Consider the following 112918-nt stretch of genomic DNA (forward strand, 5'->3'; position numbering starts at 1 on the left):
TCTCCGAACAGACGGTCGGGCGCGTGATCCGCCAACTGCTGGTTGGCGACTGCCCGGATGAGGTCGTCACCGTTACCCCCGAAGATCGTGTCGGCGGCAACGTCGCCGCCTCGCAGCGTGTCATTGCCCGCCTCTCCAAACACGACATCGCCCGTAGGGTCGTTCCAGATGATGGAGTCATCGCCGGCACCACCGAAGACTGTATCTCTTCCGGCCATGCCGACAACGGTGTCGTTGCCGCGACCGCCGAAGACCAGGTCATTGCCAGCGCCTGTATTGATAGCGTCGTCTCCCTGGCCGCCCCTGATAATGTCGTCGCCGTCGCCGCCTTCAAGCCTGTCGTTGCCGGCAAGGCCACGGATGATGTCATTGCCGCCGAGCCCGGGAAGAAAATCGTCGCCCGGCGTTCCGACGACAACATTGTCGTTATCGTCTGCGATTGCGATCAACTGACCCCGGATCTCGCCTCCTTGAAATTGGTTCGTATGAACGTTGAAATAGATCGGGATCTCCGTTCCCACCGGAGCTGAGCCGAGTTCGTCGGCGAAGTCGGTGATTGGAACGCTGGCGGGGTCCGTCGTCTCCCATCGACCGCTTACCGTCCAGGAGCCATCCGTATTCAGGGCGATGTTGAGATCATCTTCGTCCTGTGCCGGGTTGATCTGCCCGAAGACAACGGGCCCGTTTACTCCTCGCACTTCATTGTGAAAATGCGTGGAGATGACGTCGTCATCGGTCGACGGCGTCTGGGCGGGACCGCCCGTAATCGGGCCATAATCGACGCCCTCGATCTGAAACGTATAGCTCGCGGCAATTTCCGTGCTGTCAAAGATGACGGTGCCAAGACCGCTTGCGGTCGAGTTGTTCGGGGGGACTTCCTGAGTGCCTTCGAGAACCACGCGGAACGCTGTGGACATGAGAGCCTCCTGCTCTTTGCTCAGCAGGTCGGGCGGCCAGCGACGCCGGCCTGCACATATGGCAGATGTTGCACCCGGCACGCGCCGGCATGGATTAGGCGCCGCGTCGCTCCGCTATCGCGGAATCGGCGCGTTGTCCTTCTCGCGGTATTTCGGCCGAGAACAAGGGATCGCTGGATCGCGCCAACCAAGGTTCGCCGCTGTAGGCCATCGACCGGGCGCTATTGTGATCTTTTAGCGCGATCGAGGCATTGTGATGCAATGTCCGGTTGCCGACACTGAACTCGTGTTCGGTTCCACCCCTGCGTGCGCATCCCGATCGCGCCTAACAGCGGGCACTCCGTCATTTGACAAACGAAAACGGAGTGACCGCACGTTTCGCAATCAACCCTCCTAGTCCGCTAGCTGTCCGGGCCTGGTAACGGCCGGGGCTGGCGCTTGGAGCGCTGACCGCGAAATCCGGTGGTCAAAAACGAGGTAAGTTGTCGGAGGCCACGCCGGTCGTTCGTCCTCTAGATACTAAGCGCAAGAACCGGACACGTAACCATGAGAAAGATCGTCGCAATCACGCGCCTAACTCTCGACAGCGTCATGCAATCTCCCGGAGCATGGCAATGACCCCCACCATCACAGCCTTTGAACGGTCGCCCGACCGCGGCAAGGGTCTGGCGCGTGACATGCGCGTTCGCTGGGCGCTCGAAGAAGTGGGCCAGCCTTATGACGTTCGCCTTCTTTCGTTCAAAGCGATGAAGGAACCCGCGCATCGAGCGCTTCATCCTTTCGGGCAGATTCCGACCTATGAAGAAGGCGATCTCGTCCTGTTCGAGTCGGGGGCCATCGTGCTCCATATCGCCGAGCGCCATGCGGGACTGCTGCCAGACGATGCGAATGCCCGGGCGCGCGCGATCGCGTGGATGTTTGCCGCGCTCAACACGGTGGAGCCGCCGGTCTTCGACCTCTCCCTCGTCAAGATCCTTGAGCGCGACCAGCCCTGGTTCGAGCAGCGCCTGCGCGCCCTCGAGGACAGCATTCGGAAACGGTTGGGCGATCTTTCCGGTCGCCTTGGCGACGCTGACTGGCTTGACGGTGCGTTCAGCGCTGGTGACCTGCTGATGGTGACGGTGCTGCTCAGGCTGAAAGGATCGGGTATCCTGGACGAATATCCAAACCTCTCCGCCTATGTCGCCCGCGGCGAAGGGCGGCCCGCATACAAGCGTGCTTTCGACGCCCAATTAGCGGTTTTCACCGCGCTCGGCGGGCATTTTCAGGACGCGGGCTAAACGGAAGTTGATGGTGCCCAGGGGCGGGTTAGATTTATTGAACCAAGCTTTGGGCAATTCACTTAGGGCACACCCAAATTGAACCGGTGCGGGCCCGGTGGCCCGGTGCAAATCGTTGGTCGGGTAATCCGGACGGATTCGCGACAGGTGGCCGCGGTGCCTCACGAGGAACTGTCTTGGCAGTCGCCGATTGAATGACGATCCAACGCGCACAGAGGAGTGCGTGCCATGCGCCTTCAGACATATCGGGACAAAGCACACTCCAGACACTTCGACTTAATTGGCGGACGGGCCCATCCCTGGTCAGTTGACTTGGTCACCGTAACGGCTGCGGCCATCCTAGCGATAGGTTTCGCGTGTGCCCTGGTCGCCTTATGGGGCCGGTAGCGATCAGGACCATAGCGCGGGGGCGCCGCTGCAACCGAGAGTCGGTTAGCTTTGAGCGAGACCGCTCTGTCTCAAAGAATGATTTAACCGGGACATCCAGCGCTTCCGCTACCCGCCACATGCTGATGATGGTTGGATTTCGTCGTCCGAGCTCAAGCCCAGAGACTAACTCACAGCCGGTCGAAGTGAGGCTGCGGCGGGTTGGTGTCAGGGGCGGCTTCGCTCTGCGAGCACGCCGGGACGAGCCTTTGCTCGGCGAGCATTTTCAGGAAGCGGGCTAAACGGAACTTGATGGTGCCCAGGGGCGGGATCGAACCACCGACACTGCGATTTTCAGTCGCATGCTCTACCAACTGAGCTACCTGGGCATACTCGAAGGCCCAAGGGCCGCACCGAGCGGGCGGTTTATAGAGAGGTCGGAGGGATGTGTCCACCCAGCTTCGCCGTTGGCTTCGCTGGGCGCCGCCCTCCTTCGGACTCGTCCCCAAATATTTGGCGAATCAAGGCTATTCCGCGTCTTCGGGGTCGGTGGGGCGGCCGGGGATGACGTAGCGACCGGAAAGCCAGCGGTTCAGGTCGACGTCGCGGCAGCGTTTGGAACAGAACGGGAGCGTGGCCGGGTCGGCCGGCTTGCCGCAGACCGGGCAGGGTTTTGCTGGCGGCTTGGGCGCGCCGGTATCCTTTGGGCCGTTCTTCGGGCTATCCTTGGGGCCGTCAATTGGCATTGAGCCAGCCGAATCGGATCGGGAAGCCCTCCCCGCCGAGCAGCGTGACCGATTCGTAGAGCGGTAGCCCGACGACGTTGCTGTAGGAGCCGACCATCTTGACCACGAAGGAGCCGGCGATGCCCTGCACGGCATAGCCGCCGGCTTTGCCGCGCCATTCGCCGGAGCCGATATAGGCCTGGATGTCATCCTCGCTCAAACGCTTGAAGCGCACGCGGGTTTCGATCAGGCGTTGGCGGAACGCCTCCTTCGGCGTCACCAGGCAGATCGCAGTGTAGACGCGGTGATTGCGGCCCGAGAGCAGCCGCAGGCACTGCGCGGCCTCATCCACCAGATTGGCCTTCGGCAGAATGCGCCGGCCGACCGCGACCACGGTATCGGCGGCCAGGATGAAGGCGCCGCGCAGCTCGTCGTCGAGGTGGACCGATTTCAGCGCCGCATCGGCCTTGGCCCGCGCCAGGCGGTTGGCGCAGGCGCGCGGCAGCTCGCCCCGCTTCGGGGTCTCGTCGACGTCGGCCGGGCGCAGCGCATCGGGCTCGATGCCGGCCTGGTTGAGCAGGCTGAGCCGCCGCGGCGAACCGGAAGCAAGAACGAGTTTGGGACGGCCAAGCATGCTGGATGTGTCGGGGAGATTAAGGATTCGGGTGGATCGCGCGCGCGGAACCTATCGGAAGGCACTCCATTCCACAACCGGGGAACAAGTGATTGAGTGCGCTTTCGTTTCTGCCCGACCCAGATGAAGCTTTCGTGTCCCGGACGCGGTGCGTACCCTCCCCTGGAGGGGGAGGGTCGGCTCGCATGGAGCGCAGCGAAATGCGAGACGGGGTGGGGTGATCTCTCCACTCGGGCATTGTTGGACGTGGAGCGACCGTCACCCCACCCCGCCGCTACGCGGCGACCCACGAGCGAGCTTCGCTCGTCTCGGACCCCTCCAAGGGAGGGTTTAGACAGGCCGTCCGGGGAACGCCGTCCCGCGTTCACCAACGATAGCTATCCGCTCGCGGCGCCCGCCTTGGCGAAGCGACGGCGGATGCGCATCGATAGGCCGTCGCAGACGTCGCGATAGGCGGCGAGCTTTTGCTCGCGGTTGCCTTCCGCGTCGGTCGGGTCCGGCGTCGGCCAGTATTCGACATCGGCGGCATGCGTACGCGTCAGTTCCAGCGCCTTGTGGTGGGCTTCCGGCGACAGCGTGATGATGAGGTCGAAATTGAGCCCTTCCCAATCCTCGAGCTCCTCGAACGTGATCGGCTTGTGGCCGGAAATATCCTGGCCGAGTTCGGCCATCACGGCGACCGCGAACGGATCGAGTTCGCCCTTCTTGACGCCGGCGGATTTCACATAGAGTCCTTGCGGGAACATCTGCTGCAACAGGCTCGCCGCCATCGGCGAACGCACGCTGTTCAGCCCGCATGCGAACAGCACGGCCTGCGGATTGCGCGCGCGGGGCGACGCCTCCATGCGTCAGGAAATCCGGCCGTGCGGCATCATGCGTCCTGCCCCTTCCAGTGCAGCACGCAGATCAGCGTGAACAGGCGGCGGGCGGTTTCGAAATCGATGCGAACCTTGCCTTTCAGCCGCTCCTGCAGCGTGCGCGAGCCTTCGTCATGGATGCCGCGGCGGCCCATGTCGATCGCTTCGATCTTGTCAGGCGTGGCGGTGCGGATCGCCTGGTAGTAGCTGTCGCAGATCATGAAATAGTCCTTCACAATCCGCCGGAACGGCGTCAGCGACAGCAAATGCGCCACCACGGGCGTGCCGTCCTCTTGGCGGATGTCGAACATCAGCCGGTTGCCGGTGATGGCGATGTGCAGCGTGTACGGCCCCTGCACCGTCCCTTCCGGCGCGAACAGGTTCTGCTCGATCAGGTCGTAGATCGCAATCGCCCGCTCATGCTCGATATCGGGGCCGGAACGCCCGATCGATTCCTCGTCGAGCGTCACCGCGACGATGCGGTTGTGCTGGTCATCGTCTGGCGGCGGCTTGTTCATGGCAAATTGAGGCGCAATCCGACGGAGCGTGAATGGGCATCCAGACCCTCGGCCTTGCCCAAGGTCATCGCGGCAGGCCCCAGCGCGCGCAACTGGTCCGGCCCGCATTTGAGAATCGAAGTGCGCTTCATAAAGTCTAGCACGCCGAGCCCCGACGAGAACCGCGCCGAGCGCGCGGTGGGCAAGACGTGGTTGGAGCCGCCGACATAATCGCCGATCGCTTCCGGCGTATGAGGGCCGAGGAAGATCGCGCCGGCGTTGCGGACCTTTGCCGAGAGCGCTTCCGCATCCGCGGTCATGATTTCGAGATGCTCGGCGGCGATCGCGTTGGCGAGCTCGACCGCTTCGTCGAGCTCTTTCACTATGATGATGGCGCCGAAATCGTTCCACGAGGCCCGCGCGATCTCGGCGCGGGGCAGCGTCGCGAGTTGCGACTCCACCGCGCGCTCGACCTCGGTGGCCAGGTCTGCGCTGTCGGTGATCAGGATCGACTGGGCGCTGGCGTCATGTTCGGCCTGCGCCAGCAGATCGGCGGCGATCCAGCCGGCATTGGAGGTGTCGTCGGCAATCACGAGCACTTCCGAGGGACCGGCGATCATGTCGATGCCGACCTTGCCGAACACCAGCCGCTTGGCGGCGGCGACATAGGCGTTGCCGGGGCCGACGATTTTTGCGACCGGCGCGATCGTCGCCGTGCCGTAAGCCAGCGCCGCCACCGCCTGCGCGCCGCCGACGCGATAGATCTCGGAGACGCCGCCGAGATCGGCGGCCGCCAGCACCAGCGGATTGAGCTTGCCGTCCGGCGACGGCACCACCATGACGACGCGCGGCACGCCGGCGACCTTGGCCGGCACCGCGTTCATCAAGACCGAGGACGGATAGGCCGCCGTGCCGCCGGGCACGTAGAGGCCGACCGCATCGACCGCGCTCCAGCGCCAGCCGAGCTCGACGCCGAGGGGATCGGTGAAGCGCTCGTCTTTCGGTAACTGCCGCTGGTGGAAGGCCTCGATCCGGTCGCGGGCGAATTTCAGCGCATCGACGGTCGCGGCGTCGCAGGCCTTCACGGCCGCGTCGATCTCGACTGCGGTCACGCGCAGGCCTGAGGCCGCAAGCTCGAGCCGGTCGAATTTTTTGGTCGCCTCGATCAGGGCGGCGTCGCCGCGCGCGGCCACGTCGTCGACAATCGCCCGTGTGGCGCGCTCGACATCGGCCGACACCTCGCGCTTGGCGGCGAGGAATTGCTTGAATCGTGAACCGAAATCGGCGCTGCTGGTATCCAGGCGGACGGGCATGGCGGCTTTCTGAGAGACGTCGGAGGCCCCTGCTCAATGGCGCGGCGGCCAAGGGCCGTCAACCCTTTGGGGATGGATGCGCCGTCATTCCGGGATGGTCCGCAAGGACCAGACCCGGAATCTCGAGATTCCGGGTTCGATGCTTCGCATCGCCCCGGAATGACGTCCCCTATCCCTCCGGCCCCAGGGGCGCGATGGCGAGGTCGCTGGTGCCGAGATCGTCGGTGCCGAGGTCGGTCAGCTCGCATTCCAGGCACTCGAGGTCCAGCCGCAGCGCCTCGCCATGGCTGAACAGGAGAAGCGCGCTGCCGCCGGGGGCCTCGCCCGGGTGGAATTCGATCCCGACCAGTTCCAGCATCGCTTCACGCCGCTGCAGATCGATGTTGCGCGATTTGCAAGCCAGCACCCGGTCGAAGCGCAGCGCCGCGATCAAGCGGCGCGGTTCAGTTCCACCTGACAGCGTCTGCTCCCAGTCCAGCCGGCTCATGCCGACCACCAGCCGCTTTTCGCCTTGCCGCCAGACGATATCGGAGGCCGCCACGCGGGCGTCCTGCACATGGGCCGATATGACGGCGAGATCGTCGGCGTCGAGCGCAATCAGTTTGAGCGGGTCGGGCGCCGGCATAAGATCCTCGATGGTGCTCTAATCACTGATGCGCTGGATCAACGCACCGCAGGCCGAAAGTTTTTCCTCCAGCCGCTCGAATCCACGGTCGAGGTGATAGATGCGGTTGACCATGGTTTCGCCCTCGGCGGCAAGGCCTGCGATAACCAGCGAAACCGACGCCCGCAAATCGGTCGCCATCACAGGCGCGCCGCGCAGCTTTGCGATGCCGTCGATGGTCGCCGTCTCGCCATCCAGCGATATCCGCGCACCGAACCGCGCCAGTTCCTGCACATGCATGAAGCGGTTCTCGAAGATGGTCTCGGTGATCTGCGAGGAACCGCCGGCGCAGGCCATCAGCGCCATCAGTTGCGCCTGCAGGTCGGTCGGAAAACCGGGAAACGGTGCGGTCGACACCGTCACCGGCTTTATCGGGCCGCCGTTTCTGGCGACACGAATGCCGTCATTGTTGACGGTAATCTTGGCGCCGGCCTGCGCCAGCACGTCGAGCGCCGACTGCAGGAGTTCGGGGCGGGCGCCGGAAAGCTGGACGTCGCCGCCGGTCATGGCGACGGCCATCGCATAGGTGCCGGCCTCGATCCGGTCAGGCAGCACCGTGTGGCGGGCGCCGTGCAGCTTCTCGACGCCCTCGACCACGATCTGCGGCGTGCCGGCGCCGGTGATGCGCGCGCCCATCTTGTTCAGGCAGTCGGCAACGTCGGTGATTTCGGGCTCGCAGGCGGCGTTGGTGATAACAGTCGTGCCCTTGGCCAGCGTTGCCGCCATCACCGCGACATGGGTGCCGCTCACCGTCACCTTGGGAAAATCGATCGCAGCCCCGCGCAGGCCGCCGGGCGCTTTGGCCACCACATAGCCGCCATCGATGGCGAGTTCAGCGCCGAGCTTCTCCAGCGCCATGATCAAAAGATCGACTGGCCTCGTACCGATGGCGCAGCCGCCCGGCAGCGAGACTTTCGCTTCATGCATGCGCGCCAACAGCGGCGCGATCACCCAGAAGCTGGCGCGCATCCGCGACACCAGCTCGTAAGGCGCTGTCGTGTCGATGATGTTGGCGGCGGAGATGTGCAGGGTCTGGCCCTGATACTGGCCGTCGCCCTGCCGCTTGCCCGCCGACATGATGTCGACGCCATGGTTGCCGAGGATGCGCTGCAACTGCGCGACGTCGGCAAGCCGCGGCACGTTGTCGAGGATCAGCGTTTCCTCCGTGAGCAGCGCTGCGATCATCAGCGGGAGGGCAGCGTTCTTCGCGCCCGAAATCGCGATGGTGCCGTTGAGCTTGTTGCCGCCGACAATACGAATGCGGTCCATGCCACGCCTCCCTCGCTATGCACAAATTATGTGCGCGTGCGTCCGCAGCAGAAGCCGCGATATTTACGGCGATTTGATGGGGTGGGGCGTAACCGCCAGCCGTCATTCCGGGGCGATGCGAAGCATCGAACCCGGAATCTCGAGATTCCGGGTTCGCTCACTTCGTGAGCGCCCCGGAATGACCGTCAGGCTTTGATAAACGCCAGCAAATCGGCGTTGATGGTGGCCGCCTCCGTGGTCGGCATGCCGTGCGGAAAGCCCTTGTAGGTCTTCAGCGTGCCGTTCTTCAGAAGCTTTGCCGAGAGCGGCGCGGAGTCTTCGTAAGGAACGATCTGGTCGTCGTCGCCGTGCATCACCAAGACCGGCACATTGATCTTCTTGAGGTCCTCGGTGAAGTCGGTCTGCGAGAAAGCGACGATGCCGTCGTAATGCGCCTTGGCGCCGCCCATCATGCCCTGGCGCCACCAATTCTCGATGACGGCCTCCGACGGCTTGGCGCCCGGCCGGTTGTAGCCGTAGAACGGACCGGCCGCGATATCGCGATAGAAGTTCGTGCGGCTCGCCGCGAGCTGCGCTTGAAAGCCGTCAAACACTTCCTTGGGCAGTCCGCCCGGGTTGCTAGGGGTCTGCACCATCAGCGGCGGCACTGCGCTGAGGATCGCCGCCTTCGCCACCCGGCTCTCGCCGTGGCGGGCGATGTAATGCACCACCTCGCCACCGCCGGTGGAATGGCCGACATGAACGGCACCTTTGAGATCGAGATGCGCCGTCAGCGCCGCGAGATCGTCGGCGTAGTGATCCATGTCGTGGCCGTCGGCCACCTGGCTGGAGCGGCCGTGGCCGCGGCGGTCATGGGCGATGACCCGAAAGCCGTTGTTCAGGAAGAACAGCATCTGCGCATCCCAATCGTCCGCCGACAGCGGCCAGCCGTGGCTGAACACGATGGGCTGACCCTTGCCCCAATCCTTGTAGAAGATCTCGACACCGTCTTTGGTGGTGATGGTGGGCATTACGAATTCTCCTCTTGTTATGCCGTCATCCCCGAGCACGCGTCATTGCTTGGCCCGGAAGCTGACGTGTTTGATTGCGATGTGCGGACTAGCCTTGGCAGATGATACCAGAGCCCGGCCTATGTTGGCGTCGGCTGGTATCGCCGGAGCACGCCGATGATCACGACGACGAAGAAGACCAGCACGATGCCCTGGACGATGGCGAACGGCGGCTCGGCCGGCGGCACGCTCGGCGCCAGCGCATGCAGCGTCGGCACTTTGAGGAACGACTGGATCACCAGCACGAACACGTTGAGATAGAGCGATACCAGCGCGGTCAGCGCGTAGATCCAGCGCCAGGCACCGTTAAGCTTCATGCCGTAAAGCGCGAAACAGGCGATCGCCAGCAGCACCAGCGAGAGAATGCCGATCATGTGCGACGGCAACAGCTTTTCGGACAGTAGAGGCGGAATCGGAAATCCTGACGCGCTGGTCAGGATCGTGAACACCAGGAAGATCGCAGTGAGGCCCGGCATCCGCTTCGAGCCGAGCATTCCGAACATCACGATGATTCCCGCGACGATGGCGATCAGGCTGATGATGACGTGCACGAGAACGAATGTCGCCAAACTCATACCTAAAATCATGATGCGCCCCCTTCGTTGGAAATCTTCTAAACGTTACGACGCGGCGCGAATAATTTCCACACGCATCGCGTGCGGCTTCGGCAAGGCAGGCATGTGCGTCAATTCATCCGCATCGACAAAAGTTGTATGATGCACGAAATATTTGCACTGCCGTCACAAACGACGGCAGCCACGCCGTATCATAGCGACGGCTTCGCGGTGTCGGCGAGATAGCCATGCAGCGCGGCGACCACCTGCGCGCCCTCGCCGATCGCGCCGCCGACGCGCTTGACCGAGCCGGAGCGCACGTCGCCGACCGCGAACACGCCGGGCACCGAGGTTTCCAGGGGCGGCACCTGGCGGCCGAGATTCCGCTCGGACTGCGCCCCCGTCACGACAAAGCCCGCGCGGTCGAGCGCGACGCCGCAGCCGTCCAGCCAATGGGTCGCCGGGTCGGCGCCGACGAACAAAAACAGGTTACGCACATCAAAACTGTGCTGTTCGGGCGCCAGCCGGCTCTTCCAGCGCACGCGTTCAAGCGATCCATCGCCGCCGCCTTCGACCGCAATCACCTCGGCGTTGAAGACCAGTTCGATATTGGGCGCCGCCTCGATCCGCTCGATCAGATAGCGCGACATGCTGGCGCCCAGCCCGCCGCCGCGGATGATCATGTAGACCTTGCGCGCATGGCCGGACAGAAACACCGCGGCCTGGCCGGCGGAATTGCCGCCGCCGACCAACACGACATCCTGGCCCACGCACAGCTTGGCCTCGATCGGCGAGGCCCAGTACCAGACGCCGCGGCCTTCAAATGTGTCGAGATTTTCGATCTCCGGCCGCCGGTAACGCGCCCCGCTCGCCACCACGATGGATTTGGCGCGCAGCGACTGCCCGCATTCGGTGGCCAGCGCGAATACGCCGTCGCGCTGCGAGCAATCCAGCGACCGGATCGAAACTGGTATCAGCATTTCGGCGCCAAATTTCTGCGCCTGATTGTAGGCACGGCCCGCGAGCGCCTGCCCCGAAATGCCGGTCGGAAAACCCAGATAGTTTTCGATGCGCGCGCTGGCGCCGGCCTGGCCGCCGAACGCCCGCGCGTCGAATACCGCCACCGACAATCCTTCGGAGGCGGCATAAACCGCAGTGGCGAGACCGGCGGGACCGCCGCCGACAACCGCCACATCATAGAGCCTCTCATGCGCATGGTTGGTGATCATGCCAACCGCCAACGCCAGCGACGTCTCCGACGGATTACGCAGCACGGTGCCGTCAGGACACACCACCAGCGGCAGGTCGGCCCGCGAGGCCGAATAGCGCGCGACGAGATCGGCCGCGTCCTTGTCGCTTGCGGGATCGAGCACGTGGTGCGGCTGGCCGTTGCGTGCCAGGAAATTCTGCAGCCGCGCCGTGTCGCCGAGGGAGGACGGGCCGATCAGCACCGGCCCGCCGACGCCGCCCTGGATCAGGCTGACCCGGCGCAGGATCAGCGCGCGCATGATGCGCTCGCCGAGTTCGGCTTCCGCGACCAAAAGCGCGCGCAACTGGTCCGGCGGGATCAGCAGCGTTTCGACATCGCCCTCGGCATGGCCGTCGACCAGCGCGACGCGCCCGGAGAGTTGTCCGATCTCGGCCAGAAACTGTCCCGGACCCTGGTCGATGACGGGCGTGATATGGCCGAGGCCGTCGCGCTGGGTGATCGCGACCGTGCCCGACAGCACCACGAACATGCCGGGGCCGACCTTGCCGGTCTCGAACAGGGTTTCGCCGTCCCTGTAGGCCCGAAGCTCCCCGAATCGGCGCATGCGCGCGATCTCGTGATGGGTGAGCACCGGGAACGTCTGTTCGTAACGTGGAAACGCAGTGGAAGCCGCGCCGGCCGCCGGACCGGCCGTGATGTCTGCACTCATTGTCACCGCCCAGGGAAAGAACAGGAACTACGCGGAGAACTGTCAGGCCGCCGGCGAGCGATCGGGGATTCCCCCTACGCTACTGGCCCTGCTTTTCTCCGCTGGCGTCATCTAGGGAGACACTGGGGGTTTCGGAAGATGCGCTGGAATCACTGCGCCCACGCGCCTGCGACTTCCGCCGCTTGAGATTTTCGCGCAGCGCCAGCTTCAACCGGTCCCGTCGTGAATCCTTCACATCAGCGCCGGTCTTTCCTGCGCCCTTGCCTTGATCACCCGTCATCGTCAGTCCGCCGAACATGCCTTGTTCAAAACGGCGTCAGCGACGCCGCCATTTCGAAGATAGTCGCTTTCGATCAGCCATGCCGCACTCACGCCCGGCCCGCCACCGTACCGAACCCCGCGACAAGTAGCGGAAGCCAGGATTCGACCGCTCAAGGCAGGTCGGGAACCGGAGCAAGGCCCGAAGTTGCCCAATTGCCTCAGGTCCTGATCGCCGGCGCCGAATTTTACCCCATTTTGGTGCTTTCCAAGCCTGCCCGCGCGCTTGCACCAGCGGGGCCCTTGTGGCAAGAACCGGCCGCCTGTAGGGGCCCTTAGGGCCGATTCCCTGATTACCGGGCATGCTGCCGTAGCTCAGTGGTAGAGCACTCCATTGGTAATGGAGAGGTCGACAGTTCAATCCTGTCTGGCAGCACCATCCCTTCTCGGACTGGCGACATCGCTGTGACGCGCTCAGGCTCTAAGCGTTCCCCGGCAGGCGCGCGTTAATTGGAGCGATAGGCGTCAGGCGACAGGTCGCTACAAATCAAAGTTAGGTCTTCGTATATAACGAACCTATCAAGGTCAGGAATGTCCCACCGGTCGGGCACCTTCAGGCCACCTAAGTCAAGAATGGAAGTTGTAGTCTCCCCTTCCTGCAGCGGGGGGAGACCATTGGAAAAATTAGGAGGGTACTCGATAGGTATCCCACCCGAACCAAATTTCACGCCTTTGTATTCGAGCGTATTGTTGCCGGGCCCCAGTCGAACCGTTCGTCGAATCCAATCATAAAGCCCAGAACTCGCATTAATTTCTATTCGTCGACCAATCCAGCTGCCTTTAAGCTCAAACTTCACCTGACATCCGTTCGCGAACACACTGCCCCCGCGAACAGCCATCTGGATCGGAAATTTGAAACGATACTTTAGCCGGTGGACGCCTTTTACGACCTGATTGGCGCTAACGAATAACAGCGCGCGATTTGTGAGCCAATTTTCGACGGGAAGGCCCGCAAACAATATCTCCTTCGAATCCGTCCCTGCCGGGAATTTGACCGGATGGGAAAAATCAAACTTGTACTCCCCACTGTTTGCAACAAAATCAATTCGTCGAATATAGATCTCGTCGACTACCCGATAGCGAATCCTTGGATCACTTTTGCGCAAGACTCCGATTAGGCCGATTCGCGATCGCTTTGCCTTTCGGATTGCATCAATCGTAAAGCCCGCGTTGCTACACAGTAACGATACATCAAATTGCAAATCTCGATGCTTGGATTCCAACCCGTCAACAATGGCAATACCAATTGGACCCCGGGCGGGATTATAGTCTTTACATTCTATGTGAGTCCGGCGGAAAACGCCGTCAACGGTGCCTTCGACTAGGACGTCCAACTCTCTGCGACCATCCGGCCCTATGACCCACTCACCTCGCCGAACATTAGCGGTTGGATCGTATTCACGAACAACGTCGGATACCGCCAATTCGAATTGCGTTCCCAGTTTGCTCATGTAGCGAATGTAATCGATTCGGCTGGGACCTGCTTTCTACCCCGCCCGCAACTAGACTGCTTTGCCCCGGAAATCAGCGCCGCGGGTCATCCCGCAGCCTCATCCCGGCCCGAGTGCGACGTTGCGGAACGCCCGGATCAGCGATCCTTCGAGCTTGCCCTCCATGCCGCACAGGATCTGGTAGGCGGCGGGCCGCGGCATTGGCGGCCGGTATGACCTCGACTCGATAAGCGCGGCGAAGATGTCCGAGATCGTCAGCAACCGGACCAGATCGGAAATCTGCGAGGCTTTCAGTCCGTCCGGATAACCCGAGCCATCGAGATATTCGTGATGGTGCCTCACGCCGTCCAGAATCTCCGGGCTGATGCCGGATACGCCCTTCAGCAGTTCATATCCGATCACGGGGTGGCGCTTGATGATCTCCTCCTCGTCGGGGTCGAGGCGTCCCGGCTTGTCCAAAATCGACAGCGGGATCCGCGCCTTGCCGATGTCGTGAAGGGTCGCCGCCATTCCGAGCCGCGATACATCTGTGCCGGAGAACCCGATATCGAGCGCGAAGCCGACCGCAACGCCGGTGACGAGCAGGCAATGCTGAAACGTGCCCTCGTGATAGCGGCGCACCTCGTCGAGCCATGCCGAAAGGCCATCCTGCCCGACGCGCTGGATGATCTTCGACGTCGCACGCTTCGCATCGGCAACTTTCACCGGCCTGCCAAGGCGCACATTCGAAAACATCGAGGCGAAGGCGGCCACACCGTCGTCCATCTCCGATGCCGGAACCGCGGCATTGCCCTCCGAGGCCGCTTCCACCGCTTCGATCTGCGCAACCTTGGGAATTGCTTCCTTGGCGCGTGAAAGGACCGCGGTCGCGCCGAGCGCATAGGCCTGCGCTACCATCGAGCGCGAGAGGTTGTGGACTACGAACAGTTTTTCGGGAATGCGGGCGAGGTCCTGCAATATGAACCTGAGCTGATCGACGCGCGGCATCTGCCGCAGGTCGACGTCGACCATCAGCACGCCATGCGACCTGATCCGGGTGCCGTCGCCGCCCAGCAACCAGGGCACCACGGCGTGCTGCGGCTCGAACATCGCACGAACTGCAGGCAACTTCGTCGGTTCGTCTGTGACATAATAGACGAGCATTCGAGAAAGTCCGTACGCACCAATATTGAAGAAACCGTCTCTCAACCTTGGAGAACTGAAAACAAATTGAACGATCGATGGTTCGAAAGGCCGAGCCCGCACTCGGCGCCATCGACATCAGGCGCTCTAACGCACCCCATTCTGGGATATCAGGGCTACCTTGCCGTTAAGTATCCACCTCGTATAACTACGTACCTCAAACGAGGTACGCACGCCGTTCGTCCGCAGACCGTCAGATCGAGGGCATGGTCCGTGAATGATCTCCAGTCGTCCCCAGGCGAACGGCGGACCGAGAGATTGATGCTGTGCGCTTTGGCGCTGACCGGCAGTCTGTTCACCGGCCAGGCGTCAGCGCAAGCCAATCTCGCCGGCGCGACGGCCAAACTCACGCTGCAGGTCGCGACCGCCATGCTCGGCGAGCGCTGCCGCCGCGTCGAGACGCCGAACCCCGCATCGTTTGCATCGGTATCGCTGCACCGGACCTTTCACGATGATTTCGACGCGCATCCGCTGCTGGATGAAAGATGGGCGCCGTACTACGCCGGCGGCGCTGCCTGGCCGGTAGCGCGTTACTGGGGTGGCGAGGGCTCCGACTTCAGGCGCAAGACCAGCTACAATGGCGAACAGCAGATCTATGTCGATCCGCGTTATGGCGGGCGCGAAACAACGCCGCTCGGCCTCGATCCGTTCAAGGTCAAAGACGGCGTTCTCTCGATCGTCGCCAGCCGGACCCCGCCAGCGCTGAAGACCGTACTGTTCAACAACGAATATATCTCGGGCATCCTGACGACCCAGAGCCGGTTTGCCCAGAAGTACGGATATTTCGAAATCCGCGCCAAGGTGCCGGTCGGCACCGGCGTGTGGCCGGCGTTCTGGATGCTCGCCGATGACGGCGGCTGGCCGCCGGAAGTTGACATCATGGAGGGTCGCGGCCAGCGGCCCGGCGACATCGTGATGACGACGCATTGGCGGATACCGGAGACGCAGCGCGTGGAACGCTGCGGATTTGACTTCATTGTGCCGGACGCCCCGACGGCGTTCCACGACTACGGCGTGCTGTGGCAGCCGGATCGCATAACCTATTTCATCGACCGACAGCCGGTCTCCGAGATCAAGGTCCCGGTCGGCTTCCACGAACCCATGTACATGATCGTGAACCTTGCGATGGGCTCGAAGACTCTCGAGGGCGTGGGATTCGTCGATGGCGAATCTCCCAATATTGTCGCATTCGAGATCGACAGGATATCCGCCTACCAAATCGACGAACGCTGACCGGAGACAATGATGTTCGGAAAATTCTCGCGCCGGCATTTTGCAAAGCTTGCGGGCTTGTCCGCGCTGGGCATTGCTGCAGCGCCAGCCGATGCCGCCGCGCAACCGGCATCCGACCGGCCCGCGCCGGCGAGCTTTCCGAAAGACTTCGTCTGGGGCACCGCGACGTCGGCCTATCAGATCGAGGGCGCCGTTAACGAAGACGGCCGCGGCCGCTCGATCTGGGACACGTTCTCGCACACGCCCGGCAAGATCGAGGACGGCACCAGCGGCGACCGCGCCAACGAACACTATCACCGCTACAAGGAAGACATCGGCCTTATCAGGGAATTGGGCGCGAGGGCCTACCGGTTTTCGATCGCGTGGCCGCGGGTGTTTCCGGAAGGAACGGGCAAGCCGAACCCAAAGGGCCTCGACTTCTACGACCGGCTCGTCGACGAACTCCTCAAGAACGGCATCGAGCCATACGGGACGCTTTATCACTGGGATCTGCCGCAGGCGCTCGAGGACAAGGTCGGCGGCTGGCGATCCAGCGAAACGTCAAAAGCGTTCGGCGATTATGCCGGCCATGTGGCGGCGCGCCTGTCCGATCGCGTCCGGTCGATCTTCACGATCAACGAAGCCGGAAGGTTCGTGAATTTCGGCTATGGCTGGGGCATCGATGCCCCCGGGCTCAAACTGCCCGATGCGGAGGTTAACCAAGTCCGCCACCATGTGGCGCTGGCGCATGGCCTCGCCGTCCAGGCGATCCGCGCCCATGGACGCAAAGGCACCAAAGTGGGGCCGGCCGAAAACATCGCGGCCTGCGTGCCGGCATTCGACACGCCGGAAAACGTTCGCGCAGCCGAAACGGCGACGCGCGAATTGAACTCGGGCTTTCTCGGCGTCATCCTGGAAGGCAAATACACCGACGGATTTCTTCGGTTCGCCGGCAAGAACGCGCCGAAATTCACCGCTGATGAATTGAAGATCATTTCGCAGCCGAACGATTTCGTCGGCCTCAATATCTATGCGCCGCAGTTCTATATCGCCGCTTCCGACAAAGCGCCGGGCTGGAGCGTGCTGCCGTTTCCCGCTTCCTTCCCACACATGAATTCGGAATGGCTGCGCGTGGGGCCGGAGACGATCTACTGGGCGCCGCGGCTGGCGGCAAAGGTCTGGAACATCGAGACGATCTATATCAGCGAGAACGGCACCTCGTCGGAAGACAAGCTTCGCGCCGACGGCCAGGTCTACGACCTCGATCGCATCATGTATCTGCGCAATTACTTGCGGCAATTGCAGCGCGCGACGTCGGAAGGCGTGCCGGTCCGCGGCTACTTCCTCTGGAGCCTGATGGATAATTTCGAATGGATCTATGGCTACGAGAAGCGCTTCGGGCTCTACCATGTCGACTTCGAGACGCAGCGCCGGACGCCGAAACTGAGCATCGCCTTCTATCGCGACGTGGTAGCGCGGAACGCGATCGGCGTCTGAACGCGGCAGCCGGCCTCAATACCTCGCGGCTTGCCGGATTGACGCCGGGACCTCGGTGATGGGCCGTTGCTTGCTGTCGGTTGCCACGGTCGTGGCGGGTTCATGCGCCAGCTTGCGTGATGAATCGTGACTGACGAATACGCCTGCAGCCGTGAGCATCAGCACGACATAAAGGGCGAACATGCCGCCAACCAATTTCCAATAAATCTGGCGGGCCCGGGGGGTAAGGCTTTCAAGTAATCGGCGCATGGTTACCTCCTCATCAGGAAACCTAATAGGCTGCGTATAGCCCTCACGCCCGATGCGGTGTGTGACGCACTTCACAGATGTCGATTTGTAATGGGGAAGCCGTGACCGGAGCCGAACTGAAGAAACTTCGTCAGCATCTCGGTGAGGCCATCGGCCAGCCGCTGTCGGTGGCCGATATGGCCAAGCTCTGCGGGTTGCCGGCCGGGGATGGCGCCGACACCATCCGTAAATGGGAGGTCACCGGTCCGACCGGGCCGGTGGCGGAGCTGTTGCGCATTCTTGCGATGGCCAGCGACCACTACCCGATCCTCGAAATGTTCAACGTGTTCGACCGCCACGACGTGCCGGCGAAAGATCGCCCGGCGCGGCGGCAAGCCTTCCGCGAGCAGATGCGCAGCGACGTGCGTCGCCGCATTGGTTAAGCAAAGCTTGCCTGAGACTTGCGGAGCTAGCGAAAATTAAGCCTTTCGTTACCTTTGATTAGGCCTTCATTAAGTACAGAAAACGGCTGTCTGCCAATGGGTTGGGTTACCACCCGCTGTCACCCGGGAGTGACAGCATTTTAGATAAAAGCTGTCTATGTGCGTGGCGATGGATGACGCCCCGCACGAGGGTGTCGCCGAACGGTTTTCGGAGACCAACACAATGAAAAAGATCCTCGCCGCCCTCGTGGCCTTCGCTGCTCTCACCGCCGCCGCACCCGCCCTTGGCGCCGACCTCGGCGCAGGCCGTTATTACAACAAGGCGCCTGCCTATGCGGCGCCGATCTACAACTGGACCGGCTTCTATATCGGCGGCCATCTCGGCGCCGCCTTCAGCGGCAGCCACGACTTCAACGGCGCGGTGCTGAGCGACTCCAGCGCCCGACTGCTCGGCGGCGTTCAGGCCGGCCTCGATTGGCAGTTCGCGCCGAACTGGGTGCTCGGCACCGAGGGCCAGTATTCCTGGCTCGGCAAGAATAACCTCACCGCCACCTTCCCCGGCGGCTACGTCTACACCAATGATCAGCGCGGCCTCGGCTCGGTCACCGCCCGCATCGGCTACACCTGGGGTCCGGGCCTGCTCTACGTCAAAGGCGGCTACGCCTACTCCGACAACCGCGAGAGGCTGACGCTCGCCGGCGCGCCGATCCCCTTCCTGCTCGATGGCAACCACAGCCACGGCTACACCGTCGGCGCCGGCGTCGAGTACATGTTCGCCCCGAACTGGGCGGTCAAAGGCGAGTACATGTATTACGACTTCGGCAGCAGCCGCTTCGTTTCCCCTGCGGCGCTGGCGCCGTTCGGAAGCTTCCACAATGACGACCACACGCTGAAGCTCGGCGTCAATTATCGCTTCAACTTCGCGAGCCCCGTGGTGGCGCGCTACTGAGCGCTTTCAACTAAGAATTACAGAAGGCCGGCTTTCACGCCGGCCTTTTTTGTTTTGGTTCGGCGCCCCACATTTTCCGGTTCGCGGAAAAACCCAGTACGGCAAGCTGCCTGCCGCTAAAATTATGGCGAAAAAAGTGCCGTTTTTCCAAACTTGTTAACCGGGTATCGCGATACTGCCGCCCGAAACATCCCAAGGTAGCGTGGACGGGGCAGCGGGCAGATGGCGTTATTCAAATCAGGGACCAAGGGTATTCGCTTCGGCGTCAGGGGCAGTCTGTTTGCCGCCTTCGCCGTGATCGCCGGCATGGCGATCATCATCTCTGCCGGCGCCGGACTGATGCTCGGGCGGCTTGGCGGGACCATGGTGGACTTAAGCGGACGGGATATTCCCCGCCTCGCCGCCAGCCTTCAGCTCTCGGCGCAGAGCGCGAGCCTCGCCAGCCAGGGGCCGGCGCTGCTGGCTGCGCGCAGCGAGCAGGCGCTGAACGATCGCACCATGAAAATGAAGGAGACCCAGACGGTCGCGCTGCAGAAGCTCGGCGTGATCGTCGAACTCGGCGCCGACAAGGCGGTCGTTGCCGCGCTCAACGAGAACATGAAGAACATCGATGAGGTGATCAAGAGTCTCGGTGCGGCAGCGCGCGAGCGGCTCGAACTGGCCGCCCAGCACGAAAAACTATACGATTCGGTGCGCAAGGCTCAACGGCGCTTCATTGCCGCCGCCGGCCCTGCCGCGATCGACGCCCAGACCGAACTCTACAGCATCTACGCCGCCCCTAACTTCTCGCAGGCCGACGCCATCAAGGCCCACAGGACGGCCGACCAGCTCGCCGACATCGCCGCCAGCGGCAATCTGATGGCGTTCGACATGATCGCCGCGTTGTCGGCCACCAGCGGCGATACGTTGGAGGCCATCGGGAGGGAATTCCGCACCGCGCAGGCGCGCGTGAAGTCGAATGTCGAGAAGCTGCCCACGACCACGGCGATGAATGTCGTCCGCAAAGCGACCCTGGACTTGCTGGCGCTTGCCGACGGCAAGACCGGCGTCTTCAAGGTCCGCCAGCAGGAGCTTGACGCGGACGATTTCGGCCAGACCATTCTGGAGGAAACCCGCAAGCTCAACGTCGGCCTCGGCATCAGCGTCCAGCAATTGGTCGATGGCGTGCAGAAAGAAACCGACGCTGCGGCCTGGCAGGCGCGTCAGGAGATCTCGTTCGGGACCATGGTCATGCTCGCGCTCGGCGTGGCGACGCTGGTCGGTTCGATCCTGTTCGTCTGGCTCTATGTCGGCCGCAACATCCTGCGGCGGATCAGCAATCTGCAGCACTCGATGCAGTTGCTGTCCAGCGGCGACCTCGAAACTGAGGTCTATCAGACCCACCAGCAGGACGAGATCGGCGTCATGGCGGATTCGCTGCAGGTGTTCCGCGAGAGCATGATCCAGAGCCGCGCGCTCTCCGCCGAGCAGGACAAGGACCGCATCGTCAAGTCGGAGCGCGCCTCCCGCATGGAAGCCCGCATCGTCGAGTTTGAAAGCACCGTCCGCACCGCGCTCGACAGCCTGCAGACCGCGGCGGGCTCGATGCAATCGACCGCGCAAAGCATGTCGGCGACCGCCGATCAGTCCAGCGCGCTGGTGACCGCGGTTGCGACCGCCGCCGAGCAGACCTCGGCCAATGTGCAGACCGTATCGTCAGGCACCGAGGAATTGTCCTCCTCGATCGAGGAGATCGGCCGCCAGGTCATCACCTCGGCGGAGATCGCCCGCAAGGCGGTCGACGACGCCGGTGCGACCGACGCCACCATGCAGGGGCTTGCGGATAACGCGGCGCGGATCAGCGTGGTGGTCGACCTGATCCAGACCATCGCCTCGCAGACCAACCTTTTGGCGCTGAATGCGACCATCGAAGCGGCACGCGCCGGCGATGCCGGCCGCGGCTTTGCCGTGGTCGCCTCCGAGGTGAAGAGCCTCGCCAACCAGACCGCGAAGGCCACCGACGAGATCCGCCAGCAGATCGTCAGCATGCAGACGGTGACGGAGACCGCGGTTTCCGCGATCCGCAACATCAGCACCACGATCAGCGAGATCAACGAGGTGACCACCGCGATCGCGGCCGCGGTCGAGGAGCAGGGTGCGGCGACGCGCGAAATCGCGCGCAACATCCAGCATGCCGCGGGCGGCACCAGCGAAGTCTCCAGCAACATTGTCGGCGTCTCCAGCGCCTCGGCGCAAGCCGGAACCGCCGCCGGCCAGGTGCTGACCGCCTCCGACGCGCTGCGCCGCGAGGCCGACGTGCTGCGCGAGGAGATCGACGCGTTCCTGTCGAATATCAGGGCGGCGTAGTCGCCCCACGCTCGTCATTCCGGGGCTATGCGAAGCATAGAACCCGGAATCTCGAGATTCCCCGGTGCGCAATTGCGCACCTGAGGTCTGGTCCTTCGGACCATCCCGGAATGACAGCCAGCACTTTTTTCGGCTAGCGCGGCGCCGCCTCTACCGCTAAGCCGGTAGCATGCATTCGAAAACCGACACGGTGCAGTCCTCGGCCGAGGCACTGCGGTACCCCTTCGAAAGCCACCCGGGCCACGATCAGGTCGTCGAGGTGGTGCCCGGCGTGCTCTGGGTCCGGCTCAAGCTGCCGTTCCGGCTCAACCACGTGAACATCTATCTGCTCGCCGATGGCGATGGCTGGGCGATGGTCGATTCCGGCTTCGGTAATGAGGAATCCATTGCGGCCTGGACCACCCTGTTCGAGGGCCCGCTGCGGCACGTGAAGATCACGCGGCTGATCGTCACCCATTCGCATCCCGATCACGTCGGTCTTGCCGGGTGGATCGTCGAGCGCTTCGACTGTCCGCTGCAGATGTCGCAGGTCGAATACCTGCAATCGGTCTATCACCAGAATCGCGGCACCGAGGAGCGGCGCAACGCGCAGCGGCTGTTCTTCCGCCGCCACGGCATGGACGAGGGTCTGACCGACAAATTGCTCGGCCGCGGCCAGGACTATCTGAAGCGCGTCTCGGTGCTGCCGCCGTCCTATCGGCGCATCTCGCATGGCGACGAGGTCGTGATCGGCACCCGCCGCTTCAAGGTGATCACCGGCGGCGGCCACGCGCTCGACCAGGTGATGCTGTACTGCGCCGCCGACAAATTATTCCTCTCCGCCGACCAGGTGCTGAGCAAGATTTCGCCGAACGTCAGTGTCTGGGCCGTCGAGCCCGACCAGAACTCGCTCGGGGAATATCTGGCGTCGCTGGCGAGCCTCACCACCACGCTGCCTTACGATGTTATGGTGCTACCCGGCCACGGCGTGCCGTTTTACGGGCTGAAGACCCGCATCAAGCAACTCGCCGACCACCACGAGGACCGCTGCCGGCTGATCGCGGAAGCCTGCCGCGAAGTGCCGCAGACCTCGAAGGAGCTGGTGCCGGTCGTCTTCCACAAGCATGTGCTGGACGAGCACCAGATGGGCTTTGCCGCCGGCGAACTGGTCGCCCACGTCAACTACATGCTGGTCGAGGGCCGCCTGACATCAGAGGTGAGCGACGGCGTGTTGCGGTTCCGCACTACCTGAAACGCAGCGACCAAAGCCGCGCCGGATGGTCCAGCCACGCGGACCGCTACTCACCTAGCGCGTTGATCCGGATCAACATTTGGTCCGGCTAAGTAGCATTCCGGAGGGGTGCCGAAATGTGGGAATTCGCATAGACATCAAAGCTGGAAAGGCTCTAAAAAGGCCCCACGCCAATACGGCCGGTTCCGTTCCAGGTCTTGTGATGGATTACAGCAAATTCTTCCACGCCGCCCTCAACCGCCTGCATGACGAGCGGCGCTACCGCGTTTTCGCCGACCTCGAGCGGATCGCGGGCCGTTTCCCGCATGCGGTCTGGCACTCGCCGAAGGGCAGGCGCGATGTCGTGATCTGGTGCTCCAACGACTATCTCGGCATGGGCCAGCACCCGAAAGTGGTCGGCGCCATGGTCGAAACCGCGACCCGCGTCGGCACCGGCGCCGGCGGCACCCGCAACATCGCCGGCACCCATCATCCGCTGGTGCAGCTCGAGCAGGAGCTGGCCGACCTGCATGGCAAGCAGGCCTCGCTCTTGTTCACTTCGGGCTACGTCTCGAACCAGACCGGCATTTCGACGATCGCAAAGCTCATTCCGAACTGCCTCATTCTATCTGACGCGCTGAACCACAATTCGATGATCGAGGGCGTCCGCCAGGCCGGCTGCGAGCGCCAGATCTTCCGTCACAACGACCTCGCCCATCTCGAGGAACTGTTGATCGCTGCGGGCCCCGACCGGCCCAAGCTGATCGCCTGCGAGAGCCTCTATTCGATGGACGGCGATGTCGCGCCGCTTTCCAAAATCTGCGATCTCGCCGAGAAATACGGCGCCATGACCTATGTCGACGAGGTCCATGCGGTCGGCATGTACGGCCCGCGCGGCGGCGGCATCGCCGAGCGCGACGGCGTCATGCACCGCATCGACGTGCTCGAAGGCACGCTCGCCAAGGCGTTCGGCTGCCTCGGCGGCTATATCGCCGGCAAGGCCGAGATCATCGACGCGGTTCGCTCCTACGCGCCGGGCTTCATCTTCACCACCGCGCTGCCGCCGGCGATCTGCTCGGCCGCAACGGCTGCGATCCGGCATTTGAAGACCTCGAACTGGGAACGCGAGCGCCACCAGGACCGCGCCGCCCGGGTCAAGGCGATCCTCAATGCTGCCGGGCTGCCCGTGATGTCGAGCGACACCCACATCGTGCCGCTGTTCGTCGGCGATCCCGAGAAGTGCAAGCAGGCCTCCGACATCCTCCTGGAAGAGCACGGCATCTACATCCAGCCGATCAACTATCCGACGGTCGCCAAGGGCACCGAGCGGCTGCGGATCACGCCCTCGCCCTACCACGATGACGGGCTGATCGATCGGCTCGCCGAAGCGTTGCTGCAGGTCTGGGACCGCCTCGGGCTGCCCGTGAGGCAGAAATCGCTGGCGGCCGAGTAACCCTACCCTCCTGATCCCTTCGAATTGGGCCGGTGGCGTCGTGCGCTGCCGGCCCAAAGCGTCTATATTCACCTCTTCCGGCCATGGCGTTTACGTCCGGCTGGCGTGACGAACACACGTCCGCAATCCAAGCGCCGGGATAGGGAGACCCGAGAGCGATGCTGCACGACTGGGGCGTAATCGCCACCGCGTTCGCCTATATCGGACTGCTGTTCGTCGTCGCCAGCTACGGCGACCGCCTGTCGCCGAGCCAGCGCGGCCGCGCCAGCATGCTGATCTACCCATTGTCGCTGGCGATCTACTGCACCTCCTGGACCTTCTTCGGTTCGGTCGGCTTCGCCACCCGCACCAGCGTCGACTTCCTCGCGATCTATGTCGGGCCGATCCTGATGATCGGGCTTTGCACGCCGCTGCTGCGGCGCGTGATCCAGCTCGCCAAGTCGCAGAACATCACCTCGATCGCCGACTTCATCGCGGCGCGCTACGGCAAGAGCCAGGCGGTCGCCGCCACCGTGGCGGTCATCGCGATCGTGGGCTCGGTGCCCTACATCGCGCTGCAGCTCAAGGCGGTGGCCTCGTCGCTGGAAACGATCCTGACCGAGGACAAGCTGTTCTCGTCGATCCCGCTGATCGGCGACATCGCGCTTGTCGTCACCTTGGCGATGGCGGCATTCGCGGTGCTGTTCGGCACCCGCCAGACCGACGCCACCGAGCATCAGCACGGCCTGATGCTGGCGATCGCCACCGAGTCCATCGTCAAGCTGGTGGCCTTTATCGCCGCCGGCGCGTTCGTCACCTTCTGGATGTTCACGCCCGTCGAACTGATCGAGCGCGCGATGAAGACACCGGAGGCAGTGCGCGCCATCAGCTACGTGCCGTCGATCGGCAATTTCCTGACCATGACGCTGTTGTCGTTTTGCGCGATCATGCTGCTGCCGCGCCAGTTCCACGTCAGCGTGGTCGAGAATTCCAGTCTCGAGGAGGTCAATCGCGCCCGCTGGCTGTTTCCGCTCTATCTGATCGCCATCAACCTGTTCGTGATTCCGATCGCGATCGCCGGTCTCGTCACCTTCCCGTTCGGCGCCGTCGACAGCGACATGTATGTGCTGGCGCTGCCGATCGAGGCCAATTCCGCGCTGCTCAGCATCGCCGTGTTCGTCGGCGGCCTGTCGGCCGCGACCGCGATGGTGATCGTCGAATGCGTCGCGCTCTCCATCATGGTCTCCAACGACATCGTGCTGCCGATGGTGCTGAAGGGAAGTCCCGGGGCGCGCTACGGCAGCAAGGATTTCGGCGACTTCCTGCTCAAGATTAGGCGCTTGGCGATCTTCGCCATCATGGTGATGGCGTATTTCTACTACCGCGCGCTCGGCAACACCCAGTTGGCGGCGATCGGCCTGCTGTCGTTCGCGGCGCTGGCGCAGCTCGCGCCGGCGTTCTTCGGCGGCCTGCTGTGGCGCCAGGGAACCGCACGCGGGGCGATGGGCGGCATGCTGGTCGGCATCGCCGTGTGGCTCTACACGCTGTTCCTGCCGAGTTTCCTGGAGGGCAGTACGGCCGGCCTTCTGCTGCTGCAGCAGGGGCCGTTCGGCATCACAGCACTACGTCCGCAAGCGCTGCTCGGCACCGAGCTGCCGCCGCTGATGCATGGCGTGTTCTGGTCGCTCGCGCTCAACATCCTGACCTATGTCGTGATGTCGCTCGCGCGTCAGCCGTCCTCGATCGAACGGCTGCAGGCGGACCTGTTCGTGCCGAACACGCTGGCGCCGATCGCCCCGACGTTCCGGCGCTGGCGCACGACCGTGACCGTGCAGGACATCCAGAGCACGGTGGCGCAATATCTCGGCCCCGAGCGCGCGGCCCAGGCCTTCGAGACCTTTGCGGCCGGTCATCCCGGCAGCCTCGATCCGGCGGCACCTGCCGATTTCGAGCTGCTGCAATACGCCGAGCGCCTGATCGCCTCCTCGATCGGCGCGGCCTCCTCGCGCCTCGTGATGTCGCTTCTCTTGCGCAAGCGCACCGTCTCCGCCAAGGCCGCGCTGAAGCTGCTCGACGATTCGCACGCCGCGCTGCATTTCAACCGCGAGATCCTGCAGACCGCGCTCAACCATGTGCGCCAGGGCATCGCGGTGTTCGACGCCGATCTGCAACTGATCTGCTCGAACCGCCAGTTTGACGAAATTCTCGCGCTGCCGCCGCACCTCGTGCAGTTCGGCATTCCCTTGCAGGAAATCCTCGAATTCATGGGCGCGGTCAGCGCATCCGGCGCCGGCGATCCCGATACGCTATTGGCGCGGCGGCTGGAGGCCTACACCACCGAGGGCGAGCCCTATCTGGAGCGCCTGGCCGATCGCCATATGGTGATCGAGGTCCGCTCCAACCGGATGCCGGGCGGCGGCCTCGTCATCACCTTCTCCGACGTGACCCCGAGCTTCGAGGCCGCCGAGGCGCTGGAGCGCGCCAATGCGACGCTGGAAAAGCGCGTGCGCGACCGCACCGAGGAACTCACCCGCCTGAACTCCGAACTGGCGCTGGCCAAGAGCACCGCCGAGGACGCCAACATCTCGAAGACCCGGTTCCTCGCCGCAGCCAGCCACGACATCCTGCAGCCGCTCAACGCGGCGCGGCTCTACGTCACGAGCCTCGTCGAGCGGCAGAACGGCGGCGAGGATTCCCGCCTGGTCGAAAACATCGACGACTCGCTGGAGGCGATCGAGGAGATCCTCGGCGCGCTGCTGGACATCTCGCGGCTCGATGCGGGGGCAATGACGACCTCGATCTCGAGCTTCAAGATGGCCGACCTGATGCGCTCGCTGGAGATCGAGTTTGCGCCGATCGCCCGCGCCAAGGGGCTGGAGCTGACCTTCGTCCCCTGCTCGCTGCCGGTGCAATCCGACCGCTCGCTGCTGCGGCGGCTGTTGCAGAATTTCATCTCGAACGCCATCAAATACACCCCGCGCGGGCGCGTGCTGGTCGGCTGCCGCCGCCACGGACAATCCCTGCAGATCGCCGTCTACGATACCGGCGTCGGCATTCCCGTGATGAAGCGCGGCGAGATTTTCAAGGAATTCCACCGCCTCGAGCAGGGCGCACGGATCGCCCGCGGCCTCGGTCTCGGCCTATCGATCGTCGAGCGGCTGGCGCGCGTGCTCAACCACGGCATCGCGATCGACGCCAACGTCAGCGGCGGCTCGGTATTTTCGGTGACCGTGCCGGTCGCCAAGGCGGTCAACTACACCCACGCCGTCACCAGCGCGACGCCGCTTTCCAAGATGCCTATGAGTGGCGCCTTGATCGTCTGCATCGAGAACGATCCGGCGATTCTCGACGGTATGAAGACATTGCTGACGGCCTGGAACGCCGAGGTGATCGCGGTAGCTGACCCGGAAGCCGCGATCGCTGCGATCGAATCGTCCGGCCACAGCGTGACCGGCCTTCTGGTCGACTATCATCTCGACCGCGGCAACGGCGTTGCCGCGATCCGCGAGATCCGTCGCCGCTTCGGCGAGAACATTCCCGCGATCCTGATCACGGCCGATCGCAGCCCGAACGTCCGCGCCGCCGCGCGCGAGGAAGATGTCGCGATCCTCAACAAGCCGGTCAAGCCAGCCTCGCTCCGCGCCCTGCTCGGCCAGTGGCGCGCGCAGCAGTTGGTCGCGGCGGAGTAGCGATCTACTTCCTTTCGATGTTCGCTATTGGCCGGCTGGCGAGACACACCAGGGCTTGCGCAAGGAGCGCAAGCGCAGCCCTGTCAGGAAAGCGAGCATCGCGGACACGACAAAGCCGGCTGGCACCCAGAAAGCGGCGCGCGCCATTCCCTCGTCCGGAATTGCAGCCGATAGTCCGCTGGCATTCGCTATCAGCCCTGCTATTGCCGCACCGAATGCAAAGCCCATCTGCTGGACCGTCGGGACCGACGATGCCGCGACTACCTCGTTGCCCGCCTTTGCGCTGTCCATAATCCGGTGCGCGACGAAGGGCCAACATTGGCCGATGCCCGCACCCAGCATGGCGATTGCCGGGACCAGCAGGAATGCCGAGACCGTAGCGTCAGGCACGAGAAGCCCGATGGCCATCAGGCTCAGTCCCATGGTTGCCGGCCCGGTCAACATCAATCGATCCGGCCAGCGTACCGACGCCCCGGCGGTTGCAAGCGAGGCAATGGTCCACGCCAGCGAGGCGCTGGCGACGGCAAAGCCGGCCGAGAGCGGATCGAAGCCATGCAACTGCTGCAGGAACATGGGCACGTAGATCTGAAGCGGGCTGAAGGTGATGCAGAGCAGCAGCGCAAGCCATAGCCCGACACCCGTTTGTGTGCGCCATGAAAACGCGTCGCTCGGCAGCAGCCGGGTCATCGACAAACGGTCGAGCCGCAACATCGCCGCGAGCAAGACGATGGCCGCGACGATCAGCCCCGATTTTGCAAGCGGTGTCACAACGACAGATGCGGCGGACGTTGCAGCAATCGCAAGACAGATCAGAGCGACCCGTCCGGCGGGCACGCGCAGGGGTGACGTTCTACGGGCCGTCACAGACGGTAAGATGAAGAAGGCGCTTATTGCCAGGGCAACGGCGATAAGCGCGGCCGCGACAAAGGCACTGCGCCAGCTACCAAAATGGGCGAACACCCCGCCGACGAGGGGGCCGATCAGGACCGACATACTCCAACTGGTCGACATCAGTGCAATCGTCCGTGACCAGGCCGACTCCGGAAACGTTCCGCGGACCAGCACATAGGCGACGGCAGCCTCCAGGCCGCCGCCGAATCCCTGAATGAGCCTGCCGACAACGATCCAGCCCATCGCCGGGGCCAATGCGCAAAGCAACGCGCCGAAGCCGAATATCGTTACCCCCGCGCAATAGGCTGTCCGGGAGCCAACCGCGGTCGCAAGCACGCCAGCACAACTTGCCGCGACGATAGAGGAGGCAAGATAGGCGGTGGTCGGCCAACTCAACATTGCGACGCCACCGAGTTCACCAACGATGGATGGCAGCACAGTCGTCAGCATCAACACGTTCATGGATTGCAGCAGCACCCCGCCGAGCAGGATAGCGAGTATCGGAATCCGTTCCGGTTTGAAGAGCGATCGCCATCCCTCCCGGATTGAGTCCTGCTCCATGTCGGCGGCCTCCCTCCGGACGAACGCGCTGGGAGTTGCCAGCAATAGACAGCCGGGTTATTTTAGATAGCATTTTGTTTCTAAAATAGGCACGTGAGTCAAGACCAAGACCGCAGTCAGGATCGCATCCTGTTTCACCTGAAGACGCGCGGACCGCAGGTCGCCGCCGACGTCGGCTCGCGCCTTGACATGACCCCGGCCGGCGCGCGCCAGCATCTCCTCAAGCTTGAAGCAGCAGGCTTGGTAGAGAGCGAGGACCAACGCGAAGGGCGCGGGCGGCCAAGGAAATACTGGCGGTTGACGCAGCGCGGCCACGAGCGGTTCCCCGACCGTCACTCCGATTTGACCCTGGATTTATTGCAATCCATGCGCGACGTCTTTGGAGACGAGGGCCGGGAAAGGCTGATCGAGCACCGCGAGCGTGCGACCGTCGCCAGCTACCGCAAAGTCGTCGGGGCGCAAGGTTCGCTTCGTCAAAAGCTGGCGGCCCTCGCACGGATTCGAAGCCGTGAAGGCTACATGGCGAGCGTGGCCAAAGACACCCGAGACAGCTTTCTATTGATCGAAAACCACTGCCCGATTTGCGCGGCAGCGACCGCTTGCCAAGGTCTCTGTCGTTCGGAACTTGCGGTCTTCCGCGCGGTACTGGGGACCGACGTGACCGTTGAGCGCATCGATCATATTCTCGCTGGCGCTCGTCGCTGCGCGTACCGGATCACGCGGCGGCAAGCGTCTGGAGGATCGCCCAGACATGGGCCTTGATGGTCGCCTCTTAAACCCGAGCATGGATGGAGCGCATCACCTCGTCGCACATTCAACGCCGCTCACCAGTTCATGGCAGCGCCAACCCGTCTGATCAGTTCGAGGTCGTCAAAGCTTTCGGCCGTGCAGACCGCACCCGCAGCGATCAGATCGTCATGGCCGAGGCTCGTCCGTATTCCAATCGTCGCGATACCGGCCGCCGAAGCGGATTGAACGCCGGACCGGGAATCCTCGAATGCGAGCGACCGGCCGGGCGCGGCGCCGACTGCGCGCAAACCCTCCAGATACGGCATGGGGTGTGGCTTTCCGTGCGCAAGCTCGTCGCCGATTATGACAGCCTTGAACCGATGCATGATGCCAAGTCCCATGAGCATCATTTCGGCGTTGAGCCGGGGCGCGTTCGTCACCGCCACCATGGAAATACCGGTGCGATCCGCGCGGTCAAGTAACCGCATCAGGCCCGGCAATGGCTGAATTTGCCCCGAAGCAAGCTTGCGGAAGGTTTCTTCCTTCTCTGCGATAATGGCCACCTGACGCTCCGGCGAATGGTCCGGCAAAAATCGCTCGCTGATGGAAGCATTGGAAAAACCCATCAGCTCTTTCGAAGCGCGCTCGCGATCGAAAATGTGACCATGAGGACCAAATACCTGGTTGAACGCTTCCAGATGGAGCGCATCCGTATCAGCCAGCGTGCCGTCGATGTCGAACAGCAGCGCCCGTCCCGACCCAGCCATACACGATCACCCCGTCGGCGTGCCCTGGCGCCACTGGCCGCCGGAGATTTTCGCCGCCGCGATCACCGCCTGCGTCCGGCTTTCGACGCCGAGCTTCTGCAGAATCGCCGAGACGTGCGCCTTGATGGTCGCTTCGGAGACGCCGAGCTCATAGGCGATCTGCTTGTTGAGCAGCCCCTCCGACAGCATCATCAGCACCCGCACCTGCTGCGGGGTCAGCGTCACCAGGCGGTCGCGCAGCCGCGTCATGTCGGGGTCGGTGGCCGACGAGAGATCGGTGTCCGGCGGCACCCAGACGTCGCCCTCCATCACCTTCATGATGGCGTCGCGCAGTGTCTCGACGCCGAAGCGCTTGGGGATGAAACCGGAGGCGCCGAAATCGAGCGACCGCCGGATCGTGCCCGCATCGTCGCTCGCCGACACGATCACCACCGGGATCGCCGGATATTGCGCCCGCAGGTAGATCAGCCCTGAGAAGCCCGAAATCCCCGGCATCGTGAGATCGAGCAGGATCAGGTCGACGTCGGAATCCCGCTCGAGCAGCGCGGTGAGTTCATCGAACGTGCCGGCTTCGCTGATGGCGGCCGAAGCCACGACACTGGCAACCGCCTGCCGCAGAGCGTCGCGAAAGAGCGGATGGTCATCGGCGATGACGAGGTGGGTATTGGCAGCAGCGATCATCTGTTCCGGGCGCCGACAAGAGGTCGGGAAAGCATGCAAGTCGTTGCTGATTGACAGCAATTTTATTGTCCACTGTCGGGAAGCGACTTGCAAGGCAACCTTTCCCACGTCGCGCAAAAGCAGTTAATCGGCACCAATTTCCTTCGAATGGTGCAGCGCAAAAAAATGAACAAACTCGGGATTTGCGCCGCGCCGGCCGAGCCACAGGGAACTCGGAGAAAATGCTTCGCTTTCGAAAAGACGCGTTGCGTCAACCCCTGAACAGGAGGTCGCGGCCGAGCTCATCGATGGTGGAGACAGCAGCAAGTGCCGTACGCAGCCGATCTAGGTCGCGGCCCGACAATCGCTTCACGGCAACCGCGTTGGAAGGCCGGATGCCGTGGGCGATGTCCTCAACCTGCTGCGACAGGATGAGATCGAGAAAGGTGCCCTGGGCTTCGCCAAGCGCATCGAGATCGCTCTCGCTGGCCCGAACCCTCGCCTTCACGCCGGCCAGTCGCGCCGACGTCGACCGTTCCATGACGTGATAGCGGATTGCCATTGCGCGCACCCATGCAACGAGACCAAACAGTCCGGCCGCCTTGAGGTCGATACGGCCAGCGACCGTGCGGATCCCGCCGAAAAATTTCAGGCTCGCCGGAACGCTGACGTTCTCGACCAACAGTTTGATAAACGCGACCTGGCCTTCGGCCGCCGCGAAGGCCGCCTGACGCACCGCAACGGCAAGGCCGCCGTCGCCGTGAACCGCCCGCAGGTCGAAGAAGATATCGACGGACAACAAATCGGCGGGACTGGAACGTGTGATCCACTTGTCGACGCGATCCTGCCATGTTGCCACCGAGCCGCGCCAAAGCGCGTTCTTCGCCATGACGCCGCCCTTGCAATAGGGCACCCCGACCTCGTGCAGGATATCGGCGACATGCGTTGCGAGTTCGGCAAACCAGCGATCCTCCTCGCCGTCGGGCTCGCCCTGCGCGAAGATCACGGCGTTGTCCTGATCCATCGCCAACAAGCTCTCGCCGCGTCCGGCCGATCCGAGCACCAGCAGCGCATACTCGCACGGCGGCCCGCCTCGGCCGCTCTCCCGCATGATCCGCTCGGCGATCACCGCGGCCTGGCGAGAAAGAGCGCCCAGTTCGCGGGAAATGACTTCGGCGATATCGCGGCCGGACAATCCTTCCGCCAGAAGCAATTCCGCAACTCGCGGCAACTTCGCCCAGGCCGCCGCCAGCGCATGCGCGTCGGCGGCGGCGTCGATTTCGTCGCCGAGCGATATGGCCTCGCCCGCACGCAGGCGCAGCAGATCGCGAGCCGATAATGCGCCGATCACGCAGCCCTTCTCGTCGATGACGCCGAGATGTCGGGTCTTGAGACGATTCATCCGGCCGATAGCGCGGTAGACGAACGCTTCCGCCGGGACCGCCGCCAGCGGCTGGCTCATGATCTCGGCGACCGGCCGTTGCATCGCGGGGGCGCCATCCCGGGCCAAGGCGCGCAACACGTCGCGTTCCGTGACAATGCCTGCGTCAGCCGCCCTGATCTCCGGCGCAGACTGCGGCCCGTTGACGTAGACCGCCGAGATCTTCTCGTCTGTCATTCGCGCCAGCGCATCGCCGATCTTGGTATCCGGTGAGACGAAGATCGCGGGCGTCCGCATGATGCCGCGGATGCGATGGCGGAACGCATAGCTGTCGAAACGCTGCAGCGTCTCCTCGGCATCGACGCGGGCCGTGGCGTCGACAGCGTCGATCCAGCCGCTGCGCACCTGATCGTCGAGCACGGCGATAAGTGCGCGACAGGCGCGTTCGGCTTCGGCAACAGTCCGGATGCCGTGCTCACGCAGCTTCGGCACCAGCGCCAGGAATATCCGTGCGGCCATGACCGCATCGCCGAGCGCGGAGTGCCGACCGGCCGTCTCGACGCCGAGCCAGCCTGCGAGCTTCTCCAGCGTGTAACCGGCCAATTCGGGCGCGGCGATCTGCGCCAGCAGCCGGGTATCGAGCGTTCTCGGCCGCGACCACGGAATGCCGGCCAGGTCGCATTCGCGCTTGAGGACCGCCAGATCGAAGCCGACCGTGTGGCCGATCACGACGGATCCGCCGAGAAACGCCTTGAAGCCCGGCCAGACCTCCGCGAACGGCGGCGCCCCCGCGACGATAGCGTCGTCGATGCCATGAATGCGGGTGGCTGCAGCCGGAATCGATTCCCCTGCCGGCCGCAGCAATCGGCGAAACGTATCGCCGGCTGCGAGCTTTCCGGCCGAGAGGCGCACGCCAGCAAGCTCGATCACCCGCGCCTTGCGCGGATCGAGTCCGGTCGTCTCCGTATCGATGACAACGGCGTCGAGCGACAAAAGCAGGGCCCCGCCGGCCGTCCTGTCCATCGACTCCTCCCGCTCGCGCCGCCGCACCCTCCAACATCGCTCGACGGTCCCGGCGTCGGCAGGCTTCGGACGGTCCTATTTCAAAAGCGCACCGATCACCGCGGCCGCATCGATGCGGTCCGCCAATTCGTCATGGATGTTACACAGGCTGACACGCAGGTAGTTGCGCGTGGTCTGGAAATCGCGCCCGCGCAGCTTTTCGTGGATCGGCATCATGGCGAAGTAGCTCTCGGCCAGCGGTTCGGGAATGTCCATCACCCGCTTGGGCGCGTGCCCGCCGACCAGGTCGAGCCGATGCGCCAGTTCGCGCCGCGCCTCCTGCCAGGCGGCCTCGCCGATCGAGGGCGGCACCGGATAGCGGTCGAACACCGAAAGGACGACCGCGATGATCTGGTCGAGCACCGCCCGGCGCTCTTCCCCGGCGTGCGGACGCAATACGACGTCTACCGTCTCGCCGACCATCGACAGCCCGAGCGGAAAGGCCTGCCAGCGAGCGTGTTCGACCGATTTGGCGAAGCCTTCTTCGGCAAACAGCACCTTGGCGTAATGGCCTGCGCGGGCGCGCGAATATTCGTAGATGCCCTTCTGCACGATGAACGCCGACTGCGCATCGACGAAGTCCGCGAGCGCCTCGCGATCGCGAATCGGCGGACGGGGACGAAACAGTTTTTCGAACAGCTTCATTGCATTCCAGTCCCGCGGCCAGCTTGAGGTCAGCTTGTACGAAAAATCCGGTACCTGCAAAGTCCAATGATTCCAATGCAGCATTGTTATTAGCAGGCTCTACCCCCCGAAAGTATTATTAAGGCTGGCCATTCGGGATGTTAGAAGTTCCCATTCCCAAACCGCCAAAAGATCGGTTGGGACAGCGGCAAAGGGGGGACGCCGTACTACGGGATTGCAATCCCCTCGATCATTCAATCCCGGCTTTGCTGACCGGTGTCTTGAGGAGGATACGCAACCGATGGCTGATACTGCAAACCTGAAACAGAGAGAAGAGGCGCACTGGGCGAAGACCTCTCGCCTGATGTTCACGCATCTCGGCGTCTGGTTCTTCTTCGGCTTCGTCATCCACATGTTCGTGAAGCCGCTCAACGCTATCACCATTCCGGTCCTCGGCTTCCCGCTCGGCTTCTACATGGCGGCGCAGGGTTCGCTGATCGTGTTCGTGGTCATGCTGTACATGTTCGCGAGACAGCAAGACAAGATTGACCGCGAATTCGGCTTCGCCGAGGAAGATTGAGGGGATCGACCATGGCTACGAAATCTGCAGGCGGAACGGACTTCCTCAACAACCTGGGCCGGGTCTACGGCATTTACACCGGAGGCTTTCTCGCCTTCGTAATTTTGCTCGCGGTGCTCGAACAGGTCGGGGTCCCTAACAAGATCCTGGGCTACCTCTTCGTGTTCTTTACTCTCGCAGTCTATGCCATCATCGGCATTCTCTCGCGAACGGCGCAGGTCTCCGAATATTACGTCGCCGGCCGCAGCGTGCCCGCATTCTACAACGGCATGGCGACCGGCGCCGACTGGATGTCGGCGGCTTCTTTCGTCGGCATGGCCGGCACCTTGTTCCTGCTCGGCTATGACGGCCTGGCGTGGGTGCTCGGATGGACCGGCGGCTTCGTGCTGGTATCGATCCTGATCGGACCGTACCTGCGCAAGTTCGGCGCCTATACCGTGCCCGACTTCCTGGCATTCCGTTACGGCGGCAACTTTGCCCGCGGTCTCGGCGTGATCGTGCTGGTTGCCTGCTCCTTCACCTACGTGACCGCGCAGATCTACGGCACCGGCCTGATTGCCTCGCGCTTTCTCGGCATGCAGTTCGAAATCGCCGTCTTTGCCGGACTTGTCGGCATTCTGGTCTGCTCGATGCTGGGCGGTATGCGGGCGGTGACCTGGACCCAGGTGGCCCAGTACATCGTGCTGATCATCGCCTATCTGACGCCGATCGTGATCCTGTCCACCAAGAACTACGGCTTCCCGATTCCGGAGCTCACATACGGACAGGCGATCGTTGACATCACCGCGCGCGAGCAGCAAATGCTGGCGACCGGTCTGACGACCGCCGCAGCGCTGAAGCCGCACATTCAGCCCTTCATCAACTACACCCCGCTCAACTTCTTCGCGATCATCATGTGCATGATGGTCGGCACGGCTTCGCTGCCGCACATCCTGATGCGCTACTTCACCACCCCCTCGGTGCGTGAGGCACGTCAGTCGGTCGCGTGGTCGCTGCTGTTCATCTTCCTGCTGTACTTCTCGGCGCCGGCCTATGCGGCGTTCTCCAAGCTGGAGGTGTACACCAACATCATCGGACGGGATCTGTCGGCCATTCGCCCGTGGTTGTTCAACTGGGGTGAACTCGGGCTGATCCAGATCTGCGGCAAGAATGCAAGCAGCATCGATGCGATCGTTGCCGCGTGCAAGGCCATTGCCGATCATCCCGGTGTGGTCCGGCTGCAGGACTTCGTCATCAACACGGACGTGATCGTGCTTTCCACGCCGGAAATCGCGGGACTTCCCTATGTGATCTCGGGCCTCGTGGCCGCTGGCGGTCTCGCCGCAGCGTTGTCGACCGCTGACGGGCTGCTGCTCGCCATCGCAAACGCGCTGTCGCACGACGTCTACTACAAGATGGTCGACCCCAACGCGCCGACGGCGCGCCGGCTGATCGTCGCCCGCGTCCTGCTGCTGATCGTCGCCGTGGTCGCGGCTGCGACGGCTGCCACCAAGCCGGGGGACATCCTGGCCATGGTCGGCTGGGCATTCTCACTGGCGATGGCCGGCAATTTCCCGGCACTTGTGATGGGAGTGTGGTGGAAGCGCACGACGGCGAAAGGCGCAATCTGCGGCAGAATTGCCGGGTTCGGACTGTGCCTGTTCTATCTCGTGGTATCGCGATATTTCCCGGGCGCAGGCGTCAAGTATTTCGGCATGACGTCGCTGCTCAACCCTGCCACGGGAGCGCCGCTGGTCGATATCGCCAAGGCCATGGCGTTGCCAAACGCCATGGAAAGCTTCCCGACGCTCGCGCACCCGCTGGCCAACAAGGTCGGCTGGTTCAACCTGACCAACATCGCCTGCGGCTTGTTGGGCGCTCCGCTCGGCTTCGCTGTCATCTACATCGTCAGCAAGCTCGACAAGGAGCCGTCGGCGGAAATGCAGGCCTATGTCGACGACATCCGGAAGCCGCGAGGCAGGACGGTGCTCGAAGAGAAGACGACCTAGCAGCGCTGCTACACATTTCGGCAAACGGGGCCTCACAAGGCCCCGTTTTGTTTTGGCAAGACCGTGACTGACCCGGCTTGCGGGGAGAACCGCCGCTTGCCATTGTTGCCCGCCGTCGCATCACAATATCGCCGTTCGTCGATTGCTCGAGCAGACCAGGAGAGTCCGACTTTGGGTACTTCAAGTTCGCTGGCCGCTTACTGGTATTTCCACCTGCCGAATTTCGCTCTCGCGGCGCTGATGTACACCATGCTCGGCCGTGTCCTGCTCGGCCTGATGGTCGATGCGGATTCGCCGAACTACATCTGGCGATTTTTCTGCCGGGTCACCGATCCCGTGGTCGCCGTCGTCTCGCTGGTCAGTCCGAAGATTGCCGCTCCGGTCTTGCTGTGGCTTTTCGGCTTTGTCTGGTTGTTCTGGCTGCGTGTCGCGTTTCACTACACGCTGCTGCTGCTCAACCTCGCCCCCCGCATCGGCGGAGCGGCGTCATGAACCGCAATTTCTATTTCATTGGCATCGCGTTCTTCGGAATGATCAACGGCATATTCAACCAGCTCTGGTTGATTTTCGCGCTGCTGTACGTCAAGCCGCTGGCCGGTCCGCTGCTGTTCGGGAACCTGTCGCTGACCTTGATGTTCGCGTCGCTGATGGTTTCGACCGCAACCGTCATCCTGGGCGGAATTCCCGCGGCCATCTACGAGCGGGTTACCGGCGCCTCGGAATCCAACCACGTGTCCCTCTGGATCTGGCTTGCCGGGACGGCGCTCCTGACGCTGCCCGCCGTGGGCAATTTTCTCCAGATCGGCCTCTAGAGCGTTTCCCAGCGAAAGCCTGCCCCGGACTTGATCCGGGGTGAACACCGGTTCGCGCCAAGAAAACGCGTCAAAACAAAAACCTGGAGCCCGGTTCTGATTCAAGCAGAACCGAAAAGGCTCTAGCCGAGGTTGAGGGCGGGAGGCTCAGCCGCTACGCTGAACCGCTTGCTTGCGAACGACGGAGTAGCGCCGGCATGGAAGAGATGCGCCGTCTTGCCTATCAAACGGTGCTGCGCGCTTGCGGCTTTGCGTCGCTTGCGATCTTCTGCGTCATGATCGCCCTGTCGTTCATTCCGCGGGCCGCCTTTCAGGCCGGAGGATTTCTGACCATGGCGATGACGCTCGTCCTTGTCCTGAAGGCGCGCGAAGCCAGAACCAAGGACCATCGCCGGACCGAGATGTGGCTCTATCTGCGCAGGGAAAGCCGCCCGCCCCCAGCAGTCGCGCAGAAGATGATTTCGACGCTCCTGCGAGAGACGTATTTGCTGTGCGCGCGCTGGACCGCCCTCATCTCCATTGTGATGTGGACCGCTGCGCTGTTGTTCTCGGCGATGGGACTTTAGGTAAGACAAAAGCCGCGCCGCAGCCCGGGTCCACTCGGTTTCAATCCACGCTGCCGCCAAACTGCAGCACGATCTCGCGCCGGTGCGGCCGAGCGCGATGCTCGACCAGATAGATCGCCTGCCAGGTACCCAGCGCGAGTGCGCCCTGCAAAACCGGGATATGCAGCGAGGTCGCTGTCAACATGGTCTTGATGTGTGCCGGCATGTCATCCGGCCCCTCGATGTCATGACGCCAGCCGGCGTTTTCCGGCGCAAGCCGGTTCAGTGCGGTGGCCAGGTCGACCAGCACGGTCGGATCGGCATTTTCCTGGATGGTCAGCGACGCCGAGGTGTGACGGATGAACAGCGTCACCGCGCCCTCGCGCGCATGTGCGTCGCGGACGAATTTTGCGACTTCAGCCGTGAGGTCGGTGAAGCCCGCGCCTCGCGTTTGCACGGTCAATTGCGAGGACACGATGGTGGTGGCGCTGACCGTGGACAGGGCAGTGCGGGAAAGGGATTTGGGTGCGGTCATCAAGGGCGATCTTCGTAGGGAGCAAAGGCGCTCTTCGCGCCGTGCCCACCAGTTCTTGCATCGATAATGATGGTGGGCACGCTTCGCTTTGCCCACCCTACATTCGGCGTCTGCTATCAAATCTTGCCGCTGACGTCCCGCTGCAGCCGGTTGGCGATCTCGATCAATCGCTGCCAGGCCCGCTCCAGGAACGACATCATGCGATCCATGTCGCGGTCGCTCGGCAGCGGGATTTCGATCTTGCGCTCGCCCTCGGCAACCTTCGGCTCGCTCTTCTTCAGCGAATCCGATTTCGGCAGCGGCTCCTCGGTCTTGCCGCTCACGGTCGGTTCGCGCGAGGCGAGCTCCGCCTTGAGCCGCTCATTCTCGGCCTGCAGCCGGACAATGTCGGCTTGCTGACGGCCGATTTCCGCGTCCATCGCCGCGCGCTCGTCAGGTACGGCATAGCAGGCCCAGCCCGCACCCGAATTGTTGCAGGTCGAGACTGCGCCGGTTCGGGTATCCAGGCGAAGCACGCCATCGCCTGCCGGCGACAGCGTGTAGCGGCCGTTCTCGGTCTCCGGCATCGGGCCTGCAACCGCCTGACCGGCGCCGGCAAGACAAAGGGCCAGCACAGTGACGCCGGGCAATTTCGAGGACGATTTCGCTCTGCTCATGGGCTTGCTCCCGCCTCAGGACAGTACCGGTTTCCTCGACCGGCGGGGCGCTTTCAAGGCGCCCTTACACTACCGAGTTATAGGGCGCGCGGCCGGACTTCAACGCGTCTCCGAGCAATTCGATGCGGTCCTGCCCCCAAAACACCTCGCCATCCAGCACGTAGACCGGCGAACCGAACACGTCAGCCGAGAGCGCGTCCTGCCGGTTCTGCTCATAGGCTGCGCTAATTTCTTCCGAGCCTGATCGCTCCACCAGTTGCTTGCCGGGCAGCCCCGCTTCATCGGCGAGTTTCGCAATCGTTGCGGGATCGGCGAGGTTGAGCTGCTCTTCCCAGACGCCGGCAAAGGCCCGTCGCAGATATCGGTCGGGGTCGAGGCCGGCCTCCAGCGCCGCGATCACGACGCCATCGGCCAGACGCGCATTGAAAGGCCAGTTCGGCGGCTGCAGGTGGAATTTCAATCCGCGCTTGTCGCGCCAGCGCTGCAATTCGACCATCCGATAGCGCTGCCGCACCGGATGGCGCTTCATCAAAGGCAAGCCGCCGGTCTCCGAGAACAGATCGACCAGCACCACCGGCTTGTGATTAACCTTGAGATCGTAGGTACTTACCAGGTCACGAAAGGGCTGATGGCCGATATAGGCCCACGGCGATTGGATCGAGAAATAGTAATCGACCTGACGCGGCATGCGGGCTCCAGGGACGGGGATTTTCGCTTCGCTCGGGGCATCCCAGCAGACCGCCCAAATCCGCGCAAGATCGATCCCTGTGGCAATACTGCTGCACTGCGATCGCGGGTCCACAGGGCCGCGGACGACATTCGAATAATTCCAGAAAAATCAAAGCACTAGCTGGTTACGGCGTAATCTTGACTTGATTAGACGCGGTAAGTATGGTCCGCGCGGCTTTCAAGGGTGACGGGCGTAATTTCCATCAACCGTTGGCATCGTTTAGAGTCTTGGGCATGGCCGAAGACAAGAACGACAACGCAAGTGGGAATCGCGATCAGCCGTCTTCCGACGAAGCTGCGCTTTCCGCAAGGCTCGGAAGTCTGGATCAACGGTTGTCCGAAATTCGTGACAGCCGGAAACTCAAGACTGATCAACCCGGAACTGAAAGCGGAGACAGGGCTGCCAGAGCATCTGCGATGGCGCTGGGTTTCCGGCTTTCCTCGGAGTTGGTTGCGGGCGTTGTCGTCGGGGCGGCGATTGGCTGGGGGTTCGACCGTTTGTTGTCGACGTCGCCGTTCGGTTTCATCGTGTTTTTGCTGCTCGGCTTCGTCGCCGGTGTGGTCAACGTGGTGAGATCTGCAGGCGTAGCTTCCCGCAGACGCTGAGCATCGACGGGAAGTCACGACATTTGAAATTCGATTGCCGGCCAGGCCGGTGGATAAAGAGCCGCGCGGATGAAAATCGACCCGATCCACCAGTTCAATATCGAACCCCTCTTCACGATCGGCCATATCGGCAACCAAACGATCGCCTTTACCAACTCCTCGCTCTACATGTTCCTCTCGGTAGCGGTGATCTCGCTGCTGATGATCGGCGGCATGGCGGGACGGCAACTGGTTCCCGGGCGGCTGCAGTCGATCGCGGAAATCTCCTACGAGTTCGTCGCCTCGACGATCCGCTCTACTGCCGGCGCGGAAGGCATGAAGTTCTTCCCGCTGATCTTCTCGCTGTTCATGTTCATCTGCATCTCGAACCTGATCGGCATTATCCCCTACACGTTCACGGTTTCGAGCCACATCATCGTCACCGCGGCGCTGGCCTTCCTGGTTTTCTTCACCGTCCTGATCTACGGGCTCTACAAGAACGGCTTCAAGTTCTTCAAGATTTTCGTGCCCTCCGGCGTGCCGATCTACATCCTGCCGCTGGTCATGTTCATCGAAATCCTGTCGTTCTTCCTGCGGCCGGTCTCCCACAGCGTACGTCTGTTCGCCAACATGCTGGCGGGCCACATCGCGCTGAAGGTGTTCGCGGGCTTCGTCGCGATGCTCGGCGTGTCGCTCGGCGCGCTCGGCTGGGTCGGCGGCATGCTGCCGTTGGCGCTCACGGTAGCGCTGACCGCGCTCGAACTCCTGGTCGCGTTCCTGCAGGCCTACGTGTTCGCGATCCTGACCTGCATCTACCTCAACGACGCCATTCATCCGGGACACTAAGCGGTCCGGGGAATTTCCACCCACACCTTTGTCTTACCCCCTCAAGGAGCTATAGAAATGGAACCGGCAGCAGCTAAACTTATCGGCGCGGGCATCGCATGCATCGGCATGGGCGGCGCGGGCGTCGGCGTGGGCATCATTTTCGGCAACTACCTCGCCGCTGCGGTGCGCAATCCCTCGGCAGCCCAGGGCCAGTTCGGCAACCTGATCTTCGGCTTCGCCGTGACCGAAGCGCTCGGCATTTTCTCGCTGCTGATCGCGCTGCTTTTGCTGTTCGTTCCGCTCTGAGCTGCACCCACACGCGCCGCCTCCAGGCGGCGCGCCTGACAGCAACAGGAGAACCCCGTGGCTGAAAAAAGTCATGGTACCCCGGCCAAGGGCACCGGCGCCCACACCGAAGCCGACGGCGGACACGGCGGAGGATTTCCTCCGTTCGAGTCGAGCACGTTTGCTTCGCAACTGGTGTCGCTCGTCATCGCGTTTGTCGCGCTCTATGTGATCGTGTCCCGCTTTGCGCTGCCGCGCGTCGAAAGCGTGATCGACGCACGTCAGAACGCGATCGAGGGCGACCTGGCGGCGGCGCAGAAGCTGAAAGACGAGTCGGACGCAGCGCTCAAGGCGTATGAGACCGAACTCGCTTCCGCTCGCACCCGCGCCCAGGCCATCGGCAGCGAGACCCGCGAGAAGCTGAACGCGGCCGCGGAAGCCGAGCGCAAGACGCTGGAAGACCAGCTCACCGCCAAGCTTGCTGCCGCCGAGAAGCAGATCGCGGCGACACGGGAAGCTGCGATGAGCAATGTCCGCGGTATCGCAGGGGATGCGGCCGGCGCGATCGTCCAGCGCCTCACCGGCGTGCTGCCCGACAGCAAGACGGTGAGCCAAGCCGTCGATGCTTCGTTGAAGGGATAGACCGATGTTCACCGAACCGGAAACCTGGGTCGCGATCGCCTTCGTCATCCTGATGGTGCTGTTTGCCTATCTCGGCATCCACAAGACGGTGCTGACGGCGCTCGATCATCGTAGCGAACGCATCAAGGCCGAACTTGACGACGCCCGCCGTCTGAAAGAGGAGGCCGCCAAGCTGCTCGGCGAGTACCAGACCCGCCGCGCCAGCGCCGAGCGCGAGGCCGAGGAGATCGTCGCCAACGCCAAGGCCGAAGCCGAGCGCATCGCGACCGAAGCCAAGGCCAAGATGGAAGACTTCGTCACCCGCCGCACCAAGACCGCCGAGAGCAAGATTGCGCTTGCCGAAGCCCAGGCGCTGGCCGACGTCCGCGCCGCCGCCGCCAACGCTGCGGTCGAAGCCGCCTCGACCATCCTGTCGCAGTCGGTCAAGGGCTCGGTTGCCGACGACTTGCTCGCCAAGGGCATTGCCGAGGTTCGCGCCAAGCTGAACTGAGCGCTTTCCACCATCAATCAAAGCCGGCGCGAGACGATCGCGCCGGCTTTTTTATTGCCTCTTCTTTTTCGGCGCCGGGCGCTCCGGCTTCAGGGCCTGCGGGTCGAACCCGATGTAGAAGATGTAGCTGTCGCCGGCAGCGCCGGGGGGCACCGGATAGGTGAGATCTTCGGCCACCAGCGTGAACGGCTCGCTGCCGCTTTCGGTCATGTTGACCGTGGTCTGGTAGGCCTTGGTGGCGATGGTCTTCTCAGATACGCCGCCGTGCACCACCGCGACACGTATAGGGACCTGGACCGAAGCCGGCGCGCCGGCGGGACCCGCGATGACGCGGCCCTGAATGCCGATCCGCGCCGTGATCACGCCGCCATTGACGCTGCATTCGCGGGCCATCTTGCTGATCGTCGCCTGGAACCGCAGGTCGTTGCCGACCGGCTGCTTGCCGGGGGCCGCGACGGCGTAGGTGGAAGCGCCTGACCGGACTGTGACCGGCGGACAGGTCAGGTCGCCGGTGTCCTGTGGTACCGGCGCGGCAGGCGCGTCTGTGGCCGGCTCGTCAGACTTACCCCCGAACAGGCTCTTGAAACGATCGGTCAGCGATTGCGCCGATGCCGGCGTGGCCATCGTACAAGCCAGCCCGCCCGCGACCGCAGCCGCGATCGCTACCCTGAGCAAACGATTGTCACCCATGCGACGTCCCTGCCATCCCCATCATCGTCTATTCCCGCGGCGTTATAGCAGCCCAATGGCGGCGAACCCAAGGCACCCAAAAGGCTTAGAAATCAACGGTTCAGCCGCGGAAATCCTCATGCAGCAGGCCGAACAGCAGGTGGTCCTGCCAGATGCCGTTGATGCAGAGGTAGCGCCGCGCCAACCCCTCGCGGGTGAAGCCGCACTTCTCCAGCACCCGGATCGACGGCGTATTGGAGGGAATGCAGGCCGCCTCGATGCGGTGCAGATTGAGCTCACCGAACAGCGTCGGCAACAGCACCCGCAGCGCCGCGGTCATGTAGCCGCGGCAGGCGTGAGGCTCGCCGACCCAATATCCGATGGTCCCGGCCTGCACGATGCCGCGGCGGACATTGGCGAGCGTGATGCCGCCGATCATGGCGCCATCGCGCTCGCGGAAGATGATGAAGGGATAGGAGCGGTCGGCGGCGATATCCTCGGCGTAGCGGCGCAGCCGGCGGCGGAACCCGGCGCGGGTCAGATCGTCCGACGGCCAGATCGGCTCCCATGGCGTCAGATAGGTCCGGCTTTGTTCGCGCAATTGCGCCCATTGCGGGAAATCCGCCATCTGGGGAGCTCGCAGCAGGAGGCCATGGCCACGCGGTACGAGCGCAGCCGGTCCGCTGGTTGGCAAACGAAACAGGGCCATGCTCACTCTCCCCGCCCTACCTCAATGTAGAAGGGTTTTCGCCTTCGACCGCGTCAATCCTTCCGCAAAAGACACCGCCGTGTCCAGACCCCTTCCGCTGCCAAGCGCGACAACCGCCGGCCGGCTGCGGGACAATAGCGCGTGCGCCGCGTTGCGGGCCGATTCGATGGAGACCGCATCGATCCTGGCGACCAGCTCCTCCACCGTCAGCGGCCGTCCATAGGCCAGCACGTGCCGCGCAAGCTGTTCGGCCCGGGACGAGCAGCTTTCCAGCGCCATCAACAGCCCCGCCTTCATCTGCGCCTTGGCGCGAGCGATCTCGGCTTCGGTCAGGGTTTCCACGGAGTCGTTGATGACGTCGACGATGACCTCCATCATCTCGGGGGCGTCGCCGGGATCGGTGCCGGTGTAGAGGCCGAAGAACCCGGTGTCGGTATAGGGCGCGTGGAAGGTGTAGATCGAGTAGCACAGGCCGCGCTTTTCGCGCACTTCCTGGAACAGCCGCGATGACATCCCGCCGCCCAGCGTGTTGGTGAAGACCTGCAGCGAGAACAGCGACAGGTCGGTCTGCGGTACGCCTTCGAGCGCCAGCGTCAAATGCGCCTGTTCGAGGTCGCGGTGTACCACGCGGGAGCCGCCCTCGCCGAACATCGCGGGTTGCGGCTTCGGCGCCGGCGTGGCGTCGAAGCTGGCAAATCTCTGCGCCGCTTCCTCCACCACGCGCTTGTGGTCGACCGCGCCGGCGGCCGCGACCACCATGTCGGGGCCGCGGTAATGCGTCGCCAGGTAGCCGCGCAACATGTCGCGATCGAAATTCTTCAGCGTCTTCGCGGTGCCGAGCAGCGACCGGCCCATCGGCTGGTCTGGAAAGCAGAGTTCATTGAGGTGCTCGAACACGACATCGTCGGGCGTATCCTGCGCCGCGCCGATCTCCTGCACGATGACGCTCTTCTCCCGCTCGAGTTCGTCCGGCACGAAGGACGGATTGGTGAGGATGTCGGAGAGCACGTCGAGCGCGAGCGGCACGTCGGCCTTCATCACCCGCGCGTAATAGGCCGTGGTCTCGGTCGAGGTCCCGGCATTGAGGTCGCCGCCGACCGCCTCGATTTCTTCCACGATCTCGCGCGAGGAGCGCCGCGTCGTGCCCTTGAAAGCCATGTGTTCCAGGAGATGCGAGATGCCGTGCTCGTTCGACTTTTCGTCGCGGCCGCCGACGCCGGCCCAGACGCCGAGCGCCGCCGTTTCCAGATGCGGCATGGTGTCGGTGACGACGGTCAGGCCGGATGGCAACTTGGTGATATCAACGCTCATCCGGCAACTCCCTGCTTCGCGGCGCGGCTGACCGAGCGCACGAATCGCTCCACCTCGGCTGAATCGTTTTTCATCACCGTGATGTGTTCGGATTTGGTCATGAGGCCGTCGAGCCAGGCCGGCAGTTGCGGCCGCACGCCGCACGCAGCTTCCACCGCGTCAGGGAACTTGGCCGGATGCGCCGTCGACAGCACGATGTTGGGGATCTTCGAATCCGAGGTATCGCGATCGGCCACCGCCAGCGCCACCGCCGTATGGGGATCGACGAGGTCCCCGGCCTCGCGCCAGGCGGCGCGGATCGCGGCCGACGTCTCGGTCTCGTCGGCGCGGCCGGCGTCGAACTCCTCGCGGATCGCCGCCAGCATGGCATCCGGCAGCACGAAACGGCCGGACTGTTTTAGCGAGGCCATCAGCCGGCGGACACTGTCGGCGTCGCGGCGGCTCGCCTCGAACAACAGCCGTTCGAAATTCGAGGAAACCTGGATGTCCATCGACGGTGACGCCGAGGCATGAACCTCGCGGACTTCATAGATGCCGGTCTTGAGCGTGCGCGGCAGGATGTCGTTGACGTTGGAGGCGATGCGCAGCCAGCGCACCGGCAGGCCCATCCTCTTCGCCACGTAGCCCGCAAAGATGTCGCCGAAATTTCCCGTTGGCACAGTGAAGTCCACGGTACGCGCGGGCGCGCCGAGCGCCACCGCCGACGTGAAGTAATACACCACCTGCGCGACGATCCGCGCCCAGTTGATCGAATTGACGCCGGACAGCGAGACCGCATCGCGAAAGCCGTGATGGTTGAACATCGCCTTCACGAGTGCCTGGCAGTCGTCGAAGGTGCCCTCGATCGCCAGCGCATGCACGTTGGACGCGCCCGTCGTCGTCATCATTCGCCGCTGCACGTCGGAGATACGCCCGTTCGGGAACAGCACGACCAAGTCGACATTGTCGAGATTGGCGAACGCATCGACCGCGGCGCCACCGGTATCGCCTGAGGTCGCGACAACGATGGTGGTGCGCTGATTGCGCTTGGCCAGCACGTGATCCATCAGCCGCGAGATCAACTGCATGGCGACGTCCTTGAACGCCAGCGTCGGGCCGTGGAACAGCTCCAGCACGAATTGATGGGGACTGACCTGGTTCAGCGGCACCACCGCGGGATGGCGGAACGTCGCATAAGCCTCATTCGCCATGCGGCCGAGATCGGCGTCGGAAATTTCGCCCGCGGCAAACGGCTTGATGACGTCAACGGCAACTTCCCAATAGGGCCGGCCGAAGAAGGAGGCGATGGTCTCGCTCGATAACTGCGGCCAGACCTCGGGCACGTAGAGGCCGCCGTCGCGGGCGAGCCCGGTCAGCATCACATCGCAGAAACCCAGGACGGGGGCCTCCCCCCGCGTCGAAATATAGCGCGTCAAACCACCCTCCAAAGGCGCAAGCCTTGTGCCAAGCCTTTGATATTAGCCATGAATTAGATTTCGCCAAGCGCGAAGCGAGGGCGCACCATAATGGGTTTTGCGGCGAAGGGGAAATGGCTCGTGGGCGAAAAAGGAAGGACGCGACTACCGCAAAATGCGTAATCGCCCGTATACCATGCCGTCGTGCGGCCGCTCGCCATGACGCCACGCACACCACCCGTCATCCCCCGCATGCGGGGGATCTAGTACGCCGCGGCTTCTCGGCTCGATCACTGCTGTCTCTAGAATACTGGGTCACCTGCCTTCGCGGGTGACGACAACTTTGTGCGGGACCTAGCCCCCGTCCTCACCCATATCGAAGCACATCGACCGGATCGAGCCGCGCGGCGCGCCAGGATGGATAGAGCGTCGCGAGCAACGACAGCGTCAATGCCATGACCACGACGGCGGCGGTTTCGCCAAAATCGATCTCCGCCGGCAGCTTCGACAAGAAGTAGAGTTTTGGTGGAAACAGCTCGGTATTGGTCAGCCAGGACAGGAATTGCCGGATCGTTTCGATATTCAGGCAAACCAGCATGCCGACGAGCAGTCCGGTCACCGTGCCGAGCACGCCGATCGCAGCACCTGCGATCAGGAATATCCGCATGATTGCCCCTCGCGAGGCGCCCACGGTGCGCAGAATCGCGATGTCGCTGCCCTTGTCCTTCACCAGCATGATCAGGCCCGACACGATGTTCAGCGCGGCGACCAGCACGATCAAGGTCAGGATCAGGAACATGACGTTGCGCTCGACCTGAAGTGCGGCGAAGAAAGCCGAGGTGCGCCGTCGCCAGTCGACGAGGAACACCGGCCGTCCCGCGGCGTCAGCCACCGGCCTTCGGAAGCTGTCGACCCGGTCAGGGCTGCCGTCGATAAAAATTTCGATGGCGCTCACGTCATTGGCGCGGTTGAAATAGGCCTGCGCCTCGGCGAGCGGCAGAAAGACCATGACGGAATCATATTCCGACATGTCGATGCTGAACACCGCCGCAACCTTGTACGGCTTGATCCGCGCCGTCGTGCCCTTCGACCTCGCTGCGCCATCTGGCGCGACCAGCGTGATGTTGTCGCCGGCACGCAGCGACAATTGATCGGCAAGCCTGCGTCCGATCGCGACCCCTTGCCCCTGGTCGAATCCTACCAGCGAGCCCTGCTGGACGTTGCCGGCGATCGCGGCCAATTTGTTGAGATCGTCGGAGCGAATGCCGCGAACGAGCACGCCGGAGGCGTTGTGCGCCGACGATGCAAGCGCCGGAGCGTCCACCACGGGAACGGCGAGCCGTATGCCTGGAACCTGACTGATGCGCTCGGTGACGTCCTCCCAGTCCGTCAACGGCTGCTCCAGCGGTTGCACCAGAAGGTGGCCGTTCAGGCCGACGATCTTGCCCACCAGCTCCTTGCGGAAGCCGTTCATGACCGCCATCACGATGATCAGCGTCGCAACGCCGAGCATGATGCCGAGGAAGGAAAAACCGGCGATAACGGAAATGAAGCCTTCCTTGCGACGCGCCCGCAAGTACCGCCCGGACAGCAACCATTCGAATGCCGAGAACGGCAGGGGGCGCGGATTCTCCATGGTCCATTCATAGCGCTTTTTTGGAACGATTGGCGCGCTAGCCTTGAAGAATGATCCTCGTCCACCGCCATATTCCTGCCACGCCAGATCAGGTGGCGCTTCCCTTGCGGATGCCCTGGGTCAAGCCTCGAAGTTCAATACGCGTGCGCTCAAGCTCAACCGACGTCCGGCATTTCCTCCAGCAGCTTGTCGAGCGTGATCGGATAGTCGCGCACGCGAACGCCCGTGGCGTTGTAGACGGCGTTGGCGACCGCCGCTGCCACGCCGCAAATGCCGAGCTCGGCGACGCCCTTGGCCTTCATCGGCGACGACATCGGGTCGGTCTCGTCGAGGAAGATCATGTCCTGATGCGGAATGTCGGCGTGAACCGGCACCTCGTACCCAGCGAGATCATGGTTGACGAAGAAGCCGGCGCGTTCGTCGACGACGAGTTCCTCCATCAGTGCCGCGCCCACGCCCATGGTCATCGCGCCGATCACTTGGCTGCGCGCGGTCTTCGGATTGAGAATGCGGCCGGCGGCACAGACCGCGAGCATCCGGCGCACCCGGATCTCGGCCGTGGCGACATCGACGCCGACCTCGACGAAATGCGCGCCGAAGGTCGATTGCTGATACCTCTTGTCGACGTCGCCGTACTCAATGCCGTCCTCGGCACTGAGGCCGCTACCGCCCGCGGCCTGCGCCAGCGGCACGCGGCGATTACCCGAGCGAACCTCACCATCAGCGAACTCCGCTTCCGCCGAGTTGAAACCAAGTTTTTGCGCGACAGCCTCGCGCAGCTTGACGCATGCGGCATAAACGCCTGCGGTCGAGTTGTTGCCGCCCCATTGTCCGCCGGAGCCTGATGACACCGGGAAGGTCGAGTCTCCCAAACGCACCACTACTTTCTCCATCGGCACACCCATCATCTCGGCCGCGGTCTGCGCGATGATCGTGTAGCTGCCGGTGCCGATGTCGGTCATATCGGTCTCGACGGTTACAACGCCGTTGTTGTCGAGCCGCACGCGTGCGGCCGACTTCGTCAGCAAATTGTTGCGAAACGCGGCAGCGACCCCCATGCCGACCAGCCAACGCCCGTCGCGAACCCTGCCCGGCTGCGGATTGCGCTTGTTCCAGCCGAAGCGCTCCGCGCCTGTCCGCAGGCACTCGGTGAGGCGGCGCTGCGAGAACGGCCGCTCGGGCTTTTCCGGATCGACCTGGGTATCGTTGATGATACGGAATTCGATCGGATCCATGCCGAGCCGCTCGGCCATTTCGTCAACCGCGATTTCAAGCGCCATCATGCCCGATGCCTCGCCCGGCGCGCGCATGGCGTTGCCTTCGGGCAAGCTTAGTTCGGCGAGCCGCGTGGCGGTCATGCGGTTGGCGCCGGCATAAAGCAGCCGTGTCTGGGCGACCGCGCCCTCGGGCCTGCCGCCGGGCAGATTGCCGGACCACTCTTCATGACCGATGGCCGAGATTTTGCCATCCCTGCCCACGCCGATGCGGATGCGCTGGATCGTTGCGGGGCGATGTGTGGTGTTGTTGAAGACAAAGGGCCGCGGCAGCGCCACCTTCACGGGCCGCCCGGTTTCGCGCGCGCCGAGTGCTGCGAGCAATGCATCCGAACGAACGAACAGTTTCGAGCCGAAGCCGCCACCGATGAAGGGCGAGATCAGGCGAACGTTCTCCTTCGGAATGTCCAGCGTCTTCGCCACCTCCCCCACTCCCCAGGCGATCATCTGGTTCGAGGTCCAGAGCGTGAGCTTGTCGCCATTCCAGGCGGCGATCGAGGCATGCGGCTCCATCATCGCATGCGCCTGATCGGGCGTGGTGTAGCTAGCGTCGAGTTGAACCGGCGCTGCGGCGAATGCGTCGGCAAAATCACCGACCGCGGTATCGGCCGGACCGCCGAACACAGCCCGGGGCTTGGCAATGTCCTTGACCGCCGCGAGATCGAAGGCGCCATCCGTTCGGACATAGTCGACGCGGACGAGTTCCGCGGCGGCGCGGGCCTGCTCGAAGGTATCGGCAACCACGAGCGCGATCGCCTGGTGGTAATGCTCGATGTCGGGACCGCCGAGCAGCTTCGCGGTGTTGCGGTCGCCCTTGCCGAGCTTGCCGGCATTATCCGCCGTGACGATGGCGCGCACACCGGGTGCCGACCTGGCGGCAGTGAGATCCATACCGGTGATCCGGCCCTTGGCAATGGCCGAGCCGATCACGTAGCCGTAAGCCGGATTTGAGACGCCCTCATGGTGCTCGTAGGCATAGCGCGCGGTGCCCGTGGTCTTGAGCGGACCATCGATGCGATCGGCGGGCTTACCGACCACCTTGAGCTGGTCGATCGGATTGATTGTGGCAGGGGTTTCGAATCTCATGGATCAACCTTTCGGATCAGCCTTTCGCTTCAGCCAGCACGGCGCCCAACGTGCGTTCGGCCAGCGCAACCTTGAATGCATTCTCGCGCGTCGGCCTGGCGTCGGCGAGCAACTGTGCGGCGACCGCCTTGGCGCCACGCGGCATCTGGGCCTCGGCCGCCTCGACACGCCATGGCCTGTGCGCGACGCCGCCGAGCGCGACACGCCCTGTTCCGTCGCGCTGCACGATCGCAGCCACCGATACCAGCGCGAAGGCGTAGGAGGCGCGGTCGCGCACCTTGCGGTAGATCTGTTTGCCGCCGACGGGTTTTGGCAGCGTCACCGCCGTGATCAATTCGCCCGGCATCAACGTCGTTTCGATATGCGGCGTATCGCCGGGCAGACGGTAAAATTCGGCGATCGGGATCGTTCGCGTCGCGCCGTCGGGCCGCACGGTTTCGACGGTGGCATCGAGCGCGCGCATCGCCACCGCCATGTCGCTCGGATGGGTCGCGATGCAGGCTTCGCTTGCGCCTACGACAGCATGCTGGCGGCTGAAGCCGCCGATCGCCGCACAGCCGCTGCCGGGCTTCCGTTTATTGCAGGATTGATTGGTGTCATAGAAGTAAGGGCAGCGCGTTCGCTGCAGCAGATTGCCTGCCGTCGTCGCCATGTTGCGCAGTTGCCCCGAGGCGCCCGCGAGCAGCGCGCGCGACAATACGCCGTAGTCGCGCCGCACGCGCGTGTCCGCGGCGAGATCGGTGTTGCGGACCAGCGCGCCGATGCGTAGTCCGCCCTCTTGCGTCGGCTCGATCTTGTCGAGTGCAAGGCCGTTGACGTCGATCAGATGGGCCGGCGTCTCGATCTCGAGTTTCATCAGGTCCAGGAGATTGGTGCCACCGGCGATGAATTTGGCATCCGGCTTGCGCATCGCGGAAGCGGCAGCCTCAGCCGGCGTGCGGGCGCGTTCGTAGGTGAATGATCTCATGCGGGCCTCCCGGCGACTTCCGATATAGCCTCGGCGATGTTGGAATAGGCGCCGCAACGGCAGATATTGCCGCTCATGCGCTCGCGGAGCTCGGAATTGCTGAGTTGCGGCGGCGCGTTCAGGTCGGTGCTGACGTGGCTCGGGATGCCGGCCTTGATCTCGTCGAGCACTGCGACGGCCGAGCAAATTTGTCCCGGCGTGCAATAGCCGCATTGGTAGCCGTCATGCTTGACGAAAGCGGCCTGCATTGGGTGCATGTTCTCGGGCGTGCCGAGCCCCTCGACGGTCGTGATGCGCTCGCCCTCGTGCATCACGGCGAGCGTCATGCAGGAATTGATCCGCCTTCCGCCAACGATGACGGTGCAGGCGCCGCACTGGCCGTGATCACAGCCCTTCTTGGTGCCGGTGAGACGCAGGTGCTCGCGCAGCGCGTCGAGCAGCGTGGTTCTCGGGTCGAGCGTAAGGCCGCGCGCCGCTCCGTTTACGGTGAAGGAGACTTTCCATACGGCAGAGACTTCAGCGACGGCAGCCTCCACGGCAGGCACCTGGGCATAGACGATGGATGGCGCCGCCGTCAGCGCTATTGATGCGGCGCTTCCCGCCAACAGTTTACGCCGCGATAATTCGAAGTCGCTCGGACTTTTCATGTCGTGTTCCCGTTTGTGCTTTTCGCCCGGATCACGTTCGAGGTAGGCGCGGTCTTTACCGCTGCCCGCGTGAAATATCCGGCTGCGCTCGTGTAACTGCGCCGCGTTTCGGCTGTTCCTGGCCGGCGTTCACGTTTGATAGAGCGCGACGGTGCGAGCGACGCCGGCCCCAACATCTAGCTGCCACAGGCCGCTCTATTAGATTGCAGAATTGATTTGCATTAGATGGCAGAATTGATTTGCGCCTATGAATTGGATTCATGAATGGCGCGGCAAAACATCAGCGATCTCACCGCGTTCCTTGCAGTGGCGCGAAAGAAGCTTCACCCGGGCGGCGGCGCAGCTCGGTGTTTCACGCCGCCCTCTGCTGTGCTGGTTGAGGCGCTGCGTTACCGGCGCTGACGCTTGTTGCCGGCCCAACAAAAGGGCCGCAGGCGAACCTGCGGCCCTCTCTCCTGGAAGGGTCCATCACTGATTTGTGCAGACCTTCATGGTTTCCATGCTGGTTTCGGCCGCCATCCGGGCACGGCTCCAATGATGCCGGCAACGCGCGAGAGAATCGATTGTTCCGGTTTTTCCCGATCGAACGGGGATGAGCCGTCGGCCAAAGCGGCGGCGAACTAGTCCTCCCGGGGTCCTTCCAGGCTTTTGAGATATTTGAGCCCTTCGACCGCCAGTAACTCCGTGTCGGTCTCCCCCGCCATGCAGCGCTGTCGTATAAAACGCTGGAGGCTGGCGCGCCGGGCGTCGTTCTCGTCGATACCGCTGTGGATCAGCAGGTAGACGCTCCAGGCCCGTGCAAGGGCGGCTTCTACGATATCGGGGCTGTTCATCCAGCTCTCCTTGCAAATGCTCCGCAAGGTTACTTTGCCAATTTTTCCCGTCAATCGACGGCAGACTATCCGCTTGATCTTCTTGATTGGTCGCCACGGAACAGAACAAAATCGACGATCGGGAACTTGTGGGGTGATGCGCGAACTGCAGCGGCGCGAAAGGGTCGCGCCCGCGCGGCGCGGCCGGTGTAGCCCACGCGGATGCCAGTGGCGTTCAGCCGAGCCCCATCTCGACCGCGATCCGGATCAAGTCCGAATGGTTCTTGGCGCCGAGCTTCTGCTTGAGCAGCGAGGTGGTGTTGGCCACCGTTTTGTAAGAAATCTCCAGCGCGTCGGCGACCTCGACGATCTTGTCACCACGGCCCAACAGCCGCAGGATTTCCAGCTCGCGCGCCGTCATCAGCGATGCCGGATTGGCCTTGATTGACGCGCCTGAAAACGTCACTGCCTCCGCCAGTTGCGGTGAAATGAAATTCTCGCCCGCAGCAACCTTGCGGACGGCCCTCACCAGCATCCGGGGATCGTCGCCCTTCGAAACATAGCCCTGGGCGCCCATCTCGATGGCGCGAACGACGAACGCCGGATCGTCATTCATGCTAAACATGATGATCCTGGCGCCCGGATCGTCCTTGCGGATGCGCCGCATCAGCTCGAAGCCGGAAACGTCGGGAAGCTTGATGTCGATAACCGTGACGTCGGGCTTCCTGGCAACGTAGGCGCGGTGGCCGGACTTGGCGTCGGTGGCCTCCTCGATCTTGACGGAATTGTCCGAGGCGAACAGCGAACGGCAACCGGACAGGACCACCGGATGGTCGTCGACGATCAATACCTTCGTTGCCGATCTCGTGGAATTTTGCATCATCCATCCCCTTTCGGGATAAATAAGCGGTTGGCGGTATTTGAAAAGAGAAATCTTGGGTTGCGGGAACTAAAATAGTGCAAATGTGGGAAAGGCTTTCTCTCAGAACGCGGTTGTTGCTGCCGCTCGGCCTGATGTTCGTGGCCGCCCTGCTGGCCGGAGCCGTTTCGCTCCAGATCTTTGCCTCTGCGCAACTTGTGGAGGAAGCCGAGCCAGGGACTCGCTCGGCCAGAACAGTCGCGGCGGCGCTCAACGCTGCGCTTCGAGCCTCGGCCAATCCGCAAACAACTCTCGATGCGTTCGTGCAATCGCTTGGAACGTCGGAAACAATCCGGTTTCGACGCCTCGGGACCGACCTCGATGTTTACCCTCCCGAGGTGCAGACTCCCCTTGGAACGGTGCCTGACTGGTTCGTCCACCTCCTCGCCATCCCCGAAATCGGGACAGCCTTCCCCGTGATGGTCGAGGGGAAGCAGGTCGGCGATATCGTATTTGCGCCGGACATGTCCGCCGACATCTACGAAAAGTGGATCGGATTTCTGGCGATCGCCTGCTCCGGGATTGGCCTGATGCTGCTGACGGGGGCGATTGCCCACTTCACCGTGCGTTCCGCATTGGTGCCGCTGCAAAATCTGGGCGACGGCCTGACCCGCATGCGAACGGGGAATTACGACCAGCTAATTTCCCCTGCCGGTCCGCCCGAGATCCGCAGGAGCGCGCAGGAAGCCAACGAACTCGCCCGCACCCTCAATCGCCTCAGCCAGGATAATCGTAGCCTGCTGCGCAGGATCGTGTCGCTGCAGGATGACGAGCGGCAGGACATGGCGCGCGAGCTCCATGATGAGCTCGGGCCGCTGCTGTTCGGGATCCGCGCCAACACGGTGGCGCTCCTGGAAACCATCCCGTCCGCTAACGCGGAGTTGAGGAGCGCGGCCGATGGCATTCTGCAGTCGGTCGAAACATTGCAGCAGGCGAATCGCCGCATCCTCGACCGCCTGCGGCCGCTCTACATTCAGGAGCTCGGGCTGGAGAAGAGCATCCAGACGCTGCTGCGGAATGCGAAGGCGCAGTCGCCTGATCTCAAAGTGACGTCGCAGATCGACGCTGATCTGAACGAGGTCGATGGCCTGCTGTCGCAGACGGTCTATCGCGTGATCCAGGAGGCGGTGACAAATGTGCTCCGCCACGCCAAAGCGAAATCGATGCATGTCGCGACAGGCATCAACGAGCGCGAAGTGATCGTGGAAGTGTCCGACGACGGCGTTGGCTTTCCGGCAGATCGGATGTTCGGCCGGGGGCTGACAGGAATGCTGGAGCGCGTTCGGGCGCTGAGCGGGACGCTTGAGTTGCTGCGCGAGGCAGGGCGCACCTGCATTCGTTGCCGGCTTCCAGCGGGCGATTCCGCCTCACAGTCGCAACACGCAGAACGGAGTTAACGATCAGTCGCCAACGGCGGCAACTTCCCGGCACAACGCCTGGCCCGAGGGGGCACAGGTGGTGCGCAGGATCTTGGCGTCGCGCGAAAAGGTGAATGCGATGCGGACGGGCGCACCTTCGTGGCTCAGATAATCGAGCACGACGCCGTCGGTGGTCGGCGTGATTTCCTCCAGCCCGAATGCGGTGGGTGCGATCGCATCGAGGCGCGGCCGCCAGTAGGATTCGAGTCCGGCGCGACCTTCACTGACCTTGGCCTCGCCGCACCGGCATTCGGCCATCGCGTCATCCGCATAGAGGTCGAGCAATGTCACGAGGTCGCGCTTGCGGCACGCGTCCAACCAGTCGACCACCAATGCCACCTGATCGAAATCATCAGCCAATTCCGCGATCCTATCCACGTTGCCATACCTTGTCCCGAGGGGTGACGCGGGTGATGGAGTATGGCGATCGTCGTGAATGGACACTGAACAGCCTGTTTCCGGAACTCACCGTGGTACTAAAATGATAGTGCGGAACAAAGGTTCCATTAGGCTAGTCCGGACGAATACGGGGTCTCAGGCCCGACGCTGCGCGCGCCACCACACACCGAAAGCGATGACGACTGCAAAGGCCAGCGTGAACCAGGTGATGGCGTATTGCAGGTGATCGTCCTTGAGCCGCACGGAGAGCGGTCCGGGCTTCGGAATGCCGCTTTCGGGCACCGGTTGTTCCAGATCGACATAAAACGGCGCGACGGCCTTACCGCCCTCGCCCCAGCCGAGCGCGCGCGCCATCGCGAGATGATCGCGGGTGAACCAAAGCCGTTTTGCCGCGCTCTCCGGCGGCGTCAGCGTGCCGGCGCTCTCGGGAAAACGGATATAGCCGGTGAGCTGCACCGGGTCACCGGTGATGAGCCGTCTTACGGCGCGATCCTGCTGGGCGCGGTCCTGCATCGTGTTCTGTACGAAGCCGGTATTGACCACGATGGTGTTGCCATCGGCGAGTTGCGCCGGCAGGAACGCCCAGGTGCCGGGGCCGGAGACATCGTCGCGCACCGCGGAGCCTGCGCTATAGACCATCGCGTCTGGCAACGGCGCGTAGGTGGCGGTAAAGCTGATGCGGCGGAATTCGTCCTTGGCCGCCGTCAGCGCATTCCACTGCGCTTGCGCCGGCAGTGCCTCAGGCGCAGCGGCGAGTCGCTCGTTCAGCATCGCGATCAGCGCGTGCTTTTCGACCCGGCGCTGCAATTGCCAGACGCCAAGGCCCGCGAAGACCGCCACCATGATCAGCGTGAAGACGGCAAAGCCGGCAACCGGCCGCCGCCGCGACGAAAGGCCGGTCATTTCGGCTCGCGGTCGATTAGCCGGCCTGGCGCCGCCTTGTGATGGAATTGCAGTGCGATCAGCAGCGACTTCATCGAGCGTAACGGCAGAAGCGTGGTCGCTGCGATCAGCGGCAGCCAGAGCGCCGCATGCAGCCAGAACGGCGGCTGATATTTGACTTCGACGATCAGGGCGGCGGTGACTACGATGGCGCCCGCCAGCATGATGATGAAGATCGCAGGGCCGTCGCCGGAATCGATGAAGGCGTAGTCGAGCCCGCAAGCTTCGCAATTCGGGCGCAGGTCGAGGAAGCCCGCATAGAGCTTGCCCTTGCCGCAACGCGGGCAGCGGCAGGCGAGGCCGCGGAGTGCGCTCTGAGTTAGTGTGGGTGAAGTGTCAGCCATCGACTTTTCCTTCCCTCTCCCCTTGTGGGAGAGGGTGGCGCCTCACGAAGTGAGGCGACGGGTGAGGGGTTCTCTCCGCGGAGACAGACCCCTCATCCGCCTTCGCTTCGCGAAGGCACCTTCTCCCAACCTAACTCGGGTTTACCCGAGTTAGGTATTTCAATTTGTCGAAGTCGGATAAATCCGACTTCGGAGAAGGGTAAGAGAAAAGGGCGGTCCTTCCGACCGCCCCTTGTAGCACGTCAAGCCTGCATCAGTGTCCGGCCACCGGTCCCGCGCCGCGGAACCAGACGTAGATGGTGACGAACAGGAACAGCCACACCACGTCGACGAAGTGCCAATACCAGGCCGCGAATTCGAAGCCGAGATGCTGCTTCGGCGTGAAATGGCCGGCATAGGCGCGGAACAGGCAGACCAAGAGGAAGACAGTGCCGACCAGCACGTGGAAGCCGTGGAAGCCGGTGGCCATGAAGAAGGTCGCGCCGTAGATGTTGCCCGAGAACGTGAACGTGGCGTGGGCATATTCGTAGGCCTGCACGGCGGTGAAGCAGGCGCCGAGCACGACGGTGAGGATCAGGCCGTATTTGAGCCCTTGGCGGTCGTTCTCGAGCAGCGCGTGGTGCGCCCAGGTCACCGTGGTGCCCGAGGTCAGCAGCAGCAGCGTATTGAGCAGCGGTAGGTGCCAGGGGTCGAAGGTCTCGATGCCCTTCGGCGGCCAGGTGCCCGGCACGCTGCAGGCGCCGGCAGCCGTCCCCGGACCGCAACCGAACACCGCGTCGCGGGTGGCGTGGACCGCATCCGCAGGGAACAGCGCGGAATTGAAGAACGCCCAGAACCAGGCGACGAAGAACATCACCTCGGAGGCGATGAACAGGATCATGCCGTAGCGGTGGCTGATCTGCACCACGCGGGTGTGGTCGCCCTTGTATTGGGCTTCGCGGATCACGTCGCCCCACCAACTCGCCATGGTGTAGAGCACGCCGATGGTCCCGACGCCGAAGATGATCGGCGCGGCGGCGAACATGTGATGCATCCAGGCGATCGCGCCCACGGCCATGATGAAGGCCGAGATCGAGCCGACGACCGGCCACGGGCTCGGATCGACGAGGTGGTAGTCGTGGTGCTTCGCGTGCGCCGTAGCCATTGCGGTCTCTCCGTTAGATGTGCCGTTCCCTTCGGCACATATTCGTCTCAACAATCAAATCGCGAAATCCCGCCAGATACGGAATTCCAAGCTTACAGGTTTCCCTTGCGTTTATCCGTTTCGCCGGCCGCGAGCGGCTTCGGCGCCGGTTCGCGCACGGGATAGAAGGTGTAGGACAAGGTAATCGTCTTCAGTCCGTCGTTCTCGCTGTCTTTCGCCAGCGCCGGATCGACGTAGAACACCACGGGCATCTCGCGCTTCTCGCCGGGGCCCATAGTCTGTTCGGTGAAGCAGAAGCAGTTGATCTTCTGGAAATAGGCGCCGACGGTGAGCGGCGCGACGTTGTAGGCGGCAACGCCGACGGTGGCGCGCGCGGCCTGGTTGGTTACGGTATAGAAGACGGTGACGACCTCGCCGATGCGGACTTCGATCTCGTTCTGCTCGGGTTCGAATTTCCAGGGCAGTCCGGGACCGACATTGGCGTCGAACCGCACCGCGATCTTGCGCTCCAGCGGCGCGTCAGACGGCGCCGAAGTCGCGACCTGGGTGGTGCCGTTGAAGCCGGTGGCGCGGCAGAACCAGTTGTAGAATGGCACGGCGGCATAGGACGCGCCGACCATCAGCACCACGACGAAGCCGCAGATCGAGGCAACGGCCGCATCGCGCGTCAGGGCACGGCGCGAGGCAACCCTCTCGCCTTCCGTCCTGCCTTCGCTGATCTGCGGCTCGTTCTGCATCTCAATTACAACGGACGGACGAGAACGCCCGGCCCCTTAACCATGGTGACTGCGAAAAACAGTACGACGAGGACGCCGAGCGCGAGCGCAATGGCGATCGAGCGATGACGGCGGCTCCGCTTCTGCGCCTCGGTGAGGACGATTCCATCTGGCTTGCGCTTGTCGTCCATAAGCGTTCCATGCGCCCCCTACCCGACCATAGCTGCGACAGCGCGAATCACGACCTCAAGCAGGAGCGTCGCAAACAGCGCGAACAGATAGAGGATCGAGAAGGCAAAGAGCCGGCGGGTGGCGCGCTGCGCCTGCTTGCCTTCGCGGTGGCGAAAGACCTCGATCGCGAGCCACATCATGCCGGCGCCGAGCATCAGCGAGATGACGCCGTAGACCGCGTCGAAATAGCCGAGCGGCCAGGGCGCTGCGGCGATCGCGACCAGCACGATCGTGTAGAGCAGTATCTGCAGCCGCGTCGCGTCAGGCCCCGCGACCACGGGCAGCATCGGAATCCCGGCGCGGGCATAATCGTCGCTGCGGAACAGCGCCAGCGCCCAGAAATGCGGCGGGGTCCAGAAGAAGATGATGAGGAACAGGAGCAGCGGCTCCATCGACAGCGAGCCGGTGGCTGCAGCCCACGCCACGACAGGCGGCAGCGCGCCCGCGGCACCGCCGATCACGATGTTCTGCGCGGTCCAGCGCTTCAGCCACATGGTGTAGATCACCACGTAGAAGAAGATCGTGAACGCCAGCAGCGCGCCGGCGAGCCAGTTGACGAGGGTGCCGAGCGTCATCACCGAGAAGAACGACAGGATCAGGCCGAACGCCATGGCCTCGCCCTGCGTGATGCGTCCGCGCGGGATCGGCCGGTTGGCGGTGCGCGACATCAGAGCGTCGATGTCACCCTCCAGGGCCATGTTCATCGCGCCCGAGGCGCCCGCTCCGACCGCGATGCAGAGGATCGAGGTGAAGGCGATGACCGGATGGACGTGGCCGGGTGCGATGAAGAGACCGACCAGCGCGGTGAAGATCACGAGCGACATCACCCGCGGCTTCAGCAGCGCGAAGTAATCACCGACATCAGCCTCGGAAATCCGAGGTAGAGCATCGATCGCGTTGTGGTCGACTACCGACAAGATTTATCTCGCTTCACTAAAGCCGCGGCGCGCAACGATGGCGCGCCGCGAACAACCGTTTACTGCACGCGTGGCAGAACTTCGAACTGGTGGAAGGGCGGCGGCGACGTCAGCGTCCATTCCAGCGTGGTGGCGCCGGCGCCCCACGGATTGTTGGCAGCCGCCTGCTTCTTCATGAAGGCATCGACCACGCCGTAGATGAAGATCAGCACGCCGAAGCCCGAAATGTACGAGCCGACCGAGGACACCAGGTTCCAGCCCGCGAACGCGTCGGGATAGTCGACATAGCGGCGCGGCATGCCCGACAGGCCGAGGAAGTGCTGCGGGAAGAACACCAGGTTGACGCCGATGAAGGTGACCCAGAAGTGCAGCTTGCCGATGGTTTCCGAATACATGTAGCCGGACATCTTCGGGAACCAGTAGTACCAACCCGCGAAGATCGCGAATACCGCGCCCAGCGACAGCACGTAGTGGAAGTGCGCGACCACGTAATAGGTATCCTGCAGCACGCGATCGACGCCCGCATTCGCCAGCACGACGCCGGTGACGCCGCCGACCGTGAACAGGAAGATGAAGCCGATCGCCCACAGCATCGGCGTGCGGAATTCGATCGAGCCGCCCCACATCGTGGCGATCCAGGAGAAGATCTTCACGCCGGTCGGCACCGCGATCACCATGGTGGCGGCAACGAAATAGGCCTGGGTCGCGCTGGACATGCCGACCGTGTACATGTGGTGCGCCCACACCACGAAGCCGATGCCGCCGATCGCGACCATGGCGTAGGCCATGCCGAGATAGCCGAACACGGGCTTGCGCGAGAAGGTGGAGACGATCTGGCTGATCATGCCGAAGCCGGGCAGGATCAGGATGTACACTTCGGGATGGCCGAAGAACCAGAACAGATGCTGGAACAACACCGGATCGCCGCCGCCGTCAGCGGAGAAGAAGGTGGTGCCGAAATTACGGTCGGTGAGCAGCATGGTGATGGCGCCGGCGAGCACCGGCAGCGACAGCAAGAGCAGGAACACCGTCACCAGGATCGACCACACGAACAGCGGCATCTTGTGCAGGGTCATGCCCGGTGCGCGCATGTTGAAGATCGTGGTGATAAAGTTGATGGCGCCGAGGATCGACGAGGCACCGGCTATGTGCAGCGACAGGATCGCGAAATCTACCGCCGGTCCCGGATGGCCCGAGGTCGACAGCGGCGCGTAGATGGTCCAGCCCGCGCCGACACCGTTGGCGCCCGGCTCACCCTCGACGAAGGTGGACATCAAGAGCAGCGCGAAGGAGGCCGGCAGCAGCCAGAACGAGATGTTGTTCATGCGCGGGAATGCCATGTCGGGCGCGCCGATCATCAGCGGCACGAACCAGTTGCCGAAGCCGCCGATCATCGCCGGCATCACCATGAAGAAGATCATGATCAGGCCGTGCGAGGTCACGAACACATTGTAGGTGTGGGATTCGTGGAAGAACTGGACGCCGGGATACATCAGTTCGATGCGGATCGCGATCGACATCGCAGCCCCGATGATGCCCGCGAAGATCGCGAAGATAAGGTACATCGTGCCGATGTCCTTATGGTTCGTCGAATAGAGCCAGCGCCGCCATCCGGTCGGATTGGCATGCGCATGGTCATCATGGGCGTGATCGTGGTGTGTCGCTGCCGTCGTTGCCATTTTGTAATCCTGCCTTGCAGTCCCTATTCGGACCTTTTCAGGTCCGGTCGCCCTTGTCCCTTGCTTGTCCGTTGGCCCGCGCCTTACTGCGCGGTCTGACCACCAGCCGAGGCGTAGGTGTTCGCCGGGTTGGTCGCATACTTCTTCTTCGCCGCCTCAACCCACTCGGCGAATTCCTGATCGCTGACCACTTTGACCGCGATAGGCATGAAGGCGTGGTCCTTGCCGCACAGTTCCGAGCACTGACCGTAATACATGCCGGTCTTGGTCGCCTTGAACCAGGTCTCGTTGAGACGGCCGGGGATCGAGTCGATCTTGATGCCGAACGAGGGCACCGCGAACGCGTGGATCACGTCGGCGCCGGTGGTCTGGACCCGGATCACCTTGTTGACCGGCACCACCATTTCGTTGTCGACGCCGAGCAGGCGCGGCTGCTTGTCCTGCGCCATCAGCGAATCGAACTCGAACTTGCCGTTATCCGGGTAGGCGTAGCTCCAGTACCACTGCTTGCCGGTGACCTTGACGGTCAGGTCGGCCTTGGGAACGTCGAGCTGCTGGAACAGGAGGCGGAACGACGGCACCGCGATGCCGACCAGGATCAGCACCGGGATCAGCGTCCAGGCCACCTCGATCAGCGTGTGGTGGGTGGTCCGGGAGGGCACCGGATTGGCCCTGGCGTTGAACTTCACCACCACGATGACCAACAGCGCCAGCACGAACAGGGTGATCAGCGTGATGATCACCAGCAGCAAATTATGGAAGCTGATGATGTTTTCCATCACCGGGGTCGCGGCTTCCTGCAGCGTGATTTCCCACGGCTTTGGCTGCTGCCCAAAAGCCGTCCCGCCGGAGACGAGCGCCATGCCCGCTACCGCCAACCCCAGCAACCGCCGGCCCATCAGGCCATTCGACATCTTCATGCCGCTCGCGCTCCTTTAGAAAAATCCCCAAAGCATCTCGGCCGGATGGCCGGAAATGCCGCACGATCCGCCCTCACAAACGGCCTACCGGAGGTACTTTTGGAAGTACACTTTCGAAAGTACCTGCAACAGTATTGCTGCAGCACCCCGGGCCAGATCGTTAGAACGCGTCGAAATCCAGCCTCTCAAACCATAATTCTAAGGCTCTCGCAATGCAGTAGTGGGGCGCAAAGCCATGCGTCACCTGCTATTCGCCGGACCTCGGATTTTCCTGACAAATCAGGCAAAACCTGCCGTTTGGCAGGCCTGCACCGCTTGACAGGCCGATTGCCGGATGTAGGCACAGGCAGGGCGCTCCCGAGCGACCTGATTCGCTCGGGCCTACGGTCCTCGATGGCGCGGATTGGCTCCCGGACTGCCTTCAAGGCGCCGTCATTGCGTATCAGTCCGGGTAAGTCCAGTTACAATATGTGCTGCCGGCGCTGCCGGAAATCGTGAGAGGATCGACCCGGATGGGGCGTTCGAAACATAGGGCGCGACGACACCAGGCAGGATATCGCCTGGAACCGGCCCGCTGGCTCGGCGGCCTGCTCGCCGTGGCCTTCCTGCTCGGCCTGACCCAGGCGGCGAGCGCACAAGGCGCGGTGCGGTCGGTCCATGGCGATTGGCAGATCCGCTGCGACACCCCGCCCGGCGCCCAAGGCGAGCAATGCGCCCTGATCCAGAGCGTGGTCGCCGAGGACCGCTCCAACGCCGGCCTGACCGTGATCGTGCTGAAAACCGCCGACCAGAAGAGCAAGCTGATGCGGGTGGTCGCCCCCCTCGGCGTGCTCTTGCCCTCCGGCCTTGGGCTGAAGCTCGACAACCAGGACGTCGGCCGTGCCGGGTTTGTCCGCTGCCTGCCGAATGGCTGCGTCGCCGAGGTGGTGATGGACGAAAAGCTCCTGGGCCAGCTCCGAGGCGCCAAGACGGCGACTTTTATTATCTTTGAGACGCCCGAAGAGGGCATCGGGTTTCCGCTCAGCCTGAACGGGCTGGGTGAAGGATATGACAAGCTGCCATGACGGCGAGCCGATAGCTCCGCAAGGTCCGGGTGATCGAATTAACCGGCACTGCCGTAGTAATCGAGCAGCCGGCGCGCTTCGCTGGAAAGCCAGTCTGCTTCACCGCTGATATAGCCTTCGACTTGCCCGGTGACGCCGATCAAAAAGGTAATGGGCATGCCATAGAGCGCGAACGGCGTGTCGGCTTGGCCGCTGGCGCCGGCTCTTGCCACAAGTCCTTGCGGATCAAGCCCGATCGCAAGGCGCCGAAGCTTCAGCCCCTTTACGAACGGTGCAACGACCGAGCGGTCGCGATCCGTCGCAACTGCGATCACCATGAGATTCCTGACGTCGCTCGCCGCCAGACTGTCCAGCATCGGCAGTTCGGTCCGGCAGGCCGGACACCAGGTCGCCCAGAAATTGACGAGCACCAACTTTCCTCTCAAGGAGGTCAAATCGATCGCGCCGCCGGAGAGACGCGGAATCGGCACAGACGGGACAGGCCTCGCGCCCCGAAGCTGGATGAACTGATGCCGGGAGGTGGCGAATGGCGGCGGACCTTCGGCCTGGGCGCGATTGGATGCAGCCGACATCGCGACCGAGGCGCCGGCCCCGAGCAGCCCTGCAACGAGAGTGCGGCGTGTTAACCCGCGATGTAGCGTCATGGTGCGTGTCCGCTTGTCATGACCGGATGTAGGACCAACCGGCTTCCTGCAATTCGATGATGCGGCCGGGCCCGCTCGGCACCAGATCAACATTGTCGATCAGCGTGATCGGACGGCCCTCGCTGCGCTGCATGCCCTGCTTCGTCGCGTCGCAGACCACGAAACGGATGTTCGGATTCACCGCCCTTACCACCTGCAGCATGTCCTTCACCGGCGAGGTGTCGGCACGGAACATGTGAACGCCGGCATTGTAGGCAACGACCTCGATCATAAGCGGCTCGTTGCGCTCCTGGTAGTATTTCGGAAGGTTGAGCGAGGTCGAGATCAAGGCGCGCATCGTGGTGGGATCGTCGCTATTGATCGGCAGCACCAGCCGATGCACCTGAGGCAAAGCGCGCTTCGCCTCCGGTTTCGAAACGGCGGAGCCCGGCTCGGTCAGCAGCAGCGTCACGACCAGCGGCACGATGAAGGTCAGAGCCAGCCCGACCCACTTGATTACCCGGCGGAAAGACAGGCGCATTGTCGCTGCTTCAAAACGCCTTGGCGAGGGAGGCAATCGCCTCGCGCTCCGAATAGGCCACGAGCGCGTTGAGCGCGAGCAGGACAATCGCCGGCACCGGCGATCCGCCGATGACGAACAAGTGCGTGATCACGGCGCCGATCATGATGCAGATCAGCAGCAGCGAGCCGAAGGCCGCCTTTCGTGGAAGCAGCAGCAGGATTGCCCCGACGATCTCGAGACTGCCGGTCAAATAGCGAAACCACTGGCCGAGCCCAATGTGGTGAAACTCGTCCACCATCATCGGCACGCCGTAGAGCTTGACGCCTCCGGCCCCCAAAAACGCCAGCGCCAGCAATCCTCTGACAATCCACACGCCAACATGGGTCCAACGGCGCCCGGCAGGCACAGCAACGTCCGACATTGAATACTCCCGAAATGTTGAGAAGCAGTCCCCAGGTGTCCAAGAGTTAAGGCGCCCAAGGCTTTCAAAATCAAAATTCGGTACTAAGATGAAATTGACAAGTAGGATGATTTTTCTAGTGTAGTATGAAAAAGCAGACCAATGAAGACAACGTGGAGGAATGCCCCTCCGAGCGGGCCAGGCAGCAGCTTCACCGCGCGCTTCGCCTGCTCTCCGGCAAATGGAAGGGCGAAATCCTCTGGCAGTTGGTCGAGGGCAAGCAGCGTTTCGGCCAATTGCGGCGCGCCATTCCCGACGTGACGCAGCACATGCTGACCACACAATTGCGCGATCTCGAAAACGAGGGCTTGGTGAAGCGTACCGTGTTCGCCGAAGTGCCGCCCCGCGTCGAATATGAGATGACACCCGCGGCAAAGGCCCTGAGACCTGTGTTCGAAGAGCTGTCCCGCTGGGCCAATGCGCATGGCAGACTGGATTCCAATCCGGATCTCGCGGATGCGGCCGGCAAAGGACATGACAAACAGCCGTGAAAGAGACCTCCCCTTTTGCGGCGGTCATGACTATCTTTCATTGCCGTCGTCCCTGCGAACGCAGGAACCCATAACCACAGATGTCCGCGACGTAATGTGAACTCGACGACATCTGCGCATACGATACCGGCGCTTGTGGTTATGGGTCGCTCGCGTTCGCGACAAGCATTTGTGTTGATCGGAGCCTGCATGACCAACCTCGCCACCACCTCCCTGCTCGACCGCGCCAATCTCGACCGCGATACCGTCAGACGCGAGATCACGCGGGGCCTTTTGGGCGCCGACGACGGCGAGTTGTTTCTGGAATACGGCCAGACCGAAGCGCTCGGCTTCGACAATGGGCGCTTGAAGCAAGCGACCTACGACACCTCGCAGGGATTTGGCCTGCGCGCGGTGAAGGACGACGCGGTCGGCTACGCGCATTCCTCCGACGTATCGCTGCCGGCGCTGATCCGCGCCGCCGATGCAGTCGCCGCGGTGCGCGGCGGCTACAGCGGCAATTTTGCCGCTGCTCCGGCGCATACCAATGTGCGGCTCTATGGCGACGAGAATCCTTTGGATGCGCCGGGGTTCGAAGCCAAAGTCAAGTTGCTGGCAGAGATCGATGCCTATGTCCGCGACAAGGATCCGCGGGTGCGGCAGGCCTCCATCAGCCTGGGCGCCACCTGGCAGGTGGTGGAAATTTTGCGGCCTGACGGCGAAAGCTATCGCGACATCCGCCCACTGGTGCGCGTAAATATTTCCGTGGTCGCCGGACAAGGCGACCGGCAGGAAAGCGGCAGCAAGGGTTATGGCGGCCGCGAGGGCTATGCGCGCTTCATCGAAACCAAGGCGTGGCGCGAGGCTGCCGACGGCGCGATCCGCGAGGCGCTGGTCAATCTGGAATCGGTGCCTGCACCCGCGGGCGAAATGGACGTGGTGCTGGGCGCCGGCTGGCCCGGCGTGATGCTGCATGAAGCGGTCGGCCATGGCCTCGAAGGCGACTTCAACCGCAAGCAGACTTCCGCTTTCGCAGGACTGATGGGCAAGCAGGTCGCGGCCAAGGGCGTCACCGTCGTCGACGACGGCACCATCGCCTCGCGGCGTGGTTCGCTCTCGATTGACGACGAGGGCACGCCGACCAACCGCACTGTGCTGATCGAGGACGGCATTCTGGTCGGCTACATGCAGGACCGCCAGAACGCGCGGCTGATGAACATGAAGCCGACCGGAAATGGCCGCCGCCAGAGCTACGCCCATGTTCCGATGCCGCGCATGACCAACACCTACATGCTGGCCGGCGATCGCGATCCGGCGGAAATCATCGCTTCGGTGAAGAACGGCGTTTATGCCGCGAATTTCGGCGGCGGCCAGGTCGACATCACCTCGGGCAAATATGTGTTCCAGTGCACCGAGGCTTACAAGATAGAGAACGGCAAGCTCGGCGCGCCCCTGAAGGGCGCGATGCTGATCGGCAACGGGCCGACCGACCTGCACCGCATCACCATGGTCGGCAACGATCTGGCGCTCGATACCGGCATCGGCACCTGCGGCAAGAACGGCCAGGGCGTGCCGGTCGGCGTCGGCCAGCCGACGCTGCGGATGGAAAGGATCACGGTCGGGGGAACGGGCTAGTGAGCGACGAGAAACTGGCAGGTGATCAGAAGGACACTCCTCTCGGCAAGGTAGCGAACTGGCGCGCCCAGGCGGTGCAACTGGCGGCGATCGTTGCCGTCGTCTTCATCGCCAAGGGCGCGCTGGCCGAGCCGTTTTACGTGCCGTCCGGCTCGATGGAGCCGACGCTTCTGATCGGCGACGCGCTGCTCGCCTCGAAATATCCTTACGGCTACGGCGCGGCGTCGCTGCCGATCCAGATCACGCTGCCCGAGACCGGCCGCCTGTTCGGCGAAACGCCCAAGCGCGGCGACGTCGTCGTGTTCCGCTGGCCGGGCGACCGCTCGCAGGCCTGGGTCAAGCGCGTGGTGGGATTGCCGGGCGACCGCATCCAGTTGCGGCAGGGCCAGCTCTTCATCAACGACCATGCCGCGACGTTGAAGCCGGACGGCGTGGCGCAGGCCGAAGACGATCGCGGCAAAACCGAACGGGCCTATCGCTTCGTCGAGACGCTGCCGAACGGCGTCAGCCACGCCATCTTCAAGATGCGCGACAACGGAAGGCTCGACAACACCCCCGAGGTGACGGTGCCGCCGGGCCAGCTGTTCGTGCTCGGCGACAACAGGGACAATTCCGCCGACAGCCGCGTCTCCGTGCGCGACGGCGGCGTGGGACTGTTGCCGATCGACAATCTGATCGGCCGCGCCGATGCCGTGGTCGGCTCCTGGGATCTCGGCATGCGCAACCAGCCGGTATGGACCTGGCCGTCGGGTTTCCGGCTGGCGCGGTTTTTTACGTCCGTGCATTGAGCGCGTAGAAGTAGGGTGGGCAAAGGCGCATTTGCGCCGTGCCCACCATCTCGCCAGCGATCAAGCTTAATGGTGGGCACGCTTCCGCCTTCGCTCTTCGAGCTACGGCGGACAAGTCGCTTTGCCCACCCTACGGCGCCAACCATGACCTTCGACGACGTCCGAAAAATCGCGCTGGCCTGGCCGCAGGTCGACGACGGCACCTCCTACGGCACGCCGGCCTTGAAGGTGCGCAAAAAGATGCTCGTGCGGCTGAAGGAGGACGGCGACAGCCTGGTGATGCCGGGCGTGCCAAGGGATGAGCGCGAGATGCTGGTGGAAAGCCGCCGGCCGAAGTCATTTTACTTCACCGATCACTACCGCGATTATCCGATCGTGCTGATCCGCCTCTCGAAGGCCAACCGCGCCACCGTCGAGCCGCTGTTGCGCCGGCACTGGCGCACGCTGGCGTCGAAGAGGGCGGTGAAGGAATTCGACGCGAACTTGTAGGGTGGGCAAAGGCGCACTTGCGCCGTGCCCACCACTACGGTCAGACCTCATCCTGAGGAGCGCGGAACGCGCGTCTCGAAGGATGAATGGCACCAGCGGGGCCACATGGTTCGAGACGGCGCTAAAGCGCCTCCTCACCATGAGGGTTTCAAAACGTTGCAGGCGGCCTTCATGAATCAAGCCGAATTCCTCACCGCCGCATTACAAAATCCCATCAACGAAATCATCACCGAGGAACTGTTTCGACTGTCACTGCCGGACGCCTGGCTGGTCTCCGGCTGTCTCGTGCAGACGGTGTGGAACGTGCTGACCAAGCGCGCGGTCGACTACGGCATCAACGATTACGACGTGTTCTATTTCGATCCCGATACGTCCTGGGAAGCCGAGGATGGCGTGATACGCACGCTGGCGCAGCGGTTTTCAAGCCGCGGCATCGGGGTCGAGGCGCGCAACCAGGCGCGCGTGCATCTCTGGTACCCGGAGAAACATCGCCTGCCCTACCCGCCGTTGCGTTGCTCGACCGATGGCATCGATCGTTTTCTGACCAAGAACACCCAGATCGGAATCCGGCGCACGCGGGATGGGTATGAGGTTTACGCGCCGAATGGTTTTGACGATGTCGCCGGGATGATCGCGCGGCCCAACCCGGGACCGAATTTTTCGGTCGCGAATTATGAGGCCAAGGCTGCGCGCTGGAAGGGGCTGTGGCCGGAGCTCACGGTGTTGCCGGCGGATGCACCGTAACAATCATCGTCGTCCCTTGCGCACGCAGGGACAACGGCGGTGGATGCGGCGCTACCTCACCACGCCTGACGTAAACCCCGCCTTCCTTCGCGGCGGCTTGATGTCCTTCTTCAGGAAGCAATGGGCGTCCTTGCCGGCGTAGCCGGGGCGCGCGTAGGTCCAGGCCCGGCATTTGTTGTCGGCGGCGCAGGCGGCCTTGCAGACGTCATCGCCGTCGCCGTCCTTGAGGTCGAAATTCTTGTAATCGCCGCCGACGCGGTCGATTGAGGTTTCAACGCTGTCATTGCGGCGCTCGACCACGCCGGCGCCACGCACGCCAGAAACGCAGCAATCGCCGCTCTTGACTCGAGGCGGCACGCTGCCCTTCAGCCAGCAGACCGCGCCCTTGATCAAGCCGGTCGGATAGTTGAAGCTCCAGGCGCGGCAGCGCCGATCGCGCTCGCAGATCAGCGCGCATTCCGCCGGATCGCCCGAGACCACGGGCGCGCTGAGATAATCGCCGCCGGGACGGTCGAAATTGGCCTGCGCCAGCGCCGGGCGCGCGCATACGGCCGCCGCCAAAAAGGCGAGCGCCACCACACACGCCCTGAGCAGGCGAACAGTCTCCATCTGCGGTTGCTTTCGAATGCGCGTTGCCAGCGTGGGATGACTTTCCTCGAAAGGTCGTCCCGCCCTCAGCCCGTTGATTCAGCATGATTTTCGAAAGACCGGCAGGCGGTCGTTCGGATCATGCTGGATCGGCCGTCATTTGAGCGCCATCAACCTGTACGGCGGATGAACGGCCCGAAGAGGCAACCCGTTTAATCAGAACGCGTATTCCTGATAGACGGGCTCCACGGAACCACCCCAATCGCCGTTGAATTTATCCAGCATCTCTTCCGCCGGCGTGCGGCCCGCTTCGAGGATGCGCTCCAGCGGTTCGAGGTGGCGGCTCTCGTCGCGGCCGGAATGGTCGACGCGGTTGCGCCGCCGCAAGCCCGCATACGACAGCTTCAGGCATTCCTTCGCGATCTCGAACAGATAGCGGTCCTTGATCCTGGCCTTGAAGCCAAAGCGCGGGACGTCATCGCGCAACGCCTGACGCTCCGCGGCGGTCCAGTGGCTGACCAGATCCCAGGCCGCGTCGAGGCTGTCATTGTCGTATAACAGGCCGACCCAGAACGCCGGCAGCGCCGGCAGGCGGCCCCACGGCACGCCATCGGCGCCGCGCATTTCCAGATAACGCTTCAGGCGGACTTCCGGGAAGATCGTCGACAGATGATTGGCCCAATCTGATATCGTCGGGCGCTGGCCGGGCAACGAATTGTTGCGGCCCTCGAAGAAGGCGCGGAACGACGAGCCGGCGACATCGATATAGGTTTCGCCGCGCTTGACGAAGTACATGGGAACATCGAGCGCGTAGTCGACCCAGCGCTCGAATCCCATGCCGTCCTCGAATACCCACGGCAACATGCCGGCGCGCGCATTATCGGTGTCGCGCCAGATCTCGGAGCGGAACGACAGGAAGCCGTTGGGCTTGCCCTCGGTGAACGGCGAATTGGCAAACAAAGCGGTCGCCACCGGCTGCAGCGCGATCGACACCCGCAGCTTCTTGACCATGTCGGCTTCGGAGGAGAAGTCGAGATTGGTCTGCACTGTACAGGTCCGGTACATCATGTCGATGCCGTATTGGCCGACCTTCGGCATGTAGTTGGTCATGATCTTGTAGCGGCCCTTGGGCATCACCGGGATCTGCGACCGCGACCAGGACGGCGTCATGCCGAGCCCGAGGAAGCCGATGCCCAACGGCGTCGCGATCTCGCGGACCTGCGCCAGGTGCGCCATCAACTCGGACTGGGTCTGGTGCACGTTCTCGAGCGGGGCGCCCGACAATTCGAACTGCCCGCCCGGCTCCAGCGAGATCGCGCCGCCCCCGGTGACATCATACAGCCCGATGATGTTGCCGTTCTCCATGATCGGCTCCCAGCCGAGCAAAAGCTGCATGCCTTCGAGCAGCGCGCCGATGCCGCGCGCGCCTTCATACGGCACGGGCTGGCGGCCCTCCAGCGTGAACGGGGTCTTCTCATGCTCGGTGCCGATGCGGAACTCGGACGGCGGCTTGATGCCGGCCTCGAACCACGCGACGAGTTCGTCACGCGATTGCAGCGGCGTCATATCGATCTGGTCACGCGCCATGAAAAAATCCGGATATCTGGCGATTCGACCGAACGCGCCGTGTGGCTGAAGGGGTGCGGACGGCGGCGTCCGCACCAACGAAACGTATCAAAGATGTCATCGCGCCGACACGCCGTCGCGGGCAGCGGCCGCCTTGACGTCGGAGCACGAACAGCCCAGCCGGTCGAGCAGACCGCAAAGCTTCATGGCGTCGGCATCGGACAGTTTGGAGCCGACGTGCTTTTCGATCGCCGCAGAATAGGCGCCCCACATCTTCTTCTGCAACTCGCGCCCGGCTTCGGTGATCTCCACGAACTGGCCGCGCTTGTCGATCTTGCATTCGCGCCGCGCCGCCAAGCCCTCGTCCACCAGGCGGTCGATCAGCCGCGAGGTGGAATATTGCGGGATCAGCATCTGCTTTTCCAGCTCTACCGGGCGCATCTCGCCGGACGGGGCGCGCGACAGTTCCAATAGCGCATCATACCAGGCCAGCGGCGGAAAGCCCGCCTTCTTCAAATCCTGTTCGACGGCATCGAGCACCCGGCTCTGCACCCGCATCAGGCGGATCCAGGCGGCGGTCGCCTCGGTCGATGGTTTGCGTTTCATAGCCTAATCCGTGTCTGTCACACATCAGTGTACCGCACTAAATGCATCTGCATCAATCTTGACTATTCCATGCAGATGCATTTAGTCATCCCGCCAATAATATCGAGGGAAGGAAAAATCCAATGAAACTGTATTATTCCCCGGGCGCCTGTTCGCTGTCCCCCCATATCGCGCTTCTCGAGGCCGGTCTGCCCTACGACCTGGTCAAGGTCGACCTGCGCGCCAAGAAGCTGGAGAATGGTGACGACTTTTTGAAGGTCAACCCGAAGGGCCAGGTGCCGGTGCTGGCGCTTGATAGCGGCGAGCTGGTGACCGAAGGCCCGATCATCGTCCAGATGATCGCCGACAAGGCAGGCAAGAACCTGGCGCCGCCCCGCGATTCGGACGAGCGCTACAAGCTGCTGGAATGGCTGAACTACATCACGACCGAGCTGCACAAGAATCTCGGACCGATGTTCTCACCTCTGCTCGCCGACGACGCCAAGGCCTTCTTCAAGGACCGCGTCATGGGCAAGTTCAAGTACCTGGAAATGGCGCTGGCCGACCGCGACTACGTGATGGGCAAGCAATTGACCGTGGCCGACGGCTATCTGTTTACCATGCTGATGTGGGCGACCGACCGCTTGAAGTTCGATCTCTCCGATATGCCGAACCTTCTTGCCTACAAGGCCCGCGTCGCTGCGCGCCCGAAGGTGCAGGAGGCGATGACCAAGGAAGGGCTGCTGAAGGCGGCGTGAACATTCAGCACGGGAGTGCGAAAAGGCCGGATCAATGATCCGGCCCTTTTTGTTTGTGTTTGTCATTCCGGGATGGTCCGAAGGACCAGACCCGGAATCTCGAGATTCTCAGGTGCGCAAGTGCGCACCGTAGTTCGATGCTTCGCATCGCCCCGGAATGACGATGAAGAGAACGCCTACGCCGCCTGCTTCTTCGGCGGGAAGCGGCCGTAGAAGGTCTCGCCGCTCGCCGCCATATCTTCGAGGAGCTTCGGCGGGGTGAAGCGCGAGCCGTATTTGGCCTCCAGCTTGTGGCAGAGCTCGACAAACTTCCGCGTGCCCATGAAGTCGATATAGGACAGCGTACCGCCGGTGAACGGCGCGAAGCCGAAGCCCAGGATCGAGCCGACATCGGCCTCGCGCGGGTCGGTGATGACGTGGTCCTCCACTGTGCGCGCGGCCTCCACCGCCTGCACCACCAGGAAGCGCTGCTTCAGTTCCTCGACGTCGATCGTGTCAGGATCGAGCTGCTTCGGCTGCAGCGCGGATAGTCCCGGCCACAGGCTCTTCTGGCCCTTGCCCTTTTCGGGGTAATCGTAAAAGCCCTTGGCATTCTTGCGCCCCAGGCGGCCCTGCTTTTCGACCAGCTCCACCATCAGCTTCTTCTGGTCGGGGTTGATGGCGTTGGGGCCGAGATCGGCCTCGGTCGCCTTGATGACCTTCAGCCCGAGGTCGAGGGCGACTTCATCCGACAGCGACAGCGGACCGACCGGCATGCCGGCCATCTTGGCGCAGTTCTCGATCATCGCCGGCGGCACGCCTTCGAGGAACATCTCGTTGCCTTCGGCGATGTAACGGCCGACGCAACGGTTGGCGTAGAAGCCGCGGGAATCATTTACGACGATCGGTGTCTTGCCGATCACCCTCACATAGTCGAGCGCGGCGGCGAGCGCGACGTCGCCAGTGTTCTTGCCGAGAATGATCTCGACCAGCATCATCTTCTCGACCGGCGAGAAGAAATGGATGCCGATGAACTTGCCCTGCTCCTTGAAGCTTTCGGCCAGCGAGGTGATCGGCAGCGTCGAGGTGTTGGACGCGAAGATCGCGTCGGGCTTGAGATATTGCTGCGCCTTGGCGAAGGTTTCCGCCTTGACCTTGCGGTCCTCGAACACCGCCTCGATGACGAGGTCGCAATCCGCTAGCGCAGCGTAGTCCGCGGTCGGGGTAATGCGCGCCAGCAGCGCGTCACGATCACCTGCCTTGGCGCGGCCCTTGGCGATCTGCTCGTCGATCACCTTCTGCGCATGGGCCTTGCCCTTGTCGGCGCTTTCCTGGTCGCGGTCGATCAGGACGACGTCGAGGCCAGCGCGGGCCGAGACGTAGCCGACGCTGGCGCCCATGAAGCCGGCGCCGATCACGGCGATCTTCTTCACCTTGGTCGGCGGCACGTTCGCAGGCCGCCGCGCGCCCTTGTTCAGCTCCTGCATCGACAGGAACAGGCTGCGGATCATCGCGGCGGCTTCCTTGGAGCGCAGCACTTGCGTGAAGTAGCGCGACTCGACGCGGAGCGCGGCATCGATGGGCAACTGCAGGCCCTCATAGACGCAGCTCATGATGGCGCGCGCCGCCGGATAATTGTCGTAGGTCTCGCGGCGGTAGATCGCATTCCCCGCCGGGAACATCATCATGCCGGCCTTGGAGAACACCGGTCCGCCCGGCAGCTTGAAGCCCTTCTCGTCCCAGGGCGCGACCGCCTTGCCGCCGCCCTTGATCCAGTCCTTGGCCGCCTTGATCAGGTCGGAAGCCGGTACGATGGCGTGGATCAGGTTCAGCGACTTGGCCTTCTCCACGGTGACCGGATCGCCCTTGAGCAGGATCGTCATCGCATCCTGCGGCGGCACCAGACGCGGCACGCGCTGGGTGCCGCCGGCGCCGGGGAACAGGCCGACTTTCACTTCCGGCAGGCCGAGGCGAGTTTTGGGATTTTCAGCCGCAACGCGGTAGTGGCAGGACAGCGTCACCTCAAAGCCGCCGCCGAGCGCCAGCCCGTTGATCGCGGCCGCCCATGGCTTGCCGCAGGTTTCGATGCCGCGCAGCACCAGCGAAAAGCGCCGGCTCTGGTCGAACAGCATCTGGTTGGCGGCAACCTCGCCCTTTTCCTTGAAGACTTTCGCGTATTCCTTGTTCATGCCCTCGAGCATGGAAAGATCGGCACCGGCGCAGAACGCTTCCTTGGCGGAGGTGATGACGACGCCCTTTACCGCGGCGTCCGCCGTAGTCTGTTTCAGGATCTCCTCGAGCTCGGTGGTCGAGGTTTCATCGAGTACGTTCATCGAACGTCCCGGAATGTCCCAGGTGACGAGCGCAATGCCGTCGGCGTCGGTCTCTAGCTTGAAATTCTTGAAGGCCATGTGGTGCTCCCTCGGTGCCGGCAGCCGGTATCAGGCGCGGCGGTTAAGCGGTAATTCGTAGGGTGGGCAAAGCGAAGCGTGCCCACCATTCCCAGCGGAGTGCATGATGGTGGGCACGGCGCAAGAGCGCCTTTGCCCACCCTACGTTCTCAGACTCTTTCGATGATCGTAGCGGTCCCCATGCCGCCGCCGATGCACAGCGTCACCAGCGCGGTCTGTTTGTTGGTGCGCTCCAGCTCGTCGAGCACGGTGCCGAGGATCATGGCGCCCGTCGCGCCGAGCGGATGGCCGAGCGCGATCGCGCCGCCATTGACGTTGATCTTCGCATTATCGATCTCGAACGCCTGCATGTAGCGCAGCACGACGGAAGCAAAGGCTTCGTTGAGTTCGAACAGGTCGATGTCCGACTTCTTCATGCCGGAACGCTCGAACAGTTTTTCGGTGACGTCGACCGGGCCGGTCAGCATCATCGCGGGCTCCGAGCCGATATTGGCGAAGGCGCGGATTTTTGCGCGCGGCTTCAGGCCAAGTTTCGCGCCCGCTTCCTTGCTGCCGAGCAGCACCGCGCCGGCGCCATCGACGATGCCGGAAGAGTTGCCGGCATGGTGGACGTAATTTACGCGCTCGATTTCGGGGTGCGACTGGATCGCGACCGCATCGAAGCCGCCCATCTGCCCGACGACGGTGAACGACGGCTGCAGTTGCGCCAGCGACTGCATGGTCGTGGTCGGGCGCATGTGCTCATCCTTGGCAAGGATAGTGAGGCCGTTGACGTCCTTGACCGGCACCACCGATTTGTTGAAGCGACCCTCGTCCCAGGCCTTGGCGGCGCGCTGCTGGCTCTGCACGGCATAGGCGTCGACGTCGTCGCGCGAAAAGCCGTATTTCGTCGCAATCAAATCGGCCGAGACGCCCTGCGGCATGAAATAGGACGGCACTGCCATCGACGGGTCCATCGGCCAGGCGCCGCCGGACGCGCCGATGCCGACGCGGCTCATCGATTCGGCGCCGCCGCCGATCACGAGTTCATGCTGGCCGGCCATGATCTGGGCGGCGGCAAAATTCACGGCGTCAAGGCCGGAGGCGCAGAACCGGCTGATCTGCACGCCGGGGACGCTTTCGCCGAGGCCCGCCTTCAGCGCCGCGAAGCGCGCGATGTCGCTGCCAGCTTCGCCGACCGGATCGACCACGCCGAGGATGACGTCGTCAACGACGTCTTCGGCGAGGTTGTTGCGTTCCTTCAACGCCTGCAGCGGCACGGTGGCCAGCGCCAGCGCCGTGACCTCGTGGAGCGCGCCATCGGACTTGCCGCGGCCGCGCGGGGTGCGAACGTGATCGTAGATATATGCCTCAGGCATGACGCCCTCCTGGTATGAGGATCATAATATTATAGGCAGATCGAACGGGAAACGGCGAAAAATCAGAACGCTTCCGCCGCTAGTTCCATGGTGGTCGCGCAACCGGACTGAATGCGCGCCAGATGGACGTGGGTTTCCGGCAGCATCCGCTCCATGAAGAAGCGGCCGGTCACCAGTTTGGTCGTCAGATAGGGCGTGGCGCCATCAGCCGCAATCTTGTCCTGCGCCACCTTCGCCATCCGCGCCCACATGTAGCCGAAGGCGACGAGGCCAAACAATTGCATGTAGTCGGTGGCGGCGGCGCCGGCATTGTCGGGCTTGGTCAGCGCGTTCTGCATCAGCCAGCCGGTGGCCTGCTGCAGATGACCCAGCGCGGTCGAGAGCGGCGCGACGAACGGCTTCATCGCCTCATTGCCGCCGTGCTCCTTGGCAAAGCCTGCGACTTCGGCAAAGAAGGCCATCACGGCGCGGCCGCCATTCCGCGGCAGCTTGCGGCCGACCAGGTCGAGCGCCTGGATGCCGTTGGCGCCCTCATAAAGCATGGCGATGCGCGCATCGCGCACGAACTGCTCCATGCCGTGCTCGGCGATATAGCCGTGGCCGCCATACATCTGCTGCGCCAGCACCGCATTGGAGAAGCCGACGTCGGTCATCACGCCCTTCATGACCGGGGTCATCAGGCCCATGTGGTCGTCGGCGGCCTCTCGGTCCTTCGGATCGGAAGAGCGGTGGGCGACGTCGCTCTTCAGCGCGGTCCACACTACCATGGCGCGCGCCGCCTCGTTGAAGGCGCGGATGGTGAGCAGCACGCGGCGAACATCCGGGTGCACGATGATCGGGTCGGCCGGTTTCTCAGGCTCCTTGGCGCCCGTGAGCGAGCGGCCCTGCAGGCGCTCGCGCGCATAGGCGACGGCGTTCTGATAGGCGACTTCGGACTGCGCGAGACCTTGCACGGCGACGCCGAGGCGGGCCTCGTTCATCATCACGAACATGCCCTGCATGCCCTTGTTCTCTTCGCCGATCAGCCAGCCGGTGGCGTTGTCGTAGTTCATCACGCAGGTGGAATTGCCGTGGATGCCCATCTTGTGCTCGATCGAGCCGCAGGACACGCCGTTGCGCTGCCCCAGCGATCCGTCGGCGTTGACGAGGAATTTCGGCACCACGAACAGCGACACGCCCTTGATGCCGGCGGGAGCGCCTTCGATGCGCGCCAGCACCAGATGGATGATGTTCTCGGCGAGGTCATGCTCGCCGGACGAGATGAAGATCTTGGTGCCCGTGATCTTGTAGCTGCCGTCGGCCTGCTTCACCGCCTTGCTGCGCAACAGGCCGAGATCGGTGCCGCATTGCGGCTCGGTGAGGTTCATGGTGCCGGTCCACTGACCCGCCACCATCTTCGGCACGAACATGTTCTTCTGTTCAGGCTTGCCGTGCACCAGAAGCGCAGCCGTCGCGCCCATGGTCAGGCCGCCATACATCGAGAACGCCATGTTGGCCGCGCTCTGGAATTCGGTGACGACCTGGCTCAGCGTCACCGGCAGCCCCTGCCCGCCATATTCCGCCGGCGCCGACAGACCGAGCCAACCGCCTTCGGCCACCTGCTTGAAGGCTTCCTTGAACCCCTTCGGCGTCGTCACCGAGCCGTCGTCACGCCGCTTGCAGCCTTCGAGATCGCCGACACGGTTGAGCGGCTGCAGCACCTCTTCGGAGAGTTTTGCGGCCTCGCCCAAAATCGCCTCGCGCACATCGGCGGAGGCGTCGGTGAAACCGGGCAGATTGTCGTAGCGGTCGATCTGGAACACGTCGTTGAGCAGGAAGGTGACGTCTTCCACGGGGGCTTTGTAGATCGGCATGATGTTCTCCCGGCGGGGCAGGCTTGAAAACTGACGGCGGCGCTTGAGTTGAAACTATGCGGCGCTCCGGAAAGCGACTTTATCCGGTTCGCGATGTCCTAGGGAGTGACCAGGCCCGCAAATATCCCGACAGCCATTGCGACATAAACGGCGCCGGGGATGGTGACGGCCTTGATCTCTCGCCCTTGTCACTGCTTGGCGAGTTGTTCCCCCATCAAGCGGTGCAGCAGATTGATTCCCTTCAGCGGACGCACCATCACCTTGAAGTGCGTGATCTTACCGTCATCGCTGAACGTGATGATGTCGACGCCGTTGATCTTGATGCCCTCGATCTCGTTTTCGAATTCGAGGACCGCGCCATTCGGGCTGCGCCATTCGCCGACATATTTGAAACCCGGGCCGCCCAGCACCTTCTCGGCGCTCGCCAGATATTTGAAAGTGATGTCGCGCCCGCGCTGCGGCGTATGTACGACCGGGCTTTCGAACACCGCATCCGGGTGCAACAGATCCCATAGCGCCGCCGTGTCATGGGACTTCATGTAGCCGTACCACTTGTCGAGGCCGCTCATGGTCATCATGTCTCCTGTGCGGGCGATGACGGGCTGGCGCCGGGGAATGGGCTTCTCCGGAGCTTATGCGCGTTGACGCATATGCAATTTTATGCATAATGTCAAATGACAATGAAAGCCGGAGGCCGGCGTCTTGGCGCTTGGTGACGCGATCCTTGCTTGCCTGACCGAACGTCCGATGACGGGCTACGAGCTCGCCAAGACGTTCGACAACTCGATCGGGTTTTTCTGGAAGGCCGACCACCAGCAGATCTACCGGGAACTCACCAAGCTTCGCGACCGCGGCCACATCCAGGGCCGCGAGGTGGTGCAGTCCGGCAAGCCGAACAAGCTGGTCTATACCCTCACCCCGGAGGGGCGCGCCGCGCTTCGGCACTGGGCTGCGCGGCCGAGCGTTCCGGCTTCGATCAAGGACGACCTCCTGGTGCGGCTCTACGCGCTGGACAGTGTCGACATCGAACCGCTCCGCACCGACCTGATGGCGCGGCTGGAGCACCACCGCGACCGCTTCGCCCGCTACGAACGCCTGCTCAACAAGCGATTCCCTGACGGCACGGCACCGCCGGCCGATGTCGGCAAATTGCTGGGACTTCGCATCGGCCTCGCCCACGAGCGCGCCGTGGCGGAATGGTGCGAAGAGGCGATCGAGGCATTGTCGGCCCTGTCTTCCGGCGTGGAGCGGACCAACGTCGTGCCGATCGAGGACAGCAAGCGCGAAAGCAGCGGCTAACGCCGGCCGATTTGGCCGGCCGGTAACTTTTGGGGCCGTCCGCCCCATTCCTTAACCCCTTCTTTACCGTAACGCGGAAAAGTCGGTTCCGAGGCAGGCGACCCGCGCGAAAATACGATTGTCTCTTCAGTGGGACGCGCGGGGAGGCTGATGGCGCGGGTGGGGCGCCGTAGCGGAACCGGACGAGAGCATGAATTCGCGCGTATCGTGGAGTGTTGACGGCATCGATCCATCGGTCCGCGACAGAGCCGAGGCGGCTGCGCGCCGCGCCGGCATGTCGCTGAACGAATGGCTGAATTCCACCATCGGGGAACCGGCCCCGCCCAGTTTCGGCGCGCCCTCCGGTCAACGGGCGGCGACGCCGGGCCGGCAGATCCCCGACGTGGCCGACATTCACCAGCGGCTGGATTCGATCACAAAGCAGATCGAGCAGATTTCGCGGCCTGCAGCCCGCGGCGAAGCCGCTCATGGCGAGCCGACGGTGGCCCGCCAGCTCAACGAGGCCATTTCGCGCCTCGACGCGCGGCTGTCGCAGATTTCGAATCCCGTGCCGGCTCGTCAGGCCCAGATGCAGGAAAGGCAGCGTCAGACCGATTTGGTCGAGCGTGCCGCGGCCCAGGTCTATCGCCCGGCGCCGCCGCTCAGCCCGGCCTCGATGGATTTTGCGGTCGCCGAAATCGCCGCGCGCCAGAACGAACTCGATGCTCCACCGCCGCGCCAGATGTCGCCGCGCAATGCCGCGCCGACGGCCTCGGCCGCCCAGCCCCATTCTGCGCAGCCCAAATCTGCGCAGCCAATGACGCAGGCCGCGCCTGCGGGGCCGGACTTTTCTTCGCTCGAACGGCACCTGATCAAGATCACGAGCCAGATCGAGGCGCTGCAGCGTCCTGATCATATCGAACAGTCGATTGCGGCGTTCCGCAGCGAGCTTGCCGAAATCCGTCAGGCCATTACCGAGGCGGTGCCGCGCCGGGAGATCGAATCGCTCGAGAACGAGATCCGCTCGCTGTCCCGCCGCATCGACGATAGCCGCCATAATGGCACCGACGGCCAGATGCTGGCCAACATCGAGCGCGCGCTCGGCGAAATCCGCGAAGCATTACGCTCGTTGACGCCGGCCGAGCAGCTCACCGGCTATGACGAGGCGATCCACAATCTCGGCGCCAAGCTCGACCTGATCCTGCGCTCGAACGACGACCCGTCGACGGTACAACAGCTCGAAAGCGCGATCGCGGCGCTGCGCGGAATCGTCTCCAACGTCGCCTCCAACGACGCGCTGGCCCGGCTCGCCGACGACGTACATACGCTGTCGGCCAAGGTCGACCAGCTTTCCCGCTTTGACGGTAACAGCGATGCGTTCGGTATTCTCGAACAGCGCCTGGCCGCGCTGACCTCGACGCTGGAATCCCGACAGCCGCCGGCCGCGAGCGAGACTTCGGAATATGTCGAGAACGCGCTGCGCTCGCTGTCGGAACGGCTCGACCGCATTCCGGCCGGCGACGACAATGCGTCGGCATTTGCCCATCTCGAACAACGCGTCTCGTATCTCTTGGAGCGCCTGGAAGCCTCCAACGATCGTTCCGCCGCCGCACCCACCATCGACCTCGGACGGGTCGAGGAAGGCCTGCACGACATTCTGCGTTCTCTCGAACGCCAGCACGCCAGCCTGGTCGCGCTCGCCGATTCCACCCGCAATTCCGGCGGTGCATCGCAGCCGGCGGACTCGGGCATCGTCGATCTGGTCAAGCGCGAACTGTCCGACATCCGCTTCAGCCAGTCGGAAACCGACCGCCGCACACAGGACTCGCTGGAGACCGTTAACAATACGCTCGGCCATGTGGTCGATCGCCTGTCGATGATCGAAGGCGATCTGCGCGAGGTTCGCGGTGCGCCGGCGACCTCCGCCGCTTCGCCTGCAACGGCCGAAACGCGCGAGGAAGCGCCCCGCCCGACCACGCCGCTGATGACCTATCCGCAGCAAACGAAGCCGGAATTGCCCAACCCTGCCGCGCTGCAGGGGAATGCTCCGGAGCCCTTTGCCGCCGCCCCGCGCGAATTCCACGCCGTGCAGCCGGCCGCGCCGGTTGCGCCGCCACTACCACCGCGCGCGATCAGCGAAATCCTGGAGCCGCACGCGGCCGCACCGCGCACCGCGATCGCGCCGGAATTGCCGCCGGATCACCCGCTCGAGCCCGGCACGCGGCCGCCACCGCGTGCCGCGTCGCCATCGGAACGGATCGCCGCGTCCGAAAACGCGATCAGCGAGATTGCTTCCGCACCGAAGGAGCCGGTCAGTTCGTCGAGCTTCATTGCCGCCGCGCGCCGCGCCGCGCAGGCCGCAGCCGCCGCGCCCCCGCCTGAGAAAGCCGGGCGTTCGGCTGCGAAGGCCGCATCGAAGGACAAGGGCGGCGACAAGGCCAAGGCGGACGACAAGAACGCCTCGAACATTTCCTCCAAGATCCGTTCGCTGCTGGTCGGGGCGAGCGTGGTCGTGATCGTGCTCGGCACCTTCAAGATGGCGATGACGCTGCTCGATACCGGCAGCGGGCTGCATCTGCCTATGATGGAACAGTCCAGCGAGCCGGCCCCACCGGCGCACGCCCCCGCAGCCTCGGAGAGCAGCGCCAGGCCCGCGCCCGCAATGCCCGCGCCGCAGGCGCCCTCGATGATCTCGCCGACGCCGGTCGAGAAGCAATCGAACAATTCTTCCGCACCGAACACACTGGACAGCGCGCGGGTCGCAGCTCCGCCGCAGGCCACGGCATCCCCGGTTACTGCCAGCGATATCACTGGAGCGATCCAGGCGATGCCGGCCAGCGGCGGCAAGCTTGCGATGATCGCGGTGCCGCCGAGCGAGCGGTTGCCTGATGGCATCGGCGGGCCCGTGCTGCGCGCCGCCGCGCTGAAGGGCGACCCGGCCGCGGCTTACGAGGTCGGCGTGCGCTTTGCCGAAGGCAAGGGCGTCGCCCCGAACCTCGACGAGGCCGCCAAATGGTACGACCGCGCGGCGCAGGCCGGCGTGGTGCCCGCCCTGTTCCGGCTCGGCACCTTCTACGAGAAGGGCATGAGCGTGAAAAAGGACCTGGATATCGCGCGGCGCTACTACCTGCAGGCGGCCGAGCGCGGCAGCGCCAAGGCGATGCATAATCTGGCCGTGCTCGACGCCGATGGCGGCGGCAAGGGTGCCAACTACAAGAGCGCTTCGACCTGGTTCCGCAAAGCCGCCGATCGCGGCGTCGCCGACAGCCAGTTCAACCTCGGCATCCTCTATGCCCGCGGCATCGGCGTCGAACAGAACCTCGCCGAATCCTTCAAATGGTTCAGCCTCGCAGCCGCCCAAGGCGATGCAGATGCCGGCCGCAAGCGCGACGATGTTGCCAAGCGCCTCGACGCCCAGTCGCTGGCAGCGGCCAAGCTTGCGATCCAGACCTTCACCGTGGAGCCGCAGCCCGACGAGGCCGTTAACGTGGCGTCACCCGCCGGCGGCTGGGATTCGGCCCCCGCACCGGCCACGGGCAAGCCCGCCGCCAAACCGGCTGCGACCAAGCGCACCGCCGCCGTTCACTAAGCGCTTACCGCCGGCATCGCTGCCATATCCTCGGCCACAAATTCGTATTAGTGCTTCTGGTCAGCCTGATCCTGAACGGGTCCGGCCTGCAAAGAGGATCGATTGTCAGCCGACGACAGCCAGCACGGGGAAAATCGCCTCCGCCGCTCGCCGACAGGCCCTGCGGTTGCGCCACCGCGCCTCCCGCCCGGTCAGGCCCCGGCGCCGCCGCCCCAGCCACCCCGGCGCCAATGGCAGTTTTGGACGGTGGCTATCTTCATCCTGCTGGTTGCCGGCGTCTGCATTCGCGCCTACCGGGACCTGTCGCAGCCGGAGGCTTGGCACTACTGGAAGGACCAGTACGTCTCGCCAAGCCTGACATCCCAGGTGATCGATACGCTACATCTCGACGGCTCGAGCCGGGGCCGCCGCGCCCTGTTCGTCAGCGGCACGATCGGCCCCGCCGCGGCGAGCTGGTTTCGCAGCAGGCTGGACCAGGCCAATCTCGCGGCAGGTGACATCGTTTTGTTGGCCTCCCCCGGTGGTGATTTGAACCAGGCCGTGATCATGGGCGAGATCATCCGATCGCGGGCGCTAGCGACCGCAGTCGGCAGCGCCGACGCTGCGGGCCGCATCAAGCCCGGTTATTGTGCCAGCGCCTGCGTGCTGGCCTATGCCGGAGGCAAGGCCCGCTACGGCGTATTGGGCTCGGCATTGGGCGTTCATCGGTTTGTCACGACCAGGCCCTTGGGCGATCCTGTCGCAGAGGCCCAGCGGATATCCGGCGCGGTGTTGGGCTACATGACCAAAATGGGGGTTTCATCCTCGATCGTGGAAGCGATGTCCGAGACCAGGGACATTCGCTGGCTCAGCCCCAAGCAGGCGCTGGCGATGAACCTCGTCACCGACCCGCTCGGAACGCCCTGAGCCGGCCGAGTGCCGGTCCCACGAACCGACTGCTTTCCGGATTTTGTAACAGCGTTTCAACGTCCTGAGACACGCGCGCGTACGGCAAAAATTTGCCTTGCCGGGCATTTTTAGTCCCTCACGCTGCCGAATTCAGTTATGCAAAGGCGCGGGAACCGGCCCTGCGCACGCAAAGGTGCATGCGCGAACCGGATTCCACTGCCGGCAAATACAAGAGAAACCATGCCCTGAGCGGCCCCTCGGCCGTCTCTTGCGGCAAAGCTACAAAAGCAGACGCGCGTGCAGCTCTACCTCCCGATCGCCGACATTCCGGTCAATGTTTTCCTCATCCTGGCGATGGGCGCGGCGGTTGGGTTCGTCTCCGGCATGTTCGGGATCGGCGGCGGCTTCCTGATGACGCCGCTGTTGATCTTCGTCGGCATTGCGCCCGCGGTCGCGGTCGCCTCGGTCGCCAGCCACATCGCGGCGTCCTCGTTCTCCGGCGCGATCTCCTACTGGCGGCGGCGCGCCATCGATCCGGTCCTGGCGGTGGTGCTGCTGAGCGGCGGCAGTTTGGGCACGGCGCTAGGGGTCTGGACCTTCACGCTGCTGCGCTCGCTCGGTCAGCTCGATCTCATGATCGCGACGTCTTACGTGATCCTGCTGACCACCGTCGGCGCCCTGATGTTCTGGGAAGGCCTGCGGGCGCTGCTAAGGGCCCGCCGGGGCGGTCCGGTCACCACGCGCCGCCCGGGCAGCCATGTCTGGATTCATGGCCTGCCGTTGAAGATGCGCTTCAAGCGCTCGAAAATCTATCTGTCCGTCATTCCGGTCGTCGTGATCGGGCTGGTCATCGGCTTCATCGGCGCCGTGATGGGGATCGGCGGCGGTTTCATCCTGGTGCCGCTGTTGATCTATGTGCTGCGGGTGCCGACCTCGACCGTGATCGGCACCTCGATGGTGCTCACCCTGGTCACGATGGTGTTCGCCACCATGCTGCATGCCGTGACCAATCATCTGGTCGATGCGGTGCTGGCGCTGATCCTGATGGTCGGCGGCGTCACCGGGGCCCAGTTTGGCGCCCGCGCGGGGCAGAAAATCCGCGGCGAGCATTTGCGGCTGCTGCTCGGTCTGTTGGTGCTCGCCGTCGGAGTCCGTTTTGCCGTCGAGCTGGTGATCCGGCCTGAGGATCTCTTCACCATCCGCGAGACGGGGGGCACCGGATGATCGTGCGCGCTCCGCTCATCCTCGCAAGCCTTGCGCTGGGCGCCGTGCTCGCGGCATCGCCCGCGCAGGCGGAGCGGCTGATCGTGTCTGTATCGAACCATCGCGTCACCGTGACGCCGAACTATTCCGGCGAGGAGCTGGTGCTGTTCGGTTCGGTCGAGAAGGACGCCACCACGCCGGCCAATCGCAGCTACGATCTCGTGGTGACAGTTGCCGGCCCGCGCGCCGACATGGTGACGCGCCGCAAGGAGCGCCGGTTCGGGATCTGGATCAACACCGACTCCCGGCAGTTCCTCCAAGTGCCGACCTATCTGGCGCTGTTTTCCAACCGCCCGTTCGACGCCATCGCCTCGCCCGAGGTGCAGCGGCGGCAGCAGCTCGGGCTGAACAACGTGCTGCTCACCCAGCGCGTCGGGCCCGACTATGCCGACGTTGTGCCGGACGATGCGTTCCGCAGTGCGTTCGTGCGGCTGCGCAAGCAGCACGGCCTCTATCGCGAGGAGACCTCGGCGGTGACGTTCCTGACGCCGACACTGTTCCGCACCGGCATTCCGCTGCCTGCGGAAGTGCCGATCGGTCTCTATAATGTCGAGATCAAGCTGTTCGCCGAAGGCGCGCTGATGGCCAAGACCGACACTGCGTTTGAAATCGTGAAAGTCGGCTTTGAACAGTTCGTCGCGACTACCGCCCGCCAGAACGGGTTTGTCTATGGGCTCGTCACGGCGTTCATGGCGCTGATGACGGGATGGATGGCGTCGATCGTGTTCCGGAAGGATTGAGGGCGTTCCCCGGATGCAGCGCAGCACGAAGTGATGCACTGCTGGTCCGGGGTCCATCGCAGGTGGGTCCCGGCTCTGCGGCGCATCGCTTTGCGATGCACCGCGTCGGGGACACGATCAAGACTTCCCGGCAAAAAACCCCACCCCCATCGCGACGACGCTGAGCAGCATCGCCGCGGTGGACAGCCATCCAAGCCAATAGAGCGGGCCCTTGATGACGTAGCGGTCCATCACGTCCCTGCGGCGGGCCATGAGCATCAGCAGCACCATCACCGGCACGGCGAGCACGCCGTTGATGACCGCGCTCCAGTACAGCGCCGAGATCGGGTTGATCGGCGTGAAGTTCAACGCGATGCCGATGCCAGCCGAGAGCGCCAGCACCGCGTAGAACGCGGCGGCGGCCTTTGGCTTGCGCGCGAGCCCGACCGGCCATCGCCGTCCCTCCCCGACGGCATAGGCGGCGGCGCCGGCGAGCACCGGAATTGCCAGCAATCCGGTGCCGACGATGCCGAGCGCAAAAATCGTTTCAGCGAATGCGCCGGCGATCGGACGCAGGGCTTCGGCCGCGTCCGCCGAGCTCTGGATATCGGTCTTGCCGGCCGCATGCAGCGCCGCCGCGGCGGTTACGATGATCGACAATGCGATCAGGTTGGAGAACGCCATACCGACGATGGTGTCGGCGCGAATGCGATTGAATTCCTTCTGCGCGCCGTAATGCCTTTCGACCAGCGGCCGCTTCGCCTTGTCGACGCGCTGGTCCTCGGCTTCCTGCGAGGCCTGCCAGAAGAACAGATAGGGCGAGATCGTGGTGCCGAAGATGGCGACGATGGTGGTCAAATATTCGACACTCCAGGTCGGGCGCGGAACGAGAATGCTGGCAAGCGCGTCGCTCCACGAAACTTTTGCAAAGGCGAGCGCGGCAACGTAAGCGAACAGGCTGAGCGTCAGCCATTTCAGCACCGACACGTAGCGTTTGTAATCGAGGAAGATCTGCGCCGCGACCGAGGTCACGCCGAACAGCAATACATAGAAGATGCTGTGGCCGCCGATCAGCAGTTTGGTGGCGTCCGCCATGGCGCCGAGATCGGCGCCGATGTTGATGGTGTTGGCGATGAACAACAGCGCCACCACCACGCTGAGCAACCATGGCGAATAATGCCGGCTCACATTGCCCGCGATACCATGCCCGGTGACGCGGCCGACGCGTGCGGAGATTTCCTGGATCGCCGCCATCAGCGGAAACGTCAGCAGCATGGTCCAGCCGATGCCGTAACCGAGCTGTGCGCCTGCCTGGCTATAGGTGCCGATTCCCGATGGGTCGTCGTCGGACGCGCCGGTGATCAGGCCCGGCCCGAGCGCTCTCAGCGCATCACGGAAGTGAAGCGGCCGATGCGCCCTGTGCGCGTGGCGCTTCCGATGCGGCTTGTTGCGAACTGACATGCCAAGTGTCCAGCCCCGGCGACAACGTATCTGGCGGGAACAGGTTCCGGACCACGAGCTTGTCTGTTGCCTTCTGGTGGTCCGTCACGCGGCGCCTAGCGGCTCGATAACCGTTGCCACCCCCGGCTCCAGAATCCGCAAACGCGGTCCAAACCCCAGCGTGTCGAAGGTGGCGCGCAGATCGTCCGCACTCTGGCGGAAATGTTTCCACCCATCCGTATGTACGGGCACGATCACCGCATCCGGAAACGCGCGCGCGGTTTCGATCGTATCGTTGGTGTCCATCGTGATGTGGAAGGGGCCGCGGGTTTGCGCCGCGCCCGCGAACGGCAGCACCACGCCGGCCTTGAACCGCTTCGCCACTTCGGCAACGCCGTCGTACCAGACGGTGTCGCCACTGATGTAGATCGGACGGCTGCCCGGCCTGCTCGACGAAACCACGAAGCCGATCACGTCGCCCGCCAGCGGTTCGATTCCCGCCGGGCCGTGACGCGCCGGCGTCGCGGTGATGGTCAGCGAATGACCGTTCCTGCCGGTCAGTTCGGTCGACGCCCACGGCGCAAACCCTTCGGCATGGCCGCCGAGCCGTTTGGCGCCGACCTCCGTCGTCAGCACGCGCTTGGCGGATTTGAGAAAAGCGCGCCCCGAATGGTCGAGATTGTCCGAATGCTGGTCGTGGCTGAGCAGCACGGCATCGACCTCGCCGATATCATGCGCGCTGACGGCGGGACCGACCAGTTTTTCCAGTTTCACGTGCGGCAGTTGATAGGCACCGGGCTCATCGAAGGTCGGATCGGTCAGTAGCCGGAAGCCGTCGACTTCGATGAGCGCCGTCGGGCCGCCGATCAGGGTGATGGTAACTGTCATTGACTTGCTCCTTGCGAAGATTGACCGGCTACTACTGCGGGACGGGTCACCAGATAAATGCCAAGCGCTACGGGAACGATGCCGAGCAGGTCGCGCAATTCCATGTGCTCGCCGAGCACGAGGAAGGCGAACAGCATGGCGAGCGGCGGCATCAGGAAGTGATAGGCGCTCGCGGCCGTCGCGCCGCAGACCTTCAAGAGGTGAAACCAGAGCAGGTAAGCCAGGATCGATCCGCCGAGCACGAGGAAAGCGAACGCGCCGGCGAGCCGCGCGCTCGGCACGATGTCACCGACACTGGAGAGCGTGAACGCAAACGGCAGCAGCACGACGCCCGCGGCGAGATTCTGCACGCCATTGCCGACCCAGAGGCTGCCCTTCGGCGCCAGCACCTTGAACAGGATGGTGCCGACGACGATCGAGACCAGCGACGCGAGTGTGAACAGGATGCCGTGAAAGCTATCCGTGCCGACCGACATGCGGTGCCAGACGATGAAGGCGACGCCGGAGATGCCGAGCAAAAGTCCCGCCACCTTGCGCCAGGTCAGCGCCTCGCCGAGAAACAACGCCGCAAGCACAGCAGTGAAAACCGGATTGGCGCTGACAATCAGGCCGCCGAGGCCGGCCGATACCGTCTGCAACCCGGTGTAGCCGAGACCGAGATAGAGCGCGTTGTTGGCGACGCCAAGAATCGCGAAGATTCCGGCGTCGCGCCAGGTCAGCGAGGACCACGCCTCGCCACGCAGCGCCGTGATGCCGAGGATGAGGACTCCCGCGAGCGAAAATCGCGCTGTGAGCAGGATCAGCGGTGGGCAGTCGGTGACGCCGACCTTGCCGGCGACGAAGGCAAAGCTCCAGAGCAGACAGAACAGGCCGATATAGAGCGGTAACAGATTGAAGCCGGCGCGGGGGACCGCGACCGAAGGGGCGAGCGACATGGATAGTCTCCTTCGCCTATGATCTAGGGCTGCGCTTTGATATTTGGAAATTAAATGATAAACTGGCGATCAGTGGATTTATAAATGGAGCATTCACATGCTCGATCTGGAGCTGCTGCGCAGTTTCGTGTCTGTCATCGATGCCGGCGGCTTTACCCGCGCCGGCGAGCGGGTCCACCGCACGCAATCGACTGTCAGCCAGCAGATCAAGCGTCTGGAAGACGATTTCGGCCAGCCGCTGTTGAACCGCAACGGCAAGGACGTGACGCCGACGGAGGCCGGCGAGCGGCTGCTTTCCTATGCGCGGCGGCTGTTGTCGCTCGCCGAGGAAGCCCGCGACGTGGTGGCGCGGCCGGAAAGCGAGGGCGCGATCAAGCTCGGCATCCCTGAGGATTTCGCCGCCTATCGTCTCGCCAAGCTGCTGGCGACATTTGCGCGGTCACGGCCGGGCCTGCGGCTCGATGTGCGTGCCGACCAGAGCACGTCTCTCAGGCGCGACATCGAACGCGGCGATCTCGATCTGGCGCTGCTCAAGCGCGACGCCGGCGAGAAAGGCGCGATCGCGGTGTGGCCGGAGAAAGTTCATTGGGTCACCAGCAAAACCTATCCGGTCGATATCGACGCTGGCTCGGTGCCGCTGATCGGCTTTCCCGCCGGCTGCCTCTATCGTTCGCGCGCGATCCATGCGCTGGAAAGCGCGGGGCGCTCCTGGCACATGGCCTATACGTCTTCCGGCCTCGCCGGCATCCAGGCCGCAGTCGCCGCAGGATTGGGATTGAGCATTCTCTCCGACATCGCGATCCAGGCCGGCCATCGCGTGCTCACGGCGAAGGACGGCTTTGCGCCGATCGACAAGACCGAACTGGCGCTGGTCGCCTCGCCCGATGCCAGCCCCGCCACGCTGCGACTCGCCGACCGCCTCGCCGAGTTCTGCGACGGCGTGGATGCGAAGGCGGCGTAGCGATACGAGGAATCGTAGGGTGGGCAAAGGCGCTCTTGCGCCCGTGCCCACCATCAAATGCGCCGCTCCCGATGGTGGGCACGCTTACGCTTTGCCCACCCTACGGCACCGCCGCGAATGCGATCGCTCAATAACACCTTGACGCGGCTATCGCGTGCAGCCGGTTGTCGCCGAGCACATGCGCCATCAGGCCCGGCGTCGGAAAAATCTTCGCAAACGCGGGATCGCGGATGCTCAGGCCGCCGGCATAGGCGCCGAACGCCGGCATCACCGCGCGCTCGCCGTCACTGGCAAAGCACCTCCGCTCCATCGATCGTCCCCGGGTGGCGACGCGCGCCTTGGGATGCAGATGGCCGGCGATTTCACCCGCCGCCCCCGTCGGCTCATGGCGGAACATGATCGGCCCGATCGCGACTTCGTTCGCCACCGTGCCGCCGAGGTCGGGCGGCAGGGCCGGATCGTGATTGCCCGATATCCAGATCCAGTCGCGCCGCGCCTGCATCGCTGACAGCGCGTCGCGATCCGGCGCCGACAGCCGCTGATGCGCGTCGCGATCGTGAAAACTGTCCCCGAGCGCGATCACCATGCGCGGGTCGTGCCGGGCGATGACGGCGGCGAGCCGGCTCAGCGTCGCGACGGTGTCGTAGGGCGGCAGCAGCACGCCGCGCGCGGCGAAGCTGGAGCCTTTTTCCAGATGCAGGTCGGAGACGACGAGCAGGCGCTGCTCCTGCCAGAACAGCGCACCGGAGAGGTCGGCGCGGAACGTCACGTCGGCAACCATGACCTTCGAGGCGCGCATCTGTTGATCGTCTCCCGAAGACTGCGCCCCTGCCGTCACGTGCCTTCCCGCTTATCCCATCGCCTCTTTGACGAGTTCATCGGCGGCTTCCGCCAGCAACTCGTCGCCTGCTTCGCCATAAACTGACTCGCGGCCGATTTCCAGCATCACGGGAACTGCGAGCGGCGAAACGTGTTCGAGTTCCCGATGGCTGATTCGCCCGTGAATACGCGAGAGCATATCACCCAGACGCTTGAGATCGAGCAGGCCGGTGGCGGCATCGGCGCGCGCGGCGCGCAACAGCACGTGGTCTGCCTGATGCTTGCGCAACACATCGTAGATCAGATCGGTCGAGAACAGCACCTGGCGGCGGGATTTTTCCTCGCCGGTGAAGCGCCGCGCGATCAGGCCGGAGATGATGGCGCAGGTGCGGAAGGTACGCTTCATCAACGCGGATTCGGCGAGCCACGCCTCGAGGTCATCGCCCAGCATGTCCGGATCGAACAACGCGTTGAGATCGAGCTTGCCGTGCCGGATCATGAACGACATATCGCCGAGGCCCCATACGGCCAGTGCATATTCGTTGGCGACGAAACCGAGCGGCCGCACCCGCGCCCGCTCCATCCGCCGCGTCAAGAGCATGCCGAGCGTCTGGTGCGCCAGCCGGCCCTCGAAGGGATAGCAGACGAGGTAATGCTTGTTGCCGCGGGGAAAGGTCTCGATCAGGAGTTCTTGCACCGCCGGCACGCGGGAAAACTCCCTCTGCAGCGACAGCCAGTCGCGGACCTGATCGGGCAAGGCGTTCCACGCGCGGCGGTCGTCGAGCAACTTGCGCACGCGCTCGGCGAGATAGGTCGAAAGCGGAAACTTGCCGCCCATATAGGACGGCACTTTCGCGTCCTTGTCGTTGGCGCGCGAGACGTAGACCACGTCCTCGGCGAGCGCCTCGTAGCGGACGACTTCACCGCCAAACACAAACGTGTCGCCGATGACGAGGCCTTCGATAAAGGCTTCCTCGATCTCGCCCAGCATCCGCCCGCCGCGGCCGAGCGCGCCGGTCGAGCCGGCCCCGCCGCTGCGCGAGCGCACCAGGCGGACCTTCAGCATGGTCTCTTCGACGATGGTGCCGACATTGAGGCGATAGCTCTGCCGCACTTTTGGATTGGCAACGCGCCAGCGACCCTGCTTGTCCTGCTTAATTCGCGCAAAGCGTTCGTAGGTCTTCAGCGCATAGCCGCCGGTGGCGACGAAATCGACCACGTCGTCGAAATCGGTTCGCGTCAGCAAGGAATAAGGCGCCGAGGTCAGGACTTCCGCATAGAGATCATCTGGAAAAAACGGCTCGCCGCAGGCGCAGCCGAGCACGTGCTGCGCCAGCACATCGAGCGCGCCGGTGCGTAACGGCGGCGTATCCTGCGCATTCTCCGCAATGGCATCGATCGCGACGCGGCACTCCAGCACCTCGAAACGATTCGCTGGGATCAGGACCGCGCGCGAAGCTTCGTCGATGCGGTGATTGGCGCGGCCGATTCTTTGCATCAGCCGCGAAGATCCCTTCGGCGCGCCGACATTGATGACGAGATCGACATCACCCCAGTCGACGCCAAGGTCGAGCGAGGAAGTGCAGACCACGCCGCGCAGCTTTCCGGCCGCCATTGCGTCCTCGACCTTGCGGCGCTGCGCGACGTCGAGCGAGCCGTGATGCAGGGCAATGGCAAGGCCGTCGTCGTTCATGCGCCAGAATTCCTGGAACAGCATTTCAGCCTGGCTGCGGGTGTTGACGAAGATCAGCGTGGTCTTGTTACGCCGGATCAGGTCATACATTTCGCCGAGCGCATGGCGCGCGGTATGGCCGGCCCAAGGCAGCCGCTCCTTTGTGTCGAGCATCTCGACGATGGGCGCCGCCGCGCCTCCGGCCACGACGATATCGGCCGACACGTCCTTGGCGTCGCGCTGCGGCATCAGAAACCGCGCCAGCGATTCCGGCTCGGCTACCGTCGCGGATAGCCCGATCGCGCGCATCTCCGGCGCCAGGCGCCACAACCGCGCCAGGCCAAGCGACAACAGATCGCCACGTTTCGAGGTGACCAACGCGTGCAGCTCGTCGAGCACGATGCGTTTCAGCGAGGAAAACAGAAACGGTGCGTCGTCGGACGACAGCAGCAGCGCCAATTGTTCCGGCGTAGTCAGCAGAACATCCGGCGGATAACGCCGCTGCCGTTGCCGCCGCGACACCGGCGTGTCGCCGGTGCGGGTCTCGACCTTGATCGGCAGTGCCATCTCCGCGATCGGCGTCTCCAGATTGCGCGCGATGTCGACGGCGAGCGCTTTCAGCGGCGAGATGTAGAGGGTGTGGAGACCGCCGGTGCGTTTCACGCTGCGGCCGGTGGAGACGAGGTTGGAGCGAGTTTGCAGCTCAAGCCCCCTCCCCCTAAAAGGGGGAGAGCTGGGGTGGGGGTCAGCCGCGTGCTCCGTGCCCGCGGCTGACCCCCACCCGTCGCGCTCAGGCGCGCGCCGACCTCCCCCATTCAGGGGGAGGTTGGAAGATGCCGCACTCAACTCCACCAATGTCGGCAAAAATCCGGCAAGCGTCTTGCCGGCGCCGGTCGGCGCGATCAAGAGCGCCGAACGGTCGTCGCGGGCCTTTGCCAGCAGCGCCAATTGATGCTCGCGCGGCGACCAGCCGCGCGCGGCGAACCAGCGCTGGAAGCGGTCGGGCAGCAGCGCAGCCGTTTCAAGCGGCGTGAGGGGCAAGGGATCGGGCGACGGCACACCAGGAGAAGTAAGCCGTTGGCGCGGGTTCGTCGAGGGCTAGAGCCGCTAGCGCCGTCGTTCCGGGGCGCGCAAAGCGCGAACCTCAGATGCGCAATTGCGCATCGGGGAACCTCGAGATTCCGGGTTCGATGCTCCGCATCGCCCCGGAATGACCGCCTGCTCTCACTCCGTCACCGGCTTATCCGAAATGTCCCAGTCCTTGCCGTTGAAGATCGAGATGTAGAGCGTCTTCATCGGCGTGTAGTCCTCAGGCGTGTAGCTGTAGTTCACGCCATCGAGGAAATAGGGCGAATGGAAGCCCGCCAGCGTCGTCGCCTGCTTGAGCACATTGGCGCGGGTGAGTTCGTCGCCGCAGCGGCGCAGGATTTCCGCCATCGACGCGACCTGGCCGTAGCCGGCAAAGGCGATGGTGTTATCAGGGTCGACGTTCGGCAAATATCTCTTGCGCAATTCCTCGAACGCCATCACGTCCGGATCCTTCTCGAAGCGCGGCACGCCGACTTCCTTGGCGTAGCGGATGGCGACAATGCCGGTTGCGTTCTCGAAGCCGGCGGCGGTGAGAATTGAACGGCCGGTCGATCCCGCCGACAACAGGTGCAGCGGCTTCCAGCCGAGTTCAGCCACTTTGCGGATCGACTGCGACGACGCCTTGCCGGTCGAGATATTGTAGAAGACGTCAGCGCCCGATTTAGAGAGATTGATGATCTGCGAATCGATCGTCGGCTCGGTCAGATCGTAGGTCTGTTCCATGATCACCTTGGCAGTGCCGCCGGCGTCCGCCAGCACCTTCTTGAAGGGACCGAGGAAATCGCGGCCGAAATCGTCGTTCTGGTAGAGGATGCCGATCTTCGCGTTCGGCTTCACGCTCGCGACATGCCGGGCGAGAATGCGCGCTTCGGTCGGATAGAGCGGCAGGCCCGCCATGGTCCACTTGAAGTTCTTCGGATCGTTCCATTTCGACGCGCCGGTATTGAGCAGCAATTGCGGCACGCCCTTCGAATTGAGATATTTGTGCACGGCAGTCTGCGGCGCGGTCCCGAGTGAGCCGTAGAGCGCCAGCACCTCCTCCTGCTCGACCAGCCGCCGCGTTGCCTCGACGCATTTCGGCGCGCTGTAGGCATCGTCCATGGTGAGGAATTTCACCTTGCGTCCGTTGATGCCGCCCTTCTCGTTCAGCATCTGGAAATAGGCTTCGCCGACGCGGCCGAGCACGCCGTAGAGCGAGCCGGGACCGGAATGCGGCACGGTTTGCCCGATCTTGATTTCGGTGTCGCTCGCACCCGGATCGTATTTTTTCTCCGCGGCCCAAACGAACGGCGCGGGCAGCGTTGATGCAAAAGCGGTAGCGAGCGCGGTGGCGCCGAATTCACGGCGGGTTTGTTTCTTGTTCATTGTTGTTTCTCCCTTATGGGAGCTTTGATCAGGCATTCCAGTGTCCCTGGCAATAGCTGACATGACGCACGCAATGCCGCCATTCGCGGTGTGCGTAGCGCCTAGACTCAAGTTTCACCCTCTCCCCTTGTGGGAGAGGGTGGATCGAATGAGCGCCAGCTCATTCGAGACGGGTGAGGGGTCTGTGTCCGCGGAAAGAACCCCTCATCCGGCGCGGATTGCATCCGCGCCACCTTCTCCCACAAGGGGAGAAGGGAAGAGCAGTCAAGTTTTCGCGACAACGGCGACCAGCCCAGGCACGGGAACATTGTCCTCGTTGCGGGCGGATAATTCTTCGAGGCGGGATAATTGCAGGCCGCACCCCTCGACTGCCGCGCGCACGTAAGCCGCGGCGTGTGCGTAGCGGAGGCCATGCCCGAGCCTGACACCCTCACCGTCATGGGTTTCCGTGGTGAAGGCGATGAGACCGCCCGGCGCCAACACGCGCGCTGCTTCCGCCAGCACGGGAGCGATGTCGGCAACATAAACCATGGCGTCCGCGGCGAGAATGAGATCGGCGCTGGCCTCCCTCCTCGCGCGCAGGCCCTGCAACATGTCGGCAACTTCCAGCTCCGCATAGAGGCCGGTGGCGCGCGCCCGCTCGATCATGCGCGGCGACAGATCGACGCCGATGAAGTGATCGACTTCCCTGGCAAACGCCGACGCTGCCAGCCCGGTGCCGCAGCCGAGGTCGATCGCGCGCTTGAAGAACGCCGGCTTGCGCGCGGCCGTGCGCACCGCCAGCACCGCCTTGAAGAGCAGCGCCGGGCCGCGATAACCGAGATCGTCCACCAGCGAGGATTCAAATCGCGGCGCATATTGGTCGAACAGCGTTTGCACATAGGCCTGCGGCATGCCGGCCAATGGCTCGGCGCCGAGCCGCATCAATCGAAGCCCGGCGCCACGGCGGTCTCCGGGATCGCTGGTCTGGGCCCGGCGAAACGCGGCAATGGCCGCGTCATGCTCGCCGAGTCGTTCGCGGATATCGGCGAGCGTGAACCAGGCGGAGGTGAAATCCGGCGCCAGTTCGATCGCCTGCATCAGCAGATCGGCGGCGGCAGCAAGATCGCCCTTCAATTGCAGATCGCGCGCGAATTCGAACCGGCGGTCGGCCATCAGATCGCCGGAAGAGAGAAACAGGCGGGCAGGCATGGGTTCCGAAACTTGTCATTGCCGGGCTTGCCGGCTTCGCTGAAGCTACGCCGGCCGAGCGCATTCTTGGCCCGGCGAAGCCCTGGCGGAGCCGGGACCCGGCAATCCATCATAAAAAGTAGACTCTTCAAGAGATGGATGCGCGGGTCAAGCCCGCGCATGATAGCTAAACATCACACGGCTGAACATTGCGGGGAGACGCCCTATATAACCCGGATGCGTCCGCACGACATCCTGTTGCCAGTTGCCGCCGGCTTGTGCTGCAAGCCGGGCGGCTTCCATATCGATCCCGTTCGCCCGGTCGAGCGCGCCGTGATTACCCATGGCCATTCCGACCACGCCCGGCCCGGCCATGGCGCCGTGCTCGCCACGCAGGAAACGCTCGACATGATGCGGCTGCGCTACGGTGACAATTTTGCGGGCAGCATGCAGGCAATTCGCTATGGCGAAGAGATCCGCCTCGGCGACGTCAAGATCAAGTTTCACCCGGCTGGCCACGTGCTGGGCTCGGCTCAGATCGCCGTTTCCTGCAAGGACCTCTGCATCGTTGCGTCCGGCGACTACAAGGACGCGATCGATCCGACCTGTACGCCATTCGAGGTCGTATCCTGCGACGTCTTCATCACCGAGGCTACCTTCGGCCTGCCGGTGTTCCGCCATGGCGATGCGGCGGGTGAAGTGAAAAAGCTACTCGCGTCCGTCGCGCTGTTTCCGGAACGCGCGCATCTGGTCGGCGCCTATTCGCTCGGCAAGGCGCAGCGCGTGATCTCGCTGTTGCGCGAGCAGGGCTATGACGCGCCGGTCTACCTGCATGGCGCGATGGAAGGGATCACGCGCTATTATGAGAGCCGCGGCGTCGCGCTCGGCGAGCTGCGGCTGGTGAAGGGCATGAAGAAGGCCGATCTCGCCGGCACCATCACGCTGGCGCCGCCGACGGCTACCTCTGACATTTGGACGCGGCGTTTCCCCGATCCGGTCACGGCGTTTGCCTCGGGCTGGATGCGGGTGCGAGCGCGCGCCCGCCAGCGCGGCGTCGAACTGCCGCTGGTGATTTCCGACCACGCCGATTGGGACGGCCTGACCGCCACCATCGCGGCGACCGGTGCCGGCGAGGTCTGGGTCACGCACGGCCAGGAAGACGCGCTGGTGCATTGGTGCAAGGCGCGCGGGCTTGCCGCGCGGCCGCTCGATCTGGTCGGCTACGGTGATGAGGAGGAACACGAGGTGGTGGCGGCCGACGAGGCCGAGACATGAACCGCTTTGCCGAACTGCTGGATCGGCTCGCCTATGAGCCCGGCCGCAACAACAAGCTGCGACTGATCACGGCCTATTTCCGCGACACTCCCGATCCCGACCGCGGCTACGCGCTGGCGGCGCTGACCGGCGCGCTGTCGTTCAAGCACGCCAAGCCGGGGCTTGTTCGTGACCTGATCATGGATCGTACTGATCCGGTGTTGTTCGGACTGTCTTACGATTATGTCGGCGACTTATCCGAGACGGTTGCGCTGATGTGGCCGAAGGGCGGGGAGAACTACCGCGAGTCTTTGCTGGGCCACCCCTCTCCCCCACCCTCCCCCGCAAGGGGGGAGGGAGCGCAGTTGAGTGCTGGGCTTTCACCGCAGACAATATCTAAAGCCACATCAACAACTCTCACCGTTCCCTCCCCCCTCGTGTCCGCCGAAGCCTTGGCGAAGGCGGATGCGGGGTCCGAGGCGAGCGAAGCTCGCTCTCGAGGTCAGGGAGAGGGGTACCACACGGGCGATGTCAATAATGGCCCGCACCCACATAGCCGCCACAACAACCCTCCGCCTCCGACGCTGAGTGAAGTCGTCACCACGCTTCGCACGCTCGGCAAGACCGAACTGCCAAGCCAGCTCGCGCGCTGGCTCGACGAACTCGACGAGACCGGTCGGTGGGCGCTGCTAAAGCTGGTCACCGGCGCGATGCGGATCGGGATTTCGGCGCGGCTCGCCAAAACCGCAGCGGCGGCGCTTGGCGACAAGGATCCGCACGAGATCGAACTGATCTGGCCGGGCCTCGCCCCGCCCTATCTCGACCTGTTCGCCTGGCTGGAAGGCCGCGGCGAAAAACCGGTCAACCGCGATCCGGCACCGTTCCGCCCGGTGATGCTGGCGCATGCGATCGAGGACACGGACTTCGCCAGTCTCGATCCGGCCGATTTCATCGCGGAATGGAAATGGGACGGCATTCGCGTGCAGGCAGTAAGCGGTCGCGACGAGCGCGGGCACATGCAGGCGCGGCTCTACTCGCGCACCGGCGAGGATATTACAAAAAGCTTCCCCGACCTCCTGCACTCGCTGCACCTGCCCGGCGCGATCGACGGCGAACTGCTGGTGCTGCGTGATGGCCGCGTGCAGACCTTCAACGTATTGCAGCAGCGGCTCAATCGAAAAGTCGTCTCGCCGAAATTGACCAAGGACTTTCCGATCCACCTGCGCGCATACGACCTGCTCGGCGACGACGAGAACGACCTGCGCGAATTACCGTTTGTCGAGCGCCGGGCGCATCTCGAAGTGTTCGTCCGGAAGCTGGACGACCCCCGCATCGATCTGTCGCCAACGATCGCCTTCGATAGCTGGCAGGCGCTGATAGCCGCGCGTGCCGATCCCGCCAGTGCCGGCGCCGGCGAGGATGCCGATGCCGTCGAAGGCGTGATGCTCAAGCGCCGCGACGCGCCCTATCTGCCGGGCCGCCCCAGGGGCCAGTGGTGGAAGTGGAAGCGCGATCCGCACATCATCGACGCCGTGCTGATGTACGCGCAGCGCGGCCACGGCAAGCGCTCGTCCTATTATTCGGATTACACCTTCGGCGTCTGGACCAATGGCGAGAACGGCGAGCAACTGGTGCCGGTCGGCAAGGCCTATTTCGGGTTCACCGATGAAGAGCTGTTGCAGATCGACCGTTTCGTCCGCCGCAACACGACCGAAAAGTTCGGCCCGGTCCGCCATGTCGTGCATGAGCCGGATGAGGGGCTGGTGCTCGAAGTGGCGTTCGAGGGGTTGGCGCGCTCGCCGCGGCACAAATCCGGCGTCGCGATGCGGTTTCCGCGCATCAGCCGGCTGCGCTGGGACAAGCCGCCGCGCGAGGCCGACCGGCTGGAAACGCTGGAACGGATGTTGAAGGACGTGACGGCAAATTAGCATTCCGAAGGCGCATGGCGGCCATTGACTGATATCTGCGGGTTCCCCATGTGCCCCGCCGTGCCTATAATGCGCACGACCCGCGAGGAGAAACCGATGCCCAACGACGTCAGAGACCTGCCGGCCAGCAATGACGGCCTGTACCGTTTTCTCGGCGGCTCGCCGCTGTCGGTGGCATTCCGGCTGATTCTGTTGTCGATCCTGGTCGGCGTGGTGCTCGCTGCCATCGGCTTCGACCCCTGGAATATCCTGCACAGCATCCGCATGCTGTTCCAGCGGCTGTGGGATCTCGGCTTCGACGCCGTCAACTGGCTGTGGCGCTACTTCCTGCTCGGCGCTGTGATCGTGGTCCCGATCTGGCTGCTGTCGCGGCTGTTCGGCGCCCCACGCGGGCGATAGTTACTCGTTGGGCGGTGGCAGCCGATGCAATTGCGATTTGTCGGCTGCGGCGATGCGCTCGGCTCCGGTGGCAGGTACAATACCTGCTTCCACGTCACGGGTAGCAGTGTCAATTTCCTGATCGATTGCGGGGCGTCATCGCTGCCGGCGCTGAAGCGGCTCGGCATTGCGCGCGACGAGATCGATCTGATCCTGATCACGCATTTCCACGGCGACCATTTTGGCGGCCTGCCGTTCCTGCTGCTGGATGCGCAGTTCACACGACGTTCGCGCCCGCTCGTCATTGCCGGCCCGCAAGGGATCGAGACGAAACTCGCCAGTCTGATGGAAGCGCTGTTCGAGCACTCCTCCAAGACAAAACAGCGTTTTGATCTCTCGGTCGTCGCGCTTGAACCAGAGCAAAGCCGCACATTCGGCGAGGTCAAGGTCACGCCCTATCCCGTCGTCCATGGCGAATCCGGCGGCCCATTCCTGGCTTATCGCGTCGAGGCGGAAGGCCGCGTCATTGCCTATAGCGCTGACACCGAGTGGACGGAGACGCTGATCCCGGCGGGGCGCGACGCCGACCTGTTCGTCGCCGAGGCATATTACTTTGACAAGATCGTCAAGAACCATCTCAGCCTGAAAACGCTCGCAGCGCATTTGCCCGAGATCAACCCGAAGCGGCTGGTGCTGACGCATATGAGCGACGACATGCTCGGGCGGCTGGGCGAACTGCCCTATACTGCCGCCCATGACGGCATGGTGATCGAGCTCTAGGCATGCATTCGCCGCTAGCTCCATCGAAAGTCACGACGGCACAGGTGTTTGCCATCGCGGGTCCCGCGATGGTCGCAAACCTGACCACGCCGCTGATCGGCATCGTCTCGACCACGGCCATTGGGCGGCTCGGCGACGCCACGCTGCTCGGCGGCGTGGCCTTGGCCTCGGTGCTGTTCGACTGCATGTTCTGGCTGTTCGGATTCCTGCGCATGAGCACGGTCGCCTTTACGGCGCAATCGCTCGGCGCCGGCGAGACGTCGGAACTGCGCGCCATCCTGGCACGCGGGCTGATCGTTGCGGCACTGGTCGGCGTGGCCCTGATTGCCCTGCAGATACCGCTGGCAGCTATTCTGCTGGGCGTGATGGGCGGCAGCGACAGCGTTACGCACGCGGCAAAGACCTACTTCGCGATCCGGATCTGGTCGGCGCCGCTGGCGCTCGGCAATTATGTCGTGCTGGGATGGCTGGTTGGGCAGGCCCGGGCCAAGCTGGCGCTCGGCACGCAAATCACGATCAATCTCATCAACGTGGCGGCGACCGTCGTGCTGGTGCTGGCGCTCGACTTCGGAATTGCCGGCGCTGCAATCGCCGCGCTGATCGCGGAAGCCGCAGGCCTGATGCTGGGATTGCAGATCGCCCGCCACCTTTCGAAAGGGCAACTCGGCGTTTCCCGCGCGATGCTGTTCGATCCTGCCAAGCTGATGCGGATGCTTTCGGTCAACCGTGACATCATGATCCGCACCGCGTCGCTGATCGCGGCGTTTTTGTTCTTCACCGCACAGGGCGCGCGTGCCGGCGACCTGACGCTCGCCGCCAATGCCGTGCTTAACAATTTTCTGCTGTTCGGTGCCTTTTTCCTCGATGGCCTCGCCAACGCCGCCGAGCAGCTCTGCGGCCGGGCCTATGGCGCCCGCAACAAGGCGGCCTTCGCAGGCGCCGTCAAGCTCATCGTGATGTGGGGCTTTGGCTTCGCGCTCGCGGTCGCCGCCTGCTTCCTGCTGTTTGGGCCTGCGTTTGTCGACATGATGACGGCAAGCGCGGAGGTGCGGCGCATCGCGCGCGACTATTTGCCGTTCGTGATTTTTGCGCCATTGCTCGGCGTGTTCGCCTTTGCCTTTGACGGCATCTACATCGGCGCCACATGGGCGCGCGACATGCGCAATCTGATGGTGGCTTCGCTGGTGATCTTTCTCGCCGCGTGGTTTGCGCTGCGGTCGTTTGGCAATGCCGGACTGTGGGGCGCGCTACTGGTTCATTACGCCGCGCGCGGTGGGTTAGAGGCGCTGCGGTATCCGGCATTGTTGAGGAAGTCGTTCGAGTGAACTGTCTCGTGTCCCGGACGCGGTGCGGCGTTCTTCACGCCGCTCCGCAGAGCCGGGACCCACTCTTTTTCGCAGCACGCATGGGCCCCGGCTCAGCAGCGCATCGCTACGCGCTGCGCTGCGTCCGGGGCACGAGATCACCTTACCGGCCAGTCCTCCGCCGTGATTGTCGCTGCATCCGCACCGACGATCTCGGATAGCGAATCACGCCCCGTGCGCAACAAGGTCGAGGCGAGATCGTTTTTGATGTCGTCGACGAGACCAAGTCCCTTGTAGACCAGCGACGAATAGATCTGGATCAGGCTGGCGCCGGCGCGGATTTTGGTCAGCGCGGCGCCGCCGGAATCGATGCCGCCGACGCCGATCAATGGAAACGCGCCCTCGGTCCGGACATAGGTCTCCGCCACCATGCGGGTCGATAGTCGAAACAGCGGCCGTCCCGACAATCCGCCCTGCTCTTTGGCGCGGGCCTGTTCGCGCAGGATCGAAGGGCGAGCCAACGTGGTGTTGGCGACGATCATGCCGTCGACCCCGCGCGAGCGCGCGATGTGCACGACGTCGTCGAGTTCGGCGAGGCTGAGATCGGGCGCGATCTTCAGCAGCACCGGCGAATCGCCGGCATTCTTCCGCACCCGTTCGCGTGCATCGATCACCTTGGCGAGCAGTTCGTCGAGCGCTGCCGCTTGCTGCAAATTGCGCAGGCCCGGCGTGTTCGGCGAGGAGACGTTGACGGTGAAATAGCTCGCGACCGGTGCAAAGATCTCGATCAGCTTGACATAATCGGCCACACGGTCGGACGAATCCTTGTTCGCCCCGACATTGACACCGATAATGCCGCCATGGTGAGCGCGCCCCGCCAGCCGGCGCAATGCGGCTTCGGCGCCGTCATTGTTGAAGCCCATGCGGTTGATCACGGCCTCATCCCGCTCGAGCCGAAACAGCCGCGGCCGCGGATTGCCGCCCTGCGGCTTCGGGGTCACCGTGCCGATCTCGACAAAGCCGAAACCGAGCCGCAACAGCGCGTCGGGCACTTCCGCGCTCTTGTCGAAGCCCGCGGCCATGCCGATCGGATTGGGGAAATTCAGGCCGAAGGCGCGTACCGCCAGCTTGGGGTCGTCGGCGCGCGGCTTGACCGACGGCAGTAGCCGCAGGCCCTTGATCGCCATGCGATGCGCGTCCTCCGGATCGAACCAGCGCAACAGCGGCAGCGAGAAGGCGTCGAAGGCGCGGATCACGGGAGTAGCTCCGGAATGTCGTGCGTGCCATCGGACCGCGCGCGCATGTCGAGAATGCCGGTCACCGCGCCGAGATCGAGTTCGCCGTAGAGATGCGGAAACAGTTCGTCATTGCGCGAACGCTCCCAGCGCAGCGCATCCCCCAGCGCATCGGCGTCGACCGCGACCAGGAACAGCCCGGTCTGGCCGAAATAATGCTTGCGCGCGGTCTCGGCGACCTGGGACGCGGTCGAAAAATGAATGAAGCCGTCGCGCAGATCGTCACTACTTCCCCGGTAGACGCCCTGCCGTTCGGCCTCGCGCCAGGCCGAGGCGGGAGTGATTTTATAGATCGTGGGCACGGCTTTCCGGACTTCCTGCTTGTCGTTGAGTCTTTTGGGATTTTCCCGGAAAAGGCCGGGCTGGCGGCCGACCGTAAAGGCGGCCCGCGCCTAACTCAAGCGCTGCGGTCACAGACTTCGGCTGGAAGAATTGCGCAAACCGGCCAAATCAGGCAATAATTCCTAGATCGCTTCAGGGATTTTCGATGGCCAGACAGGCCAAGGCGCAACGCGTTCTGACCCATAGCCAGATATGGACCGCGCTCGACCGGCTGGCGGAACGTGCCGGCATGTCACCCTCGGGTCTTGCCAAGCGAGCCGGCCTCGATCCCACCACGTTCAACAAATCCAAGCGCCTCGCCGCCGACGGCCGCGAACGCTGGCCGTCAACGGAATCAGTTTCCAAAGCGCTGGCCGCGACCAATTCGTCGATCGAGACCTTCGTGCAATTGATCGGCGACGGCGCGCGCAGCCAGCAGTCGGTGCCGCTGCTCGCCCTGGCGCAAGCCGGCGGCGGCCATTTCGACGATTCCGGCTTTCCCGCGGGCAAGGGCTGGGACGAGGTGGCGCTGCCGTCGACCACGGACGAGCATGCCTACGCGCTGGAAATCTCGGGCGACGCGATGAAGCCGACCTATCGCGACGGCGACATCATCGTGGTGTCGCCGGGCACGCCGATCCGGCGCGGCGACCGCGTGGTGCTCAAGACGTCAGACGGCGAAGTGATGGTCAAGGAATTGAAGCGCCGGACCACCAAGACCCTGGAACTGCAGTCGCTCAATCCAGCGCATGCCGATCGCACGCTTGAGGCCGACGACGTCGCCTGGATCGCCCGGATCGTATGGGCGAGCCAGTAGGGTTGCCTTCCGTGACGGACGTGCTGAGCGACCTGCTGCAACATTCTCTTCGCATCGTGTTGTGCGGAACCGCCGCGGGCACGACGTCGGCCGCCGAGCGAGCCTACTACGCACACCGGCAGAACAAGTTCTGGAAGGTCCTGTACGAGACAGGGCTGACGCCGGAACCGATGCGGCCAAATCAATATCGCGATCTTCTGCAGTATCGGATCGGACTGACGGATCTCGTTAAAGCTGGCACGGGGATGGACCGTGCGACGTTGCCAAAACTGACAGCGGCGGATCGCGCCCGGTTGAGCAATGCGATCGCGACATTTCACCCGCAATTTCTCGCATTCACCAGCAAGACGGCCGGACAAAAATTCTTCGACAGCAAGCGCGACTATGGCGAGCAGTGTGAGCTGATCGGCGATACCAGGGTGTGGATATTGCCGTCGACCTCGGGCGCGGCAAACGGAAGCTGGCGTCCGGAAATCTGGCATCGGTTTGCGGATGCGGTCAGAGCGGCTGGGTGACCGCTTCTCCTTCTCCCCTTGTGGGAGAAGGTGCCGTAGCGAAGCGGAGGCGGATGAGGGGTTCTCTCCGCGGAGACAGACCCCTCATCCGGCGCTTCGCGCCACCTTCTCCCACAACGGGAGAAGGGAAGACTTACGTCGCGTAATCCGGCTCTTTCCGATCCAACATCCGCTTCAAGGCAGCGAAATGCCGCTGCGCGGGCGTCGGGCCCTTGTAGAGATGCTCGTCCTTGTAATCGCGCTTGGTTTTCTCCACCACAGGCGCAGGAAGCTGTTTCAGCTTCTGCCCGGTCCACATCGCGTAGATCTGCACCTGGGCGGCACGCTCTACATAATAGAGCATGTCATAGGCTTCCGCGATGGTCGCGCCGACGGTGGAGATGCCGTGATTGGCCATGAACAGCACGGTCTTGTCGCCGATCACTTTTGCCAGCCGCGCGCCTTCGGCTGGGTCGAGCGCCGGGCCGGTGTACTCGTCGTCATAGGCAATAGCGCCCGACAGTCCGACCTCGGTCTGGCCGATCTCCTTGATGCGAGGATCTTCCAGCCGCGTCAGCGCGCTGGCATGCGGCATGTGGGTGTGAAACACCGCCTTCGCCTGCGGCAGCGCCTTGTGGATCGGCGCATGGATGCAATAGCAGGAGCGCTCGACCTCGCCCTCGCCGCTTTTGACCTCACCGTCGTCGATGCCGACTTCCATGAAGCAGGAAGCCGTGACCTCGGACCAATGCGTGCCAAACGGGATCTGATAGTAGCGGTCGCTCTTGCCCGGCACCACGAATGTCAGATGGTTGAAGATGCCTTCGGAAAAGCCCTGGATGTAGGCCAACCGGTGCGCAGCCGCGAGATCGACCCGCGCCTGCCATTCCTCGGCGCTGTACTCGCTGAGCGACTTCGGCGAAACCCTGAACTGCATGAGCTTTCTCCCTGATCCGCTTATTTGCCGGCCCCTCGGGGGAGGCTTTGACGGCTGTTATGCGCAATAGTGTAGCGCAATCCGGTACGGATAGCGGCTGAAATTGCGGCGGACCTGCCATCCCGGTTTGCAGGTCCGAGCCGCAGCCAAGCCCTCCGGTGTCGTCCCGGTCTTGAGCCGGGACCCATAACCACAATCGTTCGTTACTTTGCATCAAGCCGGGCCACAGCGAAGCTAATAACACCGGCCGGTGGTTATGGGTCCCTGCGTCCGCAGGGACGACCGAGATAGCTACGCACTCCTTGCCAGCGCGCCGTCGATCATGTTGACCGCATTCGTCACGCCGTACACCGCGACGAAGGAGCCGAAGCGTGGGCCCTTCTCCTGGCCGAGCAGCACCTGGTAGAGCATGTTGAACCAGTCGAGGGAGACGCCGGGCCGGCCGTCCTTGCCCTTCTTGACAGGATCGAGGAACGGCTCGCGGCGGCCGATCTCATAGACCACGTTCTGAATGTCCTCGGCGCTCGACCCCGCCGGCAATTGCGACAGCGCGTCACGCAGATCCTGCAGCGCGGCGCGTTCGCTGTCGGTCGGCTCGCGGAACTTCTTGGTCGGCGCCACGAAGTCGCGATAGTAGTTGATGGCGTAGCCAACCATCGCGTCGAGCTTTGGATGCGTCTGCGGCGTGACGCCCGGACGATAGCGGCCAATAAAACCCCACAGCGTTTCGGCGTTCTCCGCATTCGACGACGACACCAGGGTCAGCAGGAGCTGGAAGGTGACGGGCATATCCGCCTTCGGCGGCTTGCCGGAATGGATGTGCCAGACCGGATTGGCGAGCTGCTGCTTGGCATCCTGCCGCGTGAAGCCGTCGAGGAATTGCTGATAGTCGTCGACATTGCGCGGGATCACGTCGAAATAGAGCCGCTTCGCCGCCTTCGGCTCGCGATACATGAACAGCGACAGCGATTCCGGCGAGGCATAGCGCAGCCATTCGTCGATGGTCAGCCCGTTGCCCTTCGACTTCGAGATCTTCTGGCCCTTTTCGTCGAGGAACAGCTCGTAATTGAAACCCTCTGGCGGCGTGCCGCCGAGCGCCGAGCAGATCTTGCCCGACAGCTTGACCGAGTCGATCAGATCCTTGCCGGCCATTTCATAGTCGACGCCGAGTGCGAACCACCGCATTGCCCAGTCGGGCTTCCATTGCAGCTTGCAATGTCCGCCGGTGACGGGGACCGTGACGCGCTCCTTGGTTTCGGGATCGTCGTAGGAGACGGTGCCGGCCTTCACATCGTGCTCGATGATCGGGACATACAACACCATGCCGGTGCGCGGGCAGATAGGCAGGAACGGCGAATAAGTCGCTGCGCGTTCCTCGCGCAAGCTGGGCAGCATGATCTTCATGACGGCGTCGAGCCGTTCCAGCATGCGCAGCAGCGCGGCGTCGAACCGACCCGACGTGTAGTAGTCGGTCGAAGAGGCGAATTCGTAGTCGAAGCCGAACGTATCAAGGAACGCGCGCAGCCGCGCATTGTTGTGCGCGCCGAACGACGGGTGCTCGTTGGAGAACGGATCTGGTATCCGCGACAACGGCTTGCCGAGATGTGACGCCAGCATCTCCTTGTTCGGCACATTGTCCGGCACCTTGCGCAGGCCGTCCATGTCGTCGGAGAACGCGAGCAGCCGGGTCTTGATCTTGTCCTCGGTCAGCACGCGAAAGGCGTGGCGCACCATGGTGGTGCGCGCGACCTCGCCGAAGGTGCCGATATGCGGCAGGCCCGACGGGCCATAGCCGGTCTCGAACAGTACCTCGTCCTTCGGGTTCTTCTTCAGCCGCGCGACAATGGCCTTGGCCTGCTCGAACGGCCAGGCGTTGGATTGTTCGGCGAGCGCACGCAAATCGGCAAGGTCGATGACGGACATTTAAAGGGCTCTCTGTGGAAGCCGCGGAAACTAGCGCTTCCGCGGCAAAATGCAAAATGACGACGTCTTCGCTGTCATTCCGGGGCGATGCGAAAGCATCGAACTCTGGGGCGCCCCTTCCGCCCCTGAGAATCTCGAGATTCCCCGATGCGCAATTGCGCATCTGAGGTCTGGTCCTTCGGACCATCCCGGAATGACGTCATCTCAAAACGGACTAATCGAAAAATACCGCAGCCACAGATCGGTGAAGCGGCCTTTTTCCCAGATCCGGAACAGCGCCCAGTTCAGCGACGTCCGGAGCAAATCGTTGCCCTTGCGGACGGCGATGCCGATGCCTTCGCCGAAATAGCGGCTCTCAACGAACGGCCCGCCGGAAAAGGCGCAGCATTCGGCGGAATCGGTGCCGTTAATCCAGAACGCCAGCGAGATCGCATCGCCGAAGATGAAGTCGACCTCGCTCCGCCTGAGTGCCAGCCGCAGTGCGTCGTCGTTCGGGTAGGATTTGATCTCGGCGTCGGTGAACATCGCCTTCAGATAGGCCTCATGCGAGGTGCCGGCGATGACGCCGACCTTCTTGCCTTCGAGATATTCCGGGCGGACTTCCGGCATGACAGCATCGCGCCGTGACACGAAGCGCGCCGGCGCGCGGTAATAGGGATCGGTGAAATCGAGTCTTGCGCGCAAGGCCGACGTCACCGCCATGGAGGCGATAATGGCGTCGCCGCGATTGCTGGTGATCGCATCGACCAGCGTCTCGAACCGGCGCATCTGGATGGTGCAGGAAATCTTGATCTCGTCGCACAGCGCGCGCGCCAGATCGACGTTGAAGCCGGCGGGATTGCCGTCGGGGCCGGTAAAGTTGAACGGCGGATAATCGGTCTCGGTCAGGAACCGGATCACCGTGAGGCGCGACATGTCCGGCCGGTCCGGGCGCCGCCGCGGGTCCCAGAAGCCGGGCACCGCCTGCGGTGCCGCCTCGACCGCGGTGCGGGGTTGGGTTTGCGCCTGCGCCGCATTACCGCCGACGGCCGTCAACGCGCACGCGATCGACAGCCCGACCAGCCACGCGCTGATGGTTCGATGCAGCCTTGCATTGGTTAACTGGACGTTAAGATATGGCATCTTCGGCAATGGCTTTGCGGAATTTCACGGCCTTATAGACCATCCGGCCCGCGATGCGAGGCCGTTTTCGCCCTTTGGCCTTGCCGCTCATAGATAGCGCTTCAGATCCTTGGCGGCTTCCTCCGGCGTCCTTTTCAGGTTGAAGGGCGCTACGAAATTGCCGTCGCGATCCATCAGATAGATCAGCGCGGTGTGATCCATGGTGTAATCGCCGTCCTTGAGTGGGACTTTCCGGGCATAGACCCGGTAGGCCGAGAGCACTTTTGCCACCGCGTCCGGCGAGCCGGTCAACCCCTTCAAATGCGGGTCGAAGCTGGAGAGATAGTCCTTCATCGCGGCCGTCGTGTCGCGCTCGGGATCGACGGAGACGAACCAGGCGTTGACGCGATCGGCATCACTGCCCATCGCCTTTAACACTTCGGAAATCTCGAACAGCGCGGTCGGACAGACATCGGGGCAATGGGTGAAGCCGAAGAAGATCAGCGTCGGCTTGCCCTTCAAATTCTGCTGGGTGACGGTCTGGCCGGCCTGGTCGGTCAGTTGAAACGGCCCGCCGATCGCAGCCGGCGCCGTGACGGTTCGCAAGCCGCCGAGCGCCCACATCATGATCACCAGCCCGACCAAGAGGCTCGCGGCGAAGGCAGCGATAATCACCAGCGGGCGAATGGTCCGGTCCATGTCAGGAATTCCTTATTGCCCGGTCAGAAGCAGGCCGAGATGCCGGCGGCGATCATTTCGAAAAACACCGTGGTGCCGTAATGGAACCACAATGCAGCCGCGCCGAGCACGGCCAGCGCACCGAGGCCGGCAGCGCTCCAGACGATGACGGACGCGACCCTGCCCTGATGCGGGGCTGCCGCCATCGTTCGGACTCGCGTGGAAATCGGCTGAACCATGGGGTTCAGATAGGGGCAGTTCCCGGTGCAGGCAAGCGGAATGGCCGTACCCAACATCACGTCACGCGGAGGCCAAGTGGGACGAGAGGTGCACAACAAGCAAATGGCCGGGACCCGTCTCCGCTAACGCCTCGCCGGGCCAAGAATGCGCTCAGCCGCCGAAGCTTTAGCGAAGGCGGCAGGCCCGGCCACCGCGCTACGCTGGTTCAGCGCGAAGCAGGCTTGTTCGAGGAGGCCTGGGCGTCGAGATAGCAGGGCCGGTACATCGCCTGAAGCTGCTTGCCGCGCAGGAAGAGCATGCGCTGGGTCAGGCCGCCGCGTGCCGCGATCCACCTCCGTACCGCCGGTGGATACATCGAATACAGCATCTGGGTTGCTTCGGGGTTGGTGATGGCACGGCCGTTGGCCCCGAAATCCCAGGCGGCATGGAAGCCGAGATTGGCGTGCGAGGTAACGCAGATCCGGTCATGGGGAACCGCGCCGAGCACGATGGTGCAGGCCGAGGCGCACAGGCCGTCGATGATCACGGTTTCGCCCGAGGTACGCAGGCCCTGGTATTTGTCGACATAGGTGCCGATCCGGCCGCCGCGGTCATCCGCGATCCGCACCACCGCCTGGCTCGCCCCCACTCCCGCCAGCAGCAGCACCGCGGCAAGCAACCCCGTCACCAGCTTCATATCCCGCCCCAGTCAAAAATGTCGAAACCGAATCTGATCGTCTTCGTGATGCAAGACGTGGCGTAGCGTCGTTTGAGATCGTGATTTTGTCTAGGCAGCCACACCCAGTCAAAACAAATTCAAATTAAGTGTTGCTTGGCCGCTGCACCCTCCGCGCGTAAAGGTCCCAAACTGGAACAAGCAGCCCTTTGCCGCAGCGATGCAGTCACAGACAAGAGTCCGTTTGCCGTTGACCGCGCGCGAGGACGCGGGCTTGAATCAAAAACGGCACGGGGGAGGAAACGATGGCTGACGATGCAGACGTAATTGTGGTCGGCGGTGGCTTGGCGGGGCTGGTCGCGGCGACGGAGATCGCAGATGCCGGCAAGCGCGTCATTGTCGTCGACCAGGAAGGAGAACAAAGCCTTGGCGGACAAGCCTTTTGGTCGTTCGGCGGATTGTTTCTGATCGACTCTCCCGAACAGCGCCGGCTCCGCATTAGGGATTCGCTTGATCTCGCATTGCAGGATTGGATGGGCTCCGCGGGCTTCGACCGCGACGACGACCATTGGCCGAAGCGATGGGCGGAAGCCTATGTCGCGTTCGCGGCCGGCGAGAAGCGGGAATGGCTGCGTGCGATGGGCCACCGTATTTTTCCGGTGGTCGGCTGGGCCGAGCGCGGCGGCTATGACGCGATGGGCCACGGCAATTCGGTGCCGCGCTTTCACGTCACCTGGGGCACCGGCCCCGGCATCGTCGAGCCGTTCGAGCGCCGCGCGCGCGAAGCGCAAAAAAATGGCCGGTTAACGTTCAAGTTCCGCCACCGCGTCGACACACTCATGATGACGAACGGCGCGGTCGAGGGAGTCGGCGGTTCGGTGCTCGAACCCGATAGCGTCGAGCGCGGCAAGAGCTCCTCGCGCCAGGTCGTCGGCGATTTCACGCTGCGTGCACAGGCCGTGATCGTCGCTTCCGGCGGCATCGGCGGCAATCACGACATGGTCCGGCAGAACTGGCCGAAGCGTCTGGGCGCGCCGCCGAAATTCATGATCTCCGGCGTGCCCGAACATGTCGACGGCCGCATGATCGGCATCACCGAGGCCGCCGGCGCGCGGCTGATCAACCGCGATCGGATGTGGCACTACGTCGAGGGCATCCGGAACTGGAACCCGATCTGGCCGCGCCACGGCATCCGTATCCTGCCCGGCCCCTCCTCGATGTGGTTCGACGCCACGGGCAAGCGCCTGCCCGCCCCGCTGTTCCCCGGCTCCGACACGCTCGGCCAACTGCAATACATCATGTCGACCGGCTACGATTACTCCTGGTTCATCCTGACCCAGAGCATCATCAAAAAGGAG

At 63.6% G+C, this 112918-nt stretch carries 110 protein-coding genes and 2 tRNA genes (2 of these 112 only partly in view); 44 read left to right on the plus strand and 68 right to left on the minus strand.

The annotated features are described in order from the left end of the window. A protein-coding gene (locus V1292_RS04845; protein WP_334370682.1) for a CHRD domain-containing protein crosses the window boundary here: on the minus strand, positions 1 to 917 show its 5' portion. The gene continues 322 nt to the left of window position 1, outside the view; only the first 917 of its 1239 coding nucleotides appear in the window; its start codon is at positions 915 to 917; its stop codon lies off the left edge, out of view. Positions 918 to 1531: 614 nt separating this feature from the next. Here V1292_RS04845 and V1292_RS04850 point away from each other — a divergent pair. Then, positions 1532 to 2197 (plus strand): glutathione S-transferase family protein, encoded by a 666-nt coding sequence (locus V1292_RS04850; protein WP_334370684.1) that lies wholly within the window; start codon positions 1532 to 1534, stop codon positions 2195 to 2197. A 679-nt stretch (positions 2198 to 2876) separates the two neighbouring features. Here V1292_RS04850 and V1292_RS04855 read toward each other — a convergent pair. From V1292_RS04855 to V1292_RS04910, 12 genes are all read right to left on the minus strand, one after another. Further along, a tRNA-Phe gene (locus V1292_RS04855) sits at positions 2877 to 2952 on the minus strand. A gap of 138 nt (positions 2953 to 3090) precedes the next feature. Beyond that, positions 3091 to 3309, minus strand: coding sequence for a DNA gyrase inhibitor YacG (gene yacG / locus V1292_RS04860; RefSeq protein ID WP_334370685.1), 219 nt, complete (start codon positions 3307 to 3309; stop codon positions 3091 to 3093). Then, a complete protein-coding gene (locus V1292_RS04865) occupies positions 3299 to 3922 on the minus strand; it encodes a Maf-like protein (protein WP_334370687.1) in 624 nt (207 codons plus the stop codon). Before V1292_RS04865 ends, yacG begins: the two co-directional genes overlap by 11 nt. 377 nt (positions 3923 to 4299) lie before the next feature. Beyond that, a complete protein-coding gene (locus V1292_RS04870; RefSeq protein ID WP_334370688.1) occupies positions 4300 to 4767 on the minus strand; it encodes an arsenate-mycothiol transferase ArsC in 468 nt (155 codons plus the stop codon). A gap of 26 nt (positions 4768 to 4793) precedes the next feature. Then, positions 4794 to 5297, minus strand: a complete 504-nt coding sequence (locus V1292_RS04875; RefSeq protein ID WP_334370690.1) for a UPF0262 family protein — start codon at positions 5295 to 5297, stop codon at positions 4794 to 4796. Beyond that, positions 5294 to 6589: a histidinol dehydrogenase gene (gene hisD, locus V1292_RS04880; protein WP_334370692.1), complete on the minus strand. Its 1296-nt coding sequence runs from the start codon at positions 6587 to 6589 to the stop codon at positions 5294 to 5296. The genes V1292_RS04875 and hisD overlap by 4 nt, the downstream gene beginning before the upstream one ends. 169 nt (positions 6590 to 6758) lie before the next feature. Next, positions 6759 to 7214, minus strand: a complete 456-nt coding sequence (locus V1292_RS04885) for a DUF2948 family protein (protein ID WP_334370694.1) — start codon at positions 7212 to 7214, stop codon at positions 6759 to 6761. An 18-nt stretch (positions 7215 to 7232) separates the two neighbouring features. Further along, entirely contained in the window at positions 7233 to 8522 is a 1290-nt protein-coding gene (gene murA / locus V1292_RS04890) for a UDP-N-acetylglucosamine 1-carboxyvinyltransferase (protein ID WP_334370695.1), read from the minus strand. A 185-nt stretch (positions 8523 to 8707) separates the two neighbouring features. Next, a complete protein-coding gene (locus V1292_RS04895; protein WP_334370697.1) occupies positions 8708 to 9532 on the minus strand; it encodes an alpha/beta fold hydrolase in 825 nt (274 codons plus the stop codon). Between the two features lie 119 nt (positions 9533 to 9651). Next, complete coding sequence (locus V1292_RS04900) at positions 9652 to 10158, minus strand: hypothetical protein (protein WP_334370699.1); 507 nt, start codon at positions 10156 to 10158, stop codon at positions 9652 to 9654. A gap of 179 nt (positions 10159 to 10337) precedes the next feature. Next, positions 10338 to 12044: an FAD-dependent oxidoreductase gene (locus V1292_RS04905; RefSeq protein ID WP_334370700.1), complete on the minus strand. Its 1707-nt coding sequence runs from the start codon at positions 12042 to 12044 to the stop codon at positions 10338 to 10340. Between the two features lie 79 nt (positions 12045 to 12123). Beyond that, positions 12124 to 12324 (minus strand): hypothetical protein, encoded by a 201-nt coding sequence (locus tag V1292_RS04910; RefSeq protein ID WP_334376940.1) that lies wholly within the window; start codon positions 12322 to 12324, stop codon positions 12124 to 12126. Positions 12325 to 12666: 342 nt separating this feature from the next. Between V1292_RS04910 and V1292_RS04915 the strand changes: the two genes are divergently transcribed. Next, positions 12667 to 12741, plus strand: a tRNA-Thr gene (locus V1292_RS04915). 67 nt (positions 12742 to 12808) lie between these two features. Here the strand turns inward: V1292_RS04915 and V1292_RS04920 are convergent. Both V1292_RS04920 and V1292_RS04925 read right to left on the minus strand, forming a co-directional pair. Next, a complete protein-coding gene (locus V1292_RS04920; protein WP_334370702.1) occupies positions 12809 to 13813 on the minus strand; it encodes a hypothetical protein in 1005 nt (334 codons plus the stop codon). Between the two features lie 99 nt (positions 13814 to 13912). Continuing rightward, complete coding sequence (locus tag V1292_RS04925; protein WP_334370704.1) at positions 13913 to 14956, minus strand: HD-GYP domain-containing protein; 1044 nt, start codon at positions 14954 to 14956, stop codon at positions 13913 to 13915. Positions 14957 to 15256: 300 nt separating this feature from the next. Between V1292_RS04925 and V1292_RS04930 the strand changes: the two genes are divergently transcribed. Together V1292_RS04930 and V1292_RS04935 are read left to right on the plus strand one after the other, a co-directional pair. Further along, the gene (locus tag V1292_RS04930) at positions 15257 to 16228 is read left to right on the plus strand and encodes a glycoside hydrolase family 16 protein (protein WP_334370706.1); all 972 of its coding nucleotides are present in this window, start codon (positions 15257 to 15259) and stop codon (positions 16226 to 16228) included. Positions 16229 to 16240: 12 nt separating this feature from the next. After that, positions 16241 to 17704: a GH1 family beta-glucosidase gene (locus V1292_RS04935; protein WP_334370708.1), complete on the plus strand. Its 1464-nt coding sequence runs from the start codon at positions 16241 to 16243 to the stop codon at positions 17702 to 17704. A gap of 15 nt (positions 17705 to 17719) precedes the next feature. On the opposite strand, the gene V1292_RS04940 is transcribed toward V1292_RS04935, so the two are convergent. After that, on the minus strand, positions 17720 to 17953 hold the full coding sequence (locus V1292_RS04940) for a hypothetical protein (RefSeq protein ID WP_334370709.1): 234 nt from the start codon (positions 17951 to 17953) through the stop codon (positions 17720 to 17722). A 101-nt stretch (positions 17954 to 18054) separates the two neighbouring features. Here V1292_RS04940 and V1292_RS04945 point away from each other — a divergent pair, with 101 nt between their 5' ends. The 6 genes from V1292_RS04945 (at position 18055) to V1292_RS04970 (ending at position 28001) form a co-directional block, all read left to right on the plus strand. Further along, positions 18055 to 18375 (plus strand): helix-turn-helix domain-containing protein, encoded by a 321-nt coding sequence (locus V1292_RS04945; RefSeq protein WP_334370711.1) that lies wholly within the window; start codon positions 18055 to 18057, stop codon positions 18373 to 18375. A 223-nt stretch (positions 18376 to 18598) separates the two neighbouring features. Continuing rightward, on the plus strand, positions 18599 to 19324 hold the full coding sequence (locus V1292_RS04950; protein WP_334370713.1) for an outer membrane protein: 726 nt from the start codon (positions 18599 to 18601) through the stop codon (positions 19322 to 19324). A gap of 222 nt (positions 19325 to 19546) precedes the next feature. Then, complete coding sequence (locus V1292_RS04955) at positions 19547 to 21670, plus strand: methyl-accepting chemotaxis protein (protein WP_334370715.1); 2124 nt, start codon at positions 19547 to 19549, stop codon at positions 21668 to 21670. A 169-nt stretch (positions 21671 to 21839) separates the two neighbouring features. Then, positions 21840 to 22901 carry an MBL fold metallo-hydrolase gene (locus V1292_RS04960; protein ID WP_334370717.1) on the plus strand — a complete coding sequence of 354 codons (1062 nt, stop codon included), beginning with the start codon at positions 21840 to 21842 and terminating at the stop codon, positions 22899 to 22901. A 202-nt stretch (positions 22902 to 23103) separates the two neighbouring features. Then, on the plus strand, positions 23104 to 24333 hold the full coding sequence (hemA, locus tag V1292_RS04965) for a 5-aminolevulinate synthase (protein ID WP_334370719.1): 1230 nt from the start codon (positions 23104 to 23106) through the stop codon (positions 24331 to 24333). Positions 24334 to 24491: 158 nt separating this feature from the next. Further along, the gene (locus tag V1292_RS04970; protein ID WP_334370721.1) at positions 24492 to 28001 is read left to right on the plus strand and encodes a hybrid sensor histidine kinase/response regulator; all 3510 of its coding nucleotides are present in this window, start codon (positions 24492 to 24494) and stop codon (positions 27999 to 28001) included. Positions 28002 to 28025: 24 nt separating this feature from the next. Here the strand turns inward: V1292_RS04970 and V1292_RS04975 are convergent, their stop codons facing one another. Continuing rightward, a complete protein-coding gene (locus V1292_RS04975; RefSeq protein WP_334370723.1) occupies positions 28026 to 29453 on the minus strand; it encodes an MFS transporter in 1428 nt (475 codons plus the stop codon). 93 nt (positions 29454 to 29546) lie between these two features. Here V1292_RS04975 and V1292_RS04980 point away from each other — a divergent pair, with 93 nt between their 5' ends. Beyond that, positions 29547 to 30215: a helix-turn-helix transcriptional regulator gene (locus V1292_RS04980; protein ID WP_334370725.1), complete on the plus strand. Its 669-nt coding sequence runs from the start codon at positions 29547 to 29549 to the stop codon at positions 30213 to 30215. Positions 30216 to 30277: 62 nt separating this feature from the next. On the opposite strand, the gene V1292_RS04985 is transcribed toward V1292_RS04980, so the two are convergent. The 4 genes from V1292_RS04985 to V1292_RS05000 form a co-directional block, all read right to left on the minus strand. Beyond that, entirely contained in the window at positions 30278 to 30949 is a 672-nt protein-coding gene (locus tag V1292_RS04985; protein ID WP_334370727.1) for an HAD family hydrolase, read from the minus strand. A gap of 6 nt (positions 30950 to 30955) precedes the next feature. Then, on the minus strand, positions 30956 to 31627 hold the full coding sequence (locus V1292_RS04990) for a response regulator (protein WP_161856257.1): 672 nt from the start codon (positions 31625 to 31627) through the stop codon (positions 30956 to 30958). Between the two features lie 253 nt (positions 31628 to 31880). Further along, positions 31881 to 34013: a DUF294 nucleotidyltransferase-like domain-containing protein gene (locus V1292_RS04995; protein WP_334370729.1), complete on the minus strand. Its 2133-nt coding sequence runs from the start codon at positions 34011 to 34013 to the stop codon at positions 31881 to 31883. Positions 34014 to 34088: 75 nt separating this feature from the next. After that, positions 34089 to 34697 carry a hypothetical protein gene (locus V1292_RS05000; protein WP_334370730.1) on the minus strand — a complete coding sequence of 203 codons (609 nt, stop codon included), beginning with the start codon at positions 34695 to 34697 and terminating at the stop codon, positions 34089 to 34091. A 280-nt stretch (positions 34698 to 34977) separates the two neighbouring features. Here V1292_RS05000 and V1292_RS05005 point away from each other — a divergent pair, with 280 nt between their 5' ends. From V1292_RS05005 to V1292_RS05025, 5 genes are all read left to right on the plus strand, one after another. After that, on the plus strand, positions 34978 to 35256 hold the full coding sequence (locus tag V1292_RS05005) for a DUF4212 domain-containing protein (protein WP_334370731.1): 279 nt from the start codon (positions 34978 to 34980) through the stop codon (positions 35254 to 35256). Between the two features lie 11 nt (positions 35257 to 35267). Next, complete coding sequence (locus V1292_RS05010; protein WP_334370733.1) at positions 35268 to 37244, plus strand: sodium:solute symporter family protein; 1977 nt, start codon at positions 35268 to 35270, stop codon at positions 37242 to 37244. Between the two features lie 171 nt (positions 37245 to 37415). Next, on the plus strand, positions 37416 to 37736 hold the full coding sequence (locus tag V1292_RS05015) for a hypothetical protein (protein WP_334370735.1): 321 nt from the start codon (positions 37416 to 37418) through the stop codon (positions 37734 to 37736). After that, positions 37733 to 38056 carry a hypothetical protein gene (locus V1292_RS05020; protein WP_334370737.1) on the plus strand — a complete coding sequence of 108 codons (324 nt, stop codon included), beginning with the start codon at positions 37733 to 37735 and terminating at the stop codon, positions 38054 to 38056. Before V1292_RS05015 ends, V1292_RS05020 begins: the two co-directional genes overlap by 4 nt. 197 nt (positions 38057 to 38253) lie before the next feature. Continuing rightward, the gene (locus tag V1292_RS05025; RefSeq protein WP_334370738.1) at positions 38254 to 38622 is read left to right on the plus strand and encodes a hypothetical protein; all 369 of its coding nucleotides are present in this window, start codon (positions 38254 to 38256) and stop codon (positions 38620 to 38622) included. Positions 38623 to 38662: 40 nt separating this feature from the next. On the opposite strand, the gene V1292_RS05030 is transcribed toward V1292_RS05025, so the two are convergent. The 3 genes from V1292_RS05030 to V1292_RS05040 form a co-directional block, all read right to left on the minus strand. Then, entirely contained in the window at positions 38663 to 39136 is a 474-nt protein-coding gene (locus tag V1292_RS05030; RefSeq protein ID WP_334370739.1) for a secondary thiamine-phosphate synthase enzyme YjbQ, read from the minus strand. A gap of 116 nt (positions 39137 to 39252) precedes the next feature. Next, complete coding sequence (locus tag V1292_RS05035; RefSeq protein WP_334370740.1) at positions 39253 to 39792, minus strand: hypothetical protein; 540 nt, start codon at positions 39790 to 39792, stop codon at positions 39253 to 39255. Positions 39793 to 39856: 64 nt separating this feature from the next. Continuing rightward, the gene (locus V1292_RS05040) at positions 39857 to 40480 is read right to left on the minus strand and encodes a 2-hydroxychromene-2-carboxylate isomerase (protein ID WP_334370741.1); all 624 of its coding nucleotides are present in this window, start codon (positions 40478 to 40480) and stop codon (positions 39857 to 39859) included. A gap of 275 nt (positions 40481 to 40755) precedes the next feature. Between V1292_RS05040 and V1292_RS05045 the strand changes: the two genes are divergently transcribed. The 5 genes from V1292_RS05045 (at position 40756) to V1292_RS05065 (ending at position 43351) form a co-directional block, all read left to right on the plus strand. After that, positions 40756 to 41127: an AtpZ/AtpI family protein gene (locus tag V1292_RS05045; protein WP_334370742.1), complete on the plus strand. Its 372-nt coding sequence runs from the start codon at positions 40756 to 40758 to the stop codon at positions 41125 to 41127. Between the two features lie 69 nt (positions 41128 to 41196). Continuing rightward, complete coding sequence (locus tag V1292_RS05050) at positions 41197 to 41952, plus strand: F0F1 ATP synthase subunit A (protein WP_057845468.1); 756 nt, start codon at positions 41197 to 41199, stop codon at positions 41950 to 41952. 57 nt (positions 41953 to 42009) lie between these two features. Then, complete coding sequence (locus tag V1292_RS05055; RefSeq protein WP_016847054.1) at positions 42010 to 42240, plus strand: F0F1 ATP synthase subunit C; 231 nt, start codon at positions 42010 to 42012, stop codon at positions 42238 to 42240. A 57-nt stretch (positions 42241 to 42297) separates the two neighbouring features. Then, complete coding sequence (locus tag V1292_RS05060) at positions 42298 to 42861, plus strand: F0F1 ATP synthase subunit B family protein (protein ID WP_334370744.1); 564 nt, start codon at positions 42298 to 42300, stop codon at positions 42859 to 42861. 4 nt (positions 42862 to 42865) lie between these two features. Then, complete coding sequence (locus V1292_RS05065) at positions 42866 to 43351, plus strand: F0F1 ATP synthase subunit B family protein (RefSeq protein ID WP_334370746.1); 486 nt, start codon at positions 42866 to 42868, stop codon at positions 43349 to 43351. Positions 43352 to 43402: 51 nt separating this feature from the next. Here V1292_RS05065 and V1292_RS05070 read toward each other — a convergent pair whose 3' ends face one another. From V1292_RS05070 to paoA, 8 genes are all read right to left on the minus strand, one after another. After that, on the minus strand, positions 43403 to 44041 hold the full coding sequence (locus V1292_RS05070; protein ID WP_334370747.1) for a hypothetical protein: 639 nt from the start codon (positions 44039 to 44041) through the stop codon (positions 43403 to 43405). Between the two features lie 100 nt (positions 44042 to 44141). Continuing rightward, a complete protein-coding gene (locus tag V1292_RS05075) occupies positions 44142 to 44729 on the minus strand; it encodes a GNAT family N-acetyltransferase (RefSeq protein ID WP_213285587.1) in 588 nt (195 codons plus the stop codon). A 21-nt stretch (positions 44730 to 44750) separates the two neighbouring features. Then, positions 44751 to 46040 carry a M16 family metallopeptidase gene (locus tag V1292_RS05080; RefSeq protein ID WP_334370749.1) on the minus strand — a complete coding sequence of 430 codons (1290 nt, stop codon included), beginning with the start codon at positions 46038 to 46040 and terminating at the stop codon, positions 44751 to 44753. Then, on the minus strand, positions 46037 to 47455 hold the full coding sequence (gene thrC / locus V1292_RS05085; RefSeq protein ID WP_334370751.1) for a threonine synthase: 1419 nt from the start codon (positions 47453 to 47455) through the stop codon (positions 46037 to 46039). Before thrC ends, V1292_RS05080 begins: the two co-directional genes overlap by 4 nt. 346 nt (positions 47456 to 47801) lie before the next feature. After that, positions 47802 to 49070 (minus strand): lipoprotein-releasing ABC transporter permease subunit, encoded by a 1269-nt coding sequence (locus V1292_RS05090; protein ID WP_334370753.1) that lies wholly within the window; start codon positions 49068 to 49070, stop codon positions 47802 to 47804. Between the two features lie 155 nt (positions 49071 to 49225). After that, positions 49226 to 51430, minus strand: coding sequence for an aldehyde oxidoreductase molybdenum-binding subunit PaoC (paoC, locus tag V1292_RS05095; RefSeq protein ID WP_334370755.1), 2205 nt, complete (start codon positions 51428 to 51430; stop codon positions 49226 to 49228). A 16-nt stretch (positions 51431 to 51446) separates the two neighbouring features. Further along, positions 51447 to 52397 carry an FAD binding domain-containing protein gene (locus V1292_RS05100; RefSeq protein WP_334370757.1) on the minus strand — a complete coding sequence of 317 codons (951 nt, stop codon included), beginning with the start codon at positions 52395 to 52397 and terminating at the stop codon, positions 51447 to 51449. Further along, complete coding sequence (gene paoA / locus V1292_RS05105) at positions 52394 to 53044, minus strand: aldehyde dehydrogenase iron-sulfur subunit PaoA (protein WP_334370759.1); 651 nt, start codon at positions 53042 to 53044, stop codon at positions 52394 to 52396. Before paoA ends, V1292_RS05100 begins: the two co-directional genes overlap by 4 nt. A 264-nt stretch (positions 53045 to 53308) precedes the next feature. Here paoA and V1292_RS05110 point away from each other — a divergent pair, with 264 nt between their 5' ends. After that, the gene (locus V1292_RS05110) at positions 53309 to 53446 is read left to right on the plus strand and encodes a hypothetical protein (RefSeq protein WP_334370761.1); all 138 of its coding nucleotides are present in this window, start codon (positions 53309 to 53311) and stop codon (positions 53444 to 53446) included. A gap of 218 nt (positions 53447 to 53664) precedes the next feature. On the opposite strand, the gene V1292_RS05115 is transcribed toward V1292_RS05110, so the two are convergent. Next, on the minus strand, positions 53665 to 53877 hold the full coding sequence (locus V1292_RS05115) for a hypothetical protein (protein WP_334370763.1): 213 nt from the start codon (positions 53875 to 53877) through the stop codon (positions 53665 to 53667). A 214-nt stretch (positions 53878 to 54091) separates the two neighbouring features. Continuing rightward, on the minus strand, positions 54092 to 54736 hold the full coding sequence (locus V1292_RS05120; RefSeq protein WP_334376941.1) for a response regulator transcription factor: 645 nt from the start codon (positions 54734 to 54736) through the stop codon (positions 54092 to 54094). 113 nt (positions 54737 to 54849) lie between these two features. On the opposite strand from V1292_RS05120, the gene V1292_RS05125 reads away from it, so the two are divergent. Beyond that, positions 54850 to 56172, plus strand: coding sequence for a histidine kinase (locus V1292_RS05125; protein WP_334370765.1), 1323 nt, complete (start codon positions 54850 to 54852; stop codon positions 56170 to 56172). Between the two features lie 3 nt (positions 56173 to 56175). Here V1292_RS05125 and V1292_RS05130 read toward each other — a convergent pair whose 3' ends face one another. The 9 genes from V1292_RS05130 to coxB all read right to left on the minus strand — a co-directional run bounded on the left by V1292_RS05130 (position 56176) and on the right by coxB (position 63485). Continuing rightward, on the minus strand, positions 56176 to 56553 hold the full coding sequence (locus V1292_RS05130) for a nuclear transport factor 2 family protein (protein ID WP_334370767.1): 378 nt from the start codon (positions 56551 to 56553) through the stop codon (positions 56176 to 56178). Between the two features lie 174 nt (positions 56554 to 56727). Then, positions 56728 to 57495, minus strand: a complete 768-nt coding sequence (locus V1292_RS05135) for an SURF1 family protein (RefSeq protein ID WP_334370769.1) — start codon at positions 57493 to 57495, stop codon at positions 56728 to 56730. Then, entirely contained in the window at positions 57492 to 57878 is a 387-nt protein-coding gene (locus V1292_RS05140) for a DUF983 domain-containing protein (RefSeq protein WP_334370770.1), read from the minus strand. The genes V1292_RS05135 and V1292_RS05140 overlap by 4 nt, the downstream gene beginning before the upstream one ends. A 253-nt stretch (positions 57879 to 58131) precedes the next feature. Further along, complete coding sequence (locus tag V1292_RS05145) at positions 58132 to 59022, minus strand: cytochrome c oxidase subunit 3 (protein ID WP_334370772.1); 891 nt, start codon at positions 59020 to 59022, stop codon at positions 58132 to 58134. Between the two features lie 92 nt (positions 59023 to 59114). Further along, positions 59115 to 59759, minus strand: a complete 645-nt coding sequence (locus V1292_RS05150; protein ID WP_334370774.1) for a cytochrome c oxidase assembly protein — start codon at positions 59757 to 59759, stop codon at positions 59115 to 59117. Between the two features lie 5 nt (positions 59760 to 59764). After that, positions 59765 to 59929 carry a CoxF protein gene (locus V1292_RS05155; RefSeq protein WP_065726586.1) on the minus strand — a complete coding sequence of 55 codons (165 nt, stop codon included), beginning with the start codon at positions 59927 to 59929 and terminating at the stop codon, positions 59765 to 59767. Between the two features lie 18 nt (positions 59930 to 59947). Beyond that, entirely contained in the window at positions 59948 to 60886 is a 939-nt protein-coding gene (locus V1292_RS05160) for a heme o synthase (RefSeq protein WP_334370778.1), read from the minus strand. Positions 60887 to 60945: 59 nt separating this feature from the next. Then, complete coding sequence (gene ctaD / locus V1292_RS05165) at positions 60946 to 62565, minus strand: cytochrome c oxidase subunit I (RefSeq protein WP_334370779.1); 1620 nt, start codon at positions 62563 to 62565, stop codon at positions 60946 to 60948. A gap of 83 nt (positions 62566 to 62648) precedes the next feature. Then, positions 62649 to 63485, minus strand: coding sequence for a cytochrome c oxidase subunit II (gene coxB, locus V1292_RS05170; RefSeq protein ID WP_334370781.1), 837 nt, complete (start codon positions 63483 to 63485; stop codon positions 62649 to 62651). Positions 63486 to 63997: 512 nt separating this feature from the next. Here coxB and V1292_RS05175 point away from each other — a divergent pair. Next, complete coding sequence (locus tag V1292_RS05175; RefSeq protein ID WP_065743953.1) at positions 63998 to 64549, plus strand: invasion associated locus B family protein; 552 nt, start codon at positions 63998 to 64000, stop codon at positions 64547 to 64549. A 38-nt stretch (positions 64550 to 64587) separates the two neighbouring features. Here V1292_RS05175 and V1292_RS05180 read toward each other — a convergent pair whose 3' ends face one another. The 3 genes from V1292_RS05180 to V1292_RS05190 are packed head-to-tail and all read right to left on the minus strand — an operon-like array spanning position 64588 to position 66116. Next, the gene (locus V1292_RS05180) at positions 64588 to 65193 is read right to left on the minus strand and encodes a TlpA family protein disulfide reductase (RefSeq protein WP_334370784.1); all 606 of its coding nucleotides are present in this window, start codon (positions 65191 to 65193) and stop codon (positions 64588 to 64590) included. Between the two features lie 16 nt (positions 65194 to 65209). Beyond that, complete coding sequence (locus V1292_RS05185) at positions 65210 to 65713, minus strand: DsrE family protein (RefSeq protein WP_334370786.1); 504 nt, start codon at positions 65711 to 65713, stop codon at positions 65210 to 65212. Positions 65714 to 65723: 10 nt separating this feature from the next. Beyond that, positions 65724 to 66116 (minus strand): DoxX family protein, encoded by a 393-nt coding sequence (locus V1292_RS05190; protein ID WP_334370787.1) that lies wholly within the window; start codon positions 66114 to 66116, stop codon positions 65724 to 65726. A gap of 125 nt (positions 66117 to 66241) precedes the next feature. On the opposite strand from V1292_RS05190, the gene V1292_RS05195 reads away from it, so the two are divergent. The 5 genes from V1292_RS05195 (at position 66242) to V1292_RS05215 (ending at position 70281) form a co-directional block, all read left to right on the plus strand. Next, entirely contained in the window at positions 66242 to 66646 is a 405-nt protein-coding gene (locus tag V1292_RS05195; protein WP_334370789.1) for a winged helix-turn-helix transcriptional regulator, read from the plus strand. Positions 66647 to 66835: 189 nt separating this feature from the next. Then, positions 66836 to 68260, plus strand: coding sequence for a metalloprotease TldD (gene tldD, locus V1292_RS05200; RefSeq protein ID WP_334370791.1), 1425 nt, complete (start codon positions 66836 to 66838; stop codon positions 68258 to 68260). A gap of 14 nt (positions 68261 to 68274) precedes the next feature. Further along, the gene (lepB, locus tag V1292_RS05205) at positions 68275 to 69048 is read left to right on the plus strand and encodes a signal peptidase I (RefSeq protein ID WP_442895598.1); all 774 of its coding nucleotides are present in this window, start codon (positions 68275 to 68277) and stop codon (positions 69046 to 69048) included. A gap of 144 nt (positions 69049 to 69192) precedes the next feature. Next, complete coding sequence (locus tag V1292_RS05210) at positions 69193 to 69537, plus strand: MmcQ/YjbR family DNA-binding protein (RefSeq protein WP_334370793.1); 345 nt, start codon at positions 69193 to 69195, stop codon at positions 69535 to 69537. A gap of 171 nt (positions 69538 to 69708) precedes the next feature. Next, positions 69709 to 70281, plus strand: a complete 573-nt coding sequence (locus tag V1292_RS05215) for a nucleotidyltransferase family protein (RefSeq protein ID WP_334370794.1) — start codon at positions 69709 to 69711, stop codon at positions 70279 to 70281. Between the two features lie 51 nt (positions 70282 to 70332). On the opposite strand, the gene V1292_RS05220 is transcribed toward V1292_RS05215, so the two are convergent. The 3 genes from V1292_RS05220 to V1292_RS05230 form a co-directional block, all read right to left on the minus strand. Continuing rightward, positions 70333 to 70890 (minus strand): PAN domain-containing protein, encoded by a 558-nt coding sequence (locus V1292_RS05220; RefSeq protein ID WP_334370795.1) that lies wholly within the window; start codon positions 70888 to 70890, stop codon positions 70333 to 70335. Between the two features lie 195 nt (positions 70891 to 71085). Continuing rightward, on the minus strand, positions 71086 to 72456 hold the full coding sequence (locus tag V1292_RS05225; protein ID WP_334370796.1) for a glutamate--cysteine ligase: 1371 nt from the start codon (positions 72454 to 72456) through the stop codon (positions 71086 to 71088). 96 nt (positions 72457 to 72552) lie between these two features. Beyond that, positions 72553 to 73041 (minus strand): MarR family winged helix-turn-helix transcriptional regulator, encoded by a 489-nt coding sequence (locus tag V1292_RS05230; RefSeq protein ID WP_334370797.1) that lies wholly within the window; start codon positions 73039 to 73041, stop codon positions 72553 to 72555. A gap of 122 nt (positions 73042 to 73163) precedes the next feature. Between V1292_RS05230 and gstA the strand changes: the two genes are divergently transcribed. Continuing rightward, complete coding sequence (gene gstA, locus V1292_RS05235) at positions 73164 to 73778, plus strand: glutathione transferase GstA (RefSeq protein ID WP_334370799.1); 615 nt, start codon at positions 73164 to 73166, stop codon at positions 73776 to 73778. 176 nt (positions 73779 to 73954) lie between these two features. On the opposite strand, the gene V1292_RS05240 is transcribed toward gstA, so the two are convergent. The 4 genes from V1292_RS05240 to V1292_RS05255 form a co-directional block, all read right to left on the minus strand. Further along, the gene (locus V1292_RS05240; protein WP_334370800.1) at positions 73955 to 76168 is read right to left on the minus strand and encodes an FAD-dependent oxidoreductase; all 2214 of its coding nucleotides are present in this window, start codon (positions 76166 to 76168) and stop codon (positions 73955 to 73957) included. 149 nt (positions 76169 to 76317) lie between these two features. Continuing rightward, positions 76318 to 77526 carry an acetyl-CoA C-acetyltransferase gene (locus V1292_RS05245; protein ID WP_334370801.1) on the minus strand — a complete coding sequence of 403 codons (1209 nt, stop codon included), beginning with the start codon at positions 77524 to 77526 and terminating at the stop codon, positions 76318 to 76320. Between the two features lie 62 nt (positions 77527 to 77588). Next, positions 77589 to 79379 (minus strand): acyl-CoA dehydrogenase C-terminal domain-containing protein, encoded by a 1791-nt coding sequence (locus V1292_RS05250; protein WP_334370803.1) that lies wholly within the window; start codon positions 79377 to 79379, stop codon positions 77589 to 77591. 188 nt (positions 79380 to 79567) lie between these two features. Continuing rightward, complete coding sequence (locus tag V1292_RS05255) at positions 79568 to 79954, minus strand: nuclear transport factor 2 family protein (protein WP_334376945.1); 387 nt, start codon at positions 79952 to 79954, stop codon at positions 79568 to 79570. Positions 79955 to 80081: 127 nt separating this feature from the next. Here V1292_RS05255 and V1292_RS05260 point away from each other — a divergent pair, with 127 nt between their 5' ends. From V1292_RS05260 to V1292_RS05280, 5 genes are all read left to right on the plus strand, one after another. Beyond that, positions 80082 to 80678: a PadR family transcriptional regulator gene (locus V1292_RS05260; protein ID WP_334370805.1), complete on the plus strand. Its 597-nt coding sequence runs from the start codon at positions 80082 to 80084 to the stop codon at positions 80676 to 80678. A gap of 190 nt (positions 80679 to 80868) precedes the next feature. After that, complete coding sequence (locus V1292_RS05265; RefSeq protein ID WP_334370806.1) at positions 80869 to 84246, plus strand: hypothetical protein; 3378 nt, start codon at positions 80869 to 80871, stop codon at positions 84244 to 84246. 246 nt (positions 84247 to 84492) lie between these two features. Further along, the gene (locus V1292_RS05270; RefSeq protein WP_334370808.1) at positions 84493 to 85152 is read left to right on the plus strand and encodes a hypothetical protein; all 660 of its coding nucleotides are present in this window, start codon (positions 84493 to 84495) and stop codon (positions 85150 to 85152) included. A 279-nt stretch (positions 85153 to 85431) separates the two neighbouring features. Next, the gene (locus V1292_RS05275) at positions 85432 to 86358 is read left to right on the plus strand and encodes a sulfite exporter TauE/SafE family protein (protein ID WP_334370810.1); all 927 of its coding nucleotides are present in this window, start codon (positions 85432 to 85434) and stop codon (positions 86356 to 86358) included. Further along, positions 86355 to 87137, plus strand: a complete 783-nt coding sequence (locus V1292_RS05280) for a TIGR02186 family protein (RefSeq protein ID WP_334370812.1) — start codon at positions 86355 to 86357, stop codon at positions 87135 to 87137. The genes V1292_RS05275 and V1292_RS05280 overlap by 4 nt, the downstream gene beginning before the upstream one ends. Before the next feature lie 117 nt (positions 87138 to 87254). Here V1292_RS05280 and V1292_RS05285 read toward each other — a convergent pair whose 3' ends face one another. The 3 genes from V1292_RS05285 to V1292_RS05295 all read right to left on the minus strand — a co-directional run bounded on the left by V1292_RS05285 (position 87255) and on the right by V1292_RS05295 (position 90379). Next, positions 87255 to 88577, minus strand: coding sequence for an NRAMP family divalent metal transporter (locus V1292_RS05285; RefSeq protein WP_334370814.1), 1323 nt, complete (start codon positions 88575 to 88577; stop codon positions 87255 to 87257). An 84-nt stretch (positions 88578 to 88661) separates the two neighbouring features. Next, on the minus strand, positions 88662 to 89444 hold the full coding sequence (locus tag V1292_RS05290; RefSeq protein WP_334370816.1) for an MBL fold metallo-hydrolase: 783 nt from the start codon (positions 89442 to 89444) through the stop codon (positions 88662 to 88664). After that, a complete protein-coding gene (locus tag V1292_RS05295) occupies positions 89441 to 90379 on the minus strand; it encodes a DMT family transporter (RefSeq protein WP_334370818.1) in 939 nt (312 codons plus the stop codon). The genes V1292_RS05290 and V1292_RS05295 overlap by 4 nt, the downstream gene beginning before the upstream one ends. Positions 90380 to 90476: 97 nt before the next feature. On the opposite strand from V1292_RS05295, the gene V1292_RS05300 reads away from it, so the two are divergent. Continuing rightward, a complete protein-coding gene (locus V1292_RS05300; protein WP_334370820.1) occupies positions 90477 to 91340 on the plus strand; it encodes a LysR family transcriptional regulator in 864 nt (287 codons plus the stop codon). Positions 91341 to 91467: 127 nt separating this feature from the next. On the opposite strand, the gene pdeM is transcribed toward V1292_RS05300, so the two are convergent. The 4 genes from pdeM to V1292_RS05320 form a co-directional block, all read right to left on the minus strand. Further along, complete coding sequence (pdeM, locus tag V1292_RS05305) at positions 91468 to 92139, minus strand: ligase-associated DNA damage response endonuclease PdeM (protein WP_334370821.1); 672 nt, start codon at positions 92137 to 92139, stop codon at positions 91468 to 91470. Positions 92140 to 92190: 51 nt separating this feature from the next. Further along, complete coding sequence (locus V1292_RS05310) at positions 92191 to 94872, minus strand: ligase-associated DNA damage response DEXH box helicase (protein WP_334370823.1); 2682 nt, start codon at positions 94870 to 94872, stop codon at positions 92191 to 92193. A 183-nt stretch (positions 94873 to 95055) separates the two neighbouring features. Beyond that, positions 95056 to 96285: an ABC transporter substrate-binding protein gene (locus tag V1292_RS05315; protein WP_334370825.1), complete on the minus strand. Its 1230-nt coding sequence runs from the start codon at positions 96283 to 96285 to the stop codon at positions 95056 to 95058. A gap of 264 nt (positions 96286 to 96549) precedes the next feature. Continuing rightward, the gene (locus V1292_RS05320; RefSeq protein WP_334370827.1) at positions 96550 to 97476 is read right to left on the minus strand and encodes a class I SAM-dependent DNA methyltransferase; all 927 of its coding nucleotides are present in this window, start codon (positions 97474 to 97476) and stop codon (positions 96550 to 96552) included. Between the two features lie 216 nt (positions 97477 to 97692). On the opposite strand from V1292_RS05320, the gene V1292_RS05325 reads away from it, so the two are divergent. The 5 genes from V1292_RS05325 (at position 97693) to V1292_RS05345 (ending at position 103120) form a co-directional block, all read left to right on the plus strand. Beyond that, entirely contained in the window at positions 97693 to 98730 is a 1038-nt protein-coding gene (locus V1292_RS05325) for a ligase-associated DNA damage response exonuclease (RefSeq protein ID WP_334370829.1), read from the plus strand. Then, a complete protein-coding gene (locus tag V1292_RS05330; protein WP_334370830.1) occupies positions 98727 to 100637 on the plus strand; it encodes a cisplatin damage response ATP-dependent DNA ligase in 1911 nt (636 codons plus the stop codon). Before V1292_RS05325 ends, V1292_RS05330 begins: the two co-directional genes overlap by 4 nt. A 96-nt stretch (positions 100638 to 100733) precedes the next feature. Beyond that, complete coding sequence (locus V1292_RS05335) at positions 100734 to 101036, plus strand: DUF6460 domain-containing protein (protein WP_334370832.1); 303 nt, start codon at positions 100734 to 100736, stop codon at positions 101034 to 101036. A 24-nt stretch (positions 101037 to 101060) separates the two neighbouring features. Further along, complete coding sequence (locus V1292_RS05340) at positions 101061 to 101795, plus strand: MBL fold metallo-hydrolase (protein WP_334370833.1); 735 nt, start codon at positions 101061 to 101063, stop codon at positions 101793 to 101795. A 2-nt stretch (positions 101796 to 101797) separates the two neighbouring features. Then, positions 101798 to 103120: an MATE family efflux transporter gene (locus V1292_RS05345; protein WP_334370836.1), complete on the plus strand. Its 1323-nt coding sequence runs from the start codon at positions 101798 to 101800 to the stop codon at positions 103118 to 103120. Positions 103121 to 103257: 137 nt separating this feature from the next. Here the strand turns inward: V1292_RS05345 and V1292_RS05350 are convergent, their stop codons facing one another. Next, entirely contained in the window at positions 103258 to 104355 is a 1098-nt protein-coding gene (locus tag V1292_RS05350; protein ID WP_334370838.1) for a quinone-dependent dihydroorotate dehydrogenase, read from the minus strand. Further along, a complete protein-coding gene (locus V1292_RS05355; protein WP_028347984.1) occupies positions 104352 to 104696 on the minus strand; it encodes a DUF952 domain-containing protein in 345 nt (114 codons plus the stop codon). Before V1292_RS05355 ends, V1292_RS05350 begins: the two co-directional genes overlap by 4 nt. A gap of 185 nt (positions 104697 to 104881) precedes the next feature. On the opposite strand from V1292_RS05355, the gene V1292_RS05360 reads away from it, so the two are divergent. Both V1292_RS05360 and V1292_RS05365 read left to right on the plus strand, forming a co-directional pair. Then, positions 104882 to 105532 (plus strand): helix-turn-helix transcriptional regulator, encoded by a 651-nt coding sequence (locus V1292_RS05360; protein ID WP_334370839.1) that lies wholly within the window; start codon positions 104882 to 104884, stop codon positions 105530 to 105532. Positions 105533 to 105543: 11 nt separating this feature from the next. Then, a complete protein-coding gene (locus tag V1292_RS05365; protein ID WP_334370841.1) occupies positions 105544 to 106047 on the plus strand; it encodes a mismatch-specific DNA-glycosylase in 504 nt (167 codons plus the stop codon). A 133-nt stretch (positions 106048 to 106180) separates the two neighbouring features. Here the strand turns inward: V1292_RS05365 and V1292_RS05370 are convergent, their stop codons facing one another. The 6 genes from V1292_RS05370 to V1292_RS05395 form a co-directional block, all read right to left on the minus strand. Beyond that, positions 106181 to 106963 carry a class II aldolase/adducin family protein gene (locus tag V1292_RS05370; RefSeq protein ID WP_334370843.1) on the minus strand — a complete coding sequence of 261 codons (783 nt, stop codon included), beginning with the start codon at positions 106961 to 106963 and terminating at the stop codon, positions 106181 to 106183. A 291-nt stretch (positions 106964 to 107254) separates the two neighbouring features. Further along, positions 107255 to 108886 carry a lysine--tRNA ligase gene (locus V1292_RS05375; RefSeq protein ID WP_334370845.1) on the minus strand — a complete coding sequence of 544 codons (1632 nt, stop codon included), beginning with the start codon at positions 108884 to 108886 and terminating at the stop codon, positions 107255 to 107257. A gap of 204 nt (positions 108887 to 109090) precedes the next feature. Next, positions 109091 to 110008 carry a transporter substrate-binding domain-containing protein gene (locus tag V1292_RS05380; protein ID WP_334376947.1) on the minus strand — a complete coding sequence of 306 codons (918 nt, stop codon included), beginning with the start codon at positions 110006 to 110008 and terminating at the stop codon, positions 109091 to 109093. 87 nt (positions 110009 to 110095) lie between these two features. Then, on the minus strand, positions 110096 to 110686 hold the full coding sequence (locus V1292_RS05385; protein WP_334370847.1) for an SCO family protein: 591 nt from the start codon (positions 110684 to 110686) through the stop codon (positions 110096 to 110098). Between the two features lie 23 nt (positions 110687 to 110709). Then, the gene (locus V1292_RS05390) at positions 110710 to 110871 is read right to left on the minus strand and encodes a hypothetical protein (protein WP_334370849.1); all 162 of its coding nucleotides are present in this window, start codon (positions 110869 to 110871) and stop codon (positions 110710 to 110712) included. A gap of 239 nt (positions 110872 to 111110) precedes the next feature. Then, positions 111111 to 111581, minus strand: coding sequence for a hypothetical protein (locus tag V1292_RS05395; RefSeq protein ID WP_334370851.1), 471 nt, complete (start codon positions 111579 to 111581; stop codon positions 111111 to 111113). Positions 111582 to 111865: 284 nt separating this feature from the next. On the opposite strand from V1292_RS05395, the gene V1292_RS05400 reads away from it, so the two are divergent. Continuing rightward, positions 111866 to 112918 carry the 5' portion of an FAD-binding dehydrogenase gene (locus V1292_RS05400; RefSeq protein WP_334370852.1) on the plus strand. It continues 606 nt past the right edge of the window, so the window shows 1053 of its 1659 coding nt (coding positions 1–1053); it begins with the start codon at positions 111866 to 111868; the stop codon falls past the right edge of the window.

This window comes from Bradyrhizobium sp. AZCC 1719, assembly GCF_036924525.1.
Lineage (GTDB): Bacteria > Pseudomonadota > Alphaproteobacteria > Rhizobiales > Xanthobacteraceae > Bradyrhizobium.

Excerpts from the sequence above, each read along its gene's own strand:
- hemA (WP_334370719.1), top strand. The coding sequence starts at position 23,104 with ATGGATTACAGCAAATTCTTCCACGCCGCCCTCAACCGCCTGCATGAC.
- V1292_RS04985 (WP_334370727.1), bottom strand. The coding sequence starts at position 30,949 with ATGGCTGGGTCGGGACGGGCGCTGCTGTTCGACATCGACGGCACGCTG.
- V1292_RS04850 (WP_334370684.1), top strand. The coding sequence starts at position 1,532 with ATGACCCCCACCATCACAGCCTTTGAACGGTCGCCCGACCGCGGCAAG.
- V1292_RS05080 (WP_334370749.1), bottom strand. The coding sequence starts at position 46,040 with ATGAGCGTTGATATCACCAAGTTGCCATCCGGCCTGACCGTCGTCACC.
- V1292_RS04900 (WP_334370699.1), bottom strand. The coding sequence starts at position 10,158 with ATGATTTTAGGTATGAGTTTGGCGACATTCGTTCTCGTGCACGTCATC.
- pdeM (WP_334370821.1), bottom strand. The coding sequence starts at position 92,139 with ATGCGCGCCTCGAAGGTCATGGTTGCCGACGTGACGTTCCGCGCCGAC.
- V1292_RS05070 (WP_334370747.1), bottom strand. The coding sequence starts at position 44,041 with ATGGGTGACAATCGTTTGCTCAGGGTAGCGATCGCGGCTGCGGTCGCG.
- V1292_RS05020 (WP_334370737.1), top strand. The coding sequence starts at position 37,733 with ATGAACCGCAATTTCTATTTCATTGGCATCGCGTTCTTCGGAATGATC.
- yacG (WP_334370685.1), bottom strand. The coding sequence starts at position 3,309 with ATGCCAATTGACGGCCCCAAGGATAGCCCGAAGAACGGCCCAAAGGAT.
- V1292_RS05140 (WP_334370770.1), bottom strand. The coding sequence starts at position 57,878 with ATGGCTGACACTTCACCCACACTAACTCAGAGCGCACTCCGCGGCCTC.
- V1292_RS05045 (WP_334370742.1), top strand. The coding sequence starts at position 40,756 with ATGGCCGAAGACAAGAACGACAACGCAAGTGGGAATCGCGATCAGCCG.
- V1292_RS05385 (WP_334370847.1), bottom strand. The coding sequence starts at position 110,686 with ATGGACCGGACCATTCGCCCGCTGGTGATTATCGCTGCCTTCGCCGCG.
- V1292_RS05195 (WP_334370789.1), top strand. The coding sequence starts at position 66,242 with ATGAAAAAGCAGACCAATGAAGACAACGTGGAGGAATGCCCCTCCGAG.
- V1292_RS05370 (WP_334370843.1), bottom strand. The coding sequence starts at position 106,963 with ATGCAGTTCAGGGTTTCGCCGAAGTCGCTCAGCGAGTACAGCGCCGAG.
- V1292_RS04995 (WP_334370729.1), bottom strand. The coding sequence starts at position 34,013 with ATGGACAGGACGGCCGGCGGGGCCCTGCTTTTGTCGCTCGACGCCGTT.
- V1292_RS05285 (WP_334370814.1), bottom strand. The coding sequence starts at position 88,577 with ATGTCAGTTCGCAACAAGCCGCATCGGAAGCGCCACGCGCACAGGGCG.
- V1292_RS04960 (WP_334370717.1), top strand. The coding sequence starts at position 21,840 with ATGCATTCGAAAACCGACACGGTGCAGTCCTCGGCCGAGGCACTGCGG.
- V1292_RS04895 (WP_334370697.1), bottom strand. The coding sequence starts at position 9,532 with ATGCCCACCATCACCACCAAAGACGGTGTCGAGATCTTCTACAAGGAT.
- V1292_RS05120 (WP_334376941.1), bottom strand. The coding sequence starts at position 54,736 with ATGCAAAATTCCACGAGATCGGCAACGAAGGTATTGATCGTCGACGAC.
- V1292_RS05320 (WP_334370827.1), bottom strand. The coding sequence starts at position 97,476 with ATGCCTGCCCGCCTGTTTCTCTCTTCCGGCGATCTGATGGCCGACCGC.
- V1292_RS04885 (WP_334370694.1), bottom strand. The coding sequence starts at position 7,214 with ATGCCGGCGCCCGACCCGCTCAAACTGATTGCGCTCGACGCCGACGAT.
- V1292_RS04975 (WP_334370723.1), bottom strand. The coding sequence starts at position 29,453 with ATGGAGCAGGACTCAATCCGGGAGGGATGGCGATCGCTCTTCAAACCG.
- V1292_RS04865 (WP_334370687.1), bottom strand. The coding sequence starts at position 3,922 with ATGCTTGGCCGTCCCAAACTCGTTCTTGCTTCCGGTTCGCCGCGGCGG.
- V1292_RS04910 (WP_334376940.1), bottom strand. The coding sequence starts at position 12,324 with ATGACGGGTGATCAAGGCAAGGGCGCAGGAAAGACCGGCGCTGATGTG.
- V1292_RS05280 (WP_334370812.1), top strand. The coding sequence starts at position 86,355 with ATGATCGTGCGCGCTCCGCTCATCCTCGCAAGCCTTGCGCTGGGCGCC.
- V1292_RS05255 (WP_334376945.1), bottom strand. The coding sequence starts at position 79,954 with ATGACCATGAGCGGCCTCGACAAGTGGTACGGCTACATGAAGTCCCAT.
- V1292_RS04950 (WP_334370713.1), top strand. The coding sequence starts at position 18,599 with ATGAAAAAGATCCTCGCCGCCCTCGTGGCCTTCGCTGCTCTCACCGCC.
- V1292_RS05225 (WP_334370796.1), bottom strand. The coding sequence starts at position 72,456 with ATGGCGCGTGACCAGATCGATATGACGCCGCTGCAATCGCGTGACGAA.
- V1292_RS05145 (WP_334370772.1), bottom strand. The coding sequence starts at position 59,022 with ATGGCTACGGCGCACGCGAAGCACCACGACTACCACCTCGTCGATCCG.
- paoA (WP_334370759.1), bottom strand. The coding sequence starts at position 53,044 with ATGAAAAGTCCGAGCGACTTCGAATTATCGCGGCGTAAACTGTTGGCG.
- V1292_RS05380 (WP_334376947.1), bottom strand. The coding sequence starts at position 110,008 with ATGCCATATCTTAACGTCCAGTTAACCAATGCAAGGCTGCATCGAACC.
- V1292_RS05025 (WP_334370738.1), top strand. The coding sequence starts at position 38,254 with ATGGAAGAGATGCGCCGTCTTGCCTATCAAACGGTGCTGCGCGCTTGC.
- V1292_RS05055 (WP_016847054.1), top strand. The coding sequence starts at position 42,010 with ATGGAACCGGCAGCAGCTAAACTTATCGGCGCGGGCATCGCATGCATC.
- coxB (WP_334370781.1), bottom strand. The coding sequence starts at position 63,485 with ATGAAGATGTCGAATGGCCTGATGGGCCGGCGGTTGCTGGGGTTGGCG.
- V1292_RS05300 (WP_334370820.1), top strand. The coding sequence starts at position 90,477 with ATGCTCGATCTGGAGCTGCTGCGCAGTTTCGTGTCTGTCATCGATGCC.
- V1292_RS05035 (WP_334370740.1), bottom strand. The coding sequence starts at position 39,792 with ATGAGCAGAGCGAAATCGTCCTCGAAATTGCCCGGCGTCACTGTGCTG.
- V1292_RS05220 (WP_334370795.1), bottom strand. The coding sequence starts at position 70,890 with ATGGAGACTGTTCGCCTGCTCAGGGCGTGTGTGGTGGCGCTCGCCTTT.
- V1292_RS04970 (WP_334370721.1), top strand. The coding sequence starts at position 24,492 with ATGCTGCACGACTGGGGCGTAATCGCCACCGCGTTCGCCTATATCGGA.
- paoC (WP_334370755.1), bottom strand. The coding sequence starts at position 51,430 with ATGAGATTCGAAACCCCTGCCACAATCAATCCGATCGACCAGCTCAAG.
- V1292_RS05265 (WP_334370806.1), top strand. The coding sequence starts at position 80,869 with ATGAATTCGCGCGTATCGTGGAGTGTTGACGGCATCGATCCATCGGTC.
- V1292_RS05155 (WP_065726586.1), bottom strand. The coding sequence starts at position 59,929 with ATGGACGACAAGCGCAAGCCAGATGGAATCGTCCTCACCGAGGCGCAG.
- V1292_RS05030 (WP_334370739.1), bottom strand. The coding sequence starts at position 39,136 with ATGACCGCACCCAAATCCCTTTCCCGCACTGCCCTGTCCACGGTCAGC.
- V1292_RS05050 (WP_057845468.1), top strand. The coding sequence starts at position 41,197 with ATGAAAATCGACCCGATCCACCAGTTCAATATCGAACCCCTCTTCACG.
- V1292_RS04905 (WP_334370700.1), bottom strand. The coding sequence starts at position 12,044 with ATGAGTGCAGACATCACGGCCGGTCCGGCGGCCGGCGCGGCTTCCACT.
- V1292_RS05005 (WP_334370731.1), top strand. The coding sequence starts at position 34,978 with ATGGCTGATACTGCAAACCTGAAACAGAGAGAAGAGGCGCACTGGGCG.
- V1292_RS05325 (WP_334370829.1), top strand. The coding sequence starts at position 97,693 with ATGCGTCCGCACGACATCCTGTTGCCAGTTGCCGCCGGCTTGTGCTGC.
- V1292_RS04940 (WP_334370709.1), bottom strand. The coding sequence starts at position 17,953 with ATGCGCCGATTACTTGAAAGCCTTACCCCCCGGGCCCGCCAGATTTAT.
- V1292_RS05100 (WP_334370757.1), bottom strand. The coding sequence starts at position 52,397 with ATGAGATCATTCACCTACGAACGCGCCCGCACGCCGGCTGAGGCTGCC.
- V1292_RS05295 (WP_334370818.1), bottom strand. The coding sequence starts at position 90,379 with ATGTCGCTCGCCCCTTCGGTCGCGGTCCCCCGCGCCGGCTTCAATCTG.
- V1292_RS05135 (WP_334370769.1), bottom strand. The coding sequence starts at position 57,495 with ATGACCGGCCTTTCGTCGCGGCGGCGGCCGGTTGCCGGCTTTGCCGTC.
- V1292_RS05075 (WP_213285587.1), bottom strand. The coding sequence starts at position 44,729 with ATGGCCCTGTTTCGTTTGCCAACCAGCGGACCGGCTGCGCTCGTACCG.
- V1292_RS05245 (WP_334370801.1), bottom strand. The coding sequence starts at position 77,526 with ATGCCTGAGGCATATATCTACGATCACGTTCGCACCCCGCGCGGCCGC.
- V1292_RS05240 (WP_334370800.1), bottom strand. The coding sequence starts at position 76,168 with ATGGCCTTCAAGAATTTCAAGCTAGAGACCGACGCCGACGGCATTGCG.
- V1292_RS05175 (WP_065743953.1), top strand. The coding sequence starts at position 63,998 with ATGGGGCGTTCGAAACATAGGGCGCGACGACACCAGGCAGGATATCGC.
- V1292_RS05180 (WP_334370784.1), bottom strand. The coding sequence starts at position 65,193 with ATGACGCTACATCGCGGGTTAACACGCCGCACTCTCGTTGCAGGGCTG.
- V1292_RS05335 (WP_334370832.1), top strand. The coding sequence starts at position 100,734 with ATGCCCAACGACGTCAGAGACCTGCCGGCCAGCAATGACGGCCTGTAC.
- V1292_RS05210 (WP_334370793.1), top strand. The coding sequence starts at position 69,193 with ATGACCTTCGACGACGTCCGAAAAATCGCGCTGGCCTGGCCGCAGGTC.
- V1292_RS04875 (WP_334370690.1), bottom strand. The coding sequence starts at position 5,297 with ATGAACAAGCCGCCGCCAGACGATGACCAGCACAACCGCATCGTCGCG.
- V1292_RS05340 (WP_334370833.1), top strand. The coding sequence starts at position 101,061 with ATGCAATTGCGATTTGTCGGCTGCGGCGATGCGCTCGGCTCCGGTGGC.
- ctaD (WP_334370779.1), bottom strand. The coding sequence starts at position 62,565 with ATGGCAACGACGGCAGCGACACACCACGATCACGCCCATGATGACCAT.
- V1292_RS05345 (WP_334370836.1), top strand. The coding sequence starts at position 101,798 with ATGCATTCGCCGCTAGCTCCATCGAAAGTCACGACGGCACAGGTGTTT.
- V1292_RS05185 (WP_334370786.1), bottom strand. The coding sequence starts at position 65,713 with ATGCGCCTGTCTTTCCGCCGGGTAATCAAGTGGGTCGGGCTGGCTCTG.
- V1292_RS05065 (WP_334370746.1), top strand. The coding sequence starts at position 42,866 with ATGTTCACCGAACCGGAAACCTGGGTCGCGATCGCCTTCGTCATCCTG.
- gstA (WP_334370799.1), top strand. The coding sequence starts at position 73,164 with ATGAAACTGTATTATTCCCCGGGCGCCTGTTCGCTGTCCCCCCATATC.
- murA (WP_334370695.1), bottom strand. The coding sequence starts at position 8,522 with ATGGACCGCATTCGTATTGTCGGCGGCAACAAGCTCAACGGCACCATC.
- V1292_RS04955 (WP_334370715.1), top strand. The coding sequence starts at position 19,547 with ATGGCGTTATTCAAATCAGGGACCAAGGGTATTCGCTTCGGCGTCAGG.
- V1292_RS05290 (WP_334370816.1), bottom strand. The coding sequence starts at position 89,444 with ATGACAGTTACCATCACCCTGATCGGCGGCCCGACGGCGCTCATCGAA.
- V1292_RS05000 (WP_334370730.1), bottom strand. The coding sequence starts at position 34,697 with ATGAAGCTGTTCGAAAAACTGTTTCGTCCCCGTCCGCCGATTCGCGAT.
- V1292_RS05390 (WP_334370849.1), bottom strand. The coding sequence starts at position 110,871 with ATGGCGGCAGCCCCGCATCAGGGCAGGGTCGCGTCCGTCATCGTCTGG.
- V1292_RS05010 (WP_334370733.1), top strand. The coding sequence starts at position 35,268 with ATGGCTACGAAATCTGCAGGCGGAACGGACTTCCTCAACAACCTGGGC.
- V1292_RS04935 (WP_334370708.1), top strand. The coding sequence starts at position 16,241 with ATGTTCGGAAAATTCTCGCGCCGGCATTTTGCAAAGCTTGCGGGCTTG.
- V1292_RS05190 (WP_334370787.1), bottom strand. The coding sequence starts at position 66,116 with ATGTCGGACGTTGCTGTGCCTGCCGGGCGCCGTTGGACCCATGTTGGC.
- V1292_RS05395 (WP_334370851.1), bottom strand. The coding sequence starts at position 111,581 with ATGAAGCTGGTGACGGGGTTGCTTGCCGCGGTGCTGCTGCTGGCGGGA.
- V1292_RS05110 (WP_334370761.1), top strand. The coding sequence starts at position 53,309 with ATGGCGCGGCAAAACATCAGCGATCTCACCGCGTTCCTTGCAGTGGCG.
- V1292_RS05375 (WP_334370845.1), bottom strand. The coding sequence starts at position 108,886 with ATGTCCGTCATCGACCTTGCCGATTTGCGTGCGCTCGCCGAACAATCC.
- V1292_RS05330 (WP_334370830.1), top strand. The coding sequence starts at position 98,727 with ATGAACCGCTTTGCCGAACTGCTGGATCGGCTCGCCTATGAGCCCGGC.
- V1292_RS05360 (WP_334370839.1), top strand. The coding sequence starts at position 104,882 with ATGGCCAGACAGGCCAAGGCGCAACGCGTTCTGACCCATAGCCAGATA.
- V1292_RS05090 (WP_334370753.1), bottom strand. The coding sequence starts at position 49,070 with ATGGAGAATCCGCGCCCCCTGCCGTTCTCGGCATTCGAATGGTTGCTG.
- V1292_RS04920 (WP_334370702.1), bottom strand. The coding sequence starts at position 13,813 with ATGAGCAAACTGGGAACGCAATTCGAATTGGCGGTATCCGACGTTGTT.
- V1292_RS04925 (WP_334370704.1), bottom strand. The coding sequence starts at position 14,956 with ATGCTCGTCTATTATGTCACAGACGAACCGACGAAGTTGCCTGCAGTT.
- hisD (WP_334370692.1), bottom strand. The coding sequence starts at position 6,589 with ATGCCCGTCCGCCTGGATACCAGCAGCGCCGATTTCGGTTCACGATTC.
- tldD (WP_334370791.1), top strand. The coding sequence starts at position 66,836 with ATGACCAACCTCGCCACCACCTCCCTGCTCGACCGCGCCAATCTCGAC.
- V1292_RS05230 (WP_334370797.1), bottom strand. The coding sequence starts at position 73,041 with ATGAAACGCAAACCATCGACCGAGGCGACCGCCGCCTGGATCCGCCTG.
- V1292_RS05150 (WP_334370774.1), bottom strand. The coding sequence starts at position 59,759 with ATGCAGAACGAGCCGCAGATCAGCGAAGGCAGGACGGAAGGCGAGAGG.
- V1292_RS05115 (WP_334370763.1), bottom strand. The coding sequence starts at position 53,877 with ATGAACAGCCCCGATATCGTAGAAGCCGCCCTTGCACGGGCCTGGAGC.
- V1292_RS05040 (WP_334370741.1), bottom strand. The coding sequence starts at position 40,480 with ATGCCGCGTCAGGTCGATTACTATTTCTCGATCCAATCGCCGTGGGCC.
- V1292_RS05215 (WP_334370794.1), top strand. The coding sequence starts at position 69,709 with ATGAATCAAGCCGAATTCCTCACCGCCGCATTACAAAATCCCATCAAC.
- V1292_RS05315 (WP_334370825.1), bottom strand. The coding sequence starts at position 96,285 with ATGAACAAGAAACAAACCCGCCGTGAATTCGGCGCCACCGCGCTCGCT.
- V1292_RS04930 (WP_334370706.1), top strand. The coding sequence starts at position 15,257 with ATGCTGTGCGCTTTGGCGCTGACCGGCAGTCTGTTCACCGGCCAGGCG.
- V1292_RS04870 (WP_334370688.1), bottom strand. The coding sequence starts at position 4,767 with ATGGAGGCGTCGCCCCGCGCGCGCAATCCGCAGGCCGTGCTGTTCGCA.
- V1292_RS05250 (WP_334370803.1), bottom strand. The coding sequence starts at position 79,379 with ATGCCGATCTACAAAGCCCCCGTGGAAGACGTCACCTTCCTGCTCAAC.